At 63.4% G+C, this 112,280-nt stretch carries 111 protein-coding genes (1 of these 111 running past the window's edge); 65 read left to right on the top strand and 46 right to left on the bottom strand.

From position 1 onward, the window contains the following. Together FJV77_RS12260 and FJV77_RS12255 are read right to left on the bottom strand one after the other, a co-directional pair. Positions 1 to 23, bottom strand: partial view of an FAD-dependent monooxygenase gene (locus FJV77_RS12260; RefSeq protein ID WP_142867059.1) — the 5' portion only. The gene continues 1,213 nt to the left of window position 1, outside the view; only the first 23 of its 1,236 coding nucleotides appear in the window; the start codon lies at positions 21 to 23; its stop codon lies beyond the left edge, outside the window. A 19-nt stretch (positions 24 to 42) separates the two neighbouring features. Then, the gene (locus FJV77_RS12255) at positions 43 to 288 is read right to left on the bottom strand and encodes a zinc-finger domain-containing protein (RefSeq protein ID WP_142867150.1); all 246 of its coding nucleotides are present in this window, start codon (positions 286 to 288) and stop codon (positions 43 to 45) included. 235 nt (positions 289 to 523) lie between these two features. Here FJV77_RS12255 and FJV77_RS12250 point away from each other — a divergent pair, with 235 nt between their 5' ends. Next, positions 524 to 2,725: an RNA degradosome polyphosphate kinase gene (locus tag FJV77_RS12250; protein WP_142867058.1), complete on the top strand. Its 2,202-nt coding sequence runs from the start codon at positions 524 to 526 to the stop codon at positions 2,723 to 2,725. Beyond that, positions 2,725 to 4,257 (top strand): exopolyphosphatase, encoded by a 1,533-nt coding sequence (ppx, locus tag FJV77_RS12245; protein WP_142867057.1) that lies wholly within the window; start codon positions 2,725 to 2,727, stop codon positions 4,255 to 4,257. The genes FJV77_RS12250 and ppx overlap by 1 nt, the downstream gene beginning before the upstream one ends. 11 nt (positions 4,258 to 4,268) lie before the next feature. On the opposite strand, the gene FJV77_RS12240 is transcribed toward ppx, so the two are convergent. The 6 genes from FJV77_RS12240 to FJV77_RS12215 all read right to left on the bottom strand — a co-directional run bounded on the left by FJV77_RS12240 (position 4,269) and on the right by FJV77_RS12215 (position 9,728). Continuing rightward, positions 4,269 to 4,682 (bottom strand): DoxX family protein, encoded by a 414-nt coding sequence (locus FJV77_RS12240; protein WP_142867056.1) that lies wholly within the window; start codon positions 4,680 to 4,682, stop codon positions 4,269 to 4,271. A 135-nt stretch (positions 4,683 to 4,817) separates the two neighbouring features. Next, a complete protein-coding gene (locus tag FJV77_RS12235) occupies positions 4,818 to 5,240 on the bottom strand; it encodes a DoxX family protein (protein WP_142867055.1) in 423 nt (140 codons plus the stop codon). Positions 5,241 to 5,469: 229 nt separating this feature from the next. Continuing rightward, a complete protein-coding gene (gene fumC / locus FJV77_RS12230) occupies positions 5,470 to 6,867 on the bottom strand; it encodes a class II fumarate hydratase (protein ID WP_142867054.1) in 1,398 nt (465 codons plus the stop codon). A gap of 124 nt (positions 6,868 to 6,991) precedes the next feature. Continuing rightward, a complete protein-coding gene (locus FJV77_RS12225; RefSeq protein WP_142867053.1) occupies positions 6,992 to 7,978 on the bottom strand; it encodes a glycosyltransferase family 10 in 987 nt (328 codons plus the stop codon). Between the two features lie 89 nt (positions 7,979 to 8,067). Then, entirely contained in the window at positions 8,068 to 8,829 is a 762-nt protein-coding gene (locus FJV77_RS12220; protein ID WP_142867052.1) for an SDR family oxidoreductase, read from the bottom strand. Between the two features lie 125 nt (positions 8,830 to 8,954). After that, positions 8,955 to 9,728 carry an NIPSNAP family protein gene (locus FJV77_RS12215; RefSeq protein ID WP_142867051.1) on the bottom strand — a complete coding sequence of 258 codons (774 nt, stop codon included), beginning with the start codon at positions 9,726 to 9,728 and terminating at the stop codon, positions 8,955 to 8,957. 83 nt (positions 9,729 to 9,811) lie between these two features. On the opposite strand from FJV77_RS12215, the gene FJV77_RS12210 reads away from it, so the two are divergent. Continuing rightward, complete coding sequence (locus FJV77_RS12210) at positions 9,812 to 10,498, top strand: TetR/AcrR family transcriptional regulator (protein ID WP_142867050.1); 687 nt, start codon at positions 9,812 to 9,814, stop codon at positions 10,496 to 10,498. 18 nt (positions 10,499 to 10,516) lie between these two features. Here FJV77_RS12210 and FJV77_RS12205 read toward each other — a convergent pair whose 3' ends face one another. Then, positions 10,517 to 11,110, bottom strand: a complete 594-nt coding sequence (locus FJV77_RS12205) for a hypothetical protein (protein WP_142867049.1) — start codon at positions 11,108 to 11,110, stop codon at positions 10,517 to 10,519. A gap of 123 nt (positions 11,111 to 11,233) precedes the next feature. On the opposite strand from FJV77_RS12205, the gene FJV77_RS12200 reads away from it, so the two are divergent. Then, positions 11,234 to 12,352 (top strand): metallophosphoesterase, encoded by a 1,119-nt coding sequence (locus tag FJV77_RS12200; RefSeq protein WP_185970292.1) that lies wholly within the window; start codon positions 11,234 to 11,236, stop codon positions 12,350 to 12,352. Between the two features lie 58 nt (positions 12,353 to 12,410). On the opposite strand, the gene FJV77_RS12195 is transcribed toward FJV77_RS12200, so the two are convergent. Next, on the bottom strand, positions 12,411 to 12,590 hold the full coding sequence (locus FJV77_RS12195; protein ID WP_142867047.1) for a CsbD family protein: 180 nt from the start codon (positions 12,588 to 12,590) through the stop codon (positions 12,411 to 12,413). A gap of 165 nt (positions 12,591 to 12,755) precedes the next feature. Between FJV77_RS12195 and FJV77_RS12190 the strand changes: the two genes are divergently transcribed. The 8 genes from FJV77_RS12190 (at position 12,756) to FJV77_RS12155 (ending at position 16,755) form a co-directional block, all read left to right on the top strand. After that, on the top strand, positions 12,756 to 13,409 hold the full coding sequence (locus tag FJV77_RS12190; protein WP_142867046.1) for a glutathione S-transferase family protein: 654 nt from the start codon (positions 12,756 to 12,758) through the stop codon (positions 13,407 to 13,409). 32 nt (positions 13,410 to 13,441) lie between these two features. Then, the gene (locus FJV77_RS32335) at positions 13,442 to 13,654 is read left to right on the top strand and encodes a YciI family protein (protein ID WP_185970291.1); all 213 of its coding nucleotides are present in this window, start codon (positions 13,442 to 13,444) and stop codon (positions 13,652 to 13,654) included. 594 nt (positions 13,655 to 14,248) lie between these two features. Next, complete coding sequence (locus FJV77_RS12180; protein WP_023671502.1) at positions 14,249 to 14,458, top strand: cold-shock protein; 210 nt, start codon at positions 14,249 to 14,251, stop codon at positions 14,456 to 14,458. Positions 14,459 to 14,753: 295 nt separating this feature from the next. Further along, positions 14,754 to 14,978, top strand: a complete 225-nt coding sequence (locus FJV77_RS12175) for a hypothetical protein (RefSeq protein WP_112562407.1) — start codon at positions 14,754 to 14,756, stop codon at positions 14,976 to 14,978. Further along, positions 14,978 to 15,385: a hypothetical protein gene (locus tag FJV77_RS12170; RefSeq protein WP_142867045.1), complete on the top strand. Its 408-nt coding sequence runs from the start codon at positions 14,978 to 14,980 to the stop codon at positions 15,383 to 15,385. Before FJV77_RS12175 ends, FJV77_RS12170 begins: the two co-directional genes overlap by 1 nt. A gap of 1 nt (position 15,386) precedes the next feature. Next, positions 15,387 to 15,545, top strand: a complete 159-nt coding sequence (locus tag FJV77_RS12165; RefSeq protein WP_142867044.1) for a hypothetical protein — start codon at positions 15,387 to 15,389, stop codon at positions 15,543 to 15,545. A gap of 43 nt (positions 15,546 to 15,588) precedes the next feature. Then, the gene (locus FJV77_RS12160) at positions 15,589 to 15,930 is read left to right on the top strand and encodes a YkgJ family cysteine cluster protein (RefSeq protein ID WP_246691246.1); all 342 of its coding nucleotides are present in this window, start codon (positions 15,589 to 15,591) and stop codon (positions 15,928 to 15,930) included. A gap of 213 nt (positions 15,931 to 16,143) precedes the next feature. After that, positions 16,144 to 16,755: a LysE family translocator gene (locus tag FJV77_RS12155; protein WP_142867042.1), complete on the top strand. Its 612-nt coding sequence runs from the start codon at positions 16,144 to 16,146 to the stop codon at positions 16,753 to 16,755. A 24-nt stretch (positions 16,756 to 16,779) separates the two neighbouring features. Here the strand turns inward: FJV77_RS12155 and FJV77_RS12150 are convergent, their stop codons facing one another. Beyond that, positions 16,780 to 17,775, bottom strand: a complete 996-nt coding sequence (locus tag FJV77_RS12150; protein WP_142867041.1) for an AraC family transcriptional regulator — start codon at positions 17,773 to 17,775, stop codon at positions 16,780 to 16,782. A gap of 185 nt (positions 17,776 to 17,960) precedes the next feature. On the opposite strand from FJV77_RS12150, the gene FJV77_RS12145 reads away from it, so the two are divergent. Together FJV77_RS12145 and FJV77_RS12140 are read left to right on the top strand one after the other, a co-directional pair. Next, positions 17,961 to 18,386 (top strand): GFA family protein, encoded by a 426-nt coding sequence (locus FJV77_RS12145; protein ID WP_142867040.1) that lies wholly within the window; start codon positions 17,961 to 17,963, stop codon positions 18,384 to 18,386. A gap of 52 nt (positions 18,387 to 18,438) precedes the next feature. Next, a complete protein-coding gene (locus tag FJV77_RS12140) occupies positions 18,439 to 18,954 on the top strand; it encodes an OsmC family protein (RefSeq protein ID WP_142867039.1) in 516 nt (171 codons plus the stop codon). Positions 18,955 to 19,034: 80 nt separating this feature from the next. Here the strand turns inward: FJV77_RS12140 and FJV77_RS12135 are convergent, their stop codons facing one another. The 3 genes from FJV77_RS12135 to FJV77_RS12125 are packed head-to-tail and all read right to left on the bottom strand — an operon-like array spanning position 19,035 to position 20,945. Beyond that, the gene (locus FJV77_RS12135; protein ID WP_142867038.1) at positions 19,035 to 19,421 is read right to left on the bottom strand and encodes a nuclear transport factor 2 family protein; all 387 of its coding nucleotides are present in this window, start codon (positions 19,419 to 19,421) and stop codon (positions 19,035 to 19,037) included. A 17-nt stretch (positions 19,422 to 19,438) separates the two neighbouring features. Beyond that, a complete protein-coding gene (locus FJV77_RS12130) occupies positions 19,439 to 19,888 on the bottom strand; it encodes an OsmC family peroxiredoxin (protein WP_142867037.1) in 450 nt (149 codons plus the stop codon). Between the two features lie 46 nt (positions 19,889 to 19,934). After that, complete coding sequence (locus FJV77_RS12125) at positions 19,935 to 20,945, bottom strand: NAD(P)-dependent alcohol dehydrogenase (protein WP_142867036.1); 1,011 nt, start codon at positions 20,943 to 20,945, stop codon at positions 19,935 to 19,937. Between the two features lie 101 nt (positions 20,946 to 21,046). Here FJV77_RS12125 and FJV77_RS12120 point away from each other — a divergent pair, with 101 nt between their 5' ends. Next, positions 21,047 to 21,628, top strand: a complete 582-nt coding sequence (locus FJV77_RS12120; RefSeq protein WP_142867035.1) for a TetR/AcrR family transcriptional regulator — start codon at positions 21,047 to 21,049, stop codon at positions 21,626 to 21,628. A 185-nt stretch (positions 21,629 to 21,813) separates the two neighbouring features. Here FJV77_RS12120 and groL read toward each other — a convergent pair whose 3' ends face one another. The 3 genes from groL to FJV77_RS12105 form a co-directional block, all read right to left on the bottom strand. Then, positions 21,814 to 23,469, bottom strand: a complete 1,656-nt coding sequence (gene groL / locus FJV77_RS12115) for a chaperonin GroEL (protein WP_112564873.1) — start codon at positions 23,467 to 23,469, stop codon at positions 21,814 to 21,816. A gap of 63 nt (positions 23,470 to 23,532) precedes the next feature. Next, positions 23,533 to 23,829: a co-chaperone GroES gene (groES, locus tag FJV77_RS12110; protein ID WP_006203049.1), complete on the bottom strand. Its 297-nt coding sequence runs from the start codon at positions 23,827 to 23,829 to the stop codon at positions 23,533 to 23,535. A 185-nt stretch (positions 23,830 to 24,014) separates the two neighbouring features. Continuing rightward, entirely contained in the window at positions 24,015 to 24,662 is a 648-nt protein-coding gene (locus FJV77_RS12105; protein WP_246691233.1) for a methyltransferase domain-containing protein, read from the bottom strand. On the opposite strand from FJV77_RS12105, the gene FJV77_RS12100 reads away from it, so the two are divergent. Beyond that, positions 24,630 to 25,748, top strand: a complete 1,119-nt coding sequence (locus tag FJV77_RS12100; protein ID WP_246691232.1) for a hypothetical protein — start codon at positions 24,630 to 24,632, stop codon at positions 25,746 to 25,748. The two genes, FJV77_RS12105 and FJV77_RS12100, sit on opposite strands and share 33 nt — an antisense overlap. 14 nt (positions 25,749 to 25,762) lie before the next feature. On the opposite strand, the gene FJV77_RS12095 is transcribed toward FJV77_RS12100, so the two are convergent. Beyond that, positions 25,763 to 26,389: a TetR/AcrR family transcriptional regulator gene (locus FJV77_RS12095; RefSeq protein WP_185970290.1), complete on the bottom strand. Its 627-nt coding sequence runs from the start codon at positions 26,387 to 26,389 to the stop codon at positions 25,763 to 25,765. A gap of 159 nt (positions 26,390 to 26,548) precedes the next feature. Here FJV77_RS12095 and FJV77_RS12090 point away from each other — a divergent pair, with 159 nt between their 5' ends. After that, positions 26,549 to 27,727: an MFS transporter gene (locus tag FJV77_RS12090; RefSeq protein WP_142867032.1), complete on the top strand. Its 1,179-nt coding sequence runs from the start codon at positions 26,549 to 26,551 to the stop codon at positions 27,725 to 27,727. Between the two features lie 115 nt (positions 27,728 to 27,842). Next, positions 27,843 to 28,784: a helix-turn-helix domain-containing GNAT family N-acetyltransferase gene (locus tag FJV77_RS12085; RefSeq protein WP_142867031.1), complete on the top strand. Its 942-nt coding sequence runs from the start codon at positions 27,843 to 27,845 to the stop codon at positions 28,782 to 28,784. Here the strand turns inward: FJV77_RS12085 and FJV77_RS12080 are convergent. Then, a complete protein-coding gene (locus FJV77_RS12080; protein ID WP_142867030.1) occupies positions 28,774 to 29,607 on the bottom strand; it encodes an AraC family transcriptional regulator in 834 nt (277 codons plus the stop codon). The two genes, FJV77_RS12085 and FJV77_RS12080, sit on opposite strands and share 11 nt — an antisense overlap. 137 nt (positions 29,608 to 29,744) lie before the next feature. Between FJV77_RS12080 and FJV77_RS12075 the strand changes: the two genes are divergently transcribed. Further along, entirely contained in the window at positions 29,745 to 31,250 is a 1,506-nt protein-coding gene (locus FJV77_RS12075) for a winged helix-turn-helix domain-containing protein (protein WP_142867029.1), read from the top strand. 5 nt (positions 31,251 to 31,255) lie between these two features. Here the strand turns inward: FJV77_RS12075 and FJV77_RS12070 are convergent, their stop codons facing one another. The 4 genes from FJV77_RS12070 to FJV77_RS12055 all read right to left on the bottom strand — a co-directional run bounded on the left by FJV77_RS12070 (position 31,256) and on the right by FJV77_RS12055 (position 33,929). Continuing rightward, positions 31,256 to 31,588, bottom strand: coding sequence for a hypothetical protein (locus tag FJV77_RS12070; protein ID WP_246691231.1), 333 nt, complete (start codon positions 31,586 to 31,588; stop codon positions 31,256 to 31,258). A 24-nt stretch (positions 31,589 to 31,612) separates the two neighbouring features. Then, a complete protein-coding gene (locus FJV77_RS12065) occupies positions 31,613 to 32,026 on the bottom strand; it encodes a hypothetical protein (RefSeq protein ID WP_210246338.1) in 414 nt (137 codons plus the stop codon). Positions 32,027 to 32,148: 122 nt separating this feature from the next. After that, positions 32,149 to 33,723, bottom strand: a complete 1,575-nt coding sequence (locus tag FJV77_RS12060; RefSeq protein ID WP_142867028.1) for an FAD-dependent monooxygenase — start codon at positions 33,721 to 33,723, stop codon at positions 32,149 to 32,151. Further along, entirely contained in the window at positions 33,720 to 33,929 is a 210-nt protein-coding gene (locus FJV77_RS12055; protein ID WP_185970289.1) for a hypothetical protein, read from the bottom strand. The genes FJV77_RS12060 and FJV77_RS12055 overlap by 4 nt, the downstream gene beginning before the upstream one ends. 527 nt (positions 33,930 to 34,456) lie before the next feature. On the opposite strand from FJV77_RS12055, the gene FJV77_RS12050 reads away from it, so the two are divergent. The 4 genes from FJV77_RS12050 (at position 34,457) to FJV77_RS12035 (ending at position 40,967) form a co-directional block, all read left to right on the top strand. Then, positions 34,457 to 34,927, top strand: a complete 471-nt coding sequence (locus FJV77_RS12050) for a MarR family transcriptional regulator (RefSeq protein ID WP_142867027.1) — start codon at positions 34,457 to 34,459, stop codon at positions 34,925 to 34,927. Continuing rightward, a complete protein-coding gene (locus FJV77_RS12045; RefSeq protein WP_142867026.1) occupies positions 34,924 to 36,123 on the top strand; it encodes an HlyD family secretion protein in 1,200 nt (399 codons plus the stop codon). The genes FJV77_RS12050 and FJV77_RS12045 overlap by 4 nt, the downstream gene beginning before the upstream one ends. 340 nt (positions 36,124 to 36,463) lie before the next feature. After that, on the top strand, positions 36,464 to 37,999 hold the full coding sequence (locus tag FJV77_RS12040; RefSeq protein WP_142867025.1) for a DHA2 family efflux MFS transporter permease subunit: 1,536 nt from the start codon (positions 36,464 to 36,466) through the stop codon (positions 37,997 to 37,999). A gap of 358 nt (positions 38,000 to 38,357) precedes the next feature. After that, entirely contained in the window at positions 38,358 to 40,967 is a 2,610-nt protein-coding gene (locus FJV77_RS12035; protein WP_246691230.1) for an EAL domain-containing protein, read from the top strand. Between the two features lie 30 nt (positions 40,968 to 40,997). On the opposite strand, the gene FJV77_RS12030 is transcribed toward FJV77_RS12035, so the two are convergent. Next, on the bottom strand, positions 40,998 to 41,504 hold the full coding sequence (locus FJV77_RS12030; protein ID WP_142867023.1) for a CAP domain-containing protein: 507 nt from the start codon (positions 41,502 to 41,504) through the stop codon (positions 40,998 to 41,000). Between the two features lie 241 nt (positions 41,505 to 41,745). Here FJV77_RS12030 and FJV77_RS12025 point away from each other — a divergent pair, with 241 nt between their 5' ends. After that, a complete protein-coding gene (locus tag FJV77_RS12025; protein WP_142867146.1) occupies positions 41,746 to 42,570 on the top strand; it encodes a DUF2189 domain-containing protein in 825 nt (274 codons plus the stop codon). Positions 42,571 to 42,637: 67 nt separating this feature from the next. On the opposite strand, the gene FJV77_RS12020 is transcribed toward FJV77_RS12025, so the two are convergent. From FJV77_RS12020 to FJV77_RS12010, 3 genes are all read right to left on the bottom strand, one after another. Continuing rightward, on the bottom strand, positions 42,638 to 43,270 hold the full coding sequence (locus FJV77_RS12020) for a LysE family translocator (RefSeq protein WP_142867022.1): 633 nt from the start codon (positions 43,268 to 43,270) through the stop codon (positions 42,638 to 42,640). A 141-nt stretch (positions 43,271 to 43,411) separates the two neighbouring features. Continuing rightward, on the bottom strand, positions 43,412 to 45,373 hold the full coding sequence (locus FJV77_RS12015; RefSeq protein WP_185970288.1) for a pilus assembly protein: 1,962 nt from the start codon (positions 45,371 to 45,373) through the stop codon (positions 43,412 to 43,414). 200 nt (positions 45,374 to 45,573) lie between these two features. Then, entirely contained in the window at positions 45,574 to 47,493 is a 1,920-nt protein-coding gene (locus tag FJV77_RS12010; protein WP_142867021.1) for a TadE/TadG family type IV pilus assembly protein, read from the bottom strand. A gap of 341 nt (positions 47,494 to 47,834) precedes the next feature. Here FJV77_RS12010 and FJV77_RS12005 point away from each other — a divergent pair, with 341 nt between their 5' ends. Both FJV77_RS12005 and FJV77_RS12000 read left to right on the top strand, forming a co-directional pair. Then, positions 47,835 to 48,695, top strand: a complete 861-nt coding sequence (locus FJV77_RS12005) for a TIGR01459 family HAD-type hydrolase (protein ID WP_142867020.1) — start codon at positions 47,835 to 47,837, stop codon at positions 48,693 to 48,695. A 10-nt stretch (positions 48,696 to 48,705) separates the two neighbouring features. Then, entirely contained in the window at positions 48,706 to 49,689 is a 984-nt protein-coding gene (locus FJV77_RS12000; protein WP_142867019.1) for a bifunctional riboflavin kinase/FAD synthetase, read from the top strand. A 12-nt stretch (positions 49,690 to 49,701) separates the two neighbouring features. On the opposite strand, the gene FJV77_RS11995 is transcribed toward FJV77_RS12000, so the two are convergent. Further along, positions 49,702 to 50,256, bottom strand: coding sequence for an HdeD family acid-resistance protein (locus tag FJV77_RS11995; RefSeq protein WP_142867018.1), 555 nt, complete (start codon positions 50,254 to 50,256; stop codon positions 49,702 to 49,704). A 201-nt stretch (positions 50,257 to 50,457) separates the two neighbouring features. On the opposite strand from FJV77_RS11995, the gene FJV77_RS11990 reads away from it, so the two are divergent. From FJV77_RS11990 to FJV77_RS11980, 3 genes are all read left to right on the top strand, one after another. Continuing rightward, entirely contained in the window at positions 50,458 to 51,264 is an 807-nt protein-coding gene (locus FJV77_RS11990) for a MipA/OmpV family protein (RefSeq protein ID WP_142867017.1), read from the top strand. A 229-nt stretch (positions 51,265 to 51,493) separates the two neighbouring features. Beyond that, positions 51,494 to 54,469 carry an isoleucine--tRNA ligase gene (gene ileS / locus FJV77_RS11985; RefSeq protein ID WP_142867016.1) on the top strand — a complete coding sequence of 992 codons (2,976 nt, stop codon included), beginning with the start codon at positions 51,494 to 51,496 and terminating at the stop codon, positions 54,467 to 54,469. 197 nt (positions 54,470 to 54,666) lie between these two features. Then, entirely contained in the window at positions 54,667 to 55,350 is a 684-nt protein-coding gene (locus tag FJV77_RS11980; RefSeq protein WP_142867015.1) for a hypothetical protein, read from the top strand. 26 nt (positions 55,351 to 55,376) lie between these two features. Here the strand turns inward: FJV77_RS11980 and FJV77_RS11975 are convergent, their stop codons facing one another. Next, positions 55,377 to 55,829: a nucleoside deaminase gene (locus tag FJV77_RS11975; protein WP_142867014.1), complete on the bottom strand. Its 453-nt coding sequence runs from the start codon at positions 55,827 to 55,829 to the stop codon at positions 55,377 to 55,379. Positions 55,830 to 56,009: 180 nt separating this feature from the next. Between FJV77_RS11975 and FJV77_RS11970 the strand changes: the two genes are divergently transcribed. The 5 genes from FJV77_RS11970 to FJV77_RS11950 all read left to right on the top strand — a co-directional run bounded on the left by FJV77_RS11970 (position 56,010) and on the right by FJV77_RS11950 (position 62,593). Beyond that, a complete protein-coding gene (locus tag FJV77_RS11970) occupies positions 56,010 to 58,163 on the top strand; it encodes a pseudouridine synthase (protein ID WP_142867013.1) in 2,154 nt (717 codons plus the stop codon). A 31-nt stretch (positions 58,164 to 58,194) separates the two neighbouring features. Then, positions 58,195 to 58,749 carry a 16S rRNA (guanine(966)-N(2))-methyltransferase RsmD gene (rsmD, locus tag FJV77_RS11965; RefSeq protein ID WP_142867012.1) on the top strand — a complete coding sequence of 185 codons (555 nt, stop codon included), beginning with the start codon at positions 58,195 to 58,197 and terminating at the stop codon, positions 58,747 to 58,749. Positions 58,750 to 58,846: 97 nt separating this feature from the next. Continuing rightward, positions 58,847 to 60,202: a pitrilysin family protein gene (locus FJV77_RS11960; RefSeq protein ID WP_142867011.1), complete on the top strand. Its 1,356-nt coding sequence runs from the start codon at positions 58,847 to 58,849 to the stop codon at positions 60,200 to 60,202. Between the two features lie 241 nt (positions 60,203 to 60,443). Then, complete coding sequence (locus FJV77_RS11955) at positions 60,444 to 61,736, top strand: pitrilysin family protein (RefSeq protein WP_246691245.1); 1,293 nt, start codon at positions 60,444 to 60,446, stop codon at positions 61,734 to 61,736. Further along, positions 61,733 to 62,593 (top strand): patatin-like phospholipase family protein, encoded by an 861-nt coding sequence (locus FJV77_RS11950; protein WP_142867010.1) that lies wholly within the window; start codon positions 61,733 to 61,735, stop codon positions 62,591 to 62,593. Before FJV77_RS11955 ends, FJV77_RS11950 begins: the two co-directional genes overlap by 4 nt. Before the next feature lie 158 nt (positions 62,594 to 62,751). Here the strand turns inward: FJV77_RS11950 and FJV77_RS11945 are convergent, their stop codons facing one another. Then, positions 62,752 to 63,288 carry a dihydrofolate reductase family protein gene (locus FJV77_RS11945; RefSeq protein WP_142867009.1) on the bottom strand — a complete coding sequence of 179 codons (537 nt, stop codon included), beginning with the start codon at positions 63,286 to 63,288 and terminating at the stop codon, positions 62,752 to 62,754. A 272-nt stretch (positions 63,289 to 63,560) separates the two neighbouring features. Between FJV77_RS11945 and FJV77_RS11940 the strand changes: the two genes are divergently transcribed. The 5 genes from FJV77_RS11940 (at position 63,561) to FJV77_RS11920 (ending at position 69,894) form a co-directional block, all read left to right on the top strand. After that, entirely contained in the window at positions 63,561 to 64,604 is a 1,044-nt protein-coding gene (locus FJV77_RS11940) for a LacI family DNA-binding transcriptional regulator (RefSeq protein WP_142867008.1), read from the top strand. Positions 64,605 to 64,673: 69 nt separating this feature from the next. Next, entirely contained in the window at positions 64,674 to 65,915 is a 1,242-nt protein-coding gene (locus FJV77_RS11935) for a sugar ABC transporter substrate-binding protein (protein WP_142867007.1), read from the top strand. Between the two features lie 172 nt (positions 65,916 to 66,087). Further along, the gene (locus FJV77_RS11930; RefSeq protein WP_142867006.1) at positions 66,088 to 67,014 is read left to right on the top strand and encodes a sugar ABC transporter permease; all 927 of its coding nucleotides are present in this window, start codon (positions 66,088 to 66,090) and stop codon (positions 67,012 to 67,014) included. Further along, positions 67,014 to 67,871: a carbohydrate ABC transporter permease gene (locus tag FJV77_RS11925; RefSeq protein ID WP_142867005.1), complete on the top strand. Its 858-nt coding sequence runs from the start codon at positions 67,014 to 67,016 to the stop codon at positions 67,869 to 67,871. The genes FJV77_RS11930 and FJV77_RS11925 overlap by 1 nt, the downstream gene beginning before the upstream one ends. Positions 67,872 to 67,914: 43 nt before the next feature. Next, the gene (locus tag FJV77_RS11920; RefSeq protein WP_142867004.1) at positions 67,915 to 69,894 is read left to right on the top strand and encodes a glycoside hydrolase family 127 protein; all 1,980 of its coding nucleotides are present in this window, start codon (positions 67,915 to 67,917) and stop codon (positions 69,892 to 69,894) included. A 75-nt stretch (positions 69,895 to 69,969) separates the two neighbouring features. On the opposite strand, the gene FJV77_RS11915 is transcribed toward FJV77_RS11920, so the two are convergent. Next, positions 69,970 to 70,686, bottom strand: a complete 717-nt coding sequence (locus FJV77_RS11915; protein ID WP_246691244.1) for a DUF1194 domain-containing protein — start codon at positions 70,684 to 70,686, stop codon at positions 69,970 to 69,972. Between the two features lie 151 nt (positions 70,687 to 70,837). After that, positions 70,838 to 71,830, bottom strand: a complete 993-nt coding sequence (locus FJV77_RS11910; protein WP_142867003.1) for a DMT family transporter — start codon at positions 71,828 to 71,830, stop codon at positions 70,838 to 70,840. 166 nt (positions 71,831 to 71,996) lie between these two features. Here FJV77_RS11910 and FJV77_RS11905 point away from each other — a divergent pair, with 166 nt between their 5' ends. Next, a complete protein-coding gene (locus FJV77_RS11905) occupies positions 71,997 to 73,973 on the top strand; it encodes a BTAD domain-containing putative transcriptional regulator (protein ID WP_142867142.1) in 1,977 nt (658 codons plus the stop codon). On the opposite strand, the gene FJV77_RS11900 is transcribed toward FJV77_RS11905, so the two are convergent. Continuing rightward, positions 73,970 to 74,629 carry a TetR/AcrR family transcriptional regulator gene (locus FJV77_RS11900; protein ID WP_185970285.1) on the bottom strand — a complete coding sequence of 220 codons (660 nt, stop codon included), beginning with the start codon at positions 74,627 to 74,629 and terminating at the stop codon, positions 73,970 to 73,972. The two genes, FJV77_RS11905 and FJV77_RS11900, sit on opposite strands and share 4 nt — an antisense overlap. A 15-nt stretch (positions 74,630 to 74,644) precedes the next feature. Here FJV77_RS11900 and FJV77_RS11895 point away from each other — a divergent pair, with 15 nt between their 5' ends. Beyond that, entirely contained in the window at positions 74,645 to 75,166 is a 522-nt protein-coding gene (locus tag FJV77_RS11895) for a quercetin 2,3-dioxygenase (RefSeq protein WP_142867001.1), read from the top strand. A gap of 5 nt (positions 75,167 to 75,171) precedes the next feature. Here FJV77_RS11895 and FJV77_RS11890 read toward each other — a convergent pair whose 3' ends face one another. The 3 genes from FJV77_RS11890 to efp all read right to left on the bottom strand — a co-directional run bounded on the left by FJV77_RS11890 (position 75,172) and on the right by efp (position 78,094). Then, positions 75,172 to 75,969 carry an endonuclease/exonuclease/phosphatase family protein gene (locus FJV77_RS11890; protein ID WP_142867000.1) on the bottom strand — a complete coding sequence of 266 codons (798 nt, stop codon included), beginning with the start codon at positions 75,967 to 75,969 and terminating at the stop codon, positions 75,172 to 75,174. 24 nt (positions 75,970 to 75,993) lie between these two features. Then, entirely contained in the window at positions 75,994 to 77,454 is a 1,461-nt protein-coding gene (locus FJV77_RS11885; protein ID WP_142866999.1) for a phospholipase D-like domain-containing protein, read from the bottom strand. A 70-nt stretch (positions 77,455 to 77,524) separates the two neighbouring features. After that, positions 77,525 to 78,094 (bottom strand): elongation factor P, encoded by a 570-nt coding sequence (efp, locus tag FJV77_RS11880; protein WP_142866998.1) that lies wholly within the window; start codon positions 78,092 to 78,094, stop codon positions 77,525 to 77,527. Between the two features lie 129 nt (positions 78,095 to 78,223). On the opposite strand from efp, the gene epmA reads away from it, so the two are divergent. The 7 genes from epmA (at position 78,224) to lpxK (ending at position 85,052) form a co-directional block, all read left to right on the top strand. Then, complete coding sequence (epmA, locus tag FJV77_RS11875) at positions 78,224 to 79,270, top strand: EF-P lysine aminoacylase EpmA (protein ID WP_142866997.1); 1,047 nt, start codon at positions 78,224 to 78,226, stop codon at positions 79,268 to 79,270. Between the two features lie 201 nt (positions 79,271 to 79,471). After that, positions 79,472 to 80,815, top strand: coding sequence for a TldD/PmbA family protein (locus FJV77_RS11870; protein WP_142866996.1), 1,344 nt, complete (start codon positions 79,472 to 79,474; stop codon positions 80,813 to 80,815). Then, positions 80,802 to 81,602 (top strand): 3'(2'),5'-bisphosphate nucleotidase CysQ, encoded by an 801-nt coding sequence (locus FJV77_RS11865; protein WP_142866995.1) that lies wholly within the window; start codon positions 80,802 to 80,804, stop codon positions 81,600 to 81,602. Before FJV77_RS11870 ends, FJV77_RS11865 begins: the two co-directional genes overlap by 14 nt. Before the next feature lie 68 nt (positions 81,603 to 81,670). Further along, positions 81,671 to 81,916: a DUF4170 domain-containing protein gene (locus FJV77_RS11860; RefSeq protein WP_142866994.1), complete on the top strand. Its 246-nt coding sequence runs from the start codon at positions 81,671 to 81,673 to the stop codon at positions 81,914 to 81,916. Positions 81,917 to 81,921: 5 nt separating this feature from the next. Next, the gene (locus FJV77_RS11855) at positions 81,922 to 82,716 is read left to right on the top strand and encodes a lysophospholipid acyltransferase family protein (protein WP_142866993.1); all 795 of its coding nucleotides are present in this window, start codon (positions 81,922 to 81,924) and stop codon (positions 82,714 to 82,716) included. Further along, positions 82,709 to 84,025 carry a lipid IV(A) 3-deoxy-D-manno-octulosonic acid transferase gene (gene waaA / locus FJV77_RS11850; RefSeq protein WP_142866992.1) on the top strand — a complete coding sequence of 439 codons (1,317 nt, stop codon included), beginning with the start codon at positions 82,709 to 82,711 and terminating at the stop codon, positions 84,023 to 84,025. Before FJV77_RS11855 ends, waaA begins: the two co-directional genes overlap by 8 nt. 1 nt (position 84,026) lies before the next feature. After that, positions 84,027 to 85,052 (top strand): tetraacyldisaccharide 4'-kinase, encoded by a 1,026-nt coding sequence (gene lpxK / locus FJV77_RS11845; RefSeq protein ID WP_142866991.1) that lies wholly within the window; start codon positions 84,027 to 84,029, stop codon positions 85,050 to 85,052. A 29-nt stretch (positions 85,053 to 85,081) separates the two neighbouring features. Here lpxK and FJV77_RS11840 read toward each other — a convergent pair whose 3' ends face one another. Continuing rightward, complete coding sequence (locus FJV77_RS11840) at positions 85,082 to 85,315, bottom strand: DUF2093 domain-containing protein (RefSeq protein WP_142866990.1); 234 nt, start codon at positions 85,313 to 85,315, stop codon at positions 85,082 to 85,084. 114 nt (positions 85,316 to 85,429) lie between these two features. Here FJV77_RS11840 and FJV77_RS11835 point away from each other — a divergent pair, with 114 nt between their 5' ends. Then, positions 85,430 to 86,026, top strand: a complete 597-nt coding sequence (locus FJV77_RS11835) for a hypothetical protein (protein ID WP_142866989.1) — start codon at positions 85,430 to 85,432, stop codon at positions 86,024 to 86,026. A gap of 17 nt (positions 86,027 to 86,043) precedes the next feature. Here FJV77_RS11835 and FJV77_RS11830 read toward each other — a convergent pair whose 3' ends face one another. Next, positions 86,044 to 86,970 carry a LysR substrate-binding domain-containing protein gene (locus FJV77_RS11830; RefSeq protein WP_142866988.1) on the bottom strand — a complete coding sequence of 309 codons (927 nt, stop codon included), beginning with the start codon at positions 86,968 to 86,970 and terminating at the stop codon, positions 86,044 to 86,046. A 92-nt stretch (positions 86,971 to 87,062) separates the two neighbouring features. Here FJV77_RS11830 and FJV77_RS11825 point away from each other — a divergent pair, with 92 nt between their 5' ends. Both FJV77_RS11825 and FJV77_RS11820 read left to right on the top strand, forming a co-directional pair. After that, positions 87,063 to 87,956, top strand: coding sequence for a DMT family transporter (locus tag FJV77_RS11825; protein ID WP_142866987.1), 894 nt, complete (start codon positions 87,063 to 87,065; stop codon positions 87,954 to 87,956). Between the two features lie 142 nt (positions 87,957 to 88,098). After that, a complete protein-coding gene (locus tag FJV77_RS11820) occupies positions 88,099 to 88,854 on the top strand; it encodes a hypothetical protein (protein WP_142866986.1) in 756 nt (251 codons plus the stop codon). A 42-nt stretch (positions 88,855 to 88,896) separates the two neighbouring features. On the opposite strand, the gene FJV77_RS11815 is transcribed toward FJV77_RS11820, so the two are convergent. The 3 genes from FJV77_RS11815 to FJV77_RS11805 all read right to left on the bottom strand — a co-directional run bounded on the left by FJV77_RS11815 (position 88,897) and on the right by FJV77_RS11805 (position 92,041). Continuing rightward, on the bottom strand, positions 88,897 to 89,205 hold the full coding sequence (locus tag FJV77_RS11815; RefSeq protein ID WP_142866985.1) for a DUF1905 domain-containing protein: 309 nt from the start codon (positions 89,203 to 89,205) through the stop codon (positions 88,897 to 88,899). Positions 89,206 to 89,209: 4 nt separating this feature from the next. Continuing rightward, positions 89,210 to 91,063, bottom strand: a complete 1,854-nt coding sequence (gene mutL / locus FJV77_RS11810) for a DNA mismatch repair endonuclease MutL (RefSeq protein ID WP_142866984.1) — start codon at positions 91,061 to 91,063, stop codon at positions 89,210 to 89,212. A gap of 75 nt (positions 91,064 to 91,138) precedes the next feature. After that, a complete protein-coding gene (locus tag FJV77_RS11805; protein ID WP_142866983.1) occupies positions 91,139 to 92,041 on the bottom strand; it encodes a LysR substrate-binding domain-containing protein in 903 nt (300 codons plus the stop codon). Between the two features lie 92 nt (positions 92,042 to 92,133). Between FJV77_RS11805 and FJV77_RS11800 the strand changes: the two genes are divergently transcribed. From FJV77_RS11800 to FJV77_RS11780, 5 genes are all read left to right on the top strand, one after another. Next, positions 92,134 to 93,684: a trimethylamine methyltransferase family protein gene (locus FJV77_RS11800; protein ID WP_142866982.1), complete on the top strand. Its 1,551-nt coding sequence runs from the start codon at positions 92,134 to 92,136 to the stop codon at positions 93,682 to 93,684. Positions 93,685 to 93,747: 63 nt separating this feature from the next. Then, positions 93,748 to 95,397, top strand: a complete 1,650-nt coding sequence (locus FJV77_RS11795; protein WP_142866981.1) for an ABC transporter substrate-binding protein — start codon at positions 93,748 to 93,750, stop codon at positions 95,395 to 95,397. Between the two features lie 95 nt (positions 95,398 to 95,492). Further along, a complete protein-coding gene (locus FJV77_RS11790; protein ID WP_142866980.1) occupies positions 95,493 to 95,972 on the top strand; it encodes a DUF3828 domain-containing protein in 480 nt (159 codons plus the stop codon). Between the two features lie 5 nt (positions 95,973 to 95,977). Continuing rightward, a complete protein-coding gene (locus tag FJV77_RS11785) occupies positions 95,978 to 96,580 on the top strand; it encodes a hypothetical protein (protein ID WP_246691229.1) in 603 nt (200 codons plus the stop codon). Between the two features lie 28 nt (positions 96,581 to 96,608). After that, a complete protein-coding gene (locus FJV77_RS11780) occupies positions 96,609 to 97,484 on the top strand; it encodes an alpha/beta fold hydrolase (protein ID WP_142866979.1) in 876 nt (291 codons plus the stop codon). Positions 97,485 to 97,491: 7 nt separating this feature from the next. Here the strand turns inward: FJV77_RS11780 and queF are convergent, their stop codons facing one another. Further along, positions 97,492 to 97,953 carry a preQ(1) synthase gene (gene queF, locus FJV77_RS11775; protein ID WP_023752051.1) on the bottom strand — a complete coding sequence of 154 codons (462 nt, stop codon included), beginning with the start codon at positions 97,951 to 97,953 and terminating at the stop codon, positions 97,492 to 97,494. A 116-nt stretch (positions 97,954 to 98,069) separates the two neighbouring features. On the opposite strand from queF, the gene FJV77_RS11770 reads away from it, so the two are divergent. Further along, complete coding sequence (locus FJV77_RS11770; protein WP_142866978.1) at positions 98,070 to 100,115, top strand: NADH:flavin oxidoreductase; 2,046 nt, start codon at positions 98,070 to 98,072, stop codon at positions 100,113 to 100,115. A 120-nt stretch (positions 100,116 to 100,235) separates the two neighbouring features. Here the strand turns inward: FJV77_RS11770 and FJV77_RS11765 are convergent, their stop codons facing one another. Beyond that, a complete protein-coding gene (locus FJV77_RS11765; RefSeq protein ID WP_142866977.1) occupies positions 100,236 to 100,643 on the bottom strand; it encodes a hypothetical protein in 408 nt (135 codons plus the stop codon). A gap of 139 nt (positions 100,644 to 100,782) precedes the next feature. Here FJV77_RS11765 and FJV77_RS11760 point away from each other — a divergent pair, with 139 nt between their 5' ends. Then, complete coding sequence (locus tag FJV77_RS11760) at positions 100,783 to 101,217, top strand: MarR family winged helix-turn-helix transcriptional regulator (RefSeq protein ID WP_142866976.1); 435 nt, start codon at positions 100,783 to 100,785, stop codon at positions 101,215 to 101,217. Between the two features lie 18 nt (positions 101,218 to 101,235). On the opposite strand, the gene FJV77_RS11755 is transcribed toward FJV77_RS11760, so the two are convergent. Next, the gene (locus tag FJV77_RS11755; protein ID WP_142866975.1) at positions 101,236 to 103,302 is read right to left on the bottom strand and encodes an EAL domain-containing protein; all 2,067 of its coding nucleotides are present in this window, start codon (positions 103,300 to 103,302) and stop codon (positions 101,236 to 101,238) included. A 309-nt stretch (positions 103,303 to 103,611) separates the two neighbouring features. On the opposite strand from FJV77_RS11755, the gene FJV77_RS11750 reads away from it, so the two are divergent. Together FJV77_RS11750 and tdh are read left to right on the top strand one after the other, a co-directional pair. After that, positions 103,612 to 104,799, top strand: a complete 1,188-nt coding sequence (locus FJV77_RS11750; RefSeq protein ID WP_142866974.1) for a glycine C-acetyltransferase — start codon at positions 103,612 to 103,614, stop codon at positions 104,797 to 104,799. 45 nt (positions 104,800 to 104,844) lie between these two features. Continuing rightward, entirely contained in the window at positions 104,845 to 105,879 is a 1,035-nt protein-coding gene (gene tdh, locus FJV77_RS11745) for an L-threonine 3-dehydrogenase (protein WP_023672918.1), read from the top strand. Between the two features lie 206 nt (positions 105,880 to 106,085). On the opposite strand, the gene FJV77_RS11735 is transcribed toward tdh, so the two are convergent. Then, a complete protein-coding gene (locus FJV77_RS11735; RefSeq protein ID WP_142866973.1) occupies positions 106,086 to 106,529 on the bottom strand; it encodes a MarR family transcriptional regulator in 444 nt (147 codons plus the stop codon). Positions 106,530 to 106,649: 120 nt separating this feature from the next. Here FJV77_RS11735 and hmgA point away from each other — a divergent pair, with 120 nt between their 5' ends. Genes hmgA through FJV77_RS11710 form a run of 5 tightly spaced genes read left to right on the top strand, consistent with a single transcriptional unit; the run spans position 106,650 to position 110,709 of the window. After that, a complete protein-coding gene (hmgA, locus tag FJV77_RS11730) occupies positions 106,650 to 107,963 on the top strand; it encodes a homogentisate 1,2-dioxygenase (protein ID WP_142866972.1) in 1,314 nt (437 codons plus the stop codon). 5 nt (positions 107,964 to 107,968) lie between these two features. Continuing rightward, the gene (locus tag FJV77_RS11725) at positions 107,969 to 108,856 is read left to right on the top strand and encodes an MBL fold metallo-hydrolase (protein WP_185970298.1); all 888 of its coding nucleotides are present in this window, start codon (positions 107,969 to 107,971) and stop codon (positions 108,854 to 108,856) included. After that, entirely contained in the window at positions 108,853 to 109,866 is a 1,014-nt protein-coding gene (locus FJV77_RS11720) for a fumarylacetoacetate hydrolase family protein (RefSeq protein WP_142866970.1), read from the top strand. The genes FJV77_RS11725 and FJV77_RS11720 overlap by 4 nt, the downstream gene beginning before the upstream one ends. A gap of 13 nt (positions 109,867 to 109,879) precedes the next feature. Further along, the gene (locus FJV77_RS11715) at positions 109,880 to 110,176 is read left to right on the top strand and encodes a hypothetical protein (protein WP_142866969.1); all 297 of its coding nucleotides are present in this window, start codon (positions 109,880 to 109,882) and stop codon (positions 110,174 to 110,176) included. Next, positions 110,173 to 110,709 (top strand): DinB family protein, encoded by a 537-nt coding sequence (locus tag FJV77_RS11710; RefSeq protein WP_142866968.1) that lies wholly within the window; start codon positions 110,173 to 110,175, stop codon positions 110,707 to 110,709. The genes FJV77_RS11715 and FJV77_RS11710 overlap by 4 nt, the downstream gene beginning before the upstream one ends. Before the next feature lie 105 nt (positions 110,710 to 110,814). On the opposite strand, the gene FJV77_RS11705 is transcribed toward FJV77_RS11710, so the two are convergent. Then, positions 110,815 to 112,005, bottom strand: coding sequence for a helix-turn-helix domain-containing protein (locus FJV77_RS11705; protein ID WP_142866967.1), 1,191 nt, complete (start codon positions 112,003 to 112,005; stop codon positions 110,815 to 110,817). Between the last annotated feature and the right edge of the window lie 275 nt (positions 112,006 to 112,280).

Below are 112,280 nucleotides of genomic sequence, written 5' to 3'. Positions count from 1 at the left end.
TGCCGGGCCTGTGTGTCCTGCATCGGGCTTGTCGCGAAAGGTTCAGGCGGCCTGGTCGATATAGAGGCAACCGGGCGGCTGGGTTTCCGTCGCCTTCAGCTTCGCCGAATAGCGATAGAGCGTCGAGCAATAAGGGCAGACTTTTTCATTGTCGTCGCCCATGTCGAGGAAGACATGCGGATGATCGAAGGGCGGGTTGGCGCCAGTGCACATGAATTCCCGGACGCCGATCTCGATTGCCGGATGGCCCGCATCGTTCTGGAAATGGGGAATGGAACCGCCTGCCATCGTCGTCTCCTTGATCTCGTCGAAAAGCATCTGGATCATAACGGACCTGTTTGCAAGATCGATGAAATGAAACTGTCGCAAAAGGCTGGCAGAGGATAAGTTGAGCCGGTTAAGCGCATGACCGGGAAGCCGAGCGATTCCGCGACGGATTGTGCGTCACAAGGGCATGTTAGAGCGTCCATGACCATTCCGGCATGTGCGGCGCTCCAAAAGGAACGGTTGCGGGCAGGAAACCATGAACGAACTGAAGCCGGTGCAGAGCGAATTCATCAATGTCGAGGTGGCAAGCCCCGAGGGCGGCAACCCTGACCGCTTCGTCAACCGCGAATTCTCCTGGCTGCAGTTCAACCGGCGCGTTCTCGAAGAATCGCAGAACGAACACCACCCGCTGCTCGAACGCGTCCGTTTCCTGTCGATCTCGGCCGCCAATCTCGATGAATTCTTCATGGTCCGCGTCGCCGGTCTTGCCGGCCAGGTTCGCGAAGGCATCGCGCTCAAGAGCCCCGACGGGCGCACGCCCGAGCAGCAGCTCGAACAGCTTTTGCGCGAGGTCGAGCGGCTGCAGGAGGACCAGCAGAACAGCCTGTCGGCGCTGATGCTGCTGCTCAACAAGGAAGGTATTGAGAGCATCACCCGCGATGCACTGACCAAGGATGAGAAGGTCTGGCTGGAAGATCATTTCCAGGATCAGGTCTTCCCGGTGCTGACCCCGCTATCGATCGACCCGGCGCATCCGTTTCCGTTCATTCCCAATCTCGGCTTCTCGATGGCACTGCAATTGCGCCACCGCAAGAATGGCGAGGAGATGAGCGCGCTTCTGCGCCTGCCGGTGGCGCTGAGGCGCTTCATCCGTCTGCCCGACCGCAAGCAGCATGTCCGCTTCATTCCGCTCGAGGAGGCGGTCGGCCTCTATATCGGCAAGCTGTTCCCTGGCTACGAGGTCAAGGGCTCCGGCACCTTCCGCATCATCCGGGACAGCGATATCGAGGTCGAGGAGGAGTCGGAAGATCTCGTGCGCCTGTTCGAGACGGCGCTGAAGCGCCGCCGCCGCGGTTCGGTCATCCGCATCGAATTCGACAAGTTGATGCCCGGCGAATTGCGCGAGTTCGTTGCCGGCGAGCTTGGCGTCTCTTCGAGCCGCATCAGCGTTTTGACCGGCCCACTGGCGCTCAGCCAGATTTCGGAGATCGTCTCCGTGCCGCGTGACGACCTCAAGTTCAGGCCCTACAATCCGCGCTTTCCCGAGCGCATCCGCGAGCATGGCGGTGATTGTTTCGCGGCCATCCGCGAGAAGGACATCGTCGTCCACCACCCCTACGAATCCTTCGACGTGGTGGTGCAGTTCCTGCGCCAGGCGATGGCCGATCCGGAAGTGGTGGCGATCAAGCAGACGCTCTATCGCACCTCGAACGACAGCCCGATCGTGCGCGCGCTGGTCGATGCCGCCGAGGCCGGCAAGTCGGTGACGGCGCTTGTCGAGCTCAAGGCGCGCTTCGACGAGGAAGCCAACATCCGCTGGGCGCGCGATCTCGAGCGCGCCGGCGTCCAGGTCGTGTTCGGCTTCCTCGAACTGAAGACCCACGCGAAAATGTCGCTGGTGGTGCGGCGGGAAGACGGCAAACTGCGCAACTATGTGCATTTGGGCACCGGCAACTATCATCCGGTCACCGCGCGCATCTACACCGACCTGTCCTTCTTCACCACCGATCCGACGATCGCGCGCGATGTCGCGCAGCTGTTCAACTTCATCACCGGTTATGCCGAGCCGACCGACGAGATGCGGATCGCCATCTCGCCGTTTACGCTGCGCAGCCGCATCCTGAAGCACATCGCCGACGAGATCGGCCATGCGCTGGCCGGCCGGCCGGCGCGCATCTGGATGAAGATGAACGCGCTGGTCGATCCGAACATCATCGACGCGCTCTATGACGCCAGCCGCGCCGGCGTCGAGGTCGACCTCGTCGTGCGCGGCATTTGCTGCCTGAGGCCACAGGTGCCGGGCCTGTCGGAAAACATCAGGGTCAAGTCGATTGTCGGCCGCTTCCTCGAACACAGCCGCATCTACTGCTTCGGCAACGGCCACGGCCTGCCGTCGGACGAGGCGATCGTCTACATCTCCTCGGCCGACCTGATGCCGCGCAATCTCGACCGCCGCGTCGAGACCATGGTGCCGATCACCAATCCAACTGTGCATGAACAGATACTTGGCCAGATCATGCTGGGCAACATCATGGACAACCAGCAAAGTTTCGACGTATTGGCTGACGGAACCTCCCGGCGCGTGGCGCTGGAGGAGGGTGAGGAACCGTTCAACGCGCAGGAATATTTCATGACCAATCCTAGCCTGTCCGGACGGGGCGATGCGCTGAAGTCGCATGCGCCCAAGCGCATCGCGCAGTTCAAGCGCCGCAAGAAAAACGCTGCAGCGTCCGGCTGATGATTTCAACTTCCCAGGGCCGGCTGCAGGATCGCCGACCGCTGTCCATCATCGACATCGGCTCGAACTCGATCCGCCTTGTCATCTATGAAGGGCTGGCGCGCTCGCCGACCCTGCTGTTCAACGAAAAGATGCTGGCCGGCCTCGGTCGCGGCATTGTGTCGACCGGCAAGCTCGATCCCGAGGGCGTGACCCGCTCGATGGAAGAGTTCCGCCGCTTCCGCGCGCTGTCCAACCAGGCCGGTGCCGAGCACATGTATGTGCTGGCGACCGCCGCTGCCCGCGAGGCGATCAACGGCCCCGATTTCATCCACCGCGCCGAGGATGTGCTCAAGACCGAGATCCGCGTGCTGACCGGCAGGCAGGAGGCGCATTATTCGGCGCTCGGCGTCATCTCCGGCTTCCACCCGGCCAACGGCATTGCCGGCGACCTTGGCGGCGGCAGCCTGGAGCTCATCGACATCAATGGCGAGGCGATCGGCGACGGCATCACGCTGCCGCTGGGCGGCCTGCGGCTGCAGGATATGGCCAAGAATTCGCTCGCCCAGGCGGCCAAGATCACGCGCGAGCAACTGGCGCGGGCCAAGCTCTTGAAGGGCGGGCAGGGCAGGCCCTTCTACACCGTCGGCGGCACCTGGCGAAACCTCGCCAGATTGCACATGGAAATGAGCAACTATCCGCTCGGCGTTATGCATCACTACGAGATCTCGACCGAAAGCGCTTTGAGCTTCCTCAAGCAGGTGGCGCGGCCCGAGATCGAGAAGGTCCGCGGCATCGAGGGAGTCTCCAAAAACCGACGCTCGCTGCTGCCCTATGGCGCGGTCGTGCTGCAAGAGATCATGGCGGCGATGCAGCCGTCGAAGATCATCGTTTCGGCCCTCGGCGTGCGCGAGGGGTTCCTTTATTCGCTGCTCGACCAGGCCGAGCAGAAGGCCGATCCACTGGTCTCCGCCTCGGAGGAACTGGCCCGGCTGCGCTCGCGTTCCGTCACCCATGCGAATGAGTTGGTCGAATGGACGGGCAAGACCTTTGCCGCCTTCGGCATCGACGAGACCGAGGATGAGGCGCGCTACCGTCACGCCGCCTGTCTGCTGGCCGATATCGGCTGGCGCGCGCACCCGGAATATCGCGGCAAGCAGTCGCTCAACATCATCGCCCACGCTTCCTTCATCGGCGTCGATCATCCCGGCCGCGCCTTCCTGGCGCTGGTCAGCCTGTTCCGGCACGAGGGTGTGTTCAACGACGCCGCGCCGGAAATCCGCGGCCTGGCGACGCCGCGCTATCTCGAGCGCGCCCGCATCCTGGCGGCGGTGCTGCGCGTCGTCTATCTGCTGACCGCGGCCATGCCCGGCGTCATGCCAAGACTGAAATGGGAAAACCGCGGCAATGGCACGCTGGCGCTGGTGCTGCCGGCAGCACTTTCCGACCTTTATGGCGAGCGCCCGGCCGGACGCCTGGCGCAACTGGCGCGGATCACCAACCGCCGGCTGGTGCTGGCGGTCGAAGGCGGGCAGAGCGTGTCGGTGAAGTAGTCCAGACACGCTCAGCCGCGGCCCGCAGCCATCCGCCCATCGATCGACCAAGCGCCGGCACCAGCCATGGCCAGTGCCAAAAAACCGCCGGCGATGGCAATGTCCTTCATAAGCATCTGCTGGTGCAGGAAGGCGAGCATTGGATCATCGCCGCCCTGGCCGTAATGGCCGATGGCGCCAGCGACGATACAGAAGGCGGCAAGCAGCAACGCGACCACCGGCGTCTGGAAGCCTACCAGGATCAACAGCCCGGCGATCAGCTCGAACAGCCCCGTGCCCCAGGCGGCAAGCGTCGGCAGCGGCACGCCGAGACCGGCGAAATAGCCTGATGTGCCGGCAATGTCTGCGAGCGCATGGTAACCGGACGGGATGAACAGGGCGGCGAGCAGCAGCCGGGAAAGCAGAAGCAGTGCATCGCGGGGCATGGTCGTCTCCGTTGTCTGTCCGCCGGCTGTTCTGAACCCGATCCTAGCAAGATAGGACGCGGGCGCTCTTAGACAGACAACGAAAAAGCGGCACGGAAAATTCCGCGCCGCTTTTTTCAGGCTTGGGAGGGAAGCTCAGCCGCGCCTGGCGTCGATCGAGTAGGCGCCCGGGCCCGAGGAAGCCAGCAGAAGGAAACCGCCGGTGATGGCGACGTTCTTCAGGAAGTGGATCATCTGGTTTTGGTCGGCCCAACCGGTGTGGGCCACGAAAGCCGTAGCGATGGTGAAGATGGCAAGCACCCAGGCGGCGATACGGGTCTGGAAACCGACGAGAATGGCAAGGCCGCCGAGCAATTCGACCAGGCCGACGACAATGGCCGTTACGGTCGGCACCGGCAGACCCATGGCGCCGAAATAGCCGGCGGTGCCGGAAATGGCGGTGAGCTTGCCGAAGCCGGAAAGCAGGAAGATGGCGGCGAGCAGGATGCGGCCGAGCAGGATGGTGGTGGAGCTGTTGGACGCGGTGCCGGCTCCGGCAGTGGAAGTGTTGATGGACATGGTGGCTCTCCGAAAAGGGTTGATGCCCTGTCAGATAGACCAAGCCGACTGTTCACCAAAGACGCCAGTCGGCGACGCATTGTTCACAGGGCGTACATTTCAGTGATCGGTTGAAAGGCGCAAAATTCGTGTCGGGCCAGCGTTCAACGGCAGTACATTTTTCCCACCGCCAAATTCCTGAGGCAGGTTGACGCAATTCCCCAGGGAATCGAGACGCGCCTGGACTTGCTTATCCCGGATGCGTCATGTCCTCGGGCCGCACCAGCCGGTCATAGTCGGCCGCGCTGACCAGCCCGGTGGCCAGCGCTTCCTCGCGCAAGGTCGTTCCTTTTTTGTGCGCGGTCTTGGCGATCTTGGCGGCATTGTCGTAGCCGATTGTGGGCGCAAGTGCGGTCACCAGCATCAGCGAGCGGTCGAGCGCCGCCTTGATGTTGTCCTCGCGCGCCTCGATGCCGACGACGCAATTGTCGGTGAAGGAGACCGAGGCGTCGGCGAGCAACTGCACCGACTGCAGGAAATTGTAGGCCATCAGCGGGTTGTAGACATTGAGCTCGAAATGGCCCTGGCTGCCGGCGAAGGTCAGCGATGTGTTGTTGCCGAAGACCTGCACGCAGACCTGCGTCATCGCCTCGCACTGGGTCGGGTTGACCTTGCCCGGCATGATCGAGGATCCCGGTTCGTTTTCCGGCAGCGACAGTTCGCCGAGGCCCGAGCGCGGGCCCGAACCGAGGAAGCGGATGTCGTTGGCGACCTTGAAGAGTGCCGCGGCCGCCGCGTTGATGGCGCCGTGCGAGAACACCATGGAGTCATGCGCGGCAAGCGCCTCGAACTTGTTCGGCGCGGTGACGAAGGCGATGCCGGTGATATCGGCGATGCGTGCCGCCACCTTTTCGGCAAAGCCCACCGGCGCGTTGAGCCCGGTGCCGACGGCGGTGCCGCCCTGCGCCAGTTCCTGCAGGCCGGGCAGCGTCATCTCGATGCGCTTGATCGAGGAGGCGACCTGCGCGGCATAGCCCGAAAACTCCTGGCCGAGGGTGAGGGGCGTGGCGTCCTGCGTGTGGGTGCGGCCGATCTTGATGATATGGGCGAAGGCCTTGGTCTTGGCCTCGAGCGCGGCATGCAGATGCTTCAGCGCCGGCAACAGGTCGTGCACGATGCGCTCGGCGCAGGCGATGTGCATGGCCGTCGGATAAGTGTCGTTCGACGACTGGCTCATATTGACGTGGTCGTTGGGGTGCACCGGCTTCTTCGAGCCCATGACGCCGCCCAGGAGTTCGATCGCCCGGTTGGAGATCACCTCGTTGGCGTTCATGTTGGACTGCGTGCCCGAACCGGTCTGCCAGACCACCAGCGGGAAATGGTCGTTGAGCTTGCCGTCGATGACCTCTTGCGCCGCCTCGATGATCGCCTTGCCGATGGCCGGATCGAGCCGCTTCAGCTCCATATTGGCTTCCGCCGCCGCCCGCTTGACGATGCCAAGCGCGCGCACGATCGAGGCCGGTTGCTTTTCCCAGCCGATCTTGAAATTGCCCAGGGAACGCTGCGCCTGCGCGCCCCAATAACGGTCGGCGGCGACCTCGATGGGGCCGAACGTGTCGGTTTCGGTTCTGGTCCTGGCAGCGGTCACTTGTCTCTCCGACGATCGAATTCGGCAACGGCGTATCGCGTTGCACAATGGCCTTCAAGCAGAGATTGCGGTGGTTAAGGATACAAATCGGTTGAAGCGCGCCTGATCGCCGTGCTGGCAGCTGTCAGCGCGGAACCTTCTTCTGCCAACGGCGCAATTTGGTTCGCAGATAGGACATGTAGCCGAACGGAAGTGTCCGCCGTCCGGAGGGCTGATACGGCCGCTCTCCCAGGCGTTGGCCCACGAGCGTCATCAGTCTGCAGCGCGCCGGAGTTTCCAGGATCTGCATGCGTTCGACCAGATTGTCGGGCAGGGGCTTTGAGCGCCATGCAAAATAGGCCTCATACTCTTGCGGCGTTTCAATGAGGTGCTGAAGGTAGACAGCAAGCTCCCTGGCGCTGCCGAAGGCACTGGCGTCGACATAGGAGTTTCTCGGCACGAACTCGTCCACATTCGGTGCGCCGAGATAGATCGGCACCGTGCCGGCCAGGAATGCGTCGTAGATTTTCTCGGTGACGTAGTCGGCCTCGATCGCGTTCTCCATGGCGAAGCAGAATTTATGTCGCGCAATGGTTTCAATCTTGGTCTGCGGGCCGAGATCGGGACCGGCGACAGATCGATTGTTGAAGTAACGGCCATAGGAATCTATTCTGATGTGGCGCGCCAGTTCGGTCGCCAGGTCGATCCGCTTGCTGGCATTCGTCCCGGCTGATTGAAAAAGCGCGACAGGCGCTTCTTCGGTTTTGGGCATGATTGTTTTCGCCAGCGTGTCCTTCCACCACTGGGCGGGCGGAAGATAGGGTGTCCAGACATCGGACCCGGTTTCATGCGTCATCGTGATGTCGAAGTGGCGCATGAACTCCGGAGCGGTGACGCGCTGGTAGTTTTGGCCGCATTCCATCGACCAGGCCACCCAGTACTGGCCGGGATATTTGTACGCATCGCCGATTTCGCGAAAGTCCGGAAGATGGAAGACCATCGCCGCAGCCTCGGATATCCGGCGTTTGTCCAATGTCCATCGCCCGGGCATTGTGCATTGTATCGACGTTATATCGACAGGTTTGCCAAAGAACGTTGTGTAGAAAAGGATCAGCGGATCGTCTGACGGCATGGCACCGGGGATATCTGGAATTCTGCTCGATGCCTAGACAGACGCGGGATCGAGAGACTGGTCAAGCCCGCCGCTCGTTCGAAGCCGCCTCATCCCGCCGTATAGCCGCCGTCGATCGCAAAAATGCCGCCACTGGTCCAGGCGGCCTCGTCGCTGGCCAGATACACAGCGATGCCTGAGAGGTCCCCGGTCTGGCCGATGCGGCCAAGCGGGTAGCTGCGCTCGACATAGGCCTTGAGCTCGGCTTGCGCTGCCGCCGGCAGGTTTTCGATCGATTTGCGCCGCATGGCGGTGTCGACCGTGCCGGGCGCGATCGCATTGACCCTGATACCGCGCGGCCCAAGCTCGAAGGCCAGCGATTTGGTCAGCGAGTTCAGCGCGCCCTTGGACAGGGAATAGAGGCTCGACGGCCGCTTCGGGATCATCTTGTTGGCGAAGTAGGAGGAGATGTTGATCACCGAGGCACCCGCGCCGAACTGCGGCAGTAGCCGTTGGGTAAGGAAGAACGCCGCGCTCACATTGAGCGCGAAGGATTGCTGGAACTGGTCCTCGGTGACGGTCTCGAACGGCACCAGATAGGCGACGCCGGCATTGTTGACGAGGATATCGAGCGGGCCGGTTGCTTTCACGCGCTCGACCACGGCATCGATACCGGAAGAGGTTGAAAGATCGGCCGACTGAGTCTCCACGCTGCCTGCGGCCGTCAGTTTCTGGCGTGCCGCTTCGAGCTTTTTGGTGTCGCGGCCAACGATCAGTACTTCGGCGCCTTCGCGCAAAAAGGCTTCCGATATGGCCAGGCCAATGCCATCCGAACCGCCGGTGACCAGTGCCCGTTTGCCAGAAAGTCTCATTGAAGGCCAAGTCGCATCGACGCTCTCGCTGTTCCAGGTCAGGAAAGCAATGCCGATCGACGAGGGCGGTCAAGCCGCCGGCCTATCGCTCAGTATGAACTTCGGTAGGTCCCGTCCCGATCCAGTTACCGCAGCAGCGATTGCGACGTCGGCGACAGGCGCAAAGTTTCAGTCGGCCTGGTCGTATCGGCCGCTTGCTGAAACGACTGCCACCATGGCGAGGCAGCAAGGGCTGCGTCATGGCGAGCGTGCGCTTCGACGCTGTCGAAACCCGTGACGGCGATGAAGACGTTTTCGCCCAGGCGCACCGGCAGGCGGGGAAAGCTGTTTTCGGCATGTTCGGTGATGAAGGCGCCGAGCAACCGCCCGCCGGCGGCGGCAAGGATCGGAACGGTATCCGTTTCGAAATTGCCGGCGAAATCGGCCTTGGCGCCAGGCCGCAGATGATGAATCCGGATGACAACAATACCGGTCAAGCGATTGTCTGTGCTCGGCTTTCCATGATCCGGCAAAGCGCCTCGCTGCGCGCCCGACAGGTCGAAACCGGCGCCTGACCAAGCCGGCTTCAAGAGCAGCACATCGTCGGAATCGATCATCGTCGCATTGGCGGCGTCACGGTGCGCCGCCCATACCGACCCGTCATAGAAGGCGGTAAGCGCGTCCTTCCGCGCTTCCATGTCGCCAAAACCGCGCAGCCAGACGAACATGTGGAGCCGGTCGAGGTCGCGAAACTGGCCGATGATGGTCATCCCGGCGTCTTCCTGGCCTTCGATGAACTGACCGTCGAAGATATCGATCAGCGTCTCGCGCCGGCCGGGTTTCAGCGTGTATTGCCGCAACTCGACGACCGGTGAAGCAAGCAGACTGGTCGTGGCAGGCACATTGAGGGAAAGGGTCATTGTGTCGTCTCCAAAACAGGATGATCATCCGGTTTACAAAACAGACCGGTTGTCCTGTTTTGTCAATCTGCTATCGTTCGCAAATGTCAGCAGAGATTGCACAGGCCGCGAAAGAGCCCCCGCGAAAACGCACCAACGATCCCGAAGGCCTGCGCAACAAGGTGCTCGATGTCGCCGAAGCGTCGTTCCAGGCGCACGGCTATCATGGCTCCGCCCTTGGCGAGTTGATGGCTACCGCCGGCGTCAGCGGCGGCGCGCTGCATCACCATTTCCCCACCAAGAAGGCGCTCGCCTTGGCGGTGATCGAGGAGCGGGTGGCCGCCGCCCTGGACGAGACCTGGATCAGCCCGGTAAGGGCGGCTGATACGGCACGCGAAGGCGTGCGCGCAGTCTTCGAGGCGGTGGCGGCTGAATTGGAGCAGCAGGGCTTCGTTCGCGGCTGTCCGCTCAACAATCTGGCGCATGAATTGTCGCTCGCCGACCCGGATTTCCGCGCCGCTTTGGCCGGCATCTTCGCCGAATGGCGTCAGGCGATCGCCGACAAGATCAGGGCCGATCAGCAGGCGGGGAGGGAGCAAGGCACCGATCCCGAACGCTTTGCCGCATTTGCCGTCGCCGCCTATTCCGGCGCCATGTCGATGGCCAAGACGGCGCAGGACGCCAGCGTGTTGCGCGATTGCCTGGCCGAACTTGAGGGCAGCCCAATGCCGCCATTCCCGAGCAGAGCGAAGCGGCGTCGCAGGATTCTGCTGCGGCCGGGAAAACCTTGAGGCCAGGCCAGCGCTGTTCTAATTGGCAAGCGGTTTGATCGTCTCGTAGCCGTTCACCGATTCCGCGCTGGTGCCTTCATCGTAGCGCCGGGCGAGTGCCGCTTGCAGATCGGGCGCATAGAGCGCGGTGAATGTGTCCAGCGTCTCGCCGTCGCCGTTCTTGAACGTCTCCTTGACGGCCAGTACGTTGTACTTGCAGGCGCCGACGCTGAACGTCTCCTTGCCCTTGACGACAAGGCTCAGCGTCTTGGTGCTCTTCGGCTGCTTGTTCGGCGACAGCTCGACGAATTCAATCGTGCTCTTTGCCCCCGTCTTCAGCGGAAACAGCTTTCGCAGGTCGGAAAACGGGATCATCGCCACCCGGCCGGTATCGCTGTCGCGAAACACTTCGACCAGACCGGCGAACAGGAACTGCGTCTGCGGCGATTGCGATCCGTAGGTGTTGGCGACGGACACCATGCCGCCGGCCACCGGCCGAAACTCACTGCGGACGCCGGGCATTTCCAGCACGAATCCGGCTTTGGCCGATTTTGCGTCGACGCAATCGGCGGCATGCACCGCACCCGCCGGCAGCAGCCCAGCCAGCACCATGCCTATCGAAGCACCTTTCATGAAATCCTCCTCTGCCCGCGCACTGTGCATCGGCGCGGAAAAATGCCAGAGCCACAATGCTGTGTCGACCTGCCATGCGTGGCAACTGGACGGCGGGACGCCGGCTGTGCTGAAACTCGGACCATGAATCGCATGTCGACCCGGCGCAAATTCCTCGAACAGGCAGCCGGCCTTGCCATGGCTGGCATGCTGCCGCGCGCCGCTCTCGGCCAGACCGGAAAGCGTATCCAGCCGATCGACGCCACCTTCTTGTTCATCGCCGATGTCCATGCCTGTCGCATGGCGAGCGGCCTGAGCCCCAATTGCCTGCAGGAAGGCAAGACCGATGCCGCGCTGTTGCGTAATGTCGCGGCCCTCAATGGTTTGGCCGACAGGCAATGGCCGGCCGAGATCGACGGCGTTGCCACCGGCTTGCGTTCGGCAGGCAGCCACATCGGCGCGCCACTCGGCCTCGTCGTTGGCGGCGACATCACTGACGATGGCGGCGGCCAGATCACAGAACCCAGCGAAGGCACGCAGCTCTTGCAGTTCAGCCAGCGCTACAGCGAGGGCATCGGCCCGGACCGTGTGCACATGCCGGTCTATGTCGGGCTGGGCAACCATGATCTCGACCAGAACGGCTCGCCGCCGCATGTCGACTGGTACCGGCGTGAATTGCGCGACTATGTCGAGGTCAACCACCGCCCGGGCGTGTTCTTCAAACCGCCGGTGCCGGCCACCGAATACGATGTCGACACCGACTGCTATTCCTGGGATTGGGGCGGCCTGCATCTGGTCCAGACGCATCGATTTGCCGGCGACACCGGCCACGGCGCGGTGAGCAGCCTGCCATGGCTGAAGCAGGATCTGGCAACCTACGCCGCGGACGGCCGTCCCGTCATCCTGTTCCAGCACTATGGCTGGGATACTTTTTCGGTCGAGCGCTGGGACCCGGCCAAGCGCACCTATGACGATGACGGCTCAGGCGCGCCGCACTGGTGGAGCGAGGCCGACCGGCAGGCGTTGCTTGCAGCGCTGAAAGGCTACAACGTCATCGCCATCTTCCATGGCCACCAGCACGAAGTGCCGATGATCTACAACAGCGACGGTCTCGACCTGTTCAAGCCGAAGGCCGCCTATATGGGTGGCTTTGCGCTGGCGAAAGTAACCGGCGAGGCCATGGATGTGGTGCTGGGCGAGGCCACCGGCGACCATGGCGAGGTCAAGTTCACCAATGCCTTCAGCAAGAAACTGACCTTCTGACAGTGCGCACGAAAAAGGCGGCCTGGAGCCGCCTTCTTCGTAGCCTGCAAAGATCGGATCAGAGCGCTTTCTTGACCTTGTCCTTCACGTCGCCGTAGGCCTTCTGCACCTTGCCGGCGATCTTGTCGGCCGTGCCTTCGGCCTGGGTCTGCCTGTTGCCGGTCGCCTTGCCGGCAGCCTGCTTGACCGAACCCTTGATCTGCTTTGCCACGCCGGCGACCTGATCCTTGTTCACCATCGTTGCATCTCCTGGGATTTTTGTTTGCAGGGGGCAAACGGGCAGGCGTGGCTTAGGTTCCCCGGACAGAAAATCATCGTCGCATTGGTTGCCTATCTGGTCGCCTGGATGCTTGCCGCCATCGTATGAGCGGCTAGTGTGACGAAAATTTTGGGGGAGACCGTCTTGGCCGAATTCACGCTCATCATCGCCAACAAATGCTTTTCATCCTGGTCGCTGAGGCCATGGTTGGCGATGAAGCATCTGGAGATACCGTTCGAGGAAGGGTTTGTGCGCCTGCGCACGCCCGAGACCTTTGCCAACCTGGCGAAAGTGTCACCGACCGGCCTCGTGCCGATCCTGAATCACAACGGCAGGATCGTCTGGGAAACCCTTGCCATCCTTGAATATCTGGCCGATCTGTTTCCGGAGAAAAAACTCTGGCCGCAGGATATCGGCGCTCGTGCCTTGGCGCGCTCGGTGGCGACCGAGATGCATTCCGGTTTTCGCGAGGTGCGCTATGGCTGGCCGATGAATTTGCGCCGGCCAAAGGGGCACAAGCCGCTCGACGCCGAAGGCGAATTGCAGCGGGCGCGCATCGAAACGATCTGGCGCCAGTGCCGCGAACAACACGGCAAGGGCGGTCCGTTCCTGTTCGGCCATTTTACCGCGGCCGATGCCATGTACGCGCCGGTCGTTACCCGATTCGACACCTATGGTGGCGAACTGGCGCCGGATATACGCGCCTATGTCGATGCCGTGCTGGCAACGCCGGCAATGCGGCACTGGTATGCGGAAGCGGCGAAGGAGACGTGGCCGGAACCCGGCCCGGACGAATAGGTCGGCTTGACGACACCCTGGGGAGGGGACCGATGGCCAGCAATGACGGACCGCGCGAAACCAAGGCTCCATCAATCTTCCATTGCCGGCTGATCCCGCCTCGGCCGGACTTTGCCTTCACCATGACGGAGGAGGAGAGGGAACTGATGGGCCGGCATGCCGACTATCTGCGTGGCAAGCTGCGCGAGGGCACCATGATTTTGGCTGGCCGGGTCGCCGACCCGGCCGGCCCCTGGGGCTGCTGATCCTGCGTGTCGGGAGCGAAGCCGAGGCGCGGGCGGTGACCGACGGCGATCCGGTGTCGAGTTCGGGCCGCGGTTTCCACTACGAGATCCTGCCGATGATCAGCGCGATCCTGTAGGCCGCTAGAGCAATCCAGGAAGTGTGAGCGGTTTTCGGTTCGGAAATTGCGAAAAAAACTAATGCGATAGACCCGGCACATACAAGAACGCCTCTCGCACCGTTTAATGTGTGGGAGGCGTCCTGTTGCCAGCATTCTGAGATTGCTCTCTGTACTGCTGACACCATAAAAATGCGCGGGCTTGGGAATGGTTCCAAGCCTGGCACATTTTTTTTACGCCCGCCTTACCCTGCTTCGGCTCGCCAGTTGAGGCGTCATCCCTCAGCATCTCCAGGTTGAATTTTGGCCGCAGGAAAACCAGAAATTGACTCGGCGCCAAAAGAAGTCTACAAGACATATGTCGATATTTGTTTGACCGACTTTTGTTATCCGCGCACGCATGCGCGCCTTTGACGAACTTCCCCATCAAAAATCGAGACAAACGCTGTTGTGCAGTCGCACAATGGTGAACGAATATTTGCCAGGGAAAGGGTTCTTCATGGCCACCGGCACAGTGAAATGGTTCAACGCCACCAAAGGTTTTGGTTTTATTCAGCCTGACGACGGCTCCGCTGACGTTTTCGTCCACATCTCGGCCGTAGAGCGCGCCGGCATGCGTGACATCGTCGAGGGCCAGAAGCTCGGCTACGAGATGACCCGCGACAACAAGTCGGGCAAGATGTCCGCCGACCAGTTGAAGGCGGCCTGATCAAGAAATTCGGCCTTCCGGTGACCACGGATGTACTGGCACCGGTGAAAGGCTGAAAGGAGTGCCTTGCGCATCCAGTTGGATGCGCGGCGCTTCCATGGAAGGTCAGGCCGTGCCTGGCCTTTTTCATTTTGCGTGTCATGCCGCTAAAAGTGCGCTGCACGCCGGCCGGAACGTGCTAAAGGACGCTCCAGCAATCTGAACCGCCCGTAATGCCCCGATGCCTTACTGATTTGGTCGTGACCAACGACCGGTCTCGCTCTATCGGCACCAGGCTCCCGACAGGAGAAAGTTTTTGACCACTCAATCGAAGACCGCCGATCAGGCCGGCTCGCTGTTCAGCAAGACGCAGACCCAGTCGATGTCGCTCAACCGCATCCTGTCCGAGCGTGATGCCGTCAGCGAGGCACGCGAAGCCAAGACCGCACGCTTGCGCGAACTGCGCAAGGAAAAGGAAGCCGACGAGATGGCAGCGGCCGCCGCCCTTGCGGCGTTGCCGAAGCGGGCAGGTAAACGTTGATGGCCACCAAGCGCGTACCGCCTACGCCGATCGATGCCGATTCGACCATTGCGTCCATGGTCGAAGGCCTGGACAAGCCGGTCGAATATGTCCGCCGCGTGCTGGAAAAACTCGAGCGCTGCAAGCGCGCGCATGGCGATGCCCAGGTGCGCGTAGGCGTGCGCGGCCGCGCCGAAGCCCCGAACTACCTGATCGAATATGTCCGCGAGGACAAAAAGACCCTGGAGCGGGTGACCTATCAGGATGCCGCCTATAGCGGCAGCACGCATCGCGAGCTGGCGGCGCATCACATCGCGGAAACCAGGAACTGGTCGCCCGAGGAAATGAACATCACGGCGGTCTCGGCGCTGATCGGCCGCTTGCGCAATCCGCGCGCACCATCATCGCGTTTTTCCGACGAGGACTGACATGGCCATAAAGTTTTCCGCCAAGGACCAGCCGGCAGCGACGGCTGCCGCTGCAAAGCCGGCCAAGCCCGCTGCCGCGCCGAAGGCTGCCGAGGCCGCGACCGATCTGTTCAAGTCGCCGGCTGACGCACCGAAGGGCAAGGCGGCCAAGAAAAAATAGCGCCTTGCCACGAGATGCCGGTTATCCCTCCATCGCACCCGCCCTGGCTGGCGCTCCGAACGTTTTGTCTGGCGATGAGGGTGCGGTCGCAATCTTCGACTGTCAGAGCTGCGGCGCCTGCTGTTCCTACTCCGCCGAATGGCCACGCTTCTCGATGGAAGACGATGCTCAGCTCGACCGGATCCCGGAAAAATTCGTGGCGGCTGACCTCTCCGGCATGCGCTGCGACGGTGTCCGCTGTTCGGCGCTGACCGGCGAGGTTGGCAAGCACACGGCCTGCGGCATTTACGAGATCCGTCCTGATGTCTGCCGCGCCTGCATGCCCGGCGGCGACGATTGCCTGATGGCGCGCAAGGCGCACGGCATGGTTGATCTTCCCCCTTGAGGGGGAGATGGCCGCGAAGCGGTCAGAGGGGGTCGTCTCGCATGGAGCGCCGGCGCCCCTTTCGTTATGGAAAACGCTGGCGCTTCACGCGCGGCGACCCCCTCTGTCGCCTTTCGGCGACATCTCCCCCTCGAGGGGGGAGATTATGCCACCCGCTTGCCCAACCTCACATCACCCGATAGCTTCCACGCCGGGCAGGGCGTTGGAGGATCCATGAGCATCGAATTCCTGTTGACGTCGCTGATTGTCGTGGCTTCGCCCGGCACCGGCGTTCTCTACACGCTGAGCGCCGGGCTTTCGCGCGGGGTGCGCGCCTCGATCATCGCCGCATTCGGCTGCACGCTCGGCATCATCCCGCATATGGCCGCCGCCATCACCGGCCTCGCGGCACTGCTGCACACAAGTGCTGTCGCCTTCGAGACGCTGAAATATCTCGGCGTCGCCTATCTCGTCTACATGGCCTGGAACACGTTGAAGGAGAAGGGCGGCTTGAGCGTCGACGAAAACGCAGCACCCCGTTCCGCCGCCAAGGTCATCACCTCCGGCATCCTGATCAACATTCTCAACCCGAAACTGTCGATCTTCTTCTTTGCATTCCTGCCGCAATTCGTCAGCACCACCGAACCGAACGCCTTCGGCAAGATGCTCGAACTCTCGAGCGTCTTCATGCTTTTGACCTTCGTCGTGTTCGTCGGTTACGGCATCTTTGCCGCCTCGATCCGCAGCCACGTCGTGTCGCGGCCGATGGTGCTGACCTGGATGCGCCGCACCTTCGCCGGCGCCTTCGTCATGCTCGGCGCCAAGCTGGCGCTGGCCGATCGGTAGATCTGGAACTGCCAGCCCCTCGGCCTAAAGCACCTCGTCGCTTTCGGACCGGGTCCGGATGCCGAGGCGCCAGGCCGAGGGTGGAACACCGATCATCTTCTTGAAGGCGCGGCTGAACGCCGCCTCGGATTCGTAGCCGATTTCGGCCGCGATGTTTGCCATGTTGCTGTTGCCGGCGCTGAGCAGTTCCGAGGCGATCTGCATGCGCCATTTGGCGAGATAGTGCATCGGCGGCATGCCGACGAGCCTGGTGAAGCGTTCGGCGAGCACCGTGCGCGACAGCGCGCAGTCCTTCGCCAGCGCCTCCACCGTCCAGTTATGCGCCGGCCGGTCGTGGATAAGCGCCAGCGCCCTCGCCAGATGCGGATCGCGCAGGCCCGCCAGCCAGCCCGTATGTTGCGGCGGCAAGGATTCCACATAACGGCGCAGCACGTCGACGAACATCAGCTCGCTGAGCTTGGTCAGCACTGTTTCGCTGCCGGCGCGCTTTTCAGCCACTTCCGAGACCGCCAGCTTGATGAACTGGCCGAGCCAGCCGCCATCGCCTTTCGCGTCTCCGGCCTTGATCACCGGCGGCAATGCCTCGAGCAGGGGATTGAACGGCTGAGCGTCGCAGGCGAGATAGCCGCACACCAGCCTGGCCGACATTGCCCCGTCGCCGGCGCAGTTGATGTAGAACGGCATCTGGCCGGCAGTCGCTATATCCAGCACATCGGCGGTCGGCGGATCGGCGCGCAGCGCCGGATTGCTCGACATGATGTGCGGATCGCTCTTGGTGAAGACCACGACTTCACCGGCCTGCAGCGCGATCGCTTCCTGGCCGACGATGCGGGCGAAGCAGCTTCCAGCCGTCACCACATGGTAGGAAATCAGATGGTCGGCGCCGGGCAGGATCTTCGGCAGGATGGACGATGGCGCCGGTGAGCAGACAGCCCACGGCTCATGTCCTTCGATATCGAAAAACGTCGCGCCGGTAAGGCGCACCGTCCTCAACAGGTCAGACAGAGCATCCCCGGCCATTCCACCTTGTCCCGCACCCGGCAAGCCGGTCTGGCATCATCCCTTTCCAGTTCCGGACGCGCTGTCAAGCAAGGCGGACGCCGCATCATTCAGTTTGCGGCCGGAACGCTTAAACCCCCGCCGGTGCTCAAGCGCTGCCGAAAGCAGGCGCTGAGCGCACTCGAAACCAACAAAGGACAAAAGTCATGACGGTACATAGAGGCGGGTGTTTTTGCGGCGCCGTGGAGATCGAAGTGCACGGAACCGCCGAGGCAATGGGCTATTGCCACTGCAGTTCCTGCCGATCCTGGTCGGCATCTCCGGTGAACGCCTTCACGCTGTGGAAGCCGGAAAACGTCAAGGTCACCAAGGGCGCGGAGTTCCTGTCGCGCTTCGAGAAGACCGAAATGAGCGATCGCCAGTTCTGCACGAAATGCGGAGGCCATCTGATGACCGCCCATCCGCCGCTCGGCCTCGTCGACGTCTATGCGGCGACGATTCCCGGCATGAAATTCACGCCTGGGCTTCACGTCAACTATGCCGAGACCGTGCTGCCGATGAAGGACGGATTGCCCAAGCTGCGAGATTTTCCGGCGGAACTCGGCGGCTCCGGCATCGCCGTGCCGGAGTAAGCCACCGCTGTTCGCCATTTTCACAACGACTATTCAAGACAGGAGATAATCCATGGAAATCGCAACATTTCGGGCCACGCAGGAACCGATCAAGGATCTCTACCGCAGGGATGCGCAGGCCGCGTTTCTCACGTTGAAGGCCAAGGGCGTCGCCGACGCATCCACCGTGACTTGCAAGGTCGAAACCGGGCGTGGGCTGGCACTTGCCGGCATCCATCCGATGGCCGGTGGCAGCGGCCAGGAACTCTGCTCCGGCGACATGCTGCTGGAGGCGCTGATCGCCTGCGCCGGCGTCTCGATGCGGGCGGCTGCAGCCGTGCTCGACATTCCGATCAGGTCGGCTGAGGTCTCCGCGGAAGGCGACGTCGATCTTCGCGGTACGCTGGGTGTCACCGAAGGCGTGCCGGTCGGTTTCAAGGAAATCCGCCTGCGGTTCGATATCGACACCGAGGCTTCGCAGAACCAGCTTGACCAGCTGCTTGAACTCACCGACCGCTACTGCGTGATCTTCCAGACCATCCAGAACAGCCCCAGGACCACGGTGAAGCTGCAAAAGGTCGGGCAGTGACGAAATAGCAGCCCGGAATCTCTGCCCTGTGGGGCGAGATTCCGGGCTGATCCGCGTATGGTCCAGCATCGGGCCAAGGCCTATCCCTTCACATAGCCCATCGCCTCGACGATGCGCCCGTCCGCGACGCGCATCAGGTTGACGCCGCGGATGGAGTTGCCGTCGGCCATGAAATAGCGCCAGCGGATCGTTGCCCGTTCACCGGCGACAAACGTTTCCTCGAGGTCGAAGCGCGTGCCGGGCTGGGTGGCGATTGCCGACCATAGGGCAACGCATGCCCCTTTACCGGCATGGCGGGCGCCGTCCGGTGCCGGCACAGTGTTTTCGATGACGCAGTCCTCGGCGACCAGTTCGCCAAGCGCCGATGGATCGTGCAGCTGGAACACATTGTTGAAGCGCTGCATGATTTCGGCAGTCTGCCTGGAGTGGTCGTCCGGATGAATGCTCGTGATGCTGTTCTGGCTCATCTCATATCTCCTGGTTTTCATTGTCCCGTGGCAGTGGTGGCGACGAGCTCGGCCTTGAGCGCTATTGTTGCAACGCCGGCCAAAGCACGAGAGACGAGGCAGGTCGTCTTCGCCGTCTCCGCCATGCGCTGGAATTCGGCAGGCTCGAGGCCGGGCATATCGGCTTGCGTTTCGAGCTCGATGCGGGTGATCGTCGGTCCCGCGGCGGTCGCGCCGAGATGCACCTTGGCGGCGGTGCGAATGTTTCGGGCAACATGGCCGTCCTGGCCGAGGATGAAGGTCAGCGCCATCGAGAAGCAGCCGGCATGGGCTGCCGCGATCAGTTCTTCCGGGTTGGTGCCTGGACCGTTTTCAAAGCGCGACGGAAAGGAATATGCGCCTTCGAAGACGCCGCTGCCAAGCCGCAGGCGGCCGCCGCCTTCCTTCAGCGTGCCTTGCCATTCTGCGAAAGCTTCACGGATTGTCATGGTCGTTCTCCTTCGTTGGGTTCAATATGATGAGCTGGCAAACGGGTCAGGCGCCGTCGATGACAACCTTCCCGAACACGTCGCCCTGCTGGAAGTAGCGGTAAGCATCGCCGGCTTCGGGGAACGGGAAGACCTTGTCGATGACGGGCTTCAGGCGATGCTGCGAGACGGCGCGCAGCATTGCCTCGAGGTTCGTCCGGCTGCCGACGAACAGGCGGCTGATGGTGACGAGGCTGCGCTGATAAAGCGCTGCCGGCATCTCGATCGATCTGCCTTTGGCGTCCTGCAGCGTCAGCTGCACGATGTGCCCATAAAGCGTGCTGGCAATCAGCGACTGCGCAAAGGTGGCCGGGCCGCCGGTTTCAACGACGAGGTCGATGCCACCTGTCTGTTCGCGCACCCAGCCGCCCCATTCCGGCGTGTCGGTACTGGAGACAACCAGGTCAGCGCCCAGCCCTCGCAGCCTGTCGGCCTTCTCGGCGCGCGATGTGACAGCCACGACGCGGCAACCGGCGAGCTTGGCGAACTGCAGCGCAAACAGCGCGACGCCACCTGAACCGATGACCAGAACCCATTGACCTGGTTTGAGAATTCCGGGACCCGTCACCGCATTCCAGGCCGTCACGCCGGCGCAGGTCAGCGTCGCCGCCTCATGCCAGCTTAGATGGTCGGGCAACCGGACCGCCCATTGCTCATCGAGCACGGCATATTCCGCCAGCATGCCGTCCAATGTGCAGCCGAGCTGGTCGATCAGACCGGGATTGATGCGGCCGTCGATCCAGCGGGCGAAGTAGCTGCCGGTGACGCGGTCGCCGACGGCAAAGCGGGTGACGGCATCGCCAATGGCGGCGATCTCACCGGCGCCGTCGCTGAGCGGAATGACGCCCGGGCACGGCATCAGCGGATAGGTACCGCCAAGGATCATCGTGTCGCGGCGGTTGAGCGAGGTGGCGCGAACGCGGATCACAATCTCATGCGATTTCGGTTCTGGCCGCGCCTCGTTGCGCATCGCCAGGGAATCGGCCCCGCCGGATCCTTCGAGACGGTAGCTGCGCATATCGCTCTCCTCAAAAGTATGTAGACTGATCTATATATTATGTAGACCGGTTGTCATATTTTGTGCAAGGCCTATAATGGCCGCTCCTGACAGAGGCTGACATGGCAAACGACACCCGCACCCGCATACTCGAGACGACGGCGCTGCTGCTCAGGCAGCGCGGCTATCACGGCACTTCGCTCAACGATATCTTGAGCGCCAGTGCTGCACCGCGCGGCTCGCTCTACTTCCATTTTCCTGGCGGCAAGGACCAGCTGGTCATCGAGGTGACGCGCGACAGCGTCGCCGACGTGACGAAAAGGCTGGGCGAGGCGCTTGCCGCCGAGAGCGATCCGGCGGTGGCCGTCCATCACATCTATCAGTCGGTCGGACGCATGCTGGAGGAAAACGAGTTTTCACTGGGCTGTCCGATCGCGCCGGTGGTGCTGGATTCGCCGACCGACGTACCGGAACTGGTGGAACTCTGCCGCTCGGCTTTCGAGCAATGGATCGGCTTGCTGCGGGAGGCTTTCGTCAGGGCAGGGGTACCGGAGCGGCGCGCCCACGCTTTGGCGCTGCTGGTCGAATCCTCGCTGGAAGGGCTGATGGTGATTGTGCGGGCCACCCGCGACCGCTCGGCGCTGGCCGTCGTCGCCGACGAGGTCGCGGCTCTCGTCAAAGGCGTTGTGCTGACTGGAGGATAGACGCCGCGACGTGCGGATGCCGCCGTCTGAACCTCGGTAGCTTCAGCCTAAACGCAGAAAGGGCGCCTTTCGGCGCCCTTTCCGTATGCACAAGCCAGGTTGGCTGGATTGGGAATCCATACCGCCACTCAAGCCCGCTTGCGGGCTTGAGCAACTTTAGCTCATGGGCGTGCTTTATGGATTTCTTAGAAATCCATGCCGCCCATGCCGCCCATGCCGCCGCCGCCCATGCCGCCAGGCATGCCGCCGCCAGCCGACTCCTTCTTCGGAGCCTCCGCGATCATGGCTTCGGTGGTGACGAGCAGGCCGGCGACCGAGGCCGCGTCCTGGAGAGCCGTGCGAACGACCTTGACCGGGTCGACGATGCCCATGGCGATCATGTCGCCATACTCGCCGGTCTGGGCGTTATAGCCGTAGGTCGCGCCCTTGTTGTCGAGGATCTTGCCGGCAACGATCGAAGCTTCAGCACCTGCGTTCGAAGCGATCTGGCGGGCCGGAGCCTGCAGCGCACGACGAACGATGTTAATGCCGGCAGCCTGGTCGGCATTGGCGCCGGCTGCCTTGATGTTGGCCGAAGCGCGCAGCAGAGCGACGCCGCCGCCTGCAACGATGCCTTCTTCCACGGCCGCGCGGGTCGCGTTCAGGGCGTCATCAACGCGGTCCTTCTTTTCCTTGACTTCGACTTCCGTCGCGCCGCCGACGCGGATCACCGCAACGCCGCCCGCCAACTTGGCGAGACGTTCCTGCAGCTTCTCCTTGTCGTAGTCCGAGGTGGTCTCTTCGATCTGCTGCTTGATCTGGGCAACGCGGCCCTGGATCTCGGCCTTCTTGCCGGCGCCGTCGACGATGGTGGTGTTCTCCTTGGAGATCGACACCTTCTTGGCGCGGCCGAGCATGTTGAGGCCGACGTTCTCGAGCTTGATGCCGAGGTCTTCCGAGATGACCTGGCCACCGGTGAGGATGGCGATGTCTTCCAGCATGGCCTTGCGGCGATCACCGAAGCCCGGCGCCTTGACGGCGGCGATCTTCAGGCCACCGCGCAGCTTGTTGACGACGAGCGTAGCCAGAGCCTCGCCTTCGACGTCTTCCGAGATGATGAGCAGCGGCTTGGAGGTCTGCACGACGGCTTCGAGAACCGGCAGCATGGCCTGGAGGTTGGAGAGCTTCTTCTCGTGCAGGAGGATGTAGACGTCCTCGAGCTCTGCAACCATCTTGTCGGCGTTGGTGACGAAGTAGGGCGAGAGATAGCCGCGGTCGAACTGCATGCCTTCGACGACTTCCAGCTCGGTCTCGGCGGTCTTGGCTTCTTCAACCGTGATGACGCCTTCGTTGCCGACCTTCTGCATCGCTTCCGCGATCATGGCGCCGACCGACTCGTCGCCATTGGCCGAGATCGTGCCGACCTGGGCAACTTCCTCGGAGGTCTTGATCTTCTTGGCAGCCTTGCCGAGAGCCGCGACGACTTCGGTGACGGCCAGATCGATGCCACGCTTCAGGTCCATCGGGTTCATGCCGGCGGCAACGGCCTTGTGGCCTTCCTGGACGATCGACTGCGCCAGAACGGTCGCGGTCGTGGTGCCGTCGCCGGCGATGTCGTTGGTCTTCGAAGCAACTTCGCGGACCATCTGCGCGCCCATGTTTTCGAACTTGTCCTCAAGCTCGATTTCCTTGGCGACGGTCACGCCGTCCTTGGTGATGCGCGGGGCGCCGAACGACTTGTCGATGACGACGTTGCGGCCCTTGGGGCCGAGCGTGACCTTCACCGCATCGGCGAGGATGTTGACGCCGCGCAGCATGCGCTCACGGGCGTCGCGGGAGAATTTTACGTCTTTAGCAGCCATGTTTTAGCTCCTGGCAAGGGCTCGGGGAGAGCCCGAAAATTCAGTTGATGAGGAGGCCGATAATCAGCCGATGATGCCCATAATGTCGGATTCCTTCATGATCAGAAGGTCTTCGCCATTGAGCTTGACTTCGGTGCCCGACCACTTGCCGAACAGGATGCGGTCGCCAGCCTTGACGTCCAGGGGAACCAGCTTGCCAGCTTCGTCACGAGCGCCGGAGCCGACGGCGATGATCTCGCCTTCCTGCGGCTTTTCCTTTGCCGTATCCGGGATGATGATCCCGCCGGCGGTCTTGGATTCGGATTCGACCCGGCGTACGACCACGCGGTCATGAAGCGGGCGGAACTTCGACTTTGCCATTTTTTCTTCCTCGAATGAGAACGGTGAGAACAGTTCCTCCATCCGGCGATGCCGGACATGAGTTAGCACTCACCAAGGGAGAGTGCTAACGTGGCGCTGAAATAGGCGCGTGGCTTTCGAGAGTCAAGGCGAGCGGTGGGCTCAATTTGCTCTAATTTGGGCCCTGCCGTGGTCCGACGGGAACCCTAGCGACGCCTCGGCGATCCAAGCACCAGCAGAGGGCATCGTTCCGCCAGCGGATAGGAGCCGCTCGACACGACGCGCACATCGCCGAACCACCCACTCGCCTCATCGACGAGCACGGCCAGCGTCGCGAAGCTGTAGCTTACGTCGGAGCCGGCATAGACGTCGATCGTGTTGATCGAGGCGATGCTCCATCCGGTCCGCGCGGCAAGGGCCTCGCGGTCGGGGAACAGGCCGTCGAATGTGTCGCGGATCATTCGCACCTGGATCGCGAAATCCGGGCCGCCCGTGGTGCACGCCATGGCGATCCGCCATTTGAGCGCATGGAAATTCTCGATCGCGCCGGCCAGCACCTGGGCTTCAATGCTGGCCAGATCCTCGGACGTTTCCGGGGCGGCGAAAACGCGGATCGCGGCACGCCCGCCGGGTCTCAGGACCCTGGCGATTTCGCCGTGCAGGCGATTGCGTGCCGCCTTCGAGGCGACGGCGGACAGACATCCGTCGCCAATGACTGCCTCGGTGCTGGCCCCGGCAACCGGCAGATCCAGCCAGTTTCCAGCCATCGCGCTGCGCGAGGCATTGTCGCCTGCCCATACGCCCGAGATCATGGCCGCCGATTGGTCGATGGCCAGCATCGATCTGCCGAGCACGGCAAGTTCCGGTGTCACCCCAAGGAGCAGGACATCAGCATTTGCCAGGCTGACTTCGCGCTTGAATATATCAACGGTTTCCGGCGTCGGCCGAAGCGGCGCGTCCAGAAGCCTCCAGTGACGGTGATAATTGTCCCAATGATTCGTCATGCTGCCTTTGCAGAGTCCGAGACTTCTGGCTTTTGGTGTTCACAGTCGCCTATTAGAAAATTGCAGGAAATCAAAAGGCTGTCTGTGGCACGTATTGTCGTCGTAACGCATGAGCACGATCGGTTCCAGAGCGGCCGCAACCTCTTGCTGCGCAGGTCGAGCCCCTACATGCTTTTCGATGTTCTCGAAGAACTGAGAAGGCGCGGCCATTCGGTCCGGATCCAGCAAGGCCCGGCCAGGACGCACAGTGCCGACATTGCAATTCTACATGTTGATGCAACGGTCACACCGGCCGATTATCTCGACTATGCACGGGGTTTTCCGTTCTGCCTCAATCTCGCAACGGCCGACATCTCCAAGCGACGGATTAGCGGCGCTTTGCTAAAGCGTAACGACGCCTGGCAGGGCCCGGTCATCGTCAAAACCAATCTCAACAATCAGGGCATTCCGGAGACGTTCCTCAACCGGCGATCCAGACGCGCGGGCAAGCCGCCACCTTTTCCCGATGTGCAGGGGCTGCAGCCCTATGAGGTCTACGAGTCTCTTGGCGACGTCCCGGATGGCGTCTTCGGCGACGACGATCTGGTCGTGGAAAAGTTCATTGCCGAACGGGAACCCGATGGCTTCGCAATGCGGTTCTGGGTGTTTTGCGGAGAGAGCGAGCGTTGCACCCGCTACATCTCACCAAATGGCCTCGTCAAGGCATCTGAAACGATCCGACGTGAGCCTGTCCCTGTTCCCGACGAGATCCGCGAGCTGCGACGAGAACTCGGCTTCGACTACGGCAAATTCGATTTCGTCATGCATGAGGGCAGGGCGATCCTGCTCGATGCCAACAAGACGCCGGGCCGTCCCAAAAACCTGGTGAAAATGTTTGCGGCTGGCGCTGCCCATCTGGCCGACGGCTTCGAAGGCCTCATGCGCCGGGCGCGATAGGCAGTGCTTCTCGCCTAAAGAAACTGGCGCAACTGCGTATGGATGATCGACCGGTAGTCCTCGATCGTATGGCGGCTTTCCGTTTCGTCCTGGGTCAGCGCCATGCGCACGACGCCGCCGGCAAGCTGGAAGATCAGGAAAACCATGCGCCCGAACTCTTGGCGCCGTTCGGCCGCGAGAAACGGGCCGACATGGTCGCAGAACATCGCCGCCTGGCGCCGGGTCTCGGCGATATCGAGATTTTGCAGCGCCTTGTCGGCCTGGATTGCGTTCTGCAGGTCCTGGATGGCCGGGTCGCCGGCAACGCGTTCATAATAGTCGTCGAGCAGACGGTCGGCGGCTGCGATGACGTCGCTCAGGCCGCCGATGTCGGCAACGATCACGGCAAGGCGCGCGCGGCTCACTTCGGAGAAACGCTCGTAGAGCATCGCCAGGATCGCCGACTTGTTGGGGAAGTAATGATAGACGGTGGCGATCGGCCCGCCGGCCAGCGCGCCGACTTCCTTCATGGTGACGGCGTCGATGCCCTTTTCGCCGATCAGCCGCATGGTCGTCGACAGAATGGCGTCTATGCGTTCGCGGCTGCGCTCCTGCTTTGGTCTGCGTCTGGGCTCGGTCGCCGTTCTCATTACTTCGTTCATGTTGCCATCCCCTCGATCGCCAAGACCATTCGATGCCCAGCCTTGCTAATGCCGAGTCCCGCTAATGATTGACAAACGAATATGATCGAGTATCAGTTTCTAAATACTGACAGATTGTCAGTTTTTTTGCCGTCAGGCAAGGACGTTGGAGGCGCCCCCGTGACTTCTATTGGTGAGGCCGGAAACGGTGACTGGCTGGTCGGCAACCCGACCGGGGCGCAACTGGCCTCGGCACTGTGGATCGGCTCGGTCGGCCTGCTCATTCTCGGCCTGCAGCCGGTGCTGCTTGGCGCCCTCTACACCGAAGGACATGTCAGCGGCGATGAGCTCGCTCTGGTCGCCACGGCCGAAATGATCGCCATCGGCATCGGCTCGGCGGTCATCGCGATGCTGCTCTCCGCGCGCAATATGCGTTGGAAGAGTGCGGTCCTTCTGGTCCTGCTGGCACTGGCGAACTTGGCAACCGCCTATGCGGTCAGCCCGAATTCGCTGATTGGCGCACGCACCGTCGCCGGTCTCGCCGAAGGTGGCCTGGTGGCGGTCGCCACCGAACTGATCGCCCGCTCGCGCCGGGCCGAGCGTATCGGCGGCTATTTCGTCACCATCCAGACCCTGGCGCAATGCGCGCTGGCGCTCTTGCTGGCGCTTTACGTCATCCCGGCTGCCGGATCGGCGGGCGGCTTCATCGTTCTTGCCGTCGTCTGCATCGCCTCGCTGGCGGTCGCCTTCATCGTCCCGGACAACTATGCCGACCTGCCGAAGGAGGAGAATTTCGGCAATGTGCTGACCGTGCCTTCGATCACCGCTCTGCTGTGCGTCTTCTGCTACTTCATGTTTTTCGGCTCGATCTGGGCCTTTCTCGAGCCGCTCGGCGCGCAATACGGCATTGACGGGCGCACCGTCGGCCTGATCGTCTCCGCCAGCCTTGCGATCCAGGTGCTGGGCGCGATGACGGCGACCGTCTTCGAAGCGCGCATCGACTACCGCTTCGCTATAGTGGCGATCGGCGTGGTCGCTGTCGCCTGTTCCACGGTGCTCGCCGGCAGTCCCAGCCTGGCGATATTCTGGGCCGCCGCGCTGGTCATGGGCTTCATTCTTCTGTTCATCGTGCCCTATCAGATCCGGCTGGCGATCACCGCCGACGAGACGCGCACGGCCGTGCTCCTGGTGCCGGCCGCCCAGCTCTTCGGTCTGGCCATCGGGCCGATCGCGGCATCGCTGCTGATCGATGGCAAGGACTTTCGGCCGGTGCCGCAATTCGCCGCCGCCAGTGCCGCGGCCAGCGTCATAATGCTTGGCCTGTTCATCCTGGTTGCGCGCCGCCGCGCCATCGCCTGACCGAAACCACTTTTCCCGAAGACACGATGGCGTGAGCGTCCAGCCGATCGGCATGGAGATACTTGACTAAGTCAAATAAATGATCGATCGTCCTGGAGCAGGAGGAGGCTGGCCCATGACGATCCATCATCAACCCGGCAAGGAACGCATCGACGCGGTGCGGGCTTTCAACCGCTTCTACACCCGCCAGATCGGGCTGCTCGACGAAGGCCTGCTGAAAAGCGCCTTCTCGCTGACCGAGGCGCGGGTGCTTTATGAACTGGCGAACCGCGATGGGCTGACCGCCACCGACCTCATTCGCGATCTCGGCCTCGACGCAGGCTATGTCAGCCGGCTGCTAAAGAAGTTCGAGCACTTACAGCTGATTTCGCGAACGGCGCTTGCGTCGGACGCGCGGCAATCGTCGATCACGCTGGCGCCGGCGGGCCGGCAGGCCTTCGCACCGCTGAACCGGGATTCACATGACCAGGTCGCGGCCTTGCTGGAGCGTCTCCCGGCTGTCGAACAGGACCGGCTGGTCAAGGCCATGCAGACGGTGCAGCAACTCCTGGGGGAGAGCCCGGAGGCCAAAGTTCCCTACATGCTGCGGCCCTTGCAGGTCGGCGACATCGGCTGGATCGTTCGTCGCCAGGGACAGATCTACGCACAGGACTATGGCTGGGACGAAACCTACGAGGCGCTGGTCGCCGAAATCCTCGGCGCCTTCGTAAAATCCTTCGATCCAAAATGGGAGCGCAGCTGGATCGCCGAACGGCAAGGCGAGGTGGTCGGCTCGGTCTTCGTCGTGCGCAAGTCGGACGACGTGGCGAAGCTGCGCCTGCTCTATGTCGAGCCCTCGGCGCGGGGCCTCGGCATCGGCAAGCGGCTGGTCGAGGAGTGCATCGGCTTCGCCCGCGCCAAGGGCTACAAGACGCTGACCCTGTGGACCAACGACATCCTGACCGCCGCCCGCCACATCTATGAAAGCGCCGGCTTCAAGCTGGCCGACGAAGAGCGCCACCACGCCTTCGGCAGGGATCTGGTCGGCCAGAACTGGAACCTGGACTTCAAACCTTGACCGGGATCCAGATCTCCAGCCCGCCGTTGCCGCTGCGCGGATCGAACTCCGGCCCGTAGCGTTCGAATTCGGGGCCGTCCGCTATATCGTGCCCAGAGGCCGGCAGCCATTTGTTCCAGATCGTGTTGACTGTGCGGCGGATGGTCGAGATGTGCTCGGCATGGGTGAAGATCGCGTATTTCTGTGCCGGCACTCGCACCCGGGAAAGCTCCTTCGGCAGGTCGGAGAAATCCAGGACTTCGACGCCGGCGATGTAGTCAAAATTGCCGGCGTCGTCCCCGTTGACGCAGACGCCATAGGCGACGTCGCCGGTCTCGCCCGGAATGTTGCCGATATAGGGACCGAAGCGCTGCCACTGCATTGGAATCGCGGCGCTGGATTCGCAGCTGTAGCGCTCGCCGAGGCCGGCGATGAGGAACGGCCGCCCAGCCTCGAAGCGTGGCGGCGGCAGTGAAGCGAGGAAGGATTGATCCATCAGGATCGGCTCCACGAGGTCGAGGTTTTTGAGGCTGCCCTGCGCGCGCACCAGTTCCGGCGTGGTACCGAACTGGTCGCGGAAGGCGCGGGTGAAGGCCTCATGCGAGGCGTAGCCGGCATCGAGCGCGACCGCGAGAATGTCGGGCGCGCCGGCGGCCAGCTTGCGCGCCGCTTCCGTCAGCCGGCGGGCGCGCATATAGCCCATCACCGAACGTCCGGTGGCGGCGCCGAAGGCGCGCGTCACATGAAAGCGCGACACGCCGCTGCTGTGCGCGACATCGTCGAGCGAGATCGCTTCCGGCAGATGGCTTTCGACAAACCACAGCGCTTTCTCGGTCGGGTTCATGGCTCCTCGTATTTGGCGGATCGACACTATCCATCGCGCCGCCCGGCAGTTTGATCGAAATTGCGCCCTGGGCAATAATGCAGCATGCCGTGTCGATGTGGGAATCGAAACGGCACGATCCGGGGAAGGATGTCCCGATGACAGCGACGGCTGCCGATCAGGTGTTCCGGTTTGGCGGGTTTACACTCGACCTAGCCATGGGCACGCTGCGCGGCATCAACGAGCCGCTGTTCCTGCGCCCCAAGGCTTACGCGCTGCTGTCGCATCTCGCCCGCAACATGGGCCGCGTCGTGCCGAAATCAGAACTGATGGATGTGGTGTGGCCGGGTGTCTACGTCACAGAGGATTCGCTTACCCAGTCGGTACGCGAAATCCGCAAGGTGCTGGGCGATGACATGGTGCGCACCGTGTCCAAGCGCGGCTATATGCTCGCCGCCGAAGCGCAGACCGCACCTGAGATCGGCGCGCAGCCGGTGGTGGCCGTTGTGCGCTTCCGCAATGAGAGCGGGGATCCGGCCGACGAGGCGATGGTCGACGGCTTTGCCGAGGATCTCATCAACGGCGTCGCGCGTTTTGGCACGGTTACCGTGCTGGCGCGCAATTCGAGTTTTTCCTTCGCCTCCTTCGGGCGTTCCGAATGGCCTGAGGTTCGCGCCCGCATCGGCGCCAACTATCTGGTCGAAGGGTCGCTGCGCCGCCAGGGCGAGCATGTCGTGGTGGCCGTCAGCCTCGTCGACATCGCCACCGCCCGTCAGCTCTGGGGCGACCGGTTCCAGTCCCAAGGCGACGGCCTGTTCGCCATCGAGCGCGAAATCGTCGAGCAGATTGTCAGCCGCCTGGTCACGCGCGTCACCAATGCCGGTCTCGAACAGGCCTCGCGCAAGCCGGTGACCAGCCTTGCCGCTTATGAGCTTCTATTGCGCGGTTTTGCGATGTTGCGCGATCCGGCCCAGACCGACCAACGCAGCGCCGAAATCCTGTTCGAGGCGGCGATCGCCAAGGATCCAGGCTACGGCCTTGCCTACACCTATCTCGCTCTGGTGCGGGCCTTGGATGGAGAGTTCGGCCGCGCCAACGACGCAGTGCTGGAAAATGCGCGTGATCTCGCCGAAAAGGGCTTGGCCCTGTCGCCGGATCAGCCTACCGGGCATCGCGTGCAATCATTGATCCGGCTCTATATGCGCGAGCATGAAGCCGCAGAGCAGCACATGCGCATCGCGCTACAGCTCAACCCCTGCGATGCCGACTGCATCGAGCAGATGGGCATGCTGCTCACCATGCGCGGCCGGCCGCTCGAAGCCCTGACCTGGCTGGCGCGCGGCATTCGCATCGATCCCTTGCACCCGCACTGGTACCAGTTCGACCGCGCGCTGGCGCTCTACATGATGGGGGAATACCGGCAGGCGGCGGATGCGCTGGAGCTGGCGACGCGTCCGGCGCCGTGGATTAGAACCCGGCTGGCAGCCTGCTATGCCCAGCTGGGCGAGATGGAGAAGGCGCGACGGCAGATCGCCCTGATCGAGGAAGGCGCTCCGTTTTCGCCGATCGACTATGCGCTGCGTGGCGTGCCGTTCGAGAACACGGCCGATGCCGAGCATCTCGCCGAAGGCGTCAGACTTGCCCTCGGCGAGACCCAAGCCTAGGCCGATCAATCGACGACCACGACGATGTAGCGGCCCTGATAGGCTCGGTAATAGGTGCCGCCGCAACGCCAGACGTCGAAGCCGTTGACCTTGGTGCGTACGCAGCCTGCCGGCAGCGTGGCGGCCCAGGCCGTGGTGTGGCGCAGCACGCGCCATGCGGTGGTGCGGCGGGCGACGCCGGCGGCGCTGCGCGGTGTCCACGGCGCACCGACACGGGCCTGCGCCTCGCCGACCAGCGCGAGTGCTGGCACGGCGACGCCGACGGTCTCGAGGGCGCTGAATGTTATGGCCAGAACGGCAGCCAGGGAGCGGATTTTCTTTAGGGAATTCATAGACATTTTCATTTCTCCAGATGTTGAAACCTAGTGGGAGGATGAAGCGGCAAGCCGGGCCGAGCCCGCCAATGCCGCCAGGTGAGCAACCACGAACAGGATGTGCGCCGCGGTTGTGACGTAGCCGACGACGAGCACGTCGGCGGCGATGAAGAACTGCCAGAACGCGAGGTTTGCGGTTCCAAGCAGCAGGTGCACGGCAGCCAGGAAGGCATGCCATGTGCGGGAGTAGGCGATGCGCCAGAGCGTGACGCCGATGATCAGGGCCAGGCCGTGCGCCTCGATGAAGCCGATGCCGGTGCCCGGCGCATTGCCAAGCGGAACGGCTTCAGCACCGGTGCCGAAGAACGAGCCGGCAACGTCGGTGGCGAGCCCGCCGACTGATGCCAGGATCAGAAAGCCAGCGTTGAAGCGCACGAGGATCTTTCCAAAGAAGGGGTCCATGGTCGATTTCCTTTCGGTTGAGTGGGGTCGCCACGGCGCAAGCGCACACGGCGAAAGCCGATGGCGAAAAGAGGGGATGGTTGGGATTGATGAGCGCCGACGACCAAGCCGGCGCTAAGCAATCAGGCCAGGCTGTGCATGGTGCCGGTGATGCGATAGGGCGCGCGCTCTGCCAGCCTCGGTTTTATCGCCAGTCCGGCGAGGTAGCGTTGGAAGGCGGCCGCCTCCTGGACCGGTGAGGCCAGCGCGACATGACCGTCCGGTCTCACCAGATAGGCGCCGCCGCGCTGCAGACCGGCGGCTTCCGCAATGTCCGACCAGGCGAAGACATGAACCGGAATGCCGGTCGAGGCGAGCATCGCGCGAAATTCGCCATTGGCCTCGCCATAGACATGCACCTGCCAGTCGAGCGAACGCAGCGGTTCGAAATTGTCGCCATTCACCGCAGGGACATAGGGCAGGCGGTCGCCGCCCTCGATTGTGCCGGCCTTGCCGCTGCTGATCGCGCTTTCGCGGTATTGAATGCGGGTCTGCGAAATCAGTCCGAAAAACCTGCGCGATCCGAAAGTAGTGCCTAGCGCCGCGCGCAGGATCTTCGGCATCAGATAGCGGCGGAACAGGCCGACCAGCCGCGAGCGGCTGGTGGCGACCCGAAACGCCTGGTCCGTGCTGTCGATCAGCTTGCGGGCAAAGGCGATGCGCTCCGGCTCGTAGCTGTCGAGCAGGCGCTGGTCGGCGCGGCCCTGCGCCACGGCGGCGAGTTTCCAGGCGAGATTGACCGCGTCGCCCATGCCGGTGTTCATCCCCTGGCCGCCGGCCGGGCTGTGGATATGGCCGGCATCGCCGGCGAGGAAGACGCGGCCTGCGCGGAAGCGATCGGCGACGCGGTGATGGACGCGGTAGGTCGAGAACCAGTTGACCTTGTCGATCGTCACGCCGGTGTCGCGCTCGATATCGGCGCGGATCGCCTCGAAGGTGATCGTCTCGTCCGCCTCACGCGCCTTCGGCACAATGCCGATCAGGCGCAGCGAGCCCGACTGCCGCACCGGCATGACGATCGCAAAGCCATAGGTGCTGATGACGGTGTCCATGCCATTGCGGGTGACGTCGCCGCGCCCATCGACATCGGTGACGTAGAAGGCCTGCTCGTAAGTGCCGCCGGGAAAGCCGATGCCGAGCCCGTGGCGCACCGCGCTGCGGGCGCCGTCGCAGCCCGCGAGATAGGCGGCGCTGACGATCTCGTCCGTGCCGTTCTTGCGCAAGGTGGCAACGACTGCATTGCCCTTGTCCTCGAAGGCCACCAACTCGGTGTTGCGCTCGACCTGGACGCCGGCCCGCTCGAGATGCGCGATCAGCACGCGCTCATGAACATCCTGCGGCAGTGCGAAGGCAAACGGGTAGGGACTGATACCGCGGCCGAAATCGGCCAGCGGCAGTTTTGCGGCAATGCCAGCCGGCGTGTGCACGGTGAGCTGTTCGATTTTCACGCCTGCGGCGATTACGTCGTCGACGATGCCGATCTGGCGATGGAATTCCAGCGTGCGGGCCTGGACGGCCAGCGCGCGCGATGTCTCGCCGGGACCGGCGTCCTTGTCGAAGAGGCGGACCGGAACGCCGAGACGGGTGAGCCAAAGCGCAAGCGTCAGGCCGGTAGGACCGGCGCCGGCAATAAGGACTTTTGTTTGAGCCGTGCTCATTTTGTTTCTCCCTGAAGAGTGCGGACTTTTTCATGTTCGCGCAAGCGGTTGACGCCGGCGGTGACGACGATGCCGCCTTCGGAAAGACCGTCGCTGACCAAGACACGATCGGTCTCATAACCGGCAACAACGATGCCTTTCAGCTCTACTGCAGACGAGGCGCTCAAGGGGGCCTCGCTCCATCTGTTGTGGGATACGGCTTTCATCTTGTCTCCTGTCCATGGTGCGGCTGGCGCCGAAACGGCAGCGGCAAAGATCCTGGTTGGAGAGGGGAGCGCCTTGGCGCAAATTCGGGTTCAGTCCGCCCCTTTCACCAGCCCGCTCTCATTCGGCGTTTCGGCGGTGGAAATCCCGATCGGTTTCTGAAAATTTTCCGATGTTTTCAGCGACTGGCGCTAACGGCGACGGCCCGCTGACGGCGGCCCACAAAGGGCAGACGGGTGAAGTCAACGCCCCGCCTACTGTCCGTGGCGCAGCGCGCGGCGGCAAGGATCACATGTTGAAGCCGCTGCTCAGCAGGCTGCCGCCGAAACGTCTGCCTTGCAGAAGCGCATGGATCCGCGGGCCAAAAAGGTTGCGGCACTTTCGGCGCTCGCAACCGCGCCCTCGACCCAGTTTTGGGGAAATAGGCACCTTTGCCGCCCGACGATCGGCATATCTGCCATCCCCGTTTGCCGGCTCTGGCGCAATGCCGTATCTTGAATGGTAAGCACGCTTATTATATATACCGCTCATGGTTTCCGACGGCATAGATAGACTGGGCTTTTTGATCCACGACGTGCAGCGCCTGCTGCGCAAGCGCTTCGAGATGCGCGCCAGCGGGCTTGGCCTGTCTTCTGCGCAATGGCGGTTGATGGTTCGGGTCGCCAAGGAAGAGGGCATCAGCCAGGCGCGCCTTGCCGAGCTGCTCGAAATCGAGCCGATCAGCGTTTCGCGGCTGGTCGATCGCATGGAAGAAGGCGGCTGGATCGAGCGCCGCTCGGATGCCGCCGATCGCCGCGTGCGCATGATCTTCCCGACCCAGAAGGCAAGCGCCGCTTATGCGGAGGTCAAGAGCCTGGCCGGCGAGGTCTATGAGGAATCGCTAGTCGGCGTTTCGCCGGAAGACCGCCGCGTCCTGATCAGGGCACTCGACGCCATCGCGCAGAACCTTACAGACGGCGATACGTCGTCCCAAAAAAGTACGGAAGGGGCAGCGGCATGAACGCGGCAGCCAAAATAGACGACAACGTCACCAAGCTCGAAGTGGAGGCGCCGGCACAGCCGACCGCCGAAGCCCCCGCGCAGCCGGTAGCGGCGCCTGTAGCGGTTGCAGCGCCAGTGCAGCCCGCGCCGGCTCCGAAAAAGCCGCGCCGCCTCGGCCGCTTGCTTCTAATGGTCGTCCTGCCGGCGGCACTGGCCATTGGCGGCGGCTATGTCTGGGTGACCGGCGGCCGCTATCAGGAGACCGAGAACGCCAATTTGCAGCAGGCCAAGGTGTCGATCGCCTCGGATACGGCCGGGCGCATCGTTCAGGTCGACATTTCAGACAACCAGCTGGTCAAGCAGGGTGATGTGCTGTTTGCCATCGATCCCGAGCCCTACCGGATCGCGTTGGCCCAGGCCGATGCGGCGGTTGCGGTCGCACGCGTGGGCATCGAACAGTTGCGCGCTGCCTACAGCCAGGCGATGGCGCAGGAGAAGTCCGACGCCAGCGAAGTCGACTACGCGCAGTCGCAGTATGACCGCGCTGCCGATCTGGCCCAGAAGGGCATCAACGCCAAATCCTCGCTGGATCAGGCCAAGAACGATCTCGACAAGGCAAGGCAGCAACTGGCGGTGGCCGAGCAGGGCATCATCAGCGCCAAGGCCGCTCTCGCCGGCAATCCCGATATCGAGACCGACAAGCACCCGACGGTGATGGCCGCACTCGCCGCGCGCGACAAGGCCGCCTACGATCTGGCACAGACCACGGTCAAGGCGCCGGCGGACGGCGTCATCAGCCAGGCCTCGTCTTTCAAGGTCGGTCAGTATGTCGGTTCCGGCACGCCTTTGTTTGCGCTGGTCGAGACCGGCGACACCTGGATCGATGCCAATTTCAAGGAAACCCAGCTTACCCATATGAAAACCGGCCAGAAGGCCGAGATCGTGGTCGACACCTATCCGGGCCGCACGTTCGAAGCCACCGTCAAGGCAATCGGCGCCGGCACTGGCGCGGAGTTTTCGCTGTTGCCGGCCCAGAACGCCACCGGCAACTGGGTGAAAGTCACGCAGCGCATTCCGGTGCGCCTGGAGCTCACCGATGCCGACGCCAAGATGGCGCTGCGCACCGGCATGAGCGCCTCGGTTACGGTGGACACCGGCGTCGCTCGCGGTTTGCCGGCCATCTTCGGCCACGCCACGGCGGCTGAGGCACAATAGCTGTGAGTGGACCGTGATCCTCAAAGGCAGGACCACGGCCGGGCAGAATGCTCGCTCAGGCGAGCTGTGATGACAGGATTGGTCCGATGGCAGGTTGCGCGAGGGGTGGGTTGGACCGGGCCGCATCGCGGGCTGACTCCAGCCTGGCCATCGCGGCGCCGATCGTTCGGTCCTTGGATTTCCGGGCGGCAAGCGCCTGATGTGTCGAGACCTTCGTTCGATGTAACCCCCACATCGATAGATCGCGTCCCACCGCGATGAGCGTCTCTTCACCAGAGAAGGCCTCGCCGCCCGGAAGCCTAGTGTACACGTTTTCGTTACCTGTCGGAAGTTCCGCATCATGAACACGCCAGAACCTTTCAAGGAAGTGCCGCATCGCGGCCTGATCACCGTGGCGTTGATGCTGGCGACGATCATGCAGGCGCTCGACACCACCATCGCCAATGTCGCGCTGCCGACCATGACCGGTGATCTCGGCGCCTCGCCCGACAACATCAACTGGGTGCTCACCTCCTACATCGTTGCCGCCGCCATCATGACGCCGGTGACCGGCTGGCTGGCCGACCGCTTCGGCCGCAAGGAACTCTTCCTGGCGGCGGTGGTCGGCTTCACCGTGTTCTCGATGCTGTGCGGCATCGCCTGGAGCCTGGAGAGCATAGTTTTCTTCCGGCTGATGCAGGGCGTGTTCGGCGCTGCCATCGTGCCGCTGTCGCAGACCTTCCTGCTCGATATCAACCCAAGGGAACGCCACGGCCAGGCGATGGCCATCTGGGGCGCCGGCATCATGCTGGGGCCGATCCTAGGCCCGACGCTCGGCGGCTGGCTGACCGAGAATTTCAACTGGCGCTGGGTGTTCTTCATCAATTTGCCGGTCGGCGTCATCGCCTTTCTCGGCATGGCCGCCTATCTGCCGGTCGTTGCCCGTCGGGTGCGCAGTTTCGACTTTTTCGGCTTTGCCATGATCTCGCTCGGCGTCGGCGCGCTGCAGCTGCTTCTCGACCGAGGCGGCGAGGTCGACTGGTTTTCTTCGGTCGAAATCTGGATCGAGCTTGCTCTTTCGATCACCGGATTCTGGGTGTTCATCATCCACACGGTGACGGCGGAACGTCCTTTCATCGACCCCAAGATTTTCCTCGACCAAAATTTCGTCACCGGGCTGGCGTTCATCTTCGTCATGGGCGTGCTGATCCTGGCTTCGATGTCGCTGCTGCCGCCGATGCTGTCGACCATCTTCGGCTATCCGACCATCACCATCGGTATCGTCTTGGGGCCGCGCGGTGTCGGCACGATGATCTCGATGCTTGTCGTCGGGCGGCTCATGAGCAAGATCGACGCCAGGATTCTCGTCGTCATCGGCTTTCTGCTCACGGCCCAGTCGCTCTACACCATGGCCGGCTTTACGCCGCAGATGGACAATTGGCTGATCCTCAGCTCCGGCGTCATCCAGGGGCTGGGCATGGGCATGGTGTTCGTGCCGTTGTCGACAGTGGCCTTCGCCACGCTCGACGTGCGCTTCCGCACCGACGCCACGGCGCTGTTCAGCCTGGTGCGCAATCTGGGTTCCTCGATCGGCGTGTCGGTGGTGACGGTTCTTCTGGTGCGCAACACGCAGGTCAATCACACCGAGCTGTCGGCCTTCATCAATCCATTCAACCCCAATCTGTGGGCGCTTTCCCCGGCGGCAGCTGGTGGCGACCCGATGGCGCTTTCGCAGATGGATCGCATGGTCAACATCCAGTCGATGATGATCTCCTACGTCAACGACTTCAAAATACTGATGATGATGACGCTGATCGCCATCCCGTTTGTGTTTCTGCTGCGCAAGCCGAAGACGGCCCCGGCTGCTGGCGCGGCGCCGGCGGCACATATGGATTGAGACGCGGGTCGAGAATTGCCGATATCAGATGACGTCGTCGCGGTCATACCTGCGAATATGTGAGGTCGGACGATTCTCGAGATAATCGCAAAATTCTCCAGACAATGGAGAATGTCGATTCTGTAGCGCCGATGGCGATTTGAAAATGGCGCTTAAGTTTCAGGTAACCAGAAATCTTCGCGTCTGATTTCGGTTCGGTTTATATGCTGCTAGTACATATCTAACACTATCCACAGACCGTCGCATGGCACATAAATGATTTTTGCGTTCTTTCAGGCCCAGCTGGGAGACGGTCTGTTTGGTTACGAAATCATCCAGGAAATCCCCCGAAACGACTGAGCCTGTCGGCTTGGCCGCGTTGGCAAAGTTGGCCGACGTTTCGCTGGAGCATGAGCTGCGGGCGACAATCACCGCACTTGAAGGACAGGCGCTGCGCTTCGAGACGGTGATCGAAAACGTTTCGCAAGGCATCTGCTTTTTTGACCGCGATGAGCGGCTGATCCTGAGCAATCGCCGTTATGCCGAAATCTACTGCCTCGCACCCGAGCAGTTGCGGCCTGGCCTGACGCTGAGCGAAATCGTTGAGCTCCGCAGTGCCGCCGGCACGGCAGCGCTGACCACAGACGCCTATCTGGCGATGGCGAGATCGGTCAATTCAGGCAAGGCGCCGAGGACCTGGACCGCCGAACTCGCCGACGGCCGGACCATCCAGATTTACAATCAGCCGATGCCCGACGGCAGTTGGGTGGCCACGCATGAGGACATTACCGATCTCACCGCCAATCGACAGATCGTCGACGAGCGCATCTCGTTGCAGGCACTGATCGACTGGGTGCCCAATTATCTCTGGGTCAAGGATACGCAAAGCCGCTTCGTCGTCGTCAACAGCGCACTTGCGACTGACAGTGGCCGCGACAAGACCGCCGACATGATCGGCTTGACCGATTTCGATATCCATCCCCCGGAGGTTGCGCAGAAGTTTCGGCAAGTCGAACAGTCGGTGCTCGAAAGCGGACAACCCTTGATCGATGCGGAGGAGTTTGTCGTCGATGCATCGGGCACCGTAAAATGGCTCTCATCGACCAAGGTGCCGTTGCGCAATGCTCAAAACGAGATTTTCGGTCTGGTCGGCATCGCCCGGGACATCACGGCCCGCAAGCGGGCGGATGTTCTGCGCAGCGGACAGGCAAACATCCTGGAGATGATTGCGACGAGCGCTCCGCTCGAGAACGTGCTCGACAGCCTCATGCGCCTGGTCGAATCCCAACTGAAGGGGATATTCGGTTCCGTTCTGCTGCTCGACAAGGATGGCGTGCACTTGCGGCACGGTGCGGCGCCGAGCCTGGCCAAAGCCTATATGAGCGCCATCGATGGATCTGCCATCGGCCCCAAGACAGGGTCGTGCGGAACCGCCGCCTACCGGCGCGAACCGGTAATCGTCACCGACATCCTGCAGGATCCGCTCTGGGAGGATTACCGCGAACTCGCGGCGCCCTATGGCTACCGTTCGTGCTGGTCGACCCCGATCCTGTCACATCAGGGCGTCGTGCTGGGCGTCTTTGCCATGTATTCGATGAGCGTGCGCGAGCCGACCGAGACCGAGAACCGCCTGATCGAATTCACCACCCACATTGCCGGTATCGCGATCGAGCGCAAACGGGCTGAAGACCAGATCCACTTCATGGCCAACCATGACGCGCTCACCGGGCTGCCCAATCGCGCTTTGCTGGAGGATCGGCTTTCCCAGGCGGTCCTCTACGCGCAGCGGTACAATCGCTGGGTGACGGTGGTGTTCATCGATCTCGACAATTTCAAACTGGTGAACGATACGTTGGGTCACAATGCCGGCGACGAACTCCTCAAGTCCGTCGCGAGCCGTTTGATGGGATGCGTGAAGGCGACCGACACCGTCGTGCGGGTAGGCGGCGACGAATTTGTCATCGTCCTGTTCGATCAACCCACCAATGTCGATGTCATTTCGGAAACCCTGCAGACGATCAGGGATGCGATTGCCGAGCCGGTTCCTGTCGCCGAGCACCGCCTGCGATTAACGGCCAGCATCGGTATCGCAAATTACCCGAAGGACGGGACGAGCCCGGACAAGCTGTTGGCCAATGCCGATGCCGCCAAGTCTCGCGCCAAGGAATTCGGCCGCGACAATTTCCAGTTCTATGCCCCCGAATTCAACTCAAGCGCACACGAAAAATTCCTGCTTCAGGGGGAATTGCGAAACGCGCTCGCCCGTTCGGAATTCGCGCTGCTCTACCAGCCGCAGGTCGATCTGCGATCGGGTCAGATTCTGGCCGTCGAAGCGTTGGTACGCTGGAACCACCCGGCGCGAGGCGTGGTGTCGCCGATGATGTTCATCCCGACCGCCGAGGAAACGGGGCTGATCGTGCCGATCGGCGACTGGATCCTGCATGAAGCCTGCCGGCAGAACAAAGCCTGGCAGCGCGCCGGTCTGCCGCCAGTCACCGTCTGCGTCAACGTGTCGGCGCGGCAGTTCAGGGAGAAGAACCTGATCGACCGCGTCGTCAACGCATTGACGGAAAGCGGCCTGGAGGCGAGGTATCTCGAACTCGAGGTGACCGAAAGCCTGATCATGCAGGATTTCGAGTTGGCGGTCGCAACGATGAACGGGCTGCAAGGGCTCGGCGTGCAGATATCGATCGACGATTTCGGAACCGGCTATTCCAGCCTCAGCGCGCTCAAGACCTTTCCGGTGCAGCGGCTGAAGATCGACAAGTCCTTTATCGACGACCTCGCGACCGACGAGAACGATCAGGCGGTTACCAGTGCCGTCATCTCATTGGGTCAAAAGCTGAACCTGAGGGTTCTTGCCGAAGGCGTCGAGACGGAAGACCAGGTGACCTTCCTGCGCAAGAACAATTGCGACGAAATGCAGGGTAATTATTTCAGCAAACCGCTGTCGGCCGGGGATATCGGCAAGCTCATCGCGAAAGGCTGACGATGGTTTGGCGTCGCTAACCGCAGGCGCTTACCTTCCCAGCACCAGGCTCCAGTAACGGACAGCGCTGTCGCGTCCGTCTCGCACATAGGCAAGGCCGAAGCGGCTGAAATCCGGATCGAGCATATTGTGGCGATGGCCGGCCGAATGCATCCAGATGTCGAACAGTTTCTGCTGGTCGAAGCGGCCCTCCGCGATGTTCTCGGCGGCGGCACCGTGCACGCCATTGTCCTTCATCCGCGACGCGAAATCCTTGCCCCAGCCTGTCGTGTGGCTCATGCGTTCGCGCGAGGCCATATAGCCGGCCTGCTGGAGTGCGGCCTGCTCGAGTTGTGCGTCCGGCACCAGCGCCGGCAGCCCGGCCGAGGCGCGGACGCCGGCCAGCGTCGCCGTGGCGGAGGACGAGACACCGGCGCCTTCGCCGGTCGGCACCGAGACGGTGCTGCACGCGGCCAGCCCGGCCATGGCCGCAAGGCCGATCAACAGCACGCGCCTGTTTGGTTTCGAGATACGGGTTTCGATTTCTGCAATGCTCATGCCTGCCTGACATAGCGGTGATCATGGCTTTTGCCGGGCACGGCTGCGAAAATCGCTACGGATTGATTCATCGAGGCGGTCTTCAACGCGCCGCGTCAGGCGATCGGCTTGGGGGCGCCGATGAAAATCGCGTAATGCGGCGACTTTTCCCCAGATATCGGCTATGATGCGGGCGTTCTTGAAGTGGCAGCTGCGGGCGGCCATCCAGGCGATGACTGCCCCCGACACACGGGAGGAAGGTATGGCCGGCTTTCATGTCATGGCGGGCGCGCAAGGACTGCACGTGCAGCCAACGGTGCGCCGTATCACCACCGCAGACCTCTGGGATGCGTTCAAGCTCGGTCTCGACGACTTCTGGGCCAAGCCGTCGCACTACGTGTTCCTTTGCGTGATCTATCCCGTCGTCGGCCTGATCCTGACACGGTGGACCTCCGGCTCCAACGCCATCCAGCTCATCTATCCGCTGATGTCGGGCTTCGCCCTGGTCGGCCCGTTCGCGGCGATCGGCCTCTACGAGATCAGCCGCCGGCGCGAACTCGGCATGAACACCTCTTGGTGGCATGCGCTTGACGTGCGCCGCTCGCCGGCGCTGCCGTCGATCGCGGCCATCGGCTTCATGCTGTTGGTGCTGTTCCTGTTGTGGATGTTCACCGCGCAGTCGATCTACACCAGCCTGTTCGGCGATCAGCCGCCGGCTTCGATCGCTGGATTTGTGAGCGAGGTGCTGACGACCAGCAAGGGCTGGACGCTGATCCTGGTCGGCAATGCCGCCGGTTTCATCTTTGCCGTGATCGTGCTGGCGACGACGGTGGTTGCCTTTCCGTTGCTGCTCGACCGCGACGTCGGCGCCGTATCGGCGATCGAGACCTCGGCGCGCGCGGTGATGGCAAATCCGCTGCAGATGCTTCTGTGGGGGCTGCTCGTCGCAGTGCTGCTGGTGATCGGCTCGATCCCGCTGTTTGCCGGGCTCGCCGTGGTCATGCCGGTGCTTGGCCATGCCACCTGGCACCTCTATCGCAAGGTGGTGGAGCCGGAGCGCGCGCAGCAGACACGGCGGCCGATGTAGCAGGCACCCAGCCATAGGGTGCTTTGATATCCAGGTCAGGCCGACATCACCTGGATGGCAACGCACCCTAGCGTTGCGCGTCGGTCGCCATTTTCAAGGCCAGCGCTGTCAGCACCGTGCCCATCATCCAGCGCTGGATGACCATCCATAGCGGCCGTCCGGCGAGGAAGGTGGCGATCGAGCCGGCCGTCACCGCAATGATGGCGTTGACGGTGAGGCTGATCGAGATTTGCGTGGCGCCGAGCACCAGAAGCTGCGACAGCACATGGCCCTTGTCCAGCGAGATGAACTGCGGCAGCAGCGACAGATAGAGCACCGCCACCTTGGGGTTGAGGAGATTGGTCATCAGGCCCATGGCGAACAGCTTGCGTGGCCTGTCCTTCGGCAGTTCGCGCACCTGGAACGGCGAGCGCCCGCCGGGCCGCACCGCTTGCCAGGCGAGCCACAGCAGATAGAGCGCGCCGGCGATGCGCAGCGCGTCATAGGCGAACGGCACGGCAAGCAGCAGCGCGGTGATACCCAGCGCAGCCGATACGACATAGAACAAAAAGCCGACCGCCACGCCGCCGAGCGAGATCAGCCCGGCCTTCGGGCCTTGCGACAGTGAGCGCGAGATCAGGTAGATCATGTTCGGCCCGGGCGTCAGCACCATGCCAAGGCAGACCAGCGCGAAGGCGAGATGGTTGGCGGTTTCGGGCACGGGCAATCTCCAACGGCGGCAACCTGCGCGTTCCGTTTTCACCGCAGTGCCGATCATGGCCGCATATCTGCGCTTGGCCGAAGCGGCGCACAAGAGCATGGCGTGATCAGCCATTGCGCCACGGGCCGGACGGGAACGTGCCTAGCTCACCACGCGCAGGTTCGACAGTTCGTTGGCGATTTCCTTGAAATTGTCCGACAGCGTGGCGCCCGTGGCATTCCAGAACAGTTTTGCAGGCTTGCTCGGGTCGGTCGGATCCTTGCGGAAGCGCGAGTCGGACGAACACGTCTTCAGCGCGTCCATCGCGCTCTTGTCGCCGGCGTCGGTCGTCGACATGTCGAGCGCCACCGTCATCACCATGATGTTGGCCGCCTTGGCGTTGTTGCACAACGTCGCCATCTGCTCGTTGAGCGCGGCGGTGTAGTTGCTCGACGAATAGTTGAGCTGGCCGATGGCGCTCGACGTGCCGCCGAACAGGCGGGTGACCGCAGTGCCGTTGTAGCCGACCCCGGTATACCCATAGCCCGCATAGGTCGACTTGTTGCCGGCGGGGTCGGAGCTCACCGTCGAATAGGTGTTCTCGCCGTCGGTAAGCACGATGACCACCTTGTCGTTGCCGCGCTCGGTCTCCGGGCGTCCCTCGGTAAAGGGCTCGGTGCTGGAGACGGTGCGCCAGCCCCAGGCCATGCCTTCCGGCACATTGGTGTTGCCGTTGGGTGCCATCAGGTCGATCGCAGCCTTGATCTTGGCCAGCCCGTCGGCGTTGGTGACATCGGTCAGCGGCGTGATCGGCGTCGTGGTGCAGCTGTAATTAGGCCCGGCGCCTTTCGACAGCACCGGCGCATTGATCGGCCGCGGCTGGAAATACTTAGCCATGTTGGACTGTCTGGTTTTGCCGGTGGTGCTCGACGGATCGTCGTTCCACCAGCTGTTGACAGCGCCATAGGTCTTGGGCGCCGCCTCATCGGGATCCTGCGTGATATACCAGTGGTTGCCCGGCTCGTCCGGCGCAAACATCGGCACGAACATGGTCGCGGGGTCGCCGACGCCGGTGCCGGTGTTGTTCGGTCCGCCGGAGGCCGGCGCGTCGTTGACATTATAGGGATAGGGACGGACTTCGACGCAGCCCTGCCAACTGGCGAACGGTCCGTATGTATCGGTGTAGTCGTATTCGTCGTGGCTGTCCGAGCATGTATGATTGGCACGGTATTTGTCGCAGACCACGCGTTTGCTGCCGACGATGCGCTCGTGGCTGGTGACCACCTTCATGTCGCGGTAAAGCGAGAAGCGGGTCAGCATCTGCCCCTCCTGCTCAGCCCAGCCAGTGCCTTTCTTGTACCAGATGCCGCCGATCTTCTGGGCATATTTGTCGGCGGCGTTCAGCGTCGACCAGTCGAAGTTCTCATTATGGATGGGCGACAGCCCATAGGCGTCGATCCATGACGCGTTGTCGTTGCTGGCGCCGACATTGACCGATGCGGCGAACGGCACCAGGCTGAACTGGACCGGCTTGTCGATCTGCTTGATCATCGCCGCCTGCGAGGCGAGCGTGTCGACCAACTGCTTGGCCGCCTGTTTGAGAAGGTCGATGCGCTTTTGTCCGGAGCCGGTGCCGTTGTTCGACATCGAGCCTGAATTGTCGAGCACCATGGCCACTTCCAGCGTGTTCTTCAACCGCACCTGCGAGCACACGGAGTAGTCGATGTCGCCTGACGTCTTGCCGATCAACATCGAAGCTGCCGGCAGGAAATAGGGCTTGTAGACCAGGCTTGCGCAAAGCTTGACGATGCCGCCGCCGGCTGTGCTGCTGGGCAGCGTAACGTCGAGCGTCGTGTTGGCGGGATCGACGTCGTTGAGGTTTGCCTTGAAGAAGTCGAGTGCATAGGCCCGCAATTGGTCGTCGGTGGCGCCCTCCACCAGCCGGCGCGCGGTGGCGAAGTTGGCGGCGTCGAGCGCGTTGACCACCTTCTGCTTCTCGCTGATCATGCCGCTGAAGTCGACCGCCATCGCCACGCCGCCCATCAGCGGCACCATGGCCAGAACGGTCATGAGAGCATAATTGCCGCGCCGGTCGCGCCAGAAGTCACGCCAGAATTTGCGCATGTGATGTAAGCGGCCCCGCCTGCGGATTCTTCAATGCCGCCACACTTTCACAAAACGCTGAAGGACGGGTTTGGGAAACCGCTCGATTGCGCGCCGAGCGCTTCACCAAGCGCTAACCAAATGGGGGCGGGTGGATGACCGCTGCTCGCAGAAACGCCCCGCCGGAGACGGGGCGCCTCGTTTCCAAGGGATTGCGCCGGTCAGCCGACGATGCGCAGATTGGACAGTTCGTTGCCGATTTCCTTGAAATCGTCCGACAGCGTGGCACCGGTCGAGTTCCAGAACAGCTTGAGCGGCTTGCCGGTCGAATCCTTGCGGAAGCGCGAATCCGACGAGCAGGTCTTCAAGGCGGCCATCTGTGCCGCTTCGGTCGTTTTGGTGGAGTCGAGGTCCAACGCGATCGTCATGACGATCATGCCGGTCGTCTTCGCATTGCTGCAAAGCGTGGCGAAGTGCTCGTTCATCGCCTTCGTGTAATTGGCATTCGAATAGTCGGTCTTAGTGACGCTGCTGCTGGTGCCGAGGAACGGGCGGCCATAGGTATAGGTGCTGTTGAATGGCTTGGTCTGGCTGGGATAGGCGAGATATCCGAGAGACGAATAGATGGCCTTGCTGCCGGCGAGGTCGTTGCCTCCCTGCAGGTAGTTGGTGCCCGAGTAAGACTGCGCCGTTACCGACGTCGGCGTGTAGTAGGTATTGGCGCCGTCGGTCAGCACGATCAACACCTTGTCGTTGCCCTTTTCGGATTCCGGCCGGCCTTCGCTGAAGGGGGCGGCGTTGGAAAGGGTCCGCCAACCCCAGGCCATGCCTTCCGGAACATTGGTGGCGCCAACATCGACCATGGCGTCGATGGCTGTCTTGACCGCCGTTTGGCCGACCGCGACCGATACGTCGGTCAAAGGCGTGATCGCGGTGGTGCTGCAGCTAGCGTTCGGGCCGGCATTGGAGCCGTAGGCCGGCGTCACCTTGGTACCGGGAGTGAAATACTTCGGCATGTATTTCTGACGAGCCGAGTCGGTTGCATTACTTACTGTCGCATCGAGGTGCCAGTTGTTGTTCGCCGGCCGTGAATTGGTGTCTACATTGTCGGTTTCGTCAGGTGCGAACATCGGCACGAACATGGTCGCCGGCGTCGTGGTCGAAGCAGCCGTGTCCTGTATATTGTAAGGATAGGGACGGGATTCGACGCAGCCACCCCAGGTCGCGATCGGTGCGTAGACTATGTTGGACGTGCAGACGTTACTCGAGTTTTTTGTGCACGACGAAATGCGCTTCATCCATTTGTAGAGCGAAAAACGCGTCAGCACCTGGTTCAGCTGCGTCGCATCCCAGGCCGAGCCCTTCGCGTAATAGTAGTTGCCGGACTTCACCGCGTACTGGTTTGGGAGGGCGGACGAAGTGAGCGTCGACCAATCGAGGTTCTCCTGGTCGAGAGGCGACACGCCCATCGTGTCCATCCACGTGGCATTGGCGTTCGTCGGGCCGACATTGACCGAAGCGGCGAACGGCACCAAGCTGAACTGGACCGGCTTGGAGACCTGTTTCATCAGCTGCGCCTGGCCGGCAAGCTGGTCGACCAACTGCTTGGCCGCACTCTTCAACAGTTCGAACCGCACCTGGCTCGAGCCATGTCCCAGTTCGGTCATCGAGCCGGAATTGTCGAGCACCAGCGCCACTTCCAGCGAGTTCTTGAGGCGAATCTCTGATCTGGCGGTGAAATCGACGTTGGTGTTACCGGACGACTTGCCAAGCAGCATGGCCGCAACCGGCACGAAGTACGGCTTGTACGTCAGGGCGGCTTGCAGAACCAGCGTGCCGCCGCCGGTGTTGTCTTTGGGAAGCGTCACGGTCAGCAACGTATTGGCGGGTTGGACGTGGCCGAGATTGGCCTCGAAGAAATTCTTGGCATAGGCCTTGGTCGCATCGTCAGTCGCGCCGGAGACGATCTGCTGGGCAGTGGCGATGCCTGCGGCATCGAGCGCGTTCAGCGTGTCCTGGCGCTGGCGGATCAACTCGGTGTAGTCGATGGCGATCGCCAGGGCGCCCATCAAGGGCACCATGGAGATCACTGTCATCAAGGCATAATTGCCGCGTCTGTCGCCTAGAAATCTGCGGATCATGCCTTCAGCACCCCTGCCAGGACCCAAATCTCGACTATCGGCGCGAAGATGCCCACAAATCGTTAAATTTCAGGTTGCTGAAATGCGTTCAAGATCGGTCCATCCTTTCAAGGCTCGTTAACCACTCGGCCCTGGTGATCGGAGACGCGACATTTTTCGATCGACCGAAGCTTTGGGAAAGGGCGCTTTCTGCGAGATGCAATCGCCATCAAGCCGTGGCGCGACGGCGTCGAAAACGCCGAAAGCTGGTGACAGGATGAAACGCTTCGGTTAATGCGGGGCCGGTTGCGGCGGACCGTCGGCTGCAGCTCTCGCAACGATCGTCACATCAGGAAAACGGCATGGCGGATTCGCCTGACATTATCGGCTCGCTCGCGGATTTGTCGGGAGCCTACTCGGCCATCCTGTGCGATGTCTGGGGCGTGATCCACAATGGCGAATGGCATTTCCCGGCGGCCGCAGAAGCGCTTGCCGCCGCGCGTTCTGCGAAGGTTCCGGTTGTCCTGGTCACCAATTCACCGCGCCGCAATGCCGATGTGGTGGCGCAGATGAATGCGATCGGCGTCCCCACCGCTGCCTACGACCGTGTCGTCACCTCGGGCGATGTGACCCGCGACCTCATCGGAGAGGGCCCGCGAAAAATCTTCCACATCGGCGCCGACCGCGATTTCACCCTCTATGACGGTCTCGACATCGAGCTCGTCGAAGAGTTCGAGGCCTCCGGCGTCGTCTGCACAGGCCTGTTCGACGACGAGGTGGAAACACCTGAGGATTATGCCGAACTGCTGCGTCGGCTGCGGGCAAGGAACCTGCCTTTCATCTGCGCCAACCCCGACATCGTGGTCGAGCGCGGCGAGCGCATGATCTGGTGCGCCGGTGCCTTGGCCCGCGACTATGCCCAGCTCGGCGGCCGCACGCTGATCGCCGGAAAACCCTATGCGCCGGTCTATGACGCAGCAATGCGGGAGGTCGCCTTGCTCCTTGGCCGTAACGTCGAGCGCTCCGAGGTGCTGGCCATCGGCGACGGCATGATGACCGACGTCAAGGGCGCCGCCGACAATGGCATCGACGTGCTTTACGTGTCGGGCGGCATTCACGCACGCGACTATGGCGATCCCATGCAGCCGGACCCTGCCAGGCTTGCAGCCTTTCTGCAAAAGCACGGCTACCGGCCGGTCGCGGTCATTCCGAGACTGCGGTAGGGTCGCTTCCATGAGCGCAGCCTTCGAACATATTTCCGCGACCGCGCCGCTGCCGGCGCATTTGCGTGGCGGCGTAGTGGCGATCGGCAATTTCGACGGCGTTCACCGCGGCCACCAGGCGGTGCTTGAACGCGCGCTTGCCGAAGCCAGGCGGCGCAGCGTGCCGGCGCTGGTGCTGACCTTCGAGCCGCATCCGCGCAAGGTGTTCAGGCCCGATATGCCGCTGTTCGTGCTGACGCCGCCGCCGATGAAGGCGCGGCTGTTGTCGCATCTGGGCTTTGCGGCACTCGTCCAACAGCCATTCACGCGCGCCTTTGCCGGCCTGTCGGCTGAGGCTTTCGTGACCGATGTGCTGGAAAGGAACCTCGGCATCACCCATGCCGTCACCGGTTTCGATTTCCACTTCGGCAAGGACCGGCAAGGCGGCCCGGCCTTTCTGATGGCGGCAGGCGAGCGCCACGGTTTCGGCGTCACTTTGGTCGACGCTTTTCGCGACGAAGGCGCCGAGGTGGTGTCGTCGAGCCGCATCCGCGCATTGTTATGCGAAGGCGAAATCGCCGAGGCCGCCGGCCTGCTCGGCTACCGCTTCACCGTCGAAAGCGAAGTCATCGGCGGCCAGCGTCTTGGCCGCACGCTCGGCTTCCCGACAGCCAACATGAGGCTTTCTCCGGAAGCTGAACTGAAGGAAGGGATTTATGCCGTCCGCTTCCGCCGCGCCGATGGCACGCTTTATGACGGCGTGGCCAGCTTCGGCCGCCGCCCGACCGTCGACGACAATGGCGCGCCGCTGCTAGAAACCTTCGTCTTCGACTTTTCCGGCGATCTCTATGGCGAGATCTGCGAAGTCTCGTTCTTCGGCTTCCTCCGCCCCGAGGTGAAGTTCGACAGGCTCGATGCGCTGGTGGCGCAGATCAAGCGTGACGAGGCGGAGGCACGCGCGCTGCTGGCCGGCGTCAGGCCGCTGTCGCAACTGGACAGCGCGATCGCCTTTTGAGCGTCCGGCCGTCTACCTCTTCAAGGCCAGTCCGAGGGCGATGAAGCTCCAGCCCTGGAAGATCAGGTCGATGGCCAGGAAAAGGCCGAGCACCCACAGGCTGTTGACGGGCCAGCCCATGGCGATGGTCAGGCCTGCCAGCACGCTGATCAGGCCGGCCGCGACGACCCAGCCCCAGCCATTTTGCGGCCGATGGCTGTAACCGACCCATGCCCTGAGCGCGCCTGAGGCGACCAGCGCCACCGCAAGCAGCAAGGTCAGCACCGTCGATGCCAGCAGCGGATTGTCGAAGGCAAAAAAGCCGGCAACCGCATAGAGCAGGCCGCTGAGCAGCCAATAGAAGAAGCGGCTCCAGGTCTTCACGCCGAAGGCATGCACGATCTCGATGATGCCGGCCATCAGCATCAGCCATCCGACGACATAGACCGAGGCGACGGTGGCGATGAACAGATTGCCGAAGGCAATGCCGCCGAAGATGAGCAGCAGCACGCCGAGCGCGACGAACCACCCCCATTTGTCTCGTGTCCGGCCGATCGCGTCTTTCAGGGTGTCACCGTGCAAGGTCATAGCCGCATCTCCTCAAAGTCACTGTGCATCAAAGATCGCCTGGCTTGTCGCGTCCCTGAGGTTAGTCCCGGCGTCGGCACCCGTCCAGCGATGGCCGCCAGCTGCAAACCGCGATCTCTGTCTCGGATTTAAATCAAATTTTACCAAACGGCCGCCAAAGCTGTGGCCGGGGCGCGGCGGTGTTGTGTTAGTGGAGTGACCATGAGTCCGGTCAGGAAAATGTCTGCGGTTGTGGCGGCGATCATGCTGGGTGCGCCGACGGTAGCAAACGCGGGCGAGGGGACCTTCGGCTGGCTGTCGGGCGACTGGTATCTGACGCTTGGCGCCACCGGCATGGTCGCGCCGAAATTCGAGGGCTCCAACAGTCTGCTGCTCGGCGCCACGCCGATCATCTCGCTGGGCAAGGTCGGGCCTGCAGCCCGCTTCACCTCGCGCAATGACAACATTTCGCTGGCACTGGTCGACGATGGCGGCGTCCGCGCCGGCCTGACCGGAAAGTTCCTGTTTTCGCGCAGCAGCAAGGACGAGTTGAAAGGGCTGGATCCCGTACGCTGGGGCGGCGAGGTCGGCGGTTTCTTCGAATTCTACCCGACGGACTGGCTGCGCGCCCGCGCCGAACTGCGCCACGGCATCCGTGCCCATGACGGCTTTGTCGCCGACATCGCCGCCGACGCGTTTTACGATGTGACGCCGACGGTCAGGATTTCGGGCGGCCCGCGCGTGTCGTTCGCCTCGTCGGGCTATTTCGACTCCTATTACGGCGTCAACGCCAAGGAGGCCGCAGCCTCGGGCCTTAGCGAATATCACCCCGGCGGCGGCCTGAAATCGACCGGCCTCGGCGGCGCCATCACTTGGAAGGTGACGGAGCCGATGACCGCCAGCCTGTTCGGCGAATATGCGCGCCTGATGGGCCCGGCTGCCGATTCCAGCCTGGTCAAGGAGCGCGGCCAGCGCGACCAGTTCACGGTCGGCGTCTCGACCACCTACCGTTTCAACTTTTCAATGTAGGCGATTTCCGCGCTTTATTCCTGCCGTGGCTTCGGCTAAAAGCCCAGCCATGACCAGCTTTTCGCGCCTTTTCGCGATTGCGATACGAATTACAGGCCCGGTGTTCCGGGTGGCCTGAGCGCCGCCGGAGCCGCCGGGAATCTTGGCGCGCGCTCTCGCGCTTTTTCCAGATCATGATAATTCAACGCCCGAGCCTCTACGCCCGCCGGGCAATGCACATGGCAGACCAATGACCGACACTGTTGAAACGATCGACTATTCCAAGACGCTTTATCTGCCGCAGACGGATTTCCCGATGCGCGCCGGCTTGCCGGAGAAGGAGCCGCTGCTGGTCAAGCGCTGGCAGGACATGGACCTGTATCGCAAGCTGCGCGAGGAGGCCGCCGGCCGCGAAAAATACGTTCTGCACGACGGCCCGCCCTACGCCAACGGCAACATTCATATCGGCCACGCGCTGAACAAGATCCTCAAGGACGTCATCACCCGCTCGTTCCAGATGCGCGGCTACGACGCCAATTATGTGCCGGGCTGGGACTGCCATGGCCTGCCGATCGAATGGAAGATCGAGGAACAATACCGCGCCAAGGGCAAGAACAAGGACGAGGTGCCGGTCAACGAATTCCGCAAGGAATGCCGCGACTTCGCCGCGCACTGGATCTCGGTCCAGGGCGGTGAGTTCCAGCGCCTCGGCGTCGTCGGCGACTTCAAGAACCCCTATACGACGATGGCTTTCCATGCGGAGTCGCGCATCGCCGGCGAACTGTTGAAATTCGCGATGTCGGGCCAGCTCTATCGCGGCTCCAAGCCGGTGATGTGGAGCGTGGTCGAGCGCACCGCTCTGGCCGAGGCCGAGGTCGAATACCAGGACTATGAGAGCGATACGATCTGGGTGAAATTCCCGGTCGCCAGCCTTGCTCGCCCGATCACCGGCGCCGAGGACGCGCAGGCGGCGGCGCTGTCGGAATCTTCGCTCGATCTGCTCGAGGCCCATGTCGTCATCTGGACAACGACGCCCTGGACGCTGCCCGGCAACCGCGCCGTCAGCTATTCGCCGCGGGTCGCCTATGGCCTCTACACGGTGACGGCGGCCGAGAATGCCTTCGGCCCGCAGCCAGGCGAGAAGCTGATCTTCGCCGATGCGCTGGCCGAGGACGCGGCGGCAAAAGCCAAGGTCACGTTGACTCGGCTTCACAGCGTCTCAAGCGAACAGTTTGCAAGCCTTACGCTTTCGCATCCTTTCAGGGGGCTGGGCGGCGGCTATGAATTCCCCGTGCCAATGATCGCCGGCGACCATGTCACCGACGACGCCGGCACGGGTTTCGTCCACACCGCGCCCAGCCACGGCCGAGAGGACTTCGACGCCTGGACGGATGCGGTGGCCGAGCTGCTCAAGCGCGGTATCGACACCGCGATCCCGTTTCCCGTCGACGATGGCGGCTTCTTCACCAAGGACGCGCCGGGCTTCGGCCCGGACCGCGAGGGCGGCGCCGCGCGCGTCCTCGACGACAACGGCAAGAAGGGCAATGCCAACCAGGCGGTGATCGACGAGCTGATCAAGCGCAACGCGCTGTTCGCGCGAGGCCGGCTCAAGCACTCCTATCCGCATTCCTGGCGTTCGAAGAAGCCGATCATCTTCCGCAACACGCCGCAATGGTTCGTCTACATGGACAAGGACCTCGGCGACGGCACGACCCTGCGCAGCCGCGCGCTGAAGGCCATCGACGACACGCGATTCGTGCCGGCTGCCGGCCAGAACCGCATCCGCGCCATGATCGAGGAGCGCCCTGACTGGGTGCTGTCGCGTCAGCGCGCCTGGGGCGTGCCGATCGCCGTCTTTGCTGACGAGGATGGCAATGTGCTGAAGGACGAAGCGGTCAACCAGCGCATCATGGATGCTTTCGAGCAGGAAGGCGCCGACGCTTGGTTCGCTGCCGGCGCCAAGGAGCGCTTCCTCGGTAATCACGATGCCTCCAAATGGAAGCAAGTGATGGACATCCTCGACGTCTGGTTTGATTCGGGCTCGACGCATGTCTTCACGCTCGAAGATCGTCCCGACCTCAAATGGCCGGCCGACGTCTATCTCGAAGGCTCCGACCAGCATCGCGGCTGGTTCCACTCCTCGCTGCTCGAAAGCTGCGGCACCAGGGGCAGGGCACCCTACGACACCGTCGTCACCCATGGCTTCACCATGGATGAGGAGGGCCGCAAGATGTCGAAGTCGCTCGGCAACACCGTCGTGCCGCAGGACGTCATCAAACAGTCCGGCGCAGATATCCTGCGGTTGTGGGTGGTGACGACAGACTATTGGGAAGACCAGCGGCTCGGTAAGAACGTGCTGCAGACCAACATCGACGCCTACCGCAAGCTCCGCAACACCATCCGCTGGATGCTGGGCACGCTCGCCCATGACGACGGCGAGGAAGTGCCGCTGGAAAAAATGCCGGAGCTGGAGCGGCTGATGCTGCACCGGCTGGCTGAGCTGGATGAGGTCGTGCGCTCGGGCTACGATGCGTTCGAGTTCAAGCGCATCACCCGCACTTTGCTCGACTTCATGGTGGTCGAGCTGTCGGCCTTCTATTTCGACATCAGGAAGGACGCACTCTATTGCGATGGGCCTTCCAGCCTGAAGCGCAAAGCCTCGGTGCAAGTGGTGCGCCATCTCTTCGACTGCCTGGTGAAATGGCTGGCGCCGATGCTGCCCTTCACCACGGAAGAAGCCTGGCTCGACCGTCATCCCGATGCGGTCTCGCTGCATCTCGACCAGTTCCCTGAGATTCCGGCCGACTGGAAGAACGAGGCGCTGGCGGAGAAATGGCGCAAAGTGCGGCAGGTCCGCCGTGTCGTCACCGGCGCGCTCGAGATCGCGCGTGCCCAGAAGGTCATCGGCTCGTCGCTGGAGGCCGTGCCGGTCGTGACCCTCGACGATGCAGCACTTGAAGCCGCAATTGCCGATGTCGACATGGCCGAGATGGCGATCACCAGCGATCTCGTCATCGCTCACGGCAAGGCGCCGGCAGGCGCCTTCACGCTCGACGATGTCAAAGGTGTCGCCGTGGTGGTCGAAAAGGCCGAGGACCGGGGCCTGGTCAAATGCGCGCGTTCGTGGCGCTATACGGCCGATGTCGGGCAGGATGCCGAATTCCCCGACGTTTCGGCCCGCGATGCCGCGGTGCTGCATGAGCTGCAGGCTCTGGGACGTTTGTGAGTCCATAAGCCGGTGCACAAAAGCCACGCCGCGGGCGAAAACCGCCCGCGCGTTGCCCTTAACGAGTGGTTGAGGTAAACACGCGAAACTCCGGAAGACAAATTGTCGCCGGATTTCCGTCGCAAGAGCGTGGACGATGGGGACCGGACCTTTGGCCGGTGACGATCGAGAGGCTGTCTAGAGTGGGACTTTTTGGCATGACCGACAGAACTTCCGTGCGCGTTGCGCTGCTGGCGCCGCTTGTCGCGTCCGGCCTCGCTCTGTCCGGCTGCATGAGCTCACCCACCTACGGCACTGACAAGACGGCGGGCGAGCAGCTTGCCGGCGACCTCTCCGGCGCCTTTTCGATCGCGCCGAAGCGCAAGCAACAGATCGACTACAAGCCACGCCCGGAGCTGGTGAAGCCCGCACCGGGGCAAAAGGAAGCGCTGCCGGCGCCGCAGGAAAGCATCGAGACGGCGAGCACCGATTGGCCCGAATCGCCCGAGCAGCGCCGCGCCCGTCTGCGTGCCGACGCCACCACCCACCAGGATGATCCGTCCTATCAGTCGCAGATCGTCGATGATGTGCAGAGCGATCCGGCTGCAGTGAAGAAGGCGCTGGCGGAGTCAGGCTCGAGCCACCCGCCGCGCTGGTCGCCGGCGGATTCGGACAAGGGCCGCGCCGCCGAGATCCAGCGCCGCACTGCAGAGGGCAAGCAGGGCGATCCCACCACGCGCAAATATCTGAGCGAGCCGCCTTTGGCCTATCGCGCCGCCTCCGACACCGCGCCGCAGGGCGAACTCGGCGAGGATGAATACAAGAAGGAACGCCGCCTCAAGAAGGAAGCTGCCGCCAAGAGCAAGAGCGGTGGTCTGTTCGACTGGCTGCCCTCCTGGTAGGAATCCGCCCGCCGTCATTGGCGGGCCTACGGTTCGCGCCTTTCCCGAAAGAATTCCTTGAGCAGCAAGGCCGCATCGGCTTCGGCCATGCCCGGATAGATATCGGGCGTATGGTGGCAGGTCGGTGAGGCGAAGAAGCGCACGCCGTTGACCACCGCGCCGCCCTTCTCGTCGGCCGCGCCGAAATAGAGCCGGCGCAGCCTGGCGAAAGAAATGGCGCCGGCGCACATGGCGCAGGGCTCCAGCGTCACATAGAGGTCGTGCCCGGTCAGCCGCTCGCTGGAGAGCTTCTGGCAGGCCGCGCGGATCGCCAGCATCTCGGCATGCGCCGTCGGATCGGCAAGTTCGCGGGTGCGGTTGCCGGCTGATGACACCACCGCATCGCCGCTGGCGATGACGGCGCCGACGGGAACTTCGCCGCGCAAGGCGGCGGCTTGCGCCTCTTTCAGCGCCAGCGCCATGAAATCCGGCCGCTTCACGCGGTTTCCATTCCGATTATCTCCTCGCCACTTAGCGGTGATCCTGATATGGAGCGCGTCAACCCGAATATCGGAACAGATTTTCGGAAATGATCATGCGCCACATCAAAGTGCTATAGCGTTCGTTGCGCGCCTCAAAGGATGCGCCACGCTGTAGCAGCGCAAACGGACAAAGGCCACATGGACGACAACGACAAGAAATCTCCCCGCCACAAAGGCCCGGGCAAAAGCGGTCCGAGAGCCTCGGGGCCGCGCCGTGATGGCGCCGCCGGCAAGAGCGGCAAGCCTTCCTTCGGGGCCAAGAAACCTTATGCGCCACGCGGTGCCCGGCCGGCAGCGGCTGAAGGCGAGCGGCCGAAGCGCGACTTCAAGAGCGGCGACCGGCCGTTCAGCAAGGGTCCGCGCCCGGAAGGCAAGTCGTTCGAAAAGCGCGAAGGTCCGCGCAAGCCCTATGCGCCCCGTGGCGACCGGCTGATGGCGGCCGATGGCGAACGGCCGAAGCGCGACTTCAAGAGCGGCGACCGGCCATTCAGCAAGGGGCCGCGTCCAGAAGGCAAGTCTTTCGAAAAGCGCGAAGGGCCGCGCAAGCCCTATGCGCCGCGTGGCGACCGGCCGATGGCGGCCGATGGCGAACGCCCGAAGCGCGACTTCAAGAGCGGCGACCGGCCGTTCAGCAAGGGCCCGCGTCCCGAAGGCAAGGCTTTCGAAAAGCGCGAAGGTCCGCGCAAGCCCTACGCACCGCGCGGTGATCGGCCAGCAGCCGCCGATGGCGAAAAGCGTTTCGACCGGCCAAAGCGCGATTTCGGCGATCGCCCGCAGCGCGACGCCGGGGATCGTCCCAAGCGTGACTTCGCGGATCGCCCCAAGCGCGATTTCGGTGGTGACCGGCCGCAAGGCGCATCCGGCAGCGGTTTCAAGCCGCGCCCGCGCGCCGCGGAGACGGAAGAAGCCGGCGAGCGTATCGCCAAGCGGCTGGCCCGCGCCGGCCTGGCTTCGCGCAGAGACGCCGAGGACCTCATCGCGGCCGGCCGCGTCAAGGTCAACAACCGAGCTTTGACCTCGCCGGCCTTCAACGTCATGCCCGGCGACATCATTCACCTCGACGGCATGGAGATCCCGCCGATCGAGCGCACAAGGCTGTTCCTGTTCCACAAGCCGGCCGGCGTTGTCACCACCAACCGCGACCCCGAGGGGCGCAAGACCGTGTTCGACGTGCTGCCGGCCGAATTGCCGCGGCTGATGACCATCGGTAGGCTCGACATCAACACCGAAGGCCTGCTGCTGCTCACGAATGACGGCGGCTTGTCGCGCGTGCTCGAACTGCCTGCCACCGGCTGGCTGCGCCGTTACCGCGTGCGCGTTCATGGCAAGGTCGAGGAAAGCGTGCTCGCAGGTCTGCGTGAAGGCATTGCCGTCGATGGCGTCTTCTACGGCGCCATCGAGGCGACGCTCGACCGTGAGCAAGGCACCAACGCCTGGCTGACGATCGGCCTGCGTGAAGGCAAGAATCGAGAAGTGAAGAACATCCTCGGTTCGCTTGGCCTCGACGTGACGCGGCTGATCCGCATCTCCTACGGGCCGTTCCAGCTCGACGACCTCGCCGAAGGCCATGTGCTGGAGATCAAGGGCCGCGTCTTGCGCGAGCAGCTCGGCGAACGCCTGATCGAGGATTCCGGCGCCAATTTCGACGCCGAGATCACCAAGCCGTTCTCCAACCAGCCGGTGCGGCGTGAGCGCGAAGTGGAGCCCGAACGGCCGAAATTCACCCGCGAGGGCGACCGCCGGCCGATCGGCGAGGGCGGTCTGATCAAGAACCGCAAGCGTCGGGAAGGCAGCCGCGACGAAGCGCTGGGCAAGCTGTCGACCAGTCCCGAAAGAGGCGCCGCGCCGGCAAAGAGCTTTGGCGACCGCGGCCCCCGGCCCGAGCGCAGCGAGTTTCGCGATAAGCCGCGTGGCGATTTCGGCGACAAGCCGCATGGTGGTTTTGGCGATAAACCCCGTGGCGCCTTTGGTGACAAACCGCGTGGCGGCAAAAAACCCGAGCGCGAGCAGCGGCCAATCGAGCCGCCGGGCCAGCGCAAGGCCAATGTCTGGATGGCGCCAGGCGCGCGCCCGATCGGCAAGGGCAGGGCGGAAGCCGATGCCGCCAAGGCGGCCGACGCCAAAGCGCGCAAGGCCTCATTCAAGCCGGCCTATGGCAAGCCGGCCTATGGCAAGCCGGGTGGAGCCAAGCCGTTCGGCAAGCCGTTCGGCAAGCCGCGCGGCGAGCGTCCCGATGGCGGTCGGGGCGGTGAGCGGCCGCGCAATGGTCCCAAGGGTCCCCGGACCAAATGAGACCGGTACTTTGAATGAGAGCCGGGCTTAAATGAGAATCGTCGGTGGCCAATTCCGCGGGCGTCCGCTGGCGACGCCGCGCGACCATGCCATCCGACCGACCACCGACCGTGCCCGCGAGGCCGTCTTCAACGTGCTGGCGCACCGCTTCGGCGACAAGCTCGAGGGCGCCCGCGTGCTCGACCTGTTCGCCGGCACCGGCGCGCTCGGCCTCGAAGCGCTGTCGCGCGGCGCTTCCTATGGCGTCTTCATCGAAGAATCGGCGGAAGGGCGCGGCCTGATCCGCACCAATGTCGAAGCCTTCGGCCTCACCGGCCGCACCAAGATCTTTCGCCGCGACGCGACTGCCTTGGGCGAGGCCGGCACGCTTGCGGCCTTTGGCCTGATCTTCGCCGATCCGCCCTATGGCAAAGGTCTCGGCGAACGCGCGCTGCGTTCGGCCAAGGCAGGCGGATGGCTGCTGCCCGGCGCGCTGTGCGTGGTCGAGGAAGCCGCCTCGGCGCCCTTCGAGGTCGGGCCCGAATTCTCGGTGGTTGATGAGCGCAACTACGGCGAGACAGTGATCCGGTTCATCGAGCTTGGCTGAGGGCGGCGCGGTTGGCGCCTTCAAAATGACGCACAATTCACTTTGCCTCGGTGGCTAACCTTGCCTATCGTCGCGCGATAACAAACCGGAGCCATTGATGACACCTCATACTGAATGGCTGCGGAGAGCGCTGCTCGCCACTGCGCTGACCTTGGCCGGCCCGGCCCTGGCCGCGGACGACGGCAAGGTGGCGAACTTCCTGCTCGACAACGGCATGGAGGTGGTGGTCATCCCCGATCATCGTGCCCCGATCGTCACCCATATGGTGTGGTACAAGATCGGCAGCGCCGACGAGCCGCCAGGCAAGTCCGGCATCGCGCATTTCTTCGAACATCTGATGTTTAAGGCCACGACCAACCACGCCGCGGGCGAATTCGACCGCGCCATTTCGGACATAGGCGGCTCCAACAACGCCTTCACTTCCTATGACTACACGGCCTTTCACGAGACGGTGACGCCCTCGGCGCTCGAACTGATGATGAGCTTCGAGGCCGACCGCATGCGCAACCTCATCTTGACCGACGAGGTCATCAAGACCGAGCGCGACGTGATCCTGGAAGAGCGCCGCTCGCGCATCGACAGCGACCCCGAGGCCGTGCTCGACGAAGAGGTCGACGCGACACTCTGGCAGAACCAGCCCTACCGCATTCCGGTGATCGGCTGGATGCAGGAGATGGAACAGCTGAACCGCACCGATGCGGTTGCCTTCTATGACAAGTACTACCGCCCCAACAATGCCGTGCTGATCGTCGCCGGCGATGTCGAACCGGACGCGGTGAAGGCGCTGGCCGAAAAGACCTATGGCAAGGTCGCGCGCGGCCCGGATCTGCCGCCGCGCATCCGCCCGGTCGAACCGGAGCAGAACACCAGGCGCACGGTGACGCTCACCGATGCGCGCGTTTCGGTGCCGAGCTTTTCGACGCAATGGGTGGTTCCGTCCTACCACACCGCAAAACCCGGCGAGGCCGAGGCGCTCGACCTGTTGGGAGAGATCCTTGGCGGCGGCAGCCGCAGCCGGCTTTACCAGCAGCTTGTGGTCAAGCAGGGCATCGCATCGGGGACCGGCGCCTTCTTCCAGGGCACCATGCTCGACGCCACCAATTTCACCGTCTACGGCGCGCCGCGCGGCGACGCCAAGCTGAGCGACGTCGAGGCGGCCGTCGACGCCGAGATCGCCCGCATCATCAAGGACGGCGTCACCGCCGACGAGCTGGAGAAGGCCAAGGCCCGTTACATCAGGGCCATAATCTTCGCCCGCGACAAACAGGATGAGATGGCCAATCTCTACGGCGCCGAGCTCGCCACCGGCGGTAATGTGAAGGACATCGAGGAATGGCCGGACCGCATTCGCAAGGTCACCGCCGATGACATCAAGGCGGTCGCCGCCCGCTATCTGCTGCTCGACCGTTCGACCACCGGCTATCTCTTGCCGCAGCAACAGGCGGGGAATTGATTCGATGACGAACCAAGCTGTGTTGGCTTCTGCCGTCGCGCGCGGCCTACCTTCTCCCCTTGTGGGAGAAGGTGGATCGGCGCGCAGCGCCGAGACGGTTGAGGGGTGGGTGAAGGATCGCCGTCGTCTCCAAGCTGGAGCACCCCTCATCCGACCGAGCTTCGCTCGGCCACCTTCTCCCACAAGGGGAGAAGGGGGAGCCTGGCGGGGAGAAGGTAGAGCTCTCCGCGCCGTCACCACCCTGTTCCTCTCTATCCTCTTCCTCGTCGTGCCGGCGCTTGCCGCGCGCGCGATGGACATCCAGCAGGTGACCTCGTCAAAGGGCATCAACGCGTGGCTGGTCGAGGATCACTCCATTCCGATCATCGCCATTCGCTTCGTCTTCGATGGCGGCTCGACGCAGGATCCGGCAGGGCGGGAAGGGCTGGTCAATCTGATGACCGGCCTGTTCGACGAGGGCGCCGGCGACCTCGACAGCGAGGCCTTTCAGACCAAGCTTGACGATGCCGGCGCCGAAATGGGCTTCGACGCGGCGCGCGACGGCACCTATGGCTCGATGCGCATGCTGGCCGAGCAGAAGGATGCGGCCTTCGACCTGCTCAGGCTGGCGGTTACCAGCCCGCGCTTCGACCAGGCGCCGATCGACCGCATCCGCTCCCAGATATTGTCCGGCATCATCGCCAGTGAGCGCGACCCCAACACCGTCGCCCAGACCAAATGGCTGCGCGCCATCTATGGCGAACATCCCTACTCCCGGCCGGACCAGGGCACCAAAGACAGCATCGCCACAATCACCGCGGCGGATCTGGCTGCCTTCCACAAGGCCAATTTCGCCCGCAATGGCCTGCATGTTGCGGTGGTCGGCGATATCGACGCCGCGACGCTGAAACAGAAGCTCGATGACGTGTTCGGCGATCTGCCGGAAAAGCAGCTGCTGCGGCCGGTTGCCGATACTGAGTTGAAGCTCGGCCAGCGGCTCGAGGTCGATTACGACCTGCCGCAGACCTCGCTGCAGTTCGCCTATCCCGGCGTGAAGCGCGATGCGCCGGATTTCTTCCCGGCGGTGCTGATGAACCAGATTCTCGGTGGCGGCACCTTCACCTCGCGCCTCTATGACGAGGTGCGCGAAAAACGCGGCCTGGCCTACAGCGTCGATTCCAACCTGGTCGATCACCAGCATTCCAACGCGCTGATCATCACAACGGCGACGCGTTCGGACCGCGCGGCAGAGACGCTCGGCATCGTCAAGGACGTGGTCAGGAAGATGGCCGAGGAGGGGCCGACAGAGGCCGAACTGGACGCAACCAAGAAATACATGGTCGGCTCCTATGCCATCAGCAATCTGGATTCTTCCAGCGCCATTGCCGCGACCCTGGTGGAATTGCAGCTCGACCATCTCGGCATCGACTACGTGCAGCGCCGTACGGCGCTCATCAACGGCGTGACGCTCGATCAGGTCAAGGCGGCGGCGAAGAAGCTGCTGTCGGCGGCCCCTGCGATCATGAGCATCGGCCCGAAGCTGGAGGCCAAATGACAGGTCCCACTTTCGGCATCGCCTTTGGCGGCGGCGGCGCTCGCGGCCTGGCTCACATCCACATCGTCGAAGCGCTGGACGAACTCGGCATCAAGCCGGTAGCCATCGCCGGCTCCTCGATCGGCGCCATCATGGGCGCCGGCATGGCCGCGGGCATGAGCGGCAAGGAAATCGAGGATTATGCCCGTTCGATCCTGAGCCGCCGTGCCGAGGTTGCGGCGCGCATGTGGCGCTCGCGGCCGGGTACCATCGCCGAGGCCATGCAGGGCGGCATCCGCGTCAGCCAGTTCAACATCGAGCGCATCCTGAAGGCATTCCTGCCCGAAGCCATTCCCGAATCCTTCGCCGACCTTCAGATCCCGCTCAAGGTGACGGCGACCGACTATTTCGGCCACAAGCTGGCCGTTTTCGACGATGGCGACCTGCACTCGGCACTCGCCGCCTCGGCCGCCATTCCTGCCGTGTTCCGGCCGGTGACGCGCGACGACCGCGTGCTGATCGACGGCGGCATCTACAATCCGGTGCCGTTCGACCTGATCGAAAACGCCGCCGACATCATCATCGCCATCGATGTCGTCGGCGCGCCGAGCGAGGCCGAGCGCAAGCACCCGACCACCGTCGACCTGATGTACGGCGCCACGCAATTGATGATGCAGTCGATCATCGCCCACAAGCTGAAGCAGGGTCCGCCCGACATCCTGATCCGCCCCAACGTCTCAAAATACCGCGTGCTCGATTTCATGAAGATCGACACCCTGTTGGCCGAGACGCAGGAGATCAAGGACGAGCTGAAGCGCGAGGTGGAAAGAGTGGTCGAGGCGCGCGCCGGGGGCAAGCGAGGGAAGAAGGCCGGTTGAACTGCTAATCTCCCTTGAGGGGGAGATGTCGCCGAAGGCGACAGAGGGGGTCGGTCCGTCCTAGCGCGACCTCCTAGTTGCCGTAAGGGGGCCGAGCTCCATGCGAGACGTCCCCTCTGCCCTGCCGGGCATCCCCCGACGAGGGGGAGATTGGCTAATCACACCTTCCCGGCCGCATATTCCAGCGCCACCACGCCATTGCTGAACGTCATGGCCGAGATCGGCTCCAGCGCCACGGGCATGTCGGGCGGAAACAGCTTCTTGCCATCGCCAACAGTGCCGGGATAACTGAGCAGCCTGACGCGGTCGACCAGGCCGTGGCGCAGCAGCTCCTGCGCGACGCTGAGGCTGCCATGCACATAGATGTTGCCGCCACTGCCTTGCTTCAGCTTGCTCACCGCTTCGGGCAAGGAACCCGTAAGCAATTCCGCCGGCTTCCAGTCCAACGCCTTCAGGCTGGTCGAAGCGACATATTTCGGCAACGCGTTGAAGCGGTCGGCAAAGTCGCCGGTTTCGCTCGGCCATGAGCCCGCAAAAATCTCATAGGTCGTGCGCCCCAGAAGCATGGCGCCGCTATCGGCAAGCTCATCCTCCTTGAACCTTTGCATTTCATCGTTCCAGGTCATTTTGGGCAGCTTTTCGACCTCGGCAATGCCGTCGACACTGATGAATTCGGTGATGATCAGTTTCCGCATGGGCGTTCTCCTTTCTGTTCAGAGGACGGATGGCGCTGAGTCGATGCTACACGCTTCGAAAAAAGTGGCGCGGCCCGTTGTCGACAACGAATCTGCTGCTCGCCGAACGCAATCATCGGTCTAGCTCCCCCCTTGCTATCCCTAAATCCTTCCCCTAATCTCGTCTGAGAAAACCTTTTCCCAATCATCCTGTGGCCGCTGACCTCACCCGTCATCACTCCCACAGGGCAATAAGAGAAAACCTTTTCCCAGCTAAGGGTCCGCCGCCCACCATGTCTTCCGACGCCCCGCCCGCCAAGACACCGGTCACTCTGCGTGAGGTGGCGTTCGCTGCCGGCGTCAGCGTGGCGACGGCGTCGAAGGCGCTGAACGGGCAGGGGCGGATGACGGCTCAGACGCGCGAGCGTATTCGCGAGACGGCGCAGCGGCTCGGGTTCCGGCCGAACAGCCTGGCGCAGAGCCTGTTGCGCAAGCGCTCCTTCACCGTCGGGCTGCTGACCAACGATACCTACGGGCGCTTCTCGCTGCCGCTGATGGCCGGCGTGTCCGATGCGCTGGTCGATGCCGGCGTCTCGGTGTTCCTGTGCAATGTCGAGGACGACCAGCGGCTCGGCCAGCTGCATGTCGAGGCCATGCTCGACAAGCGCGTCGACGGGATAATCGCCACCGGCAAACGCATCGACCGCCACCTGCCGGTCGATCTCGCCAACCTGCGCATTCCCGTTATCTACGCCTTCACCCAGCCCGATCCCGACGCCATCGGCTTCGAATCCGACGATGCCGGCGGGGCGCGGCTGGCGGTCGAGCATTTTTGCGCGCTCGGGCGCCGGCGCATCGCCCATGTTAGCGGTCCTGCGAGCTTCACCGTGGTGCATGAGCGGGCGCGTGCCTATCGCGAAGTGCTGACCGAGCATGGCCTGCCGGTTGCCGAGCCGCTGCTCGGACACTGGTCGGAAGCCTGGGGGCATGAGGCGGTCGCAAGACTGTTCGACGGCACGGCGGGCAGGGGAGAGAAACCCGACGCCGTCTTCTGTGGCAACGACCAGATCGCGCGCGGCGTCATCGATGCGCTGCGCGAGCGCGGCATCGGCGTGCCCGGCGATGTTGGCGTTATCGGCTTCGACAATTGGGAGATCGTGGCGGAAGCGACGCGGCCGCCGCTGACCTCGGTCGACATGAACCTTTCAGCGCTTGGCCGCGAGGCCGGTCTTGCGCTGCTTTCGCTCGTCGGCGGCCAACCGGCCGCGCCGGGCATCCGAAAACTGCCGTGCCGGCTGGTGGTGCGTCAGTCATGCGGCCGTCCCCCAGGCGGCTAGGAGAACGCGCGGCGCGATCTGGGAGAGCGCCGCAATAGGGAGGAGAACAGAACCATGAGGAGGAGAACCATGAAAACCATGATTGCCGGGCTTGCCTTTGCCGCGAGTATTTTCGCTATGCCCGCCATGGCCGCCGACACGGCCAATATCTGGGTGCGTGCCGACGGCTCGAATTTCATGCCGCGCATCGTCGATACCTTCAACAAGGCGCATGAGAACCAGATCAAGCTCGACATCATCCCCAATGCCGAGATCATTCCGAAATATGGCGCCGCGGCCGCCGGCGGCACCGCGCCCGACGCGCTTTCACTCGACCTGATCTACACGCCGGCCTTTTCCGCCGCCGGCCAGCTGGAAGACATCACCGACTGGGCGAAGTCGCTGCCCTATTTCGCCAGCCTGTCGCCGGCGCACGTCAAGACCGGCACCTACAAGGGCCGCATCTACGGCCTGCCGTTCTCGGCCGACAGCTCGGTGCTGATCTGGAACAAGAAGCTGTTCAAGCAGGCCGGGCTCGACCCTGAAAAGGGCCCGGCCAACTGGGCCGAAATCGAAGCCGACGCCGAGAAGGTCAACGCGCTCGGCGGCGACATCAAGGGCTTCTATTTCTCCGGCAATTGCGGCGGCTGCAACATCTTCACCTTCACGCCGCTGGTCTGGGCCTCGGGCGGCGATATCCTCTCCGAGGACGGCTCGAAGGCGACGCTGGACAGCCCGCAGCTACGCAGCGCCATCGACCTCTACCGGTCGATGGTCAAGAAGGACCTGGTGCCGGCGGGCGCGCAGACCGACACCGGTTCCAACTTCTTTGCAGCCTTCGCCGCCGGCAATATCGGCATCTCCCCCTCCGGCGCCTTCGCCATCGGCGCGCTCAACACGCAGTATCCTAATGTCGATTACGGCGTCACCTTCCTGCCGGGCAAGGATGGCGGTTGGTCATCCTTCGCCGGCGGCGACAATTTCGTCGTCACCAAGGGCACCACAAAGCTCGCCGTGGTGAAGGAGTTTCTCGACTTCGCCTATTCGCTGGAGGGCCAGACCATCCTGGCGAAATACGGCAGCCTGCCGGTGCGCGGCGACATCGCCAAGGAGGCGCTGAAGGATCTTGACCCGCGCTACCAGATCGCCGCCGAGGCCATGGCCAAGGGCCGTACGCCCTATTCGGTGGTGTTCAACGATTTGATCAACTCCGCCAACGGCCCGTGGACACAGATGGTCAACGAGGTCTTCTTCGGCGACGATGTCGACGGCGCGATTTCGAATGCGCAGGAGACCATGCAGTCGATCATCGACCAGGCGCCGCAGAAATAGCGCCGCCCTCAACCTCCCCCTTGAGGGGAGGTCGGACCCGAAGGGTCCGGGTGGGGTCGCCTGCGAAGTGCTCGGCCTTTCTGTCGGCGCACTGCGCAGAGGACCCCACCCCCGGCCCTTCGGCCGGACCCTCCCCTCAAGGGGGAGGGGGACGCCGCAACTGGAGCATCGCATGACCTCAATCGCAGCAACCGCAGTTCCGGCGCGCCCGCGAAAACTGGTCGGTGCCGGCCGCCGGCAGTGGATCGGCCTGCTCTATGTCGCGCCGGCCGTGGCGCTGGTGGTTGTCTTTTTCATCATCCCGCTCGGCATGACGGCGTGGATGTCGTTGCACAACTGGCCGCTGATGGGCGAGCACAGCTACATCGGCCTCGATAATTATTGGGCGATCCTGCGCGACACCCGCTTCTGGAACGCGCTGCGCTTCACCGGCCTCTACACGGTGGTGGTGACGATCGCGATCTTCGCCGTCGCCTTTCCGCTGGCGCTGTTCATCGAGCGTCCCCGGCGGCTCACCGGCTTCTACCGCACGTCCTTCTTCATGCCGGCTGTCATCGGCTTTGCTTCGGCGAGCCTGCTCTGGTCGTGGCTTTTGAATGTCGATTCCGGTCTGTTCAGCCCGGCCGCTTACGACCTCGGCCTGACCGGGAAGAAATTCAACCTTCTGGCCACCTTCCAGCCGGCCTTCTGGTCGATCATCGCCATGGTCGTGTGGAAGGTGGCGGGCTTCACCATGATCATCCTGATGACCGGCCTGCAGTCGATCCCGACCGATCTGCAGGAGGCGGCGATGATCGATGGGGCAGGGCCCTTCGCGCGCTTTCGCGCCATCACGCTGCCGCTGATGCGCCGCACCCTGGCGCTGGCGCTGATCCTGTCGGTCGCTGGCTCGATCCTCGCCTTCGACCAGTTCTACATCATCCTGCGCGGCGGCCCGCGCAACCAGACGCTGACCGCCGTCTACTGGATATTCAACCAGTCCTTCGTGTCGTTCAAGCTGGGCTATGGCGCCGCACTGTCGATGATCCTGCTCGCCATCCTGGTCGCGCTCAGCACGTTCCAGCTCTGGCTGCTGCGCAAGCCAGAGGGGGTCGACTGATGGCGCAGGCAAGAAGCCGCAACAGCCGCTTGCGCCTCGGCATCGCCGAGCACGCGACCGGCATGATCGCCTCGGTGCTGTTCCTGGCGCCGATCGTCTGGACGGTGCTGTCGGCCTTCAAGCCGTCGCAGGAGGCGCGCTTGCCGCCGCTGCCGCCCTGGCCGACCACCGGCTTCTCGGTCGAAAATTATGGCACGCTCAACACTTTCGGCGACGGGCTGTGGCTGCCGGCGCAAAACAGCCTCTATGTCTCCGCCATGACGGTGGTGTTTTCCGTCATTGTCAGCGTGCTTGCCGGCTACGGCTTCTCGCGCTTCCGCTTTCCGTTCAAGGACCTGCTCTTCGTCGTCATCCTGTCGACGATCATGATCCCGTTCCAGTCGATCCTGACGCCGATCTTCCTGGTGCTGACCAAGGTCGGCCTGCACAACACGCTGACCGGGCTGGTCTGCGTCTATGTCACGCTGCAGCTGCCGTTCTCGATCTTCATGATGCGCAACGCCTTCGACGCGGTGCCGCGCGAGATCGAGGAGGCCGCCCGCATGGACGGTGCCAACAATTTCACCATGCTGCTGAAGGTGATGCTGCCTTTGGTCTGGCCCGGCATCGTCACCATCGCGCTGTTCGCGTTCCTGGGCGCCTGGAACGAGTTCCTGGCCGCCCTCGTGCTGATGACCGACCAGTCCAAATTCACCCTGCCGATCATGATGACCGCACTTCAATCCGGCCGCTTCGGCGCCATCGACTGGGGCGCCGTGCAGGCCGGCGTCACCGTGATGATGGTGCCTTGCCTGATCCTCTTCCTGTTGCTGCAGCGCTTCTACATACGCGGCCTGATGGCCGGCGCCGTGAAATGACTCGCGGTGAAATGACAATGACGAAATCGAACGGAGCCAGCCGATGACCGAACACAACTCCGCCGCCCGGAAGACGGGAAAACTGAGCCTCGCCTTCCGCCCGCTGCCGGTGCCGCAGGTCGACGTGCGCGGCTTCTGGGGCGACCGCGTCGATGCGGTCGCCTCGCGCACCGCCGACATCCTCTACGAGCGCTGCGTCGAGGCCCGCATGCTGGAGCAGATCGATCCGGACCGGCCGTCGCCCGGCCTCGTCATCCCCTTCCATTCGCCGTCGCCCGACGAGGCGGCCACGCCCGGCTTCACCGGCTCGACCGTGACGACGCAGATGTTCTGGGATTCCGACTGGGGCAAGACCATCGAGACCGCCGCCTATTCGCTCTACCGCCGCCGCAACGACCGGCTGGAGAAAAACATCGACGCCGTCATCGACATGTACGAAAAGCTGCAGCAGCCCGACGGCTATCTGTCCTCCTGGTACCAGCGCATCCAGCCTGGCCTGCGCTGGACCAATTTGCGCGACTGCCACGAGCTCTACTGCGCCGGCCATCTGATCGAGGGCGCGGTCGCCTATTTCCAGGCCACCGGCAAGCGCAAGCTGCTCGACATCCTATGCCGCTATGCCGACCATATTGCCGACACGTTCGGGCCGGAGCCCGGCAAGCGGAAGGGCTATTGCGGCCATGAGGAGATCGAGCTGGCGCTGGTCAAGCTGTCGCGGGCGACGGGCCAGCGGAAATACATGGAGCTGGCGAAATACTTCATCGACCAACGCGGCGTCGAGCCGCATTATTTCGACGAAGAGGCGCGTGCGCGCGGCGCCGACCCGAAGGCCTATCATTTCAAGACCTACGAATACAATCAGTCGCACAGGCCGGTGCGCGAGCAGGACAAGGTCGTCGGTCACGCGGTCAGGGCGATGTACCTCTATTCCGGCATGGCCGACATCGCCACCGAATATGGCGACGATACGCTGCGGGCAGCGCTCGACCGGCTCTGGGACGATCTCACCACCAAGAGCCTCTACGTCACCGGCGGCCTCGGGCCGTCGGCCCACAATGAAGGCTTCACCAGCGATTACGACCTGCCCAACGAAACCGCCTATGCCGAGACCTGTGCCTCGGTCGGGCTGGTGTTCTGGGCCAGCCGCATGCTCGGCATGGGTCCCAACGCCCGCTACGCCGACATGATGGAGAGGGCGCTCTACAACGGCTCGATCTCCGGCCTGTCGCTCGACGGCTCGCTGTTCTTCTACCAGAACCCGCTGGAAAGCCGGGGCAAGCACAATCGCTGGAAATGGCACCGCTGCCCCTGCTGCCCGCCCAATATCGGCCGCATGGTGGCGTCGATCGGCAGCTATTTCTACAGCCTCGCCGACGATGCGCTGGCCGTCCACCTCTATGGCGACTCGACGGCGCGTTTCGACATCGCGGGCACGCCAGTCAGCCTCGTCCAGACCAGCAACTATCCCTGGGACGGCGCGGTCTCGATCCGGGTCGACCCGGATGCGCCCGTTGAGTTCACGCTGCATCTGCGCGTGCCGTCCTGGTGCCGCAAGGCGACGCTGAAGGTCAACGGCGCGTCTGTCGACCTCGATGCCGCGTCGAACGATGGCTACGCGGCGATCCGGCGCGAGTGGCAAAAGGGCGACCGCGTCGAGCTCGACCTCGACATGTCGATCTCGCGCCTGTTCGCCAACCCGCAGGTGCGCCAGGATATCGGCCGCGTAGCACTTGCGCGCGGCCCGTTGATCTACTGCGTCGAAGAGACCGACAATGCCGGCCAACTGCACCGCATCACCTTGCCGCGCACGGCTGAGATCGAGGCGCACCCCGAGCCGAACCTCCTCGGCGGCGTCGTCACCCTCTCGGCCACCGGCAGCCGGGAAACGGCGGAAAACTGGGGCGCCGATCTCTATCGCTCTGAACCGCCGGCGACGGAAGCGACGAAGCTCAAGGCGGTCCCGTATTTTGCCTGGGACAACCGCGATCCAGGCGAGATGCTGGTCTGGCTGCGGGAGGGATGAGGGCGGCCGTCGCCGCATCCGCATGGAGGCGACGCGGCGCGTCGGCGCCCTGATAAAACGCACGGCCATACAGGCCTAGTGAATGCCCGTTGCCGCAATGTGCGGGTCGACGTTCATGCTGACTTCCGTCACCAGCTTGCGGCGCAGCGCCGTGATGTAGTCGCGCGGCCCCGTCGGCGACATCACGAAGGCCTGGTAGCCGCCGATGACGGACTGCGCAAAATAGGACGCAAGCGGCTGCTTGGGGTCCTCGTCATCTGCTGGAATGGCGATCGCGTTGATCGTGTATCCTTTGGCGATGGCGTTCTGCCGGCTCGGCTGGACGGGCAGCCCGTCATTGTTCTCGCCATTGGAAGATATGTCGATCACCTTCTTCATCGCATTCCCCGGAAACCGGTCGAGCAAAAGGCTTCCGACATCGATGGCCGCCGAAACCGACGTTCCGCCGCGGCCTCGACGGAGATAGCCGGTGTCGCCGGTCGCCCTGATCACCGCCGCGGTTGCCTTGGCGTCTTCCAGTCCGCAAATGCGCGTCCACGGCAGCACTGTGCGCGAGTGGCCGGGGCTCGACCATTCGAAATAGGCCACGCCTATGCAGCCAAGGTAATTCTGGGAGATGGCCCTGATGATCTCCGGCGAGGTGAATGCCGCGGCATGGCCCTCGCGCTGCAGGTCGGCGATCTTGGGGTCGATCGAAGAGGAGAAGTCCACGGCGAAGACGACCGCGACGTCGACATTCAGAACCGCACCGTCGACATCGGCGGCCTGCGTGGTCGGCACCCAAAACGCCATGGCGGCGAGCGCCGCCAGCCTCAGCAAGGAATGGGCACTCTTTCCCGACCCAGCATCAAGCCGGGAACTCAGTTCATCGTGAAGGCATTCGAACATTCTACCCTCCATCTCAACGACAGGTCGATTTCGGCTGGCGGACGAGCGCGGGCCATCACCGGCAAGGATCATGGAACGCCTCCTCGTGAGCAGGATTGGCGGTTGCGGGAGTCCCCCAGCCAGCTGGTGCACCTGCAAAGGCGCGGACTCCGGCGTCGGAAGCGCCAGCGTCGGGTCGCGAGGTGAGGCGCACCGGCGATCGGCTCGCCATCGCGACCGACAGAATTGAAGCGAGGATGATGGCCGCACCCAGCGCGCCGACGACCGATTGCTGCTCGCCGAGGAAGATCGCTGCGCCCATGGCGCCGAAGACGCTTTCGGCGCTGACGATCACGACGGCGTGGCTGGCCGATGTGAAGCGCAGGGCGGCAATCTGTATGCCGAAGGCGATCGCTGTGGAGAACACCCCAAGCACCACCAGTTCGGGGCCGGCCTCGGAAGCCGCGGTGAATGACAGATTGCCTTGCATCGCCCCGAGCGGAAGGGCGAGCGCTGCGACGGCGAGGAACTGCGCGGCCGCGGCCGTGAAGGGACGGGCATGGGCCTGCATGTGCCGCCCGAGCTCGACCGTCCAGAGCGCATAGCAGCCGGCCGATAGGAGGGCCGTCAGATCGCCGCCACTGAAACCATCGACCCCACCAGAAAGAAGCAGGCAGCCGACGACGGTCGATCCTGCGGCAAGTATCAGACCGGTCGTCGGACGCTCACCCACCAACAGCCAGGCGGCAAGCGGCGTTATCACCGTTGTCGTGCTGATCAAGAAGCTTGCATTCGTGACGGTAGCGCCGAGATAGCAGAGCTGCTGGAGCACGATAGAGACGGCAAACAGCGCGACCACCCGGGCCAGGCTGGAAAGATGGCCGGCGCCGGCAGGCATTCGCCATTCGATCGGGACGAAGGGCAGCATAAGCAGCCCACCGATCAGGCAGCGCAGGCCAACGGCGCTCAGCGCATCGAGGTGATCGAGCACCGTCTTTTGCGCCACGTTCCCGAAGCCCCACAGAGCGGCGGCGAACAGGAGCAGCAAGTTGGCTGTGAGCTTCGACATCCGCCGCACCCCCGGACCGGAAACCTATGGTAGGTTCCAGTTTTCCCTAATTCAGCGAAGCCTAATTGATGTATCGTCACGGCAGCGCTTGGGGGCGGGGCAGCGGAGTTTCCGCAGCGTTAGTTTTAAGTTAGAATTTCGTCATTCTGAAAAGCTGTTCAAGCAAATGCGAAATGGGGCGGGCGTCGCCGGCAGCAAAGTCTCACTCTTCGGCGGTTTCCAGATTGAAAAGGAAGCTGGCGGTCCGGTTTGGTTGACTGGAAAGCGAGGCCCGGCGATCCTCGCCTATCTGGCCCGCTGTCCAGGCATGGCGGCACCACGGGAGAGGCTGGCCGACCTCCTGTGGAGCGATAGCGACAGCGAGCACTCGCGCAACAGTCTGCGGCAAACGCTCAGCGTCCTGCGCCGGGATCTGTCGCGAGCGGGCATGGATATCGTCCACTCCCGCAAGGAGCTTATCGGCCTCAGGCCGGACGCGGTGCGGGTTGACGTCGAGGACTTCGAAGCGGGCGTGTCGGCCCGTTCCGCGCCGGAACTCGAAACAGCCTTGGCGCTTTACACCGGGCCATTTCTCGATGGCTTTTACCTGGGAAGCAACGCTTTCGATGATTGGGCGGCAGCGGAACGCGAAAGGCTGCTGAGCCGCGCGCTTCTCTCGATGGAGAAGCTCGCCCGTCTCGTGGATGCTGAAAACGGACTGGCCGTGGCTGATCGAATTCTGGCCATGGAGCCGACGCGAGAGGAATCTTATCGGCTGAAGATGGAACTGCTTGCAGCCTGCGGCCAGCGAGACAAGGCGTTGCGAACCTTCGAGGCTTGCAGGAGTGCGCTGAAGAAGGAGTTCGGTGTTGACGTCGGCCCGGAGACAAGAGCGCTCTGGCAATCCATCTCTGCTGCCGACGTCTCGACGAGCCGGCAATCGGCAAATAGCGTTCCTGCCGTTCAGCGCCTCGGCCGTCCATCCATTGGTGTCGCCGACTTCGTCAATCTGACGGGCGAGCGCGGCGACGATTTTTTCGCCAAGGGTCTGGTCCATGACATCACCACGGCGCTTTCCGAGGTGGCCGACTATGTCGTGCTCTCGGGGCTCCCGCCGCTCAAGGAGGGCGGCGAGGAATCCAAGGCGTCGGCGGCCCCGCGGGCCCGCTACATGCTCAACGGCAGCATCCAGAGGTCTGGGGACGAATTGAGGGTGAACGTTCAGTTGGTCGACGCCGCCGATGGCCACAATGTCTGGGCCCAGAAATTCGACGGCCATTCGGAGGACGCGCTCGAATTCCAGGACAGGATCGCGCAGGCGGTTGTGCTGGCGGTCAGCCTCGAACTTCAACTGACCAACTGGAAGGTTCGCGACAAGAGCCCACCGGGCACCCCCGAAGTGCGCAGGTTGGTGAATGAAGCTCTGATGAAGTACTTCGAGATGACCCGGGACTCGCTCCTGGTGTCGAAGGATCTCGCCGAAAAGGCCCTTTCGATTGCGCCCGAAAATGCTCGGGCAAAGCGGACACTATCCATCGCGACGACCATGGGGCTTGCATTCGGCGCGCTGCCTGGCAAGCGGCAGCATGTCGACAACGCGATCCGGCTTGCCGAAGACGCGGTAAGGGCCGTGCCGGATGATGAGATTGCCCGTTGCATCTTGTCGTTCGCCTACGAATGTGATGGTCGGATCGACGAGGCAATCGTCGAATGCCGCCACGCGGTCAGCCTCAACCCGAGCTATCCGAGCGGCCACGGTGATCTCGGCGAGCTCTACGGCCTGCGCGGCCAGGTGAGCGAAGCGCTGCGCTCGGCCAATGAGGCGATACGCCTCGGCACGCACGACGTCATCGACTTCTGGCGTCATCATGGACTGGCGGTCGCGCTGTTCGCCGGCGGCGACGACCGCCGGACGCTCGAAGTCGCCCGCAAGGTGGTCAGGACAAAGCCAGGGTTCGTCCGCGGTGCCCTTTACTGGGCGGCCGCTGCTTCGGCGACCGGCAACAATGAAGAAGCCTCACGCGCCATCCATCATTGCCTGTCGCAACTTCCACATCTCAACGTGGAAAATGTCTGCCCCGGCTTTCTGCCGCGCTATGTGAGGGATGATCATCACTCGCGGTTCCTTGAAATGCTGGCGAGAGCCGGCCTTCCGAACTTCTAACTTCCCGATACCGGAGGGCCGGCATTGCCCTCATCCTCGAGCGCGGCCCGCACAAGTGCGTTCGCCGCCCACACCGACAGGTCCTCGCCCTCCGCGGCGCCGAGGCCGCAGACGTCGCGCTGGACGATCAGCGCCTCCCAGCCGATCACCATGGCAAGCGCCCGGACGAGCTGGTTCCAGCGCTTCGGGTCCAAGCGGTCCCGAAATGGCGACAACGCCTGCTCGATCCATTCGATCCGGCGGTAGCCGCGGCGCGGCGCGCCCTCCGCCGGCGGCTCTCCATCGACCGTGAGCTTGATCAACGAGCGACCGAGCTTTTCGACCTCGGGACTGACGTGATGCAGCGCGCGGACAAGATGCTCCACGCGCGCCTCGCCGTCGTCGCTCGCCTGCTCGATGGCGCGATCGACCGACGCCTGGCTGAGCGCGCCGACGGTCGCATCGAGCAGCAACTGATCGAAGCTCGGAAAGTAGAGATAGACGGTTCGGCGCGAGACGTCGGCCGCGGCGGCCACGTCGTTGACGGTCGGCGTCTCGCCTTGGGCAAGCAAGGCGATCGCCGCATCGACGATCGCCTTGCGGGTGCGACGCTTCTGCGCGGTGCGTGGGTGCGGATTATTAATTGCACAAGAGTGCAATAACCGCATCAAGCACATTGAAAGGGGGCTTTCATGACAATCTCCAGCCATACCGCCGCCGACGCACGTTTCCTGGGACCGGGCGAGGGGGAAGCAATCTGGTTTCTGAGGAACCGCATGACGGTGAAGGCCACCGAGGCCAGCACTGGAGGCGGCTTTGGCCTGCTGGAATCCCTCATAGCGCCGGGTTTCTCGCCGCCGCACGTCCATCGCCGCGAGGACGAGTCCTTCTATGTGCTGGAAGGGGAATTGACGATGAAATGCGGCGATCGCACCTTCCGGGCGAGCGCGGGCTCATTCGTGTTCCTGCCGAGAAACGTTCCCCACACTTTCGTGGTCGAGGGCGACAGGCCGGCGCGGATGTTGACGCTGCTGACGCCTGGCGGCGGCGAGGGCGTTTTCATCGATGGTGGCCGGCCGGCGGAGGCGGAAGGTTTGCCGCCGGCGATGCCGCCCGACATCGAGGCGCTGAAGAGTGTGAGCGCGCGCTATGAGGCCGAAATCATCGGGCCGCCAATGGCGCCGACGGCCGGCCATGCGGCGGCCAACGGTTAGCTCGGCTACAGGTGCACGTAAGCGGTCAGCGGCAGGTGGTCGGAGGCGACCCGCGACAGCGGCGTGTCATGCGCCTCGACGCCTGAAACCAGATCGTGCCGATTGCCCATGATGCGGTCGAGCGCCAGCACCGGCAGGCCTGAGGGGAAAGTCGGCACGGCCGGCGGGGTGGCAAAGGTGGTGTGCAGCGTGTTCAGCGCCGAGCGGTTGCCCAGCCGCCATTCGTTGAGGTCGCCGAGCAGCAGGGTCGGCCTTTCATCCTGGCTGCTCATAATGTCGAGCACGACGCGGGCCTGTTCGGAGCGCGAGCGACGCAGCAGGCCGAGATGCGCGGCAATGACGCGCAGCGTGCGCGTTTCGTCGAGATCGATCTCGGCCACCAGCGCGCCGCGCGGCTCCAGCCCCGGCAGCTTGATCTGATGCACGTCGCGCACCGTGCCGCGCTTGAACAACAGCACATTGCCGCGCCAGCCATGGCCTTTGCCGTTTCCCGAAACCGGCACCGGCACCAGCCCGGTTTCGTGTTCGATCCGGGCAAGATCGAGCAGCCCGGCACGGTCGCCGAACCGGTTGTCGGCCTCCTGCAAAGCAATGACGTCGGGGCCGATCTCGCGGATGACGCGGGCGGTCCGCTCGGGATCGAATCTGCGGTCGGTGCCGATGCATTTGTGGACATTGTAGGAGGCGACCACCATTTCGGCGCCCTCGACCCGCTTGCGCGGCGTCGAATTTGCCTTGCGCGCTTTCCTGCCGCGGATCGACAGGAGCACGGTCTCGGGGAGGCTGCGTCCGTTTATGTCCATAGGCCTGCTATCAATGTACTGATTCTAAAGATAGGGCGATCCCAGCCATAACAACCGGTCAAAAACACGAATGACAAATGGCCGCGACTTCAGGGTTGCGAGTGTGACGGGTTTGGCCGAAGCGATTGCCGCTCCGATGCGCGCTTCGATCTCGGCGGCAAAGCCGGCATCCAACACCTCCAGATCGATCTCGAAATTCAGCCTGAGCGATCGGGCGTCGAGGTTGGAGGACCCGACATAGGCCCACACGCCATCGACCGACAGCAGCTTCGAATGGTCGAACGATCCCTCATGGCGCCAGACACGGCAATAATGCTTCAGCACCTGGTCGTATTGCGCCGACATGGCGCGGCCGACCAGGAAGAGATTGTTCACCGCCGGCACGACGATGTCGATCTCGACGCCGCGCCTGGCCGCCGTGGTGAGCGCGCTGATAAACTCCCGGTCCGGCAGGAAATAGGGCGACATGATGCGGATCGATTTGCGGGCGACCGAAAATGCCCCCATGAGCAATTTGTGGTTGGTCTCGTTGCTGGCATCCGGCCCCGACGCCACGGCCCGCACCAGGATCGGCTGACCGGAAGGCGGTGAGGGTTTTTCCACGTGCCAGATCTCGTCCTTGAGGGCTTCGTTGCCGGCAAAACGCCAGTCCTCGGCGGCAACCGCAAACAGGTCGGCCACGACCGGCCCGGTGACCTGGAAATGCGTATCTGCCGAACTGGCGGTTCCCACGAATTCGGCCGAGAATCCCTTGCGGATGTTCATGCCCCCCGTGAAAGCCACCGCACCGTCGACGATCAGGATTTTCCTGTGGGTTCGCAAGTTCGCATAGGGAAGTCTCAGGCCCATGACGATGTTGCCGTTGAAGAGATCGACGGTGACGCCGGCTTCGCGGAGAGTCGTGAGAATGCTGGGCACGGAATAGCGCACACCGACGGCATCGATCAGCACGCGCACAGTGATACCGCGCCGCACCGCGCCGGCCAGCGATTCGACGAAACGCTGCCCGATCTCGTCATTGTCGAAGATGTAGGTCTCGAGCAGGACGCTGCGCTGTGCGCCGTCGATCGCCCCACACATGGCTGCGTAAGCGTCGTCACCTGTCTGCAGGATGGTAATTGCGTTTCCCGAAAGCAGGCCGCGCCGCGCCACCCGGTCGCCCAGTGTCTTCAGGCCGGCAAACCGTTGGCCGAATTCGGCTGAGATAAGCGCTTCCAGCGCTATGTCGCGGTCTTGCTTGGCCATCTCGGCTTCGCCGGCCACGGGTCGCATGGCGCTGATCGTCGCGCGGCGGATGCGGTTAATGCCGGCGATGGCGTAGATGATGGCGCCCAGGAACGGCGACAAAAGCATCACACCCACCCAGCCAGTGGCGGCGCGGACGTCTTCCTTCGTCATGATGGCATGGACTATGCCGATGGCGGCCATCAGCATCGGAATGATCACGAGGATCAGAGGCCAGTAGGTCACAAAGGTCTGCCACATCGGCAAGACTATCGATTGAGCGGCCGCAGAAGGCAATGCAAGGGACTAACCAGGATTGAGGGCTCGCGCCTCAGTCCTTCGCCCGCTCCACATAGGAGCCGTCGGCCGTCATCACCACGACGCGGGTGCCGGGGGCGATGTGCGGGGGAACTGCCGTACGCACGCCGTTGGATAGCACGGCCGGTTTGTAGGACGACGATGCCGTCTGTCCCTTGGTCGTCGGCTCGGTCTCGACCACCTCGAACGTGGCGCGCTGCGGCAGCACCAGGGCAATCGCTATGCCGTTGAACTGCGAAATCTGCACCGCCATGCCTTCGAGCAGGTAAGGCGCCATATCGCCAACCACGCTTTCCGACACTGCGACCTGGTCGTAGCTCTCCGGGTTCATGAAGTGATAGCCTTCGCCGTCGGCGTAGAGGAAGGTGTGCTCGCGGTCCTCGACATAGGCGCGCTCGACCTGTTCGGTGGTGCGGTAGCGCTCCGAAACCTTCACCCCGTCGGAGATGCGGCGCATGTCGAGCTGGGTGACCGGCGTGCCCTTGCCAGGGTGGATGTTTTCGGCAAAGAGGATCACGTAAAGCTTGCCGTCCTTGTCGACGACGTTGCCTTTACGCAGGGAACTGGCGATGACCTTCACCACGGTTTTCAATCCTAGACTTCGTTGGCCTGAAACGATTGTTCGGCGCAAATCGGCTGCGAGAGCCGTCGCCGTAGCGCATCTTGGCGCGAACCGCCAGCCCTGTCGGCAATTCCGTTGCCTGGCAAAGCCATGACCGAGGCTTCGCCCTGGTGGACGCCGGACGTTCACGCCGACCGCCGGCCGCGGTTGATGGCGCGCAACGCCGTCGCAGCCGCCATGCGCGACTGGTTTGCCCGCCGCGATTTCATCGAGGTCGAGACGGCCGCCCTGCAAATATCGCCTGGCAACGAGGCGCATCTGTCGGCCTTCGCCACCGAGGCGATCGACGCCGATGGCGCGCGCCGGCCGCTTTATCTCCACACCTCGCCGGAATTCGCCTGCAAGAAGCTGCTTGCCGCCGGTGAGAAGCGCATCTTCAGCCTGGGTGTCGTCTGGCGCAACCGCGAGCGCGGCCCATTGCACCATCCGGAATTCACCATGCTCGAATGGTACCGGGTCGGCGAGACCTATGACAGTCTGATGGAAGACTGCGCCGAACTGCTCAGGCTGGCGGCGGAGCGGGCCGGCGCGAAAATCTTTCGCTTTCGCGGCCGCGAGGCCGATCCGTTTGCCGACCCGGAACGGCTCAGCGTCGCGGAGGCTTTTACGCGCTACGCCGGCATCGATCTTCTCGCCACGGTGGCAACGGATGGCAGCACCGACCGCGATGCGCTCCATGAGGCTCTGGTCAAGGCCGGCATGCGCACGGCCGACGACGACAATTGGGCCGATCTGTTCAGCCGCGTGATGGTCGAAAAGGTCGAGCCGGTACTGGGGCAGGAGCGGGCGACCATTCTCTATGGCTATCCGATCTCCGAAGCGGCCCTTGCTCGACCGGGCGCCGATGACCCGCGCGTTGCCGAGCGCTTCGAGCTCTATTGCTGCGGCGTCGAACTCGCCAACGCTTTCGGCGAACTGACCGACGCGGCCGAGCAGCGCCGGCGCTTCGCCGCCGAAATGGACGAGAAAGAGCGCGTCTATGGCGAGCGCTATCCGCTGGACGAGGATTTTCTCGCCGCCCTCGCCATCATGCCGCAAGCCAGTGGCTCGGCGCTTGGCTTCGACCGGCTGGTGATGCTGGCGACGGGGGCGACCAGGATCGACGATGTGATCTGGACGCCGGTCGCCGCTCTTTGACAGAAATCGGCCTTGGTTAAATCTCACAAACCGGTCAAGCCGCGCGTCTGTGGCGGTCGCCGCGGATGGCTTTCGCGCTCCGATCGGGCGCTATGCCGCAGCGGCGCAATTGCCGGTGCGCCATTGCACAAGCCGCAGCGGAACAATAGATGGTGCAGCAGTCGCGACCGCCCGGCGCGGCTTGAAGCCAGGACCATGCGCATGACCGATACATCAGAGGCAGCGAAACTGACCGACCGCGTCACGGCTCTGGTCGAGGCTGCCAGGCGGGCCGGCGCCGACGCCGCCGATGCGGTTGCCGTGCGCGGCCGCTCGACCGGCGTGTCGGTGCGGCTGGGCAAGGTCGAGAACACCGAATCCTCCGAAGGCGACGATGTCTCGCTGCGCGTCTTCGTCGGCAACCGGGTGGCGAGCGTATCGGCGACGGCGGCATCGGACCCCAAGGCACTGGCCGAGCGTGCCGTGGCGATGGCGAAAGTTTCGCCCGAAGATCCCTATCAGGGTCTCGCCGATCCGGCTTTGCTCGCCGGCAAGGTGCGCGACCTCGATCTGTTCGACGCCACCGAGGTCTCGGCCGATCAGCTGAAGGAGGCGGCCCTGGCTGCCGAAGAAGCCGCCCTTGCCGTCAAAGGCGTCACCAATTCGGCCGGCAGCGGCGCCAGCGCCGGGTTGGGCGGGCTGGTGCTGGCGACGTCGAACGGCTTCGTCGGCCACTATGTCGCCTCGCGTTTTTCGCGCTCGGCCAGCGTGATTGCCGGCGAGGGCACTGGCATGGAGCGCGATTACGAATATTCCTCGCACCAGCATTTTTCGGATCTTGATGCACCGGAACTGATCGGCCGCAAGGCTGGCGAGCGCGCCGTGCGCCGGCTCGGCGCCCGCAAGGCCGCGACCGGTCCGGTCAACGTGGTGTTCGATCCGCGCGTCGCGCGCGGTATTGCCGGCCATCTCGCCGGCGCCATCAACGGCGCCTCGGTGGCGCGCAAGACCAGTTTTTTGCGCGAGATGATGGGCAAGCAGGTTGCCTCGGCGGATATCACCGTCACCGACGAGCCGCTCCGGCGTCGCGGTCAGGCCTCGCGTCCCTTCGATGGCGAGGGTGTCGAAGGCGAAAAGCTGCTGATGGTCGAAAAAGGCATGCTGAAGCACTGGTTCCTGTCGACCTCGGCGGCGCGAGAACTGGGCGTTGTCACCAACGGACGCGGTGCGCGCAGCGGCTCGTCGGTGTCGCCGTCATCGACCAATCTCGCCATCGAGCCGGGCGACAGGACGCCGGAAGATCTGATCAAGTCGCTGAAATCAGGCTTTTACGTCACCGAAGTGTTTGGCCAGGGCGTCGACATGGTGACCGGCGAATACAGCCGCGGCGCGTCCGGCTTCTGGATCGACAATGGCGAGCTTGCCTATCCGGTGGCTGAGGTGACCATCGCCTCCAATCTGAAGACGATGTTCCTCAACATGGTGCCGGCGAGCGACCTCGACCGCAATTTCGGCACCGCCGCACCGACGCTGCTGATCGAAGGCATGACCCTTGCCGGCGCGTGACCCGGTCATATCGGCAGCAGAAGACCTCGAGCTTTTGCGCGATGCCGCCCGCGAGGCGGGTGCGATCGCCATGCGCTATTTCGGCAAGAACCCGCAAGTGTGGATGAAGGGCGGCACCTCGCCGGTCAGCGAAGCCGACCATGCGGCCGACGCCTATCTGCGCGAGACCCTGCTTGCAGCGCGGCCGGATTATGGCTGGCTGTCGGAGGAAACCACCGACGATCCGGCGCGGCTTCTCGCGCGCCGCACCTTTGTCGTCGATCCCATCGACGGCACCCGCGGCTTCCTCGAAGGTCTGCGCTCCTGGTGCGTCAGCGTCGCCGTGGTCGAGGATGGCCGCACGCTCACCGGCGTGCTCGAATGCCCGGCCAAGGACGAAACCTATTGGGCGCTTCCCGGACAGGGCGCATTCCTTAATGGCAGGTCCATTGCCGTGCGTCGCTTGGGCGAGACGGTCGAAATCGGCGGGCTGAAGCAGCTGATCGACCGGATGCCGGCCGAATGGCTGCGCCGGGTGCAGCGCGCTGCCCATATTCCATCGCTCGCCTACCGGCTGGCGATGGTCGCCAACGGCACGCTCGACGCCACCTTCGTCAAGCCCAACGCGCATGATTGGGATATTGCCGCCGCCGATCTCATCCTGCGCGAAGCCGGCGGTGCCGTGCTCGACGGGCATGGCCGCGCGCCGGTTTATGCCGGCGAGATCATCCGCCACGGGGCGCTGGTCGCCGGCAGCGGCGAGTTGCTGACCGTGCTTGCCGGCGTCATTGCCGGTACGGAAGCGTGATCGAAGGTTCCAAAGTCGACAGCTTTGGTCTAGACCTGTCACAAACTCACAATATGTGAAGGACCGAAATGGCCGCGGAAGACGGAAAGAAACAGCTTTTGCACCTGGTGTTTGGCGGCGAGCTGAAGAAGCTGGGTGGCACCGAGTTCCGCGATCTCGACGCGCTCGACATTGTCGGCGTCTATCCGGACTACCAGACCGCGCACACCGCGTGGAAAGCCAAGGCACAAGCCAGCGTGGACAATGCCCATATGCGCTATTTCGTCGTTCATCTGCACCGGCTGCTCGACCCCGAAAGCAAGGCCGTCGGTTGACTTCGATGGATCATGATCTGGCGAAAGGGCCAGCCGATGAAGCCGCGCCCACGGGTAGGGGCCGCAGTCGTACGACCAAGGCGTTCTGGCGCAAAATTCGCGAACCGCTTGCACAGTCACGATTCGTCAAAAACGCCATTGCCAGTCTACTCGCCCAGTACGTGCGGCTGGTTCGCATAACCAGCCCGCTGGTCACCGGATCGGCACGCTTTTCGGCCGGTGGCTATTCGGAGTTCGAACCCGGTATCATCGCGCTTTGGCACGGCCAGCACCTGCTGACGCCGGCCTATTATCCCAAGCGTAAGCCGCTGGTCGCCATGGTGTCGCGCAGCGCCGATGCAGAACTCAATGCGCTGATGCTGGAGAAATTCGGCATCGAAGCCGTGCGCGGTTCGGGCGGGCGTGAAAGCACGAAGCATCTCGACAAGGGCGGCGCCAAGGCGCTCATCGCCCTGAAAAAGTCGCTCGTCGCCGGCAAGAACGTTGCCATGATCGCAGACATTCCCCACGGTACGCCGCGCGACGCAGGGCTTGGTATCGTTCTTCTGGCACGCCTCTCGGGTCGGCCGCTCCTGCCGGTCGCTATCGCCACCAGCCGCCGCAAGGTGCTGGAAAAGAGCTGGGACAAAACCACCATCAACCTGCCATTCGGCCGTTCTGCTGTTACTATCGGCACGCCGATCTTCGTGGCGGCGGATGCCGATGAGTCTGAAATGGAGCGCAAGCGCCAGGAAATCACGACTGCGCTCAATGCCGCAACCGCTGAGGCCTATCGCCTCGTGGACGGCATGCATGAGTGAGCGCTGGGCGCGCGCCTTCCTGACGGCGTACCGCTTCGCCGGTGCGGCCGCCTATCCGCTGATCGGGCCTTACGTCGCCTGGCGCACGTCGCAGGGCAAGGAAGATCGTAGTCGCAGTCGCGAGCGCTACGGCGTCGCCGGGCGGCCGCGTCCTGATGGCCCGGTGATCTGGATCCATGCCGCAAGCGTCGGCGAGACCATTGCCGTGGTGCCCCTGGTGCAAAGCATCCTCGACTACGGCGTCAACATCGTGCTGACGACGGGCACGGTGACCTCGGCGCAGGTCGCCGACGAGCGGCTCGGCGACCGCATCATCCACCAATACGTCCCGCTCGACCTCAAGCCGGCGGTCAGCCGCTTCCTCGACCACTGGCGGCCGGACCTGGCGATAATCGCCGAATCCGAGATCTGGCCGATGACCATCCTCGAACTCGGCGCACGTCGCGTGCCGCAGGTGCTGGTCAATGGCCGGCTGTCCGACCGTTCGTTCAAATCCTGGAAGAAGCGCGCCAACATCGCCGAGGCGCTGTTCGAGAACCTCGCCCATGTCGTTGCCCAGTCTGATGTTGACGGCGAACGGTTTCGCGCGCTTGGCGCCCGGCCGGTCACCGTGTCCGGCAACCTCAAGGTCGACACCTTGCCGCCGCCGGTCGACGAAAGGACTCTGGCGACGCTGAAGCGCCAGACCGCCGGCCGCCCGACCTGGGCGGCGATCTCGACCCATGACGGCGAAGAGGTGGTCGCCGCCGAGGTCCATGCCATGCTCTACAAGCGCCACCATGGCCTGCTGACGATCGTCGTTCCGCGCCATCCCGACCGCGCCGAAGCCCTTGCCGCGCAGATTTCCGGCATGGGCCTGAAGCTGGCGCGGCGCAGCAAGGGCGACCGGATCACCGCCGACACCGATATCCTGCTCGGCGATACGATCGGCGAGATGGGGCTTTACCTCCGGCTGACGGAAATCGCCTTTGTCGGCCGCTCGCTGACTTCGGAAGGTGGCCAGAACCCGCTGGAGCCGGCCATGCTCGACACCGCGGTGCTTGCCGGCCGCAACGTCCAGAATTTCCGCGAGGCCTATCAGCGTCTGCTCGACAGCGGCGGCGCCAAGCTGGTTCGCGACCGCGACATGCTGGCCGGCGCCGTCAATTTCCTGCTGAGCAATGAAGTCGCCCGCCATGAGATGATGGCGGCCGGTGCCGCCACCGTCGACCAGATGCGCGGTGCGCTGGCGCACACGCTGAAGTCGCTCGAGCCTTATATCCAGCCGCTGATCGTCAAGTCGCGCCTGAAGGGCGCCGACGGGCGCTAGGGTGGCGTCCGAAGCGCCACCTTTCTGGTGGGAAGCGCCGGACTGGCGGGTCTTCGCGCTGTCGCCGCTGTCAGCGCTCTACGGCATGGTCGCCGGCCGCCGCATGCGCCGCGCGCCGCGCGAAAAGATCGACGCACCCGTGCTTTGCATCGGCAATTTCACCGTCGGCGGCAGCGGCAAGACGCCGGTCGCCATCGCTCTGGCAAAGCAGGCCAGGCGCATGCAGCTCAATCCCGGCTTCCTGTCGCGTGGCCATGGCGGCTCGTTCGCGCAACCGCATGTCGTTGATGTCGGCCACGACGCCGCCAAGCATGTCGGCGACGAACCTCTGCTTCTGGCCGAGCATGCGCCGGTTGCGGTCAGCCCCAACCGCGCCGCCGGCGCCAAACTGCTCATGGAAGCCCATGGCTGCGATTTCCTGATCATGGATGACGGGTTTCAGAGCGCGCGCATCCATATCGATTATGCGCTGGTCGTCGTCGACGCCCGCTATGGCATCGGCAATGGCCGCGTCATTCCGGGTGGGCCGCTGCGCGCCAACATCGTCGATCAGCTGGTCTTCACCGACGGGCTGCTGAAGATGGGCGAGGGCACCGCCGCCGATCAGGTCGTGCGCCAGGCGGCGCGCGCCGGCCGGCCGATTTTCGAGGCGCATGCCGAGCCCGGAGCCAAGCAACGCTTCGCCGGCCGGCGTTTCCTCGCCTTTGCCGGCATCGGTCATCCCGAAAAATTCTTCGACACGCTACGCGGCACAGGCGCGGAGGTAGCGCTGAGCCGGTCGTTTCCGGACCATCATTTCTATGCCCCTGACGAGCTCACTGAGTTGGCGGCGACCGCGCGCCGCGAGGGACTGGGCCTCGTCACCACCGCCAAGGACGCCGCCCGGCTGCGCCATGGTGCCTCGGCCGAATTCCTTGGCCAACTCGACGTGCTGGAGATCGACGCCATGTTCGAGCTCGACAACGTGCCCGAACGCATCATCGACGAGACGCTGGACGCGTGGCGCCAGCGCAAGCTGCGGGGCTGAGTTCGGTCCGGTCCGGCAGGGGGCTGGCGTCAGCGCCGGCTGCGCATCTCCGGATGCGTTTCGATCTCGCGGCGCAGCGAGGCGGCGGCGCTGACATAGGGCTCCTGCCTGGCGACGCTCCAATATTTGAGCTCGTCCAGCGGAATGCTCTCGCCGGTCACCGCGCAGCGCACGAATGCGCCGGGGCTGGTGACCTGGAAGTCGCCGTCGAGATAGCGGATCCGGGCTTCCTTGCCGCCAGGGCCTTCGAAGCGGTTCATCATGGGGTGGTGCCTGACTTCATGCTGATTTCATCGCCATAAATTGCCGCCAAGGTCAAGCTTGACGCAATGCTGAGGCTCTATTGTCGCGCCGCAAACCCGTTCTCATGGACCGGCATGGACATTTCATCCGCCCGCCTGACCACACTGCTGCGCGAAGCCATGATATTGGCGGCGGCCGCGTCGGCGAAGGCCGATCCGGCGAAAGCAGCGCTTATCAAGGCGCTGGCGCAGCCGCCGGCTCCGTCCGGCGCGCCTTTGCCGCCGGCAGCGGTGCCAGCGCTGCAGGCGCTATTGTCCACCGCCTCCGCCAAGGCGCAGCAGACAGGATCGGCTGAAATCCTGCAAGCCTATCTGGCAGTTGCCGAACCGGGCGCCGAGGCGCCAGATGGTGCCCCGACAAGGGCCGCGGCGCCTGCACCGGCAAACGACGACGCACAGCGCGGTCTTCCTCTGCCGCCGGCAAGGGCTGACGATGGCGCTGCCGCAAAATCACCAAGCTTGCCATGGCTTGCCTTTCTCGTCCCTGAACCTTCGCCGCAACGCCGCGCCTCCGGCATCGACACGGCAACAAGACGAGGGCAGGCGACGTCTCGGCCGCATGACGCGGCCGAGCCCGTAGACCGACAACAAATCCGTGTCGGCCTGATGGCGCTGGCAGCCGGGTTTTTGGCCGTCGCGATTATTGGACTCACCCTAATGGTGCTGCGCTGAGCACAGAACCGTAGATTTTAACGTTCGGCTTCGAGGAACGCTTCCATCTTGTCCATAGCCAGCCCCGCCTCGACGGCGATGCGGCGCGAAAGTTCGGCGGCAGCCGTGCGCGGCCGCCCCAGAGGCCGGTCGAGCCAGTATGACACCGGGTTCAGCGCCGTGCGTTCATCGACAGCGACGATGCGGCCCGTATCAAGCTGTTGCCCGGTCAATGGCGGCCGCGCCAGTGCGATGCCGAGCCCATAAGCGGCGGCATCGAGCACCAGATTGTAGTCCTCGAAGCGGCGGTCTTGCGGGCGCGGGCGGTAGTCCATGCCTTGAGCGGCAAACCAGGCGCGCCAGCCCGATGCGTCGGAATCGTTGATCAGCGGAAATTTGAGCAGCCGAGCAGGGTCGCCGCGGCCGATCTCGCGGGCAAGGCCAGGTGCGGCGACAGGGAAGACATGTTCCTCGAACAGCTTCACCGAGATGCGGCCTGGAATGCCGCCGCGCCCGCAGCGGATCGACAGGTCGATGCCCTCGTCGGCAAGGTCGGCCTGGCGGATGTCAACATCGAGCACGATGCGCAGCTTGCTGGGATTGTTCTCAAGCGCCGCCATCCGCGGCATCAGCCATAGCCCGCTGACCGAGGGGATCGACGTCAGCCGCACCACGGCGGTGCCGCGCGGCTCGACCCAGCGGTCGGAATGGGTGGAGATCAGCGCAAAAGCTTCCGCCGTGCGCAGATGCAGGCGGTTGCCCTCGATGGTCAGCGAGACGCCGCGTGCGCCGCGGTCGAACACTTTCAGGCCTAGCCAGTCCTCCAGCTTGGCGATCTGCCTGCTGACGGCACCGTGGGTGATGTTGAGCTTTTCGGCCGCGGCCGAAAAGCTTCCGGTGCGCGCCGCCGCATCGAAGGCGCGCAGTGTCTCGAGCGGCACCATTGTGTCTGAGCTGTGATCCATAGTCACAGGTGATCCTCGATTTGGTCGTTTGTCAACGGCGCCGAAAAGGCGCTTTCTGGCTTTCGAGACCCAAGAACACGAGGGACAGTGAGATGAGCGCAACGACCAGCACGTCGAATCCGACACAGCGGATGGACACCACGGCGGCCATTGCCGTGGCGTTGACGGTGGTCGGCTGGGCCTCGGCCTTTCCCGCGATCCGTGCCGGCCTCGCCGCCTTCGGGCCGCTGGAACTCGGTGCGCTGCGCTTTGCCATCGCCGCGGTACCGGCGGCGATCTTCCTTGCCGTCAAGCGCCCGGCGCTGCCGCGGCTCGACGAAATGTGGCGCCTCGCCTTTGGCGGCGCGATTTTCGTCGCGCTCTACACGGTCATGCTCAACTACGGCGAACTGACAGTTTCGGCAGGTGCGGCCGGCTTCATCATCAATGTCAGCCCGATCTTCACCGCCATCATGGCAATGGCCTTGCTCGGCGAACGCTTCTCAGGCTGGGCCTGGTTCGGCACGGCGATTTCTTTCGCCGGTATCGGCATCATTGCGGTCGCCGACGGCAATGGCCTGCACTTCAACGCCGGCGCGCTCTTGGTTCTCGGCTCCGCGCTATGCTCGGCTGTCAACACGATCGTCCAGAAGCCGCTCTTTGCCCGCCATCACCCGCTGACCATCTCGGCCTCGAACATGATCCTTGGCGCACTTTGTCTGGCACCCTTTCTGCCAAGTGGCTTTGCGCAGGCGGCGGTAGCCAACACAGCCGGGATCGGTGCCGTGATCTTTCTCGGCATCGTGCCCAGCCTGATCGCCTATGCCGCCTGGGCAACCGCTCTTTCGCGTCTCCCGGCGGCGCGCGCTTCGAACTTCCTCTATCTGGTCTCGCCCATGTCGGCCCTGATCGGCTTCTTCTGGCTGGGCGAAGTGCCGACGCTGCTCGGCATAATCGGCGGCGCGCTGGCGCTCGGCGGTGTCATCGTGGTCAATTTGAAGCGTTAGATCAAAGCGTTGGTCGCCTTTCCCGAATTAAAGTGAGAGCCGTACCGGAATTTCTCAGCTCACGAGATATCCGACTGTCGTTGCGGTGCAGACATGACACCACCGGTTGGCTATGGTGAGTTGAATTCACGGGGGGGCGGGGATGGTCAGGCAGTTCGTATCAGCGGTTTTCTGCTTGTTGCTGCTCAGCGGCAAAGCCACTGCGGGTTGGTATCACGTGGAAAACTACGAAGGGTCCATCGGTCCCGATCCCGTCCATCTCTCGTTGCAGACCTACAGTTTCGGCAGCGGCCTCACTCTCCAGGGCAGCTACTTCTATGACGCGAAGCAAAGTCCGATCGCGCTCTACGGAAAAGCCAGTGGCGCCAGCCTTGCGCTTTGCGCGATTGCCGATGACGAGGAGTTTGAGCGCGTCATCGTCATGGGCAAAAAAACAGGCCTTGATACCGCTGGATGCCCGTTTTCCCTGGAGCTTGGTGACGGTGTCTTGACGGGAAGCTGGAGCAAGGGCGTCGATAAATTGCCCGTCAGTCTCAGGAAGGTCGCGGGCCTTGACGATACCGGGGAGGGGAAGGTCGAAGGAACCGTCGAGATTCCCTTCTGGGCGCAGACGGCCACCGACCGGTTTGCCGGGATCTATACCAAGACCGACAACGGAATCTGCGTGACGAAGATGCAGATCATCAACAAGAGGCGGAAGAAGGTCGTGCAGACCATCAAATTCGGCGGCGACCTCTGCAATGCGGGCATGCTGATGACCCCCATCTACTGGAATGTGCAGAAGCAGACAGAACGGGGCAAGGACATCATATCGGTGAATTTCTACGACGGCCGCGCCGGCTATGAGGAGGAGTATGTCTTTGACCGCAAGACCAAGAAGTATCGCCTGAAGAAGTGAGACGACGCCTGCCCACGCAGTAGCCCACAGGCGTCGTTGTCGTCAGCGAAGGCGTATCGCGATAGACGCGGAAATCGAATCGCCTGCAGTCAGATTGCACTTGCGCCGGACGTCGTCCTTCAAGGGCAAAAGATAGCTGCCGTCCTTGGGAAACAGCGATGTGCCGAACGTGACGCCATTGATGGTGGCCTCGACAGGTATCACCCCCCAGCCATAAGTCGCGAACTTCGCCACCTTCTTGATCTCTTCGCCATGATGGTCGGGGATTGGCGCGAAGAAGTATGGCGACGGACCCCGCCAGTAGATCACTTCGGCTTCGAACTGGAACTGGACCGTCGAGTTGCCGCTCACAGGCTTACCGCCGCCCGAATAGCCGCTCGATGTCGGCGAGCTTGAGTTCGATGTAGGTCGGGCGGCCATGGTTGCAGGTGCCGGATCCCGGCGTCGCCTCCATCTGGCGCAGCAGTGCGTTCATCTCTTCGGGTTTGAGCAGGCGGCCGGAGCGGACCGAGCCGTGGCAGGCCATGGTCGCCGCGATCTTGTCCAGCCGCTCTTTGAGTGTCTCGACCGTGTCGTTGTCGGCGATCTCGTCGGCAAGGTCGCGCACCAGTTGCTGGACATTGGTTTCGCCCAGCATCGACGGCGTCTCGCGCACTGCCACCGCGCCGGGGCCGAAGCGCTCGACGCCGAGGCCGAAACGGGCCAGGGTCTCGGAATGCATGGCCAGCCGTTCGGCGTCTTCCTCCGGCAGGTCGACGATCTCCGGCAACAGCAGCATCTGCGACGGCACCGCACGCGAATGCAGCGCATTCTTCAGCGCCTCGTAGACCAGCCGTTCATGCGCCGCGTGCTGGTCGACGATGACAAGCGAATCCCTGGTTTGCGCGACGATGTAGTTCTCATGCACCTGTGCGCGGGCAGCACCAAGCGCCGTGCCGAGCAGCGTCTCGGCCGCCTCGGCTGTGCCGGCCCGCGCGTCGGCGCTGGCAAGCGGGCCAGAATCGAACGCCGCCTGGTCGTTCTCTCCGAAGCCGGCGCCATCAAAGCCCATGTCCAGCGGCCGCTGCGGCGAACGGTCGAAACCGGCAAAGCCGGACGCGTGGTACGCCGCGTCATAGCTGCGATGGCCGTTGGCCGGACCGGCATGGGCGTAGGACGCAGCACCCGGCCGGAACGCTGCCATCATCCCGACAGCGCCGCTGGTGGCTGCGCGAATGCCGGCATTGGCCAGCGCCTCGCGGATGGCGCCGACGATCAGCCCGCGCACCAAGCCTGGGTCGCGGAAGCGCACATCGGCCTTGGCCGGGTGAACGTTGACGTCGACGGTCGCCGGATCGAGCGTCAGGAACAGGACGGTCACAGCATGGCGGTCGCGCGGCAGCACATCGGCAAAGGCGCCGCGGATCGCGCCGGCAATCAGCTTGTCGCGCACAGGCCGGCCGTTGACATAGGCATATTGCTGCAGCGCATTGGCGCGGGTGAAGGACGGGATCGAGACATGGCCGGTCAGATGCACGCCGTCACGGCTGGCATCGATGGCAATGGAATTGTCTGGGAACTCGGCGCCCATCACCTGGGCAACACGGCGCAGTCTGCCTTCCGCGCTGTCGTCGGTGGCTGGCAATTCCAGCGTCGCGCGGTCGGAGCCGGCAAGCGTGAAGCGCACGGCCGGGAAGGCGATGGCAATGCGCTTGACCACGTCGCTGGTGGCCGAGCTTTCCGCCCGCTCGCCCTTCATGAATTTGAGCCGGGCGGGCGTGGCGAAGAACAGGTCGCGCACCTCGACCGTGGTGCCTCGGTTGGCCGCTGCCGGTTTGACCGCAGAAACTCGGCCGCCTTCGATGCCGATCTCGGCGGCAGCGTCGCCGGTGGCCGTGCGCGAGCGGATCGACAGCCGCGCCACCGAGCCGATCGACGGCAGCGCCTCGCCGCGAAAACCGAGCGAGCGGATGTCGTGGATGTTGTCGGCGAGCTTGGAGGTGCAATGGCGCGCGATCGCCAGCGCCAGCTCCTGCTGCGGAATGCCGAAGCCGTCATCGGTGACGCGGATCAGGTTCAATCCACCACCGGCGGTAACGATCTCGACGCGGGAGGCGCCGGCATCAAGCGCATTCTCGACCAGTTCCTTCACCACGCTCGCCGGACGCTCGATGACTTCGCCGGCGGCGATCTGGTTGATCATCGTTTCGGAAAGCTGGCGAATGGGCATGGCGGCACTATAGGCGGATTCGAGGGCGTAGGGGGAGGGGCAGAATTGCGCTGGCAGTGGATCAGTGAGGCGAAATTACGCCTGCGCCGCCAGCCAATCCCTGACTTTGCGCGCATTCTCGCTCAGCTCGCGGTTCTTCGGCCAGATCACGTAAAACACGTTGCCGGTCTTGAGCACATGATCCGTCACCGGCACCAGCAGACCCGATGCCACCAGCCGTTCGACCAGATGCCGCCAGCCGAGCGCAATGCCTTGTCCTTCCATGACCGCCTGGATCACCAGCGCATAGTCGTTGATGCGCAGGCCGCGACCAGCATCGCTAAGGCTCGCGCCGGCCGATTGAAACCATTCGTCCCAGTTGGCGGCCTCGCGATAGGGCTCTTCTAGATGGATGAGCCGGTGCGTGGCCAGTTCGGCAACGGTCCCCGGCAGGCCGAACTTTGCGAGATAGCTGGGGCCAGCGACCGGGAAGATCTCCTCGGCGGCCAAAGGCAGCGAATGATAGTCCGCCCATTGCTTGGGCAGGCCGCCGCGCACGCCAAGCGGAATGCCTTCGGCGATAATGTCGAGGTCGCGGTCGGCTGTCTGGATGCGCAGGTCGATACCGGGCAGTTCGTCGCGGAACTGCTGCAGGCGGGGCATCATCCAGAACGAGCCGAAAGCCGTCGACGCTGCAACCGTCACATGGCCGCCGGTCACCTGCAGGCGAAGGTCCTCCGCCGATTTGCGGATGTGTGACAGGCCGAGCGAGACATCGGCATGGAAACGCTCGCCGGCCTCGGTCAAAATCACCTGGCGATGGCGGCGCTGGAACAGCTGCGCGCCGAGCTGTTCTTCCAGCCCGCGCACCGCGTAGGAGACGGCGGCCTGCGTCATGCCGAGCTCTCGGCCCGCCGCGGTGAAGCTCGACAGCCTGCCCGCCGCCTCGAAGACGATCAGGCTGCCGGCCGAGGGCAGGAGATGGCGCAGGCTTCGCATAAGCTGAGCTTATACAAGAGATCAGGATTTTCCAGCGTCACATCCATATTTCGTCTCGCTAACTTGGCTGGGTAGACCGCAAGGGAGGCACCATGAACGCACCGGCCGCTGAACTCACCGAGCAGACTCATCGCCGTGGCGGCGGTCGCCTCGGACGCAAGGCGCTGCGGAGCGCACCCGTCACCTCGTTCCCGACCCTGGTGCGCCAGATACCTGCCTATCAGATGGTCCCCGACGAGGCGGTGGAGCTTATCCACCAGGAGTCGCTCGCCATCCTCGAAGAGGTCGGATGCGAATTCCGCGACGATGAGGCCATCGCCATGTGGAAGGCGGCGGGTGCCGATGTCTCGGAAACGCGGGTCCGCATTGATCGCGCTCTCCTGATGGATCTGGTCTCGAAGGTTCCTTCCGAGTTCACCCTCAATGCGCGCAATCCCGAGCGCACCGTGCGCGTCGGCGGCAAGAACTCGGTCTTCGTGCCGATGTATGGTGCGCCCTATGTGCGCGACCTCGACAACAACCGGCGCTACGGCACGCTTGCCGATCTGAACAATTTCCACAAGCTCGCCTACATGGCGCCGGCGCTGCATTCGTCGAGCTCGATCATCTGCGAGCCGATGGAGATTGCGGTGCCGAAGCGGCATTTGCACATCATCCATTCGGCGCTGAAGCATTCCGACAAGCCGTTCATGGGCATTGTTACCTCGAAGGAGCGCGCCGAGGACACGATGGCGATGGCCGGTATTGTCTTCGGCGAAGAGTACGTCCGCGAAAACCCGGTGCTGGTGTCGATCACCAACTGCAATTCGCCGCTGGTGTGGGACGCTACCATGCTGGACGCGATGAAGGTCTATGCGCGCCACAACCAGCCTTTGATCCTGGCGCCTTTCGCGCTGTGCGGCGCCTCGACGTCGGCCTCTGCAGTCGGTGCGGTGGCGCAGGTCAATGCGGAAGCGCTGGCCGGCGTCGCCTTCACCCAACTCATCCGCCCGGGTTCGCCGCAGATCTACGGCCAGTTCATGGTGACCGTCGACATGAAGACCGGCGCGCCGATGGGCGGCACGCCGGAAGCGGCGCAGATGATGTACCTGATGGGCGCGCTGGCGCGGAAATACAAACTGCCCTGGCGCACCTCGGGCTTCCATGTCGGCTCGAAACTCAACGACGCCCAGGCCGGCTATGAATCCAACATGCTGATGCATGCCGCCATCCTCGCCGGCGCCAACTACATCTGGCACTCGGCAGGCTGGCTCGAGGCGGGGCTCACTTGCGGCTATTCGAAATTCGCCACCGACTGCGAGCAGCTCGTCGGCTGGTACAAATATGCCGGCGGCCTGCCGTTCGACGACTTCAAGGAGGCAATGGCGGCGATCCGCGAGGTTGGGCCGCAGGGCCATTTCCTCGGCACCAAGCACACGCTCGAGCATTTCGAGTCCGCCTTCTTCATGCCCTCGATCATGGACTTCAACTCCTACGAACAGTGGAAGGCCGAAGGCGCCAAGGACCACGACACACGCGGCCGCGAGAAAGCCCGCAACATGCTTGCCGATTATGAGGAGCCGAAGCTCGACGAGGGCGTCGCCGAAGGGCTCAAGGATTTTATCGCGCAGCGCGAGGAGAGGCTGCCCGACAGCGTCAGCTGACAAGAACAACAGCGTGAATTGATAACGGGCAAAGACCCGACGGGAACCGCAAGGGAGGAAGACATGACACTTTTCAGAAGCAACGGCGATCGCGTGCCTGATACCATCGAGGCGATGGCGCAGGAAACGCGTGCGGGCCGCATGGACCGGCGCGAATTTCTTGCATTGGCAAGTGCGCTCGGCGCCTCGACGGCGCTGGCCTACGGCATGATCGGGCTCGCCGCCCCGGGACGGGCTTTTGCCGAGGAGCCGAAGAAGGGCGGCACCCTGCACATATCGATGTCGGTCAAGGCGCAGAAAGACCCGCGCACCTATGACTGGGTGGAACTCGCCAATATTTCGCGCACCTGGCTGGAGCCGCTGGTCCGCTACACCAGGGAATTCACCTTCGAGCCGGTGCTGCTCGAAAGCTGGGACGTCAATGACGACGCCACCGAATACACGCTGCATGTGCGCAAGGGCATCACCTGGAACAATGGCGACGCCTTCAACGCCGATGACGTGGTCTTCAATGTGACGCGCTGGTGCGAAAAGGGCGTCGCCGGCAATTCCATGGCCGCCCGCGTCGGTGCGCTGATTGACGCCAAGACCGGCAAGGCGAGGGACGGCGCAATCACCAAGGTCGACGACTTCTCGGTCAAACTGACGCTTGCCGAACCCGACATTTCGCTGATCCCGAACTTCACCGACTATCCCGCGCTGGTCGTCCACCGCAATTTCGATGCCGACGGCGCCGACCCGGTCAAGAAGCCGATCGGTACAGGGCCGTTCGAACTGGTCTCCTACGATGTCGGCCAGAAGGCGGTGGTGAAGCGCCGCGAGAACGGCAAATGGTGGGGCGGCGAAGCGCCGCTCGATAGCGTCGAATTCATCGACTACGGCACCGACTTCAACGCTTCGGTGAACGCATTCGAATCCGGCGAGATCGACCTCAACTTCGAATCGCCGGCCGACTTCATCGATATCCTCGACAAGATGGGGCTGGAGAAATCGGAAGTCGCGACTGCGACCACGCTGGTTGCCCGCACCAACGTCACGCACAAGCCCTATGACGACCAGCGTGTGCGCAACGCGCTGCAGATGGCGGTCGACAACCAGGCGGTGCTGGAACTCGGCTATGCCGGGCGCGGCACCGTCGGTGAGAATCACCATGTCAGCCCGATCCATCCGGAGTATTTTGCGCTGCCCAAGAAGGCGCAAGACGCCGCCGGTGCCAAGAAGCTGATGGCCGACGCCGGCCAGGCCGATTTCGAGCACGAACTGATCACCATCGAGGACGACTGGCAGAAGAACACCGGCGACGCGATTGCCGGCCAGCTGCGCGATGCCGGCATCAAGGTGAAGCGCACGGTGCTGCCGGGCTCGACCTTCTGGAACGACTGGACGAAATATCCCTATTCGATGACCATCTGGTACATGCGCCCGCTCGGCGTCCAGGTGCTGGCGCTCGGCTATCGCACCGGTGAGGCCTGGAATGAATCGGCCTATTCCAACCCGGACTTTGACGCCAAGCTCAAACAGGCGCTTTCACTGATCGATGTGGAGAAGCGGCGCGAGGTGATGAAGGATGTGGAGCAGATCCTGCAGGATTCCGGTGTCATCATTCAGCCCTTCTGGCAGAAGCTCTACAGCCACATGAACAAGAAGGTGAAGAACTACGGCGTCCACCAGACCTTCGAGATGGACCTGCAAAACGTCTGGCTGGACGGCTGAGACGGCGCACGCCGGGACTTCATGAGCCGCAAAAAAGCCGATATGCAGGATGTGTGGTATTGCCACCTTGCCGCCGAACATCCGGAGATTCCTGCATGAGACCGATAGTGCTGGCCGCTGCCCTTTGGATGGCCTTGCCCGCTGCCGCACTGGCCGGGCCGGCTTCGAACGCCGTGAAGTTCTTTTATGTGCCTGAAGTGAAATTCGAAGGGGATGCCAAATACCGCGACCGCTTCACCGAGCCGGTGACGAAACTCTTCGATCTCAACGACCAGGCGCAGAAAAACAAGCCCGATGAGGTCGCTTGCCTCGACTTCGATCCCGGCCTCGACGCTCAGGATTTCGACCAGAAGACGATTGCCAAGACATTGAAGCTGGCCGAGTCCGTCAACGGCGATACAGCCGAGGTGACGGCGACGTTCAGCCTTTTTGCGGAAGGCGATGAGTCCGAACGCGAAATGCTGTGGTCGTTGAAGAAAATCGACGGCAAATGGAAGATCGCCGACATCACTTCGAAGACCAGCAACTGGACGCTGAGCGCGCTCGAATGCATGCCGGATAAAGCGCCGGAGTGATGCAGGTGTTCCGCCGTCTCGCCCTGGCGCTGCCTACTCTGTGCCTGCTGGCGGTGGGTATGAGCGGCGCCGCCGCTCAAGGGCTGCTGGGTCCGCCACCCGCAAATGCCCCGGCCGAGACAGCGCCGGGCGGCGCACCGCCCGCAAATCAACCTGGTAATGCGGTGGAGCCGGCGACGCCACCTCTGGCATGGCCGCCATCCGAGCCGGCCGCGCCCGTCCTGCGGGGTTCGCCGACCGCGGTAATCAAACCGTTCTACGAACATATCGGCCTGGAGCTCGATCCGACCCAGCGCAAGAATTTCGTCGATCCGGCCAAGACCGTGCTCGACAAGAGCGATGCGCTGCGAGCGTCGGGGCAGGGCGAATGTCTCGACCCCAACATGGCGCTCGACAATGCCGATAACGACAAGCTTGCAATCGACAAGAGCCTGAAGAGCATCGAGGCCGTCAATGGTGATCAGGCCAAGGTGGTGGTCGCCTTCGTCGTCGAAGGCAATCAGCACCGGCTGGAGTGGAAGCTGAAAAAGGTCGATGGCGACTGGAAGATATCCGACCTGCTCTCGGTGACCGGCGAATGGGCGCTCAGCCAGTATCAGTGCGAATGAGCCGCCGACCGCTTCCGGGTGAGCGGCAATGACGCTTCGCGTTTTGCTCGCGATCGTGCTGGTCGGGCTCGGCGCTGCCGCCTGCGTCGTCTACTGGCACATCGGCACCATGCTGATCGCCCGCGAGCCTCGGCAAGCTCTGGCGGCACCGGGTGACCTGCCGGTTGAGCGCGTCGTGCTCGACCAAGCCGGCGCGCCCGAGCTTGTCGGCTGGGTGGCAGATCGAAAAGGCAGTTGCGGCTCGATCGTCCTGCTGCATGGGCGCGGCGCCAACAGGCTGGCCCTGGTTCAACGAGCGAAACTATTGTTCGATGCCGGCTATTCCATCGTCCTGTTCGACCTGTCGGGGCACGGCGAGAGCGGCGGCGCCATCCAGGGCTTTGGCTACACAGAAGGGCAGGACGCCGCCCGCATCATTGCCTTTGCCAGGCAACGTTTTCCCGGCGAGAGGCTTGGCGCTGTCGGCTCGTCACTGGGCGCCGCTGCCTTTGTCTTCGCGGCACCGCAAGCGCCTGCCGATGCCTATGTGCTGGAGCAGCTCTATGCGAGTTTGCGCGAGACAACGGCATGGCGCATGCCTTTCCACTTCTGGCGCGGGTTGCAGGCCGATGTGCTTTTGGCGCAGATGCCGCTCCGTCTCGGCTTGAGCGCCGACAACGCCAAGCCGGTCGACCGCCTCGGCAAGATCGGTGAACCGCTGATGCTGCTCGCCGGCAGCATCGATCCCTTCATCGATCGCGGGCAGGTGCTGGCGATGCGGAATGCCGCCGCCGACTCGCAACTGGTCTGGTTCGAAGGGGCAGGCCATGTCGACCTCTTGCGCTACGACCAGCCGCGCTATCGCGATGCGGTCCTTCCGTTCCTCGCAACGAAGCTGTGCCGAACCGGCGCCGCCAATGACTGACGCCCGTTCAGCCTCGGCCGCGATAGGGGGCAACACCGGTGTCGGGCAGCCAAGCGCCTTCAGGCGGCGCCCCCGTCTGCCAGAAGACATCGATCGGAATGCCGCCGCGCGGATACCAATAGCCGCCTATGCGCAACCACAGCGGCTTGGTCGCCGCCACAATGCGGCGGCCGATCATCACCGTGCAGTCTTCATGGAAAGCGCCATGGTTGCGAAACGAGGTCATGAACAGTTTGAGCGACTTCGATTCCACAAGGGCGGCGTCGGGTGCGTAGTCGATGACGATATGGGCAAAGTCCGGCTGGCCGGTGACCGGGCAGAGCGAGGTGAATTCCGGGCAGGTGAAGCGCACGATTGCCGGCGGCCCGTCGCCGCGCTGGAACGGCACGGTCTCCAGGACCGCTGCTTCAGGGCTCTGTGGCGTCTCGACGTGGGTGCCGAGCTGGGTGAGGGTTTTGGTGTCGATCATGAGCAATATTCCTTGAATTCGTGGCGCTCATTAGCATCGGACCGAAAACTGCGCATCGGTTTTCGGACAAATCCGATCCTTAAAATAAGAACACAATTTGAAAAAGCAGGAAGACGATGACCGCCAACGATCCGCTTCTCCAGCCCTATCAGCTCAAGCACCTGACGCTGAAGAACCGGGTGATGTCGACCAGCCATGAGCCGGCCTATTCCGAGGACGGCATGCCGAAGCAGCGCTATCGGCTCTACCACGCCGAGAAGGCCAAGGGCGGCATGGCGCTGACCATGACCGCCGGCTCGGCGATCGTCTCGCGCGACAGCCCGGCCGCCTTCGGCAATCTGCATGTCTATGACGACCGCATCGTGCCATGGCTGGCCGAGCTTGCCGACGCCTGCCATGAGCATGACTGCAAGGTGATGATCCAGATCACCCATCTCGGCCGCCGCACCGGCTGGAACAAGGCCGACTGGCTGCCGGTGCTATCGGCCTCGCCGGTGCGCGAACCGGCGCACCGCGCTTTTCCAAAAACCATCGAGGACTGGGACATCGAGCGCATCGTCGCCGACTATGCGTCGGCCGCCCAACGCTGCCAGGCGGCTGGCCTCGACGGCATCGAGTTCGAGGCCTACGGCCATCTGATGGACGGTTTCTGGTCGCCGGCCACCAACCACCGCGACGACGAGTTCGGCGGTTCGCTCGATAACCGGCTGCGCTTCACTGACATGGTGCTGGATGCGGTACGGACGGCGGTCGGCGAAAAATTCGTCGTCGGCATCCGCATGGTCGCCGACGAGGATTTTGAAAAGGGCCTGTCGAAAGCGGAGGGCGTCGAGATTGCCAAGCGGCTTGCTGGCTCCGGCAAGGTCGACTTCCTCAACATCATCCGCGGCTCGATCGAGACCGATGCGGCACTGACCAAGGTCATCCCGGTGACCGGCATGCGCTCTTCGCCGCACCTCGATTTCGCCGGCGAGGTGAGGGCGGCGACGAAATTCCCGACCTTCCACGCGGCGCGCATTTCCGATGTCGCCACCGCGCGCCATGCCATAGCGACAGGAAAACTCGACATGGTCGGCATGACCCGCGCCCATATCGCCGATCCGCACATCATCAAGAAAATCATGGAAGGCCGCGAGCACGAGATCCGCCCTTGCGTCGGCGCCACCTATTGCCTCGACCGCATCTATGAAGGCGGCGAAGCGCTGTGCGTCCACAATGCGGCGACCGGTCGCGAGGCCGAGATACCGCATATCATCGCCAAGACCGAAGGGCCGAAGCGGAAAGTCGTCGTCGTCGGCGCGGGCGCCGGCGGGCTGGAAGCCGCCCGCGTCATGGCCGAACGCGGCCATGACGTCACGGTGCTCGAAGCCTCCGGCCAGGCCGGCGGCCAGGTTCGGCTGGCGACGCAGAACCCGCGCCGCAAGGAGCTGATCGGCATCATCGACTGGCGGCTGGCCGAACTCGACCGGCTCGGCGTCGAGATCCGCTACGACACCTGGGCCGAGCAGGACGATGTGCTGGCGCTGTCGCCCGACGTGGTTGTGATCGCCACCGGCGGCCTGCCGCAAAACCCGCCGCTGACAGCGGGCGACGATCTTGTTACGTCGAGCTGGGACATCATGGCCGGCAGCGTCAAGCCGGCGGAGAACGTGCTGTTCTTTGACGACAATGGCGGGCACCAGGGCATGGGCGCGGCGGAGCTGATTGCCAATGCCGGGTCAAAGCTGGAACTGGTTTCGCCGGAACGCTTCTTCGCCCCGGAAATGGGCGGCATGAACCACGTTCCCTATATGCGTGCCTTCCAGGAAAAGGGCGTCACCATCACCATCAACACCAGGCTGCGCTCGGTGCGGCGCGAGGGCAACCAGCTGGTCGCCGAATTGGCCTCCGACTTTGCCGATGGCTGGCGCGGCGAAAGGCGGGTCGACCAGGTCGTGGTCGAGCATGGCACAGCTCCCCTCGACGATCTCTATCTCGCGCTGAAGCCGCTGTCGAAAAACGGTGGCGCGGTCGACTACGAGCGGCTCGTCGGCGGCGGCGACATTTTTCCGCAGCGCAACCCGCAGGGCAGCTTCGTGCTGTTGCGCATCGGCGACGCCGTCGCCTCGCGCAACATCCACGCCGCCATCTATGACGGCATCCGGTTCGGGATCAGGATTTGATAGGCCAAGGCATGATCCCGAGATTATGCTCAAAAACAGACGCGCAACGGACCTTTGCAAGGAGAGCCACCTTTGGTCCGTTGCGCGCTGCGCCCGGTCGGTTTTGCCGGCCGTGCGATTTCAAAACAGCTTAGCGGTCGCCATGCAAAACACGGTGATGACCAGCAGCCCGCCGGCCATGCGTTCGCCTCTGGTCATTTTCGCCCGCAGCTGGGTCTGTGTCGCAGCGTCGGCGCCGGCCAGCTGCCTGCTGGCGGAGGCGACAAGCGCGCCCTGCACGCCAGCGGCGATCAGCGCCGTCAAAATGCCCAGCGCCAGCACCTGCTCCATCGAGCCGAACGCGCCTTCATGAAAGAAATACCAGAGCAGTATGCCGGTCAGGAACGCCAGGCCGGAGGCGCCGAGCTGCGGTCGGATGAAGCGCTCCGCCTTGATCTCCGGATCGCGGGCAACCGCAATGGTTGTGCCGGCCCAGAACACGCCGGCCATGACGTGCAGGCCGATGGTGACGATATAGACATATTGCATGACCGCATTCCTCTCTGCCGCCCGCCGCGCGTCGCAGCATGCCGACGCCATCAATAAGACAAAGTTAGATATCTAACGATTAGATGTCAATCATGAAGTCACCTTTCATGTTCCAATCGCTTTGCTCTACTGTCAGGTCATGACACTGTTTGACCGGCCGCCCGTCGGCATGAATCTCGCCCGCACCTCGAAAGTGGTCGCGCAGGCTTTTGATGCCGCGATGGTCGAGGCCGGCGGCACGCTGCCGGTTTGGGTGACCTTGCTCTCGGTCAAGTCGAAGGAACTGGCGAACCAGCGCGAGCTTGCCGGGATGATCGGCATCCAGGGCGCGACGCTTACCCATCACCTCAACGGCATGGAGGCGCAAGGGTTGCTGACACGCCGCCGCGATCCGGAAAACCGCAGGGTCCACCAGGTGGCGTTGACGGAAGCCGGCGAAGCGCTGTTCGAAAAGTTGCGCCTCGCAGCCGTCGCCTTCGACAAGCGGCTGCGCGCCGGCATTCCCGATGACAGGCTGGCCGAATTCGCCGAGGTGCTGGCAGCACTTCGGGCGAATGTCGCGCCGGCCGAATGACCGACGCGGTCTGAGCCGCTATGCCAGATTGCCCTGCAACACCTTGAGCTTGGCTTTCTTTGGCCTGCGCGCCAGCAGCCATTCGCGCGCCTTGTCCTGAGGCATCGGGAAGGCGATGGAATAGCCCTGCACCTGGTCGCAGCCGATCGCCATCAGCGAATCGAGCTCGGCCTCGGTTTCCGCACCCTCGGCGACGATCGAGATGCCGAGGCCGCGCGCCAGCTCGGTGATGGCGCGCACGATCTTGCTGTTGTCGCCGTTCTCATTGATGTTCTGGACGAAGCGGCGATCGATTTTCAGCCGGTCGATCTCGTTTGGATTGACATGGCTGAGCGAGGCATAGCCGGTGCCGAAATCGTCGAGTTCCAGATGGACGCCGGCGGCGCGGATGTGGCGAAGCTTGGCCGCGATGCCGGTCTTTTCGTCATCGAGAATGACGGATTCAACGATTTCCAGCGACAGTTTGTCGGCCGACAGCCCAGCCTTCTCCAGCGTCGCGAACAGGAAGCGGTCGAAGTCGGGTTCGCGCAACTCGGTGCCCGACACGTTGACGGCAAGCCGCCCGAAGGCAATGCCGGCGCGATCCCATTCGGCCGCTTGCTCGATCGCCTTGGCAAAGACGATGCGGCCGATCTCGGGCATGAAGCCGCATTTTTCGGCGACGGGAATGAATTCGCCCGGCGAGATCATGCCGCGCTCGGCGTGTTTCCAGCGCACCAGCGCCTCGATGCCGCTGATGGCGCCGTTGGTGAGCGACACCTGCGGCTGGAAATAGACCTGGAAGGCACTCTCGGCAATGGCGACCTTGATGTCGTGCTCGAGCTGCTTGCGGTAATCGAGTTCGCGCCTGAGTTCCTCGGAGAAGAACGAGAAGCTGCCACCGCCAAGCTTCTTGGCGGAATAGAGCGCGAGGTCGGCGTGGACGAGCAGATCAGCCGCATTATCCGCGTCGATGGGATAGACGGCAATGCCTGCGCTGGCACCCGGAAGGATGGTCGTGCCCTGGAACATGATCGGCTCGTTGATCTGCTCGAGGATGCGCCTGGCCAGCATGTTGATGTCCTCGGTGCCGCCGGCGCCATTGAGGATCATCACGAATTCGTCGCCGCCAAGACGAGCGCACAGATCCGAGGCGCGGCAGGAATCGCGCATGCGTTGCGCGGTGACCACCAGCACATAGTCGCCGGCGGCGTGGCCGAGCGTGTCGTTGATTTGCTTGAACCGGTCGAGATCGAGCTGGATTACCGCCAGCCTCTCACGCCTGCGATGCGCCCCCTTGATCAGCGTTTCGAAGTGATCGGTCAGGAAGGTGCGGTTGTGGAGGCCGGTCAGCCCGTCATGCACGGCGATGAAGGCCATCGAATTGCGGGCGTCGATAAGCTCATGCGTCTTGCGCAGGATCGCCTTTGACATCGGCCGGAAGATGAAAAGTGCGACCAGCACGATGACGCCGATGGTGGCGTAGAACAAGGTGCGGTGGAGATCGAGGAGCTTTTCCGACCGCTCGTCGGCGAAGGCGCTGATACGCTGGCCAAGGGCGGCATAGCCCGACAGCGTCGCGTTGGCGACGGAGGCGTCGAGATTGACGCGCTCGCCGCCACCCTTGTAGGCGGCCTTGCCGGAGAGCTGGGACTCAAAGGACGAGATCAGCCTTTCGCCATTGGCGATAAGTCCGACCGAGAAATAGTCGAGGTGGAACGGCTTGGCGAACAGCACGTTTTCGATCGATTTTGGGTCGGACCGCGCCGGTGACAGGGGATCGGCCCCGGTCTGCTCGAGCAGTAGGTCGTAATTCGTCTCGAACTCGGTGGTCGCTTGCTTGAGCGCCGCAACCAGGGCCGGCTGCTTGTCGCGCGAGGCAGAGCCGGTTGCACTTGCCAGGAAGACGATGCGCTGCGACAGCGCCTTCTGGGTGCTGACGATATCGAGCAGAGTGTGGTTGTGCTGCTGGGCCGCCATCATCTGCTGCAGCAGGATGAAGGAGGCCATCACCATGGCCGCGATGATCAACAGCGCCAGCCAGTAGCCGGTCTTGATCAGCAGGATAAGTTTGCCCGAGACGGTTTGCGCCGGCTGCTGCGACATATTCTAGGTGACCCCTCGGTCAAACGATTTCCGCCACGGATTCATGGCGAGAAGACCATTGGCTTGAAAGGGTTAACAGGTCTCGAAACCGGCGGAATTGTTGCTTCAGCAGTGAACGAAAGCTGCCGGAATGGTTATCATGTCCTTTCGCGGCATGGCCTATTTGCACGCGTGCTACTCCAACACGCTGGTTTTGCGATCGGATCGCGCCAGGGTTGAGCTTGCCGCGCCACCGAAGCGGTCGCATTTACGGTGGATTTTTCATTCAGGGGGCGCGACAGTCGCCGCCAATCTCAATAGGACCTGATCATGAGCGCGGCATTCCTCTCCCACATCGACAATGAACTGCAAGGGTTGAAATCGGCCGGGCTCTACAAATCCGAGCGGGTGATCACCTCGACACAGTCGGCTGAGATCGAGGTCGGCGGCGACAAGGTGCTGAACTTCTGCGCCAACAACTATCTCGGCCTCGCCGACAGCGCCGAATTGCGTGACGCAGCCAAAGGCGCGCTCGACCGCTACGGCTACGGCATGGCCTCGGTGCGCTTCATCTGCGGCACGCAGGAAGAGCACAAGCAGCTTGAGGCTACGATCTCGTCCTTCCTCGGCCTGGACGACACCATTCTCTATGGCTCGTGCTTCGATGCCAATGGCGGCCTGTTCGAAACGCTGCTCGGCGAGGAGGATGCGATCATCTCCGATGCGCTCAACCATGCTTCGATCATCGACGGAGTGCGGCTGTCGAAGGCCAAGCGCTTCCGCTACGCCAACAACGACATGGCCGACCTCGAATCGCGGCTGAAGGAAGCGAAGGACTGCCGCTTCCGGCTGATCGCCACCGACGGCGTGTTTTCCATGGACGGCATTATCGCCAATCTGAGGGGCGTCTGCGATCTCGCGGAAAAGTACGACGCCATGGTTATGGTCGATGACAGCCACGCCGTCGGCTTCGTCGGCAAAAACGGCCGCGGCTCGGCCGAACATTGCGGCGTCGAGGGCAGGGTGGACATCATCACCGGCACGCTCGGCAAGGCGCTGGGCGGTGCGTCGGGTGGCTACACCTCGGGCAAAAGCCAGGTCGTCGACTGGCTGCGCCAGCGCTCGCGGCCCTACCTCTTCTCCAACACGCTGATGCCCGCGATCGCCGGCGCCTCGATCAAGGTGTTCGACATGATCCGCAAGGGCGACGCCTTGCGCGAGCGCCTATATGCCAATGCGGCGCGGTTCAGGTCCGAAATGGGCAAGCTCGGCTTCACGCTTGCCGGTGCTGATCATCCTATCATCCCGGTGATGCTGGGCGATGCCAGCCTGGCGCAGGAGATGGCGGCGCGCATGCTGAAGCGCGGCATCTATGTCATCGGCTTTTCCTTCCCGGTGGTGCCGAAAGGCCAGGCGCGCATCCGCACGCAAATGTCGGCGGCGCATTCCAGCGCTGATATCGACCGCGCCGTGGCGGCATTCGCGGCGGTCGGCAGGGAACTGGGCGTCATCCCCTGAGCCGCCAAAAGCGATTCCGGATCAAAGGATTCAAGGGACAAAAGAATGTCGAACATGATGAAGGCGCTGGTGAAGGCCAAGGCCGAACCGGGCATCTGGATGGAAGAGGTGCCGGTGCCGGAGATCGGCCCCAACGACGTCCTGATCAAAGTCAAGAAGACGGCGATCTGCGGCACCGACGTGCACATCTACAATTGGGACCAGTGGGCGCAAAAGACCGTGCCGGTGCCGATGGTGACCGGCCATGAATTCGTCGGCACGGTCGCCGATTTCGGCGCCGCAGTCACCGAATACAAGGTCGGCCAGCGCGTCTCCGGTGAAGGCCACATCGTCTGCGGCCATTGTCGCAACTGCCGCGCGGGCAGGGGCCACCTCTGCCGCAACACGCTCGGTGTCGGCGTCAACCGTCCCGGCGCCTTCGGCGAATATCTGGCGATCCCGCAGCACAATGTCGTGCCGATCCCCGACGACGTGCCCGACGAGATCGCCGCGATCTTCGATCCCTTGGGCAATGCCGTCCATACCGCTCTGTCCTTCGATCTGGTCGGCGAGGACGTGCTGGTCACCGGAGCCGGGCCGATCGGCATCATGGGCGCGCTGGTGGCGCAATGCGTCGGCGCGCGCAAGGTCGTCATCACAGACATCAATCCGGTGCGGCTGGCTCTGGCCAAAAAGCTTGGCGTCCAGCATGTCGTCGATGCGTCGAAGGAAAAGCTTAGGGATGTCATGCCGGCGCTCGGCATGACCGAAGGTTTTGACGTCGGTCTTGAAATGTCGGGCGCGGCCCCCGCCTTCCGCGACATGATCGACACCATGAACAATGGCGGCAAGATCGCCATTCTGGGCATCGCGCCGACCGGTTTCGAGATCGACTGGAACAAGGTCATCTTCAAGATGCTGCATCTCAAGGGCATCTACGGCCGCGAGATGTTCGAGACCTGGTACAAGATGATCGCGCTGGTGCAAGGTCCGCTGGATGTCAGCGGCCTGATCACGCACCGCATCGGCATCGACGATTTCCAGACGGGGTTCGATGCGATGAGGAGCGGCAGTTCGGGCAAGGTGGTGATGGATTGGTAGGGGCTGTCCGGTGAGACGTCAGCGCGAGGCACCCCCCTCTGTCCTGCCGGACATCTCCCCGCAAGGAGGGAGATCAGATGTTACGCGGGCTTTCGCCAATCCCCAACGTTGCAGGACGAGCGGTGCGCTGGAACCGCTAATCTCCCCCCAAGTGGGGGAGATGTCCGGCAGGACAGAGGGGGGCGCTGTCCCGTCAGCCTATCGGCTCACTTTTCTTTCAACGCACCCTCCAGCGCCGCGACGCCTGTAACGATCGCCGACCGCTCTTCCGCACTCAGCCTCTCCAGCAACTCCTGCTCAAACGCCTGCGCCAGCGGCACCATCTCGCGATAGGCTGCGAGCCCGGCTTTGGTCAGGGCCAGATGCTCGACGCGCCGGTCGTGCTCGTCAGGCGTTCTGGTCAGCCAGCGCCGTCGTTCAAGTTCGGCCACCGCCCGCGAAACCTTGGTCTTGTGCATGGCCGACTGCTCGCCGAGCGCCGTTGCCGTCATCGTGCCACGTTGTCCCAGCCCTGAAAGCGTACGCCATTCCGGCCGCGTCAGGCCGTGGCGGTCGCGGTAGATTTTTGAAAATTCGCGGCTGACGGCATCGGCAAGCCGGTAGAGCCGATAGGGCAGGAAGCTTTCGAGTTCGAGGATATCAGGTTCCATCTGCGCAACCGTGAACGCGTTCGCCGTTGATAGTTACATTTTCAATGGTTACAAATGAAACCAGTTTGGTCAACATCGCCGGCAAGCCGCATTCAGGAGGCCGGGATCAGGGAGGATCGGATGGCCTTTTCCTACATGCCGGGCTTCGGCAACGATTTTGAGACCGAAACCTTGCCCGGTTCGCTGCCGCAGGGGCGTAATTCGCCGCAGCGGCCGGCCTACGGGCTCTATGCCGAGCAGCTTTCCGGCTCGCCCTTCACCGCCCCGCGCGGCACCAATGAGCGCTCCTGGCTTTATCGCATCCGGCCGAGCGTCAAACACACCGGCCGCTTCAAGGCGGCCAGCTATCCTTTGTGGAAGACCGCCCCCAATGTCGGCGATCACGAGCTGGCGCTCGGCCAATACCGCTGGAACCCGGTGCCGATGCCGAAAGAGCCGACCGATTTCACCGCCGGTATGCGCACCATCACCACTGCGGGAGACGTGTTGGGCCAAAGCGGCATGGCAGCGCATGTCTATGTCGCCAACCGTTCGATGGTTGACGACCATTTCTTCAACGCCGACGGCGAGTTGCTGGTGGTGCCGCAGGTTGGCGCGCTGCGCTTCGTCACCGAGATGGGCGTCATCGAGCTGCGGCCCGGCGAGATCGCCGTGCTGCCGCGCGGTCTGGTGTTCAAGGTCGAGCTGGTCGACGCCGAAGTGCGCGGCTATGTCTGCGAGAATTACGGCGCGAAGCTGACGCTGCCCGACCGCGGCCCGATCGGCGCCAATTGCCTGGCCAATCCGCGCGACTTCAAGACGCCCTGTGCCTGGTTCGAGGAGAAGGAGACGCCGTGCCGGCTGACGGTGAAATGGTGCGGCAATTTCCATGTCACCGAGATCGGTCATTCGCCGCTCGACGTGGTGGCGTGGCACGGCAACTACGCCCCCTACAAATATGATCTGGCGACGTTTTCGCCGGTCGGGGCCATCCTGTTCGATCACCCGGATCCGTCGATCTTCACCGTGCTGACGGCGCCGAGCGGCGAGGAGGGCACCGCCAACATCGACTTCGTCATCTTCCCGCCGCGCTGGCTGGTGGCGGAGGACACGTTCCGGCCGCCCTGGTATCACCGCAACATCATGAGCGAGTTCATGGGCCTCATCCACGGTCAGTACGACGCCAAGGAGGAAGGTTTTGTGCCCGGCGGCATCAGCCTGCACAATCTGATGCTGGCCCACGGCCCCGACGCGCCTGGCTTCGAAAAGGCCTCGCGTGTCGAGCTGAAACCGGTCAAGCTCGACAACACGATGGCCTTCATGTTCGAGACCCGATTCCCGCAGATGCTGACCCGCTACGGCGCCGAGCTGGAAACAAGACAGGACAATTACATCGACTGCTGGTCTGACCTGAAGAAGCGTTTCAACGGCACGCCGGAGGGCGACTGGTCTTGAGGCCGATGAGCGACCGGCTGGTGTGTCTCGGCTCGAAAGGCGGCCCGGCGCTGCGGCCGGGCGGGCCATGGCCGAGCTCGTCGCTGCTGGAACTCGGCGGGCGAACCATCGTCGTCGATTGCGGGCTCGGCGTCACGCGCGGCCTGGTCGATGCCGGCATCAGCCTCAAGACGCTCGACCTGATCTTCATCACCCATCTGCATTCCGACCATGTGCTGGAACTGGGGCCGCTGCTGCACACCGCCTGGACCGCCGGTCTGGCCAAGCCGGTGACGCTGTTCGGACCGCCCGGCACCGCCCATTACTGGCGCCGTTTCTGCCAGGCGATGGAGTTCGACATCGAAATCCGCATCGTCGATGAAGGCAGGCCGGACATTCGCGGGCTGGTGTCGATCGTCGAATTCGGCGAGGGCGAGATTTTTGCGCAGCGCGGCCTCAAGGTCTCGGCGCTGCGCGTCGATCATCCGCCGGTGACCGATTGTTTTGCGCTGCGTTTCGACCATGATGGCAAAAGCGTCGTGTTCTCGGCCGACACCGCCTTCTTTCCGCCGCTCGCCGGTTTCGCCAAGAATGCCGACATTCTCGTCCATGAAGCCATGCTGGAAGAAGGCATTGAGCGGCTGGTCGCCCGAACCGGCAATGGCGCGCGGCTGAGGGAGCATCTGCTCGCCAGCCACTCGTTTGCTGAGGAAGCTGGCCGCATCGCCAGCGATGCCGGCGTCAAGAAACTGGTGCTCAATCACCTCATTCCGGCCGACGATCCTGGTATCGGCGAGGCCGACTGGATCGCCGCCGTCAGGAAATCGTGGGTGGGTGACTTGACGATTGCCCGCGACGGCCTTGTTGTGAACGTAGACGGCGCCAAAGCCGCATCAGGAGAGGAAACCGCATGAAGCTTGCCACATTGAAGGACGGGACGCGCGACGGAAAACTGGTCGTGGTCTCGCGCGACCTGACGCGCTTCACCGACGCCTCGTTCTTGGCGAGAACGCTGCAGGCGGCGCTCGACGACTGGCGGCGCATCGCCCCGCATCTGTCGACCATCGCGGAATCGCTGGAAAACAATGCGGTACCCTCGGCACGGTTTCATGAGCATGACGCCAATTCGCCGCTGCCTCGCGCCTATCAATGGGCTGACGGGTCGGCCTATGTGAACCATGTCGAGCTGGTACGCAAAGCCCGCGGCGCCGAGATGCCGGCAAGCTTCTGGACAGATCCGCTGATCTACCAGGGCGGCTCCGATTCCTTCATCGCCCCACGCGAGCCGATCCGTATGGCAGAGGAAGCCTATGGCATCGACATGGAGGCGGAAGTTGCCGTGATCGTCGATGACGTGCCGATGGGCGCCAGCCTCGATCAGGCACGCGCCGCGATCCGGCTGGTCATGCTGGTCAATGACGTGACGCTGCGTGCGCTCACTGGTCCCGAACTCGCCAAAGGGTTCGGCTTCTTCCAGTCAAAGCCGTCCTCGGCATTTTCGCCGGTGGCGGTGACGCCGGACGAATTGGGTGATGCCTGGGATGGCGGCAAGGTCAGCCTGCCGCTGCTCGCCGACCTCAACGGCAAGCCGTTTGGCCGCGCCAATGCCGGCGTCGACATGACTTTCGATTTCCCCGCGCTGATTGCTCATGCCGCGAAGACACGGCCGCTGATAGCAGGCACCATCATCGGTTCCGGCACGGTCTCTAACAAGCTGGATGGCGGGCCGGGTAAACCGGTGTCGGCGGGCGGCGCCGGCTATTCCTGCATTGCCGAACTGCGCATGATCGAGACCATCGAATCGGGCGAACCCAAAACGCCGTTCCTGCGTTTTGGCGACACAGTGCGCATCGAAATGAAGGACAAGACCGGCCATTCGATCTTCGGCGCCATCGAGCAGAAGGTCGAGAAATACCAGGCATAGCAGGGGCAATGCAATGACGGGCGAAGCGTTCTATTTGCTGGCCGGCGTCTGGGCGCTTGGGATTCTGGCGGTGTTCATCCAGGCAATCCGGCTGAGCTACCGCATCGAAGCGCGCTCGCCCGATCTCACAAACCGCAGCGGTTATCCCCGCAAGGCGATGATGTTTCACACCATCACCAACACCAATGTGGCGCGCGACGAGGAAACGCAGGCCATGCGGCGGCGCATGAACGGGCTTTTGCTGATCGTTGTCGCCGGCTTCGCGGTCATGGCGGCAGGCGTTGGCCTGGTCAGACGAATGAACTCGTGACCCTGCTCGACCATCTGCGCCGCATGGCCGACAACAATCTCTGGTCGAATGACCGGCTCTACCGCGCCGTGCTGCAGCTCAAGCCTGGCGAATTCGAAGCCGAACGCACCAGCTTCTTCCCGTCGATCAAGGCGACGCTCAACCACATACTTGCGGTCGACCATCTCTATCTCGATTTTCTGGAAGAGGGCGGCATCGGCGCTGCCGTCTATGACGACTACGTGCTGTTCGATGAGCCGCAGGCGCTGTTTGCCGCCCAAGCCGCGGCCGACCGGCGCCTGATCGCCTTTTGTGACGGGCTGTCGGCGGACGATCCCAACCGTCGCGTCATCACCGACCGGCGCGAGGACGGCATGATCCCCGAAAAGATCGGCGACATCCTCGCCAATGTCTTCCTGCACGACATCCACCATCGCGGCCAGGTGCACGCCATGCTGTCGGGCACGTCGGTCGCGCCGCCGCAATTGGACGAGTTTCTGCTCGATTATGATTTGAAGGTGAGGAAGGCGGAGGTCGAGTGGCTGGGATTGTGATCGACCAATCCCCGATGTTGGCGCTGCCCCTCATTGCCCTGCCGGTGTCCAGCCGATAGATGGGTAACAGAATGGACCGGGTACATAGGTAACACTTCTCTCCCCCTATGCGTCCGGCGCAGCGCCAAGCGGTTTGGTTGGCGCGGCGCTGCGGCGGACAAGCTTCATACGCCTGGTGTCGATGATGCCGAGCGGATGGGCATGGAAGGAGAGTGTCCATTCGCCGTCCTCGGTCTGCGCGGCTGCGACCGGCTCGCCGGCCAGCGCTTGCGAGACATAGATGAAGCCGCCATTCCACCTGATCTCACCATTGTGGCGCACACGTCGGATCGCAGCCTCGGCCGGATAGTCAGGCTCGGGTGGCGTTCTTGGCATGGCGCGCTGCGAGGGGCGGTAATGCTGGGCTGGTGTATCCATGGCGAGCGCCTCATGCGGACGCTCCTCATTGTAGCTGTGCCGGAACGCCTCGAAGGCCTGGCCCTGGGCCGTTCTGTCGGCCTGTGGCGCCTCGGCCAGCGGCAGCATGGTCAGATGGAAGCGCTCGTGGCGTCCGTTCTGCTGCGGCTTGCCGGGTGCGATCCGCTCCAGCACGATGTCGAGCTTGATGAAGCGCACCGCAAGCGGCGTCAGCCCGGTGACGCCGGCCGATGCGAAGGGTGGGCCGTTGTCACTTCTGAACCGATCCGGCAGGCCATGCTCCTCAAACAGCCGTTCGAACACCGGCCAAGCCTCGCTGTCGGCCGTCGATCCCGTCGCTTCGAGCGCCAGAAGATAGCGGCTCGACGCATCCATCACCGTCAGCGGTTCGCAGCGCCACCCGTCACGGGTCCGGAACCAGCCCTTGTGATCGCCAGTCCACACTGCATTCGGCCTCTCGGCTTGCGGCCACGGTCCATTGCCGCAGGCCCGCAGACGCGGCCGTTTGCGGGCGCTGACGAGCCCATGCCGCGCAAGGATCGCCCCCACCGTCGAGGCCGACGGCCAGATGACCTCGGGAGCCGTGCGCCTGAGCCGCGCCACGATCTTCTTCGGCCCCCACAGCGGATGCGTCTCCTTCGCCGCGACGATCCGCTCCACCAGATCAAGAGCTGTCGCCCGGCCATGATTGAGCGGGGCTCGCGGCAGGTCGTGCAAACCTTCCGGGCCTAGCTCCCGATAGCGTCCAAGCCATTTGTAGCCGGTCTTGCGTGAGATCGCGTGGGCCGCACAAAGCGCCACCATCGTCTCATCTCCAGAAAGACATTCAACAACAAACCGAAGCCGCTCGTCCATAATGCCAGTCTCTCGCCAAACCATCGCCGGTCCTGCGGCGGACAAGAAAACTGTCACCCATGCTATCGGTCCATTCTGTTACCTATCTATCCGGTTCGGACACCGGGCATTTCTCCCCGTATAGTGACGGGGAGAAAGAGGCTGGCCGCAACGCTGGCGCCATCTTCTGCGACGGTGATAGTTGGCGAAAGCAGCCGCGACAGCGTCCCTCGCCCCGTTCACGCAGGGCTGTCCGGGGAAAGTTATTCATAGGCGAAGTCCAACTGGTTTGGGGAGGTTCGGTTGCTTCGGCGGCTGGG

This window comes from Mesorhizobium sp. WSM4306 (assembly GCF_007003975.1).
Classification (GTDB): domain Bacteria; phylum Pseudomonadota; class Alphaproteobacteria; order Rhizobiales; family Rhizobiaceae; genus Mesorhizobium.
This window is presented reverse-complemented; position numbering and strand designations above follow the sequence as displayed.

Coding starts and splice junctions, on each gene's coding strand:
- FJV77_RS11905 (WP_142867142.1), top strand. CDS start 71,997: ATGCGAAATGGGGCGGGCGTCGCCGGCAGCAAAGTCTCACTCTTCGGC.
- FJV77_RS12045 (WP_142867026.1), top strand. CDS start 34,924: ATGAACGCGGCAGCCAAAATAGACGACAACGTCACCAAGCTCGAAGTG.
- FJV77_RS12205 (WP_142867049.1), bottom strand. CDS start 11,110: ATGAAAGGTGCTTCGATAGGCATGGTGCTGGCTGGGCTGCTGCCGGCG.
- FJV77_RS12165 (WP_142867044.1), top strand. CDS start 15,387: ATGGCCATAAAGTTTTCCGCCAAGGACCAGCCGGCAGCGACGGCTGCC.
- FJV77_RS11750 (WP_142866974.1), top strand. CDS start 103,612: ATGAGCGCGGCATTCCTCTCCCACATCGACAATGAACTGCAAGGGTTG.
- FJV77_RS11920 (WP_142867004.1), top strand. CDS start 67,915: ATGACCGAACACAACTCCGCCGCCCGGAAGACGGGAAAACTGAGCCTC.
- FJV77_RS12075 (WP_142867029.1), top strand. CDS start 29,745: ATGACAGCGACGGCTGCCGATCAGGTGTTCCGGTTTGGCGGGTTTACA.
- FJV77_RS12145 (WP_142867040.1), top strand. CDS start 17,961: ATGACGGTACATAGAGGCGGGTGTTTTTGCGGCGCCGTGGAGATCGAA.
- FJV77_RS11900 (WP_185970285.1), bottom strand. CDS start 74,629: ATGTGCTTGATGCGGTTATTGCACTCTTGTGCAATTAATAATCCGCAC.
- FJV77_RS11720 (WP_142866970.1), top strand. CDS start 108,853: ATGAAGCTTGCCACATTGAAGGACGGGACGCGCGACGGAAAACTGGTC.
- FJV77_RS11980 (WP_142867015.1), top strand. CDS start 54,667: ATGACCGACAGAACTTCCGTGCGCGTTGCGCTGCTGGCGCCGCTTGTC.
- FJV77_RS11950 (WP_142867010.1), top strand. CDS start 61,733: ATGACAGGTCCCACTTTCGGCATCGCCTTTGGCGGCGGCGGCGCTCGC.
- FJV77_RS11895 (WP_142867001.1), top strand. CDS start 74,645: ATGACAATCTCCAGCCATACCGCCGCCGACGCACGTTTCCTGGGACCG.
- FJV77_RS32335 (WP_185970291.1), top strand. CDS start 13,442: ATGGCCAGCAATGACGGACCGCGCGAAACCAAGGCTCCATCAATCTTC.
- FJV77_RS11925 (WP_142867005.1), top strand. CDS start 67,014: ATGGCGCAGGCAAGAAGCCGCAACAGCCGCTTGCGCCTCGGCATCGCC.
- FJV77_RS12070 (WP_246691231.1), bottom strand. CDS start 31,588: ATGTCTATGAATTCCCTAAAGAAAATCCGCTCCCTGGCTGCCGTTCTG.
- FJV77_RS12155 (WP_142867042.1), top strand. CDS start 16,144: ATGAGCATCGAATTCCTGTTGACGTCGCTGATTGTCGTGGCTTCGCCC.
- FJV77_RS11725 (WP_185970298.1), top strand. CDS start 107,969: ATGAGCGACCGGCTGGTGTGTCTCGGCTCGAAAGGCGGCCCGGCGCTG.
- FJV77_RS12000 (WP_142867019.1), top strand. CDS start 48,706: ATGAGCGCAGCCTTCGAACATATTTCCGCGACCGCGCCGCTGCCGGCG.
- mutL (WP_142866984.1), bottom strand. CDS start 91,063: ATGCCCATTCGCCAGCTTTCCGAAACGATGATCAACCAGATCGCCGCC.
- FJV77_RS12040 (WP_142867025.1), top strand. CDS start 36,464: ATGAACACGCCAGAACCTTTCAAGGAAGTGCCGCATCGCGGCCTGATC.
- FJV77_RS12130 (WP_142867037.1), bottom strand. CDS start 19,888: ATGACAATCCGTGAAGCTTTCGCAGAATGGCAAGGCACGCTGAAGGAA.
- FJV77_RS12085 (WP_142867031.1), top strand. CDS start 27,843: ATGACGATCCATCATCAACCCGGCAAGGAACGCATCGACGCGGTGCGG.
- FJV77_RS12125 (WP_142867036.1), bottom strand. CDS start 20,945: ATGCGCAGCTACCGTCTCGAAGGATCCGGCGGGGCCGATTCCCTGGCG.
- FJV77_RS11770 (WP_142866978.1), top strand. CDS start 98,070: ATGACCGCCAACGATCCGCTTCTCCAGCCCTATCAGCTCAAGCACCTG.
- FJV77_RS11715 (WP_142866969.1), top strand. CDS start 109,880: ATGACGGGCGAAGCGTTCTATTTGCTGGCCGGCGTCTGGGCGCTTGGG.
- FJV77_RS11790 (WP_142866980.1), top strand. CDS start 95,493: ATGAGACCGATAGTGCTGGCCGCTGCCCTTTGGATGGCCTTGCCCGCT.
- FJV77_RS11705 (WP_142866967.1), bottom strand. CDS start 112,005: ATGGTTTGGCGAGAGACTGGCATTATGGACGAGCGGCTTCGGTTTGTT.
- FJV77_RS12005 (WP_142867020.1), top strand. CDS start 47,835: ATGGCGGATTCGCCTGACATTATCGGCTCGCTCGCGGATTTGTCGGGA.
- FJV77_RS11855 (WP_142866993.1), top strand. CDS start 81,922: ATGGATCATGATCTGGCGAAAGGGCCAGCCGATGAAGCCGCGCCCACG.
- FJV77_RS11885 (WP_142866999.1), bottom strand. CDS start 77,454: ATGTGGCAGACCTTTGTGACCTACTGGCCTCTGATCCTCGTGATCATT.
- FJV77_RS11990 (WP_142867017.1), top strand. CDS start 50,458: ATGAGTCCGGTCAGGAAAATGTCTGCGGTTGTGGCGGCGATCATGCTG.
- FJV77_RS11795 (WP_142866981.1), top strand. CDS start 93,748: ATGACACTTTTCAGAAGCAACGGCGATCGCGTGCCTGATACCATCGAG.
- FJV77_RS12135 (WP_142867038.1), bottom strand. CDS start 19,421: ATGAGCCAGAACAGCATCACGAGCATTCATCCGGACGACCACTCCAGG.
- FJV77_RS11995 (WP_142867018.1), bottom strand. CDS start 50,256: ATGACCTTGCACGGTGACACCCTGAAAGACGCGATCGGCCGGACACGA.
- FJV77_RS12120 (WP_142867035.1), top strand. CDS start 21,047: ATGGCAAACGACACCCGCACCCGCATACTCGAGACGACGGCGCTGCTG.
- FJV77_RS11910 (WP_142867003.1), bottom strand. CDS start 71,830: ATGTCGAAGCTCACAGCCAACTTGCTGCTCCTGTTCGCCGCCGCTCTG.
- FJV77_RS11755 (WP_142866975.1), bottom strand. CDS start 103,302: ATGTCGCAGCAGCCGGCGCAAACCGTCTCGGGCAAACTTATCCTGCTG.
- FJV77_RS11870 (WP_142866996.1), top strand. CDS start 79,472: ATGACCGATACATCAGAGGCAGCGAAACTGACCGACCGCGTCACGGCT.
- FJV77_RS12050 (WP_142867027.1), top strand. CDS start 34,457: ATGGTTTCCGACGGCATAGATAGACTGGGCTTTTTGATCCACGACGTG.
- groL (WP_112564873.1), bottom strand. CDS start 23,469: ATGGCTGCTAAAGACGTAAAATTCTCCCGCGACGCCCGTGAGCGCATG.
- FJV77_RS11890 (WP_142867000.1), bottom strand. CDS start 75,969: ATGGACATAAACGGACGCAGCCTCCCCGAGACCGTGCTCCTGTCGATC.
- epmA (WP_142866997.1), top strand. CDS start 78,224: ATGACCGAGGCTTCGCCCTGGTGGACGCCGGACGTTCACGCCGACCGC.
- FJV77_RS12150 (WP_142867041.1), bottom strand. CDS start 17,775: ATGGCCGGGGATGCTCTGTCTGACCTGTTGAGGACGGTGCGCCTTACC.
- tdh (WP_023672918.1), top strand. CDS start 104,845: ATGTCGAACATGATGAAGGCGCTGGTGAAGGCCAAGGCCGAACCGGGC.
- ileS (WP_142867016.1), top strand. CDS start 51,494: ATGACCGACACTGTTGAAACGATCGACTATTCCAAGACGCTTTATCTG.
- FJV77_RS11735 (WP_142866973.1), bottom strand. CDS start 106,529: ATGGAACCTGATATCCTCGAACTCGAAAGCTTCCTGCCCTATCGGCTC.
- FJV77_RS11840 (WP_142866990.1), bottom strand. CDS start 85,315: ATGATGAACCGCTTCGAAGGCCCTGGCGGCAAGGAAGCCCGGATCCGC.
- FJV77_RS11915 (WP_246691244.1), bottom strand. CDS start 70,686: ATGGCGTTTTGGGTGCCGACCACGCAGGCCGCCGATGTCGACGGTGCG.
- FJV77_RS12055 (WP_185970289.1), bottom strand. CDS start 33,929: ATGAAAGCCGTATCCCACAACAGATGGAGCGAGGCCCCCTTGAGCGCC.
- waaA (WP_142866992.1), top strand. CDS start 82,709: ATGAGTGAGCGCTGGGCGCGCGCCTTCCTGACGGCGTACCGCTTCGCC.
- FJV77_RS12240 (WP_142867056.1), bottom strand. CDS start 4,682: ATGCCCCGCGATGCACTGCTTCTGCTTTCCCGGCTGCTGCTCGCCGCC.
- FJV77_RS12065 (WP_210246338.1), bottom strand. CDS start 32,026: ATGGACCCCTTCTTTGGAAAGATCCTCGTGCGCTTCAACGCTGGCTTT.
- FJV77_RS12030 (WP_142867023.1), bottom strand. CDS start 41,504: ATGAGCATTGCAGAAATCGAAACCCGTATCTCGAAACCAAACAGGCGC.
- FJV77_RS11800 (WP_142866982.1), top strand. CDS start 92,134: ATGAACGCACCGGCCGCTGAACTCACCGAGCAGACTCATCGCCGTGGC.
- hmgA (WP_142866972.1), top strand. CDS start 106,650: ATGGCCTTTTCCTACATGCCGGGCTTCGGCAACGATTTTGAGACCGAA.
- FJV77_RS12060 (WP_142867028.1), bottom strand. CDS start 33,723: ATGAGCACGGCTCAAACAAAAGTCCTTATTGCCGGCGCCGGTCCTACC.
- FJV77_RS12180 (WP_023671502.1), top strand. CDS start 14,249: ATGGCCACCGGCACAGTGAAATGGTTCAACGCCACCAAAGGTTTTGGT.
- FJV77_RS11780 (WP_142866979.1), top strand. CDS start 96,609: ATGACGCTTCGCGTTTTGCTCGCGATCGTGCTGGTCGGGCTCGGCGCT.
- FJV77_RS11825 (WP_142866987.1), top strand. CDS start 87,063: ATGAGCGCAACGACCAGCACGTCGAATCCGACACAGCGGATGGACACC.
- FJV77_RS12210 (WP_142867050.1), top strand. CDS start 9,812: ATGTCAGCAGAGATTGCACAGGCCGCGAAAGAGCCCCCGCGAAAACGC.
- FJV77_RS12255 (WP_142867150.1), bottom strand. CDS start 288: ATGGCAGGCGGTTCCATTCCCCATTTCCAGAACGATGCGGGCCATCCG.
- FJV77_RS11930 (WP_142867006.1), top strand. CDS start 66,088: ATGACCTCAATCGCAGCAACCGCAGTTCCGGCGCGCCCGCGAAAACTG.
- FJV77_RS11805 (WP_142866983.1), bottom strand. CDS start 92,041: ATGCGAAGCCTGCGCCATCTCCTGCCCTCGGCCGGCAGCCTGATCGTC.
- FJV77_RS11945 (WP_142867009.1), bottom strand. CDS start 63,288: ATGCGGAAACTGATCATCACCGAATTCATCAGTGTCGACGGCATTGCC.
- FJV77_RS12010 (WP_142867021.1), bottom strand. CDS start 47,493: ATGATCCGCAGATTTCTAGGCGACAGACGCGGCAATTATGCCTTGATG.
- FJV77_RS12140 (WP_142867039.1), top strand. CDS start 18,439: ATGGAAATCGCAACATTTCGGGCCACGCAGGAACCGATCAAGGATCTC.
- FJV77_RS12220 (WP_142867052.1), bottom strand. CDS start 8,829: ATGAGACTTTCTGGCAAACGGGCACTGGTCACCGGCGGTTCGGATGGC.
- queF (WP_023752051.1), bottom strand. CDS start 97,953: ATGATCGACACCAAAACCCTCACCCAGCTCGGCACCCACGTCGAGACG.
- FJV77_RS11835 (WP_142866989.1), top strand. CDS start 85,430: ATGGACATTTCATCCGCCCGCCTGACCACACTGCTGCGCGAAGCCATG.
- FJV77_RS11860 (WP_142866994.1), top strand. CDS start 81,671: ATGGCCGCGGAAGACGGAAAGAAACAGCTTTTGCACCTGGTGTTTGGC.
- FJV77_RS11830 (WP_142866988.1), bottom strand. CDS start 86,970: ATGGATCACAGCTCAGACACAATGGTGCCGCTCGAGACACTGCGCGCC.
- FJV77_RS12195 (WP_142867047.1), bottom strand. CDS start 12,590: ATGGTGAACAAGGATCAGGTCGCCGGCGTGGCAAAGCAGATCAAGGGT.
- FJV77_RS12250 (WP_142867058.1), top strand. CDS start 524: ATGAACGAACTGAAGCCGGTGCAGAGCGAATTCATCAATGTCGAGGTG.
- FJV77_RS12215 (WP_142867051.1), bottom strand. CDS start 9,728: ATGACCCTTTCCCTCAATGTGCCTGCCACGACCAGTCTGCTTGCTTCA.
- rsmD (WP_142867012.1), top strand. CDS start 58,195: ATGAGAATCGTCGGTGGCCAATTCCGCGGGCGTCCGCTGGCGACGCCG.
- FJV77_RS11760 (WP_142866976.1), top strand. CDS start 100,783: ATGACACTGTTTGACCGGCCGCCCGTCGGCATGAATCTCGCCCGCACC.
- FJV77_RS12200 (WP_185970292.1), top strand. CDS start 11,234: ATGAATCGCATGTCGACCCGGCGCAAATTCCTCGAACAGGCAGCCGGC.
- FJV77_RS11765 (WP_142866977.1), bottom strand. CDS start 100,643: ATGCAATATGTCTATATCGTCACCATCGGCCTGCACGTCATGGCCGGC.
- FJV77_RS12025 (WP_142867146.1), top strand. CDS start 41,746: ATGGCCGGCTTTCATGTCATGGCGGGCGCGCAAGGACTGCACGTGCAG.
- FJV77_RS11970 (WP_142867013.1), top strand. CDS start 56,010: ATGGACGACAACGACAAGAAATCTCCCCGCCACAAAGGCCCGGGCAAA.
- groES (WP_006203049.1), bottom strand. CDS start 23,829: ATGGCAAAGTCGAAGTTCCGCCCGCTTCATGACCGCGTGGTCGTACGC.
- FJV77_RS12225 (WP_142867053.1), bottom strand. CDS start 7,978: ATGCCGTCAGACGATCCGCTGATCCTTTTCTACACAACGTTCTTTGGC.
- FJV77_RS11960 (WP_142867011.1), top strand. CDS start 58,847: ATGACACCTCATACTGAATGGCTGCGGAGAGCGCTGCTCGCCACTGCG.
- FJV77_RS12170 (WP_142867045.1), top strand. CDS start 14,978: ATGGCCACCAAGCGCGTACCGCCTACGCCGATCGATGCCGATTCGACC.
- FJV77_RS12235 (WP_142867055.1), bottom strand. CDS start 5,240: ATGTCCATCAACACTTCCACTGCCGGAGCCGGCACCGCGTCCAACAGC.
- FJV77_RS12095 (WP_185970290.1), bottom strand. CDS start 26,389: ATGAACGAAGTAATGAGAACGGCGACCGAGCCCAGACGCAGACCAAAG.
- FJV77_RS12080 (WP_142867030.1), bottom strand. CDS start 29,607: ATGAACCCGACCGAGAAAGCGCTGTGGTTTGTCGAAAGCCATCTGCCG.
- FJV77_RS11940 (WP_142867008.1), top strand. CDS start 63,561: ATGTCTTCCGACGCCCCGCCCGCCAAGACACCGGTCACTCTGCGTGAG.
- ppx (WP_142867057.1), top strand. CDS start 2,725: ATGATTTCAACTTCCCAGGGCCGGCTGCAGGATCGCCGACCGCTGTCC.
- FJV77_RS11820 (WP_142866986.1), top strand. CDS start 88,099: ATGGTCAGGCAGTTCGTATCAGCGGTTTTCTGCTTGTTGCTGCTCAGC.
- FJV77_RS12015 (WP_185970288.1), bottom strand. CDS start 45,373: ATGCGCAAATTCTGGCGTGACTTCTGGCGCGACCGGCGCGGCAATTAT.
- FJV77_RS11935 (WP_142867007.1), top strand. CDS start 64,674: ATGAAAACCATGATTGCCGGGCTTGCCTTTGCCGCGAGTATTTTCGCT.